At 65.2% G+C, this 114,231-nt stretch carries 103 protein-coding genes, 2 tRNA genes and 3 pseudogenes (1 of these 108 only partly in view); 38 read left to right on the top strand and 70 right to left on the bottom strand.

Annotated features, from left to right (window positions below; all coding sequences use genetic code 11):
* Positions 1-6 precede the first annotated feature (6 nt).
* The 11 genes from ACVIJ6_RS27600 to ACVIJ6_RS27550 all read right to left on the bottom strand — a co-directional run bounded on the left by ACVIJ6_RS27600 (position 7) and on the right by ACVIJ6_RS27550 (position 8,144).
* Positions 7-1,190, bottom strand: a protein-coding gene (locus ACVIJ6_RS27600) for an IS3 family transposase (protein WP_456775296.1) whose coding sequence is annotated in 2 segments (ribosomal slippage) — positions 7-938 and positions 938-1,190 — 1,185 coding nt in all. Because the reading frame shifts where the segments join, the coding sequence is not laid out codon by codon here.
* 32 nt (positions 1,191-1,222) lie between these two features.
* Positions 1,223-1,687, bottom strand: a complete 465-nt coding sequence (locus tag ACVIJ6_RS27595) for a hypothetical protein (protein WP_456775295.1) — start codon at positions 1,685-1,687, stop codon at positions 1,223-1,225.
* A gap of 180 nt (positions 1,688-1,867) precedes the next feature.
* On the bottom strand, positions 1,868-2,215 hold the full coding sequence (locus ACVIJ6_RS27590) for a hypothetical protein (RefSeq protein ID WP_456775294.1): 348 nt from the start codon (positions 2,213-2,215) through the stop codon (positions 1,868-1,870).
* A gap of 52 nt (positions 2,216-2,267) precedes the next feature.
* On the bottom strand, positions 2,268-2,429 hold the full coding sequence (locus ACVIJ6_RS27585) for a hypothetical protein (protein WP_456777183.1): 162 nt from the start codon (positions 2,427-2,429) through the stop codon (positions 2,268-2,270).
* Positions 2,430-3,257: 828 nt separating this feature from the next.
* Positions 3,258-3,335 (bottom strand) — tRNA-Pro (locus ACVIJ6_RS27580).
* Positions 3,336-3,433: 98 nt separating this feature from the next.
* Positions 3,434-3,997: a MerR family transcriptional regulator gene (locus ACVIJ6_RS27575; RefSeq protein WP_456775293.1), complete on the bottom strand. Its 564-nt coding sequence runs from the start codon at positions 3,995-3,997 to the stop codon at positions 3,434-3,436.
* Positions 3,998-4,095: 98 nt separating this feature from the next.
* The gene (locus ACVIJ6_RS27570; RefSeq protein WP_456775292.1) at positions 4,096-4,455 is read right to left on the bottom strand and encodes an integration host factor subunit alpha; all 360 of its coding nucleotides are present in this window, start codon (positions 4,453-4,455) and stop codon (positions 4,096-4,098) included.
* 133 nt (positions 4,456-4,588) lie between these two features.
* Positions 4,589-5,563 (bottom strand): beta-ketoacyl-ACP synthase III, encoded by a 975-nt coding sequence (locus ACVIJ6_RS27565; protein WP_456775291.1) that lies wholly within the window; start codon positions 5,561-5,563, stop codon positions 4,589-4,591.
* Positions 5,560-6,621: a phosphate acyltransferase PlsX gene (gene plsX, locus ACVIJ6_RS27560; protein WP_456775290.1), complete on the bottom strand. Its 1,062-nt coding sequence runs from the start codon at positions 6,619-6,621 to the stop codon at positions 5,560-5,562. The genes ACVIJ6_RS27565 and plsX overlap by 4 nt, the downstream gene beginning before the upstream one ends.
* A gap of 360 nt (positions 6,622-6,981) precedes the next feature.
* Complete coding sequence (locus ACVIJ6_RS27555) at positions 6,982-7,602, bottom strand: YceD family protein (RefSeq protein WP_456775289.1); 621 nt, start codon at positions 7,600-7,602, stop codon at positions 6,982-6,984.
* Between the two features lie 5 nt (positions 7,603-7,607).
* The gene (locus tag ACVIJ6_RS27550) at positions 7,608-8,144 is read right to left on the bottom strand and encodes a ubiquinol-cytochrome C chaperone family protein (RefSeq protein WP_456775288.1); all 537 of its coding nucleotides are present in this window, start codon (positions 8,142-8,144) and stop codon (positions 7,608-7,610) included.
* Positions 8,145-8,261: 117 nt separating this feature from the next.
* Between ACVIJ6_RS27550 and ACVIJ6_RS27545 the strand changes: the two genes are divergently transcribed.
* The 3 genes from ACVIJ6_RS27545 to ACVIJ6_RS27535 all read left to right on the top strand — a co-directional run bounded on the left by ACVIJ6_RS27545 (position 8,262) and on the right by ACVIJ6_RS27535 (position 11,192).
* On the top strand, positions 8,262-8,735 hold the full coding sequence (locus ACVIJ6_RS27545; RefSeq protein ID WP_041750809.1) for an outer membrane protein assembly factor BamE: 474 nt from the start codon (positions 8,262-8,264) through the stop codon (positions 8,733-8,735).
* A gap of 157 nt (positions 8,736-8,892) precedes the next feature.
* A complete protein-coding gene (locus ACVIJ6_RS27540; protein ID WP_456775287.1) occupies positions 8,893-9,900 on the top strand; it encodes a Bug family tripartite tricarboxylate transporter substrate binding protein in 1,008 nt (335 codons plus the stop codon).
* A gap of 212 nt (positions 9,901-10,112) precedes the next feature.
* A complete protein-coding gene (locus ACVIJ6_RS27535; RefSeq protein ID WP_456775286.1) occupies positions 10,113-11,192 on the top strand; it encodes a DUF2336 domain-containing protein in 1,080 nt (359 codons plus the stop codon).
* 89 nt (positions 11,193-11,281) lie between these two features.
* On the opposite strand, the gene ACVIJ6_RS27530 is transcribed toward ACVIJ6_RS27535, so the two are convergent.
* The 13 genes from ACVIJ6_RS27530 to ACVIJ6_RS27470 form a co-directional block, all read right to left on the bottom strand.
* Entirely contained in the window at positions 11,282-13,402 is a 2,121-nt protein-coding gene (locus ACVIJ6_RS27530) for a sodium-translocating pyrophosphatase (RefSeq protein WP_456775285.1), read from the bottom strand.
* Between the two features lie 204 nt (positions 13,403-13,606).
* On the bottom strand, positions 13,607-14,608 hold the full coding sequence (gene thiL / locus ACVIJ6_RS27525; protein ID WP_456775284.1) for a thiamine-phosphate kinase: 1,002 nt from the start codon (positions 14,606-14,608) through the stop codon (positions 13,607-13,609).
* A 103-nt stretch (positions 14,609-14,711) separates the two neighbouring features.
* The gene (gene nusB, locus ACVIJ6_RS27520) at positions 14,712-15,221 is read right to left on the bottom strand and encodes a transcription antitermination factor NusB (RefSeq protein WP_456775283.1); all 510 of its coding nucleotides are present in this window, start codon (positions 15,219-15,221) and stop codon (positions 14,712-14,714) included.
* Position 15,222: 1 nt separating this feature from the next.
* Positions 15,223-15,714 (bottom strand): 6,7-dimethyl-8-ribityllumazine synthase, encoded by a 492-nt coding sequence (gene ribH, locus ACVIJ6_RS27515; RefSeq protein ID WP_456775282.1) that lies wholly within the window; start codon positions 15,712-15,714, stop codon positions 15,223-15,225.
* Between the two features lie 180 nt (positions 15,715-15,894).
* Positions 15,895-16,503 (bottom strand): riboflavin synthase, encoded by a 609-nt coding sequence (locus ACVIJ6_RS27510; protein WP_456775281.1) that lies wholly within the window; start codon positions 16,501-16,503, stop codon positions 15,895-15,897.
* Positions 16,503-17,654, bottom strand: a complete 1,152-nt coding sequence (gene ribD / locus ACVIJ6_RS27505; RefSeq protein WP_456775280.1) for a bifunctional diaminohydroxyphosphoribosylaminopyrimidine deaminase/5-amino-6-(5-phosphoribosylamino)uracil reductase RibD — start codon at positions 17,652-17,654, stop codon at positions 16,503-16,505. Before ribD ends, ACVIJ6_RS27510 begins: the two co-directional genes overlap by 1 nt.
* Positions 17,651-18,136 carry a transcriptional regulator NrdR gene (nrdR, locus tag ACVIJ6_RS27500; RefSeq protein ID WP_006612773.1) on the bottom strand — a complete coding sequence of 162 codons (486 nt, stop codon included), beginning with the start codon at positions 18,134-18,136 and terminating at the stop codon, positions 17,651-17,653. The genes ribD and nrdR overlap by 4 nt, the downstream gene beginning before the upstream one ends.
* 14 nt (positions 18,137-18,150) lie before the next feature.
* Positions 18,151-19,455: a serine hydroxymethyltransferase gene (gene glyA / locus ACVIJ6_RS27495; protein ID WP_456775279.1), complete on the bottom strand. Its 1,305-nt coding sequence runs from the start codon at positions 19,453-19,455 to the stop codon at positions 18,151-18,153.
* A gap of 186 nt (positions 19,456-19,641) precedes the next feature.
* Entirely contained in the window at positions 19,642-20,097 is a 456-nt protein-coding gene (locus ACVIJ6_RS27490; protein ID WP_456775278.1) for a hypothetical protein, read from the bottom strand.
* 109 nt (positions 20,098-20,206) lie between these two features.
* The gene (locus ACVIJ6_RS27485) at positions 20,207-20,428 is read right to left on the bottom strand and encodes a hypothetical protein (protein WP_257165651.1); all 222 of its coding nucleotides are present in this window, start codon (positions 20,426-20,428) and stop codon (positions 20,207-20,209) included.
* An 18-nt stretch (positions 20,429-20,446) separates the two neighbouring features.
* Entirely contained in the window at positions 20,447-20,671 is a 225-nt protein-coding gene (locus tag ACVIJ6_RS27480) for a hypothetical protein (protein ID WP_456775277.1), read from the bottom strand.
* 205 nt (positions 20,672-20,876) lie between these two features.
* On the bottom strand, positions 20,877-21,389 hold the full coding sequence (gene ldtR / locus ACVIJ6_RS27475) for a transcriptional regulator LdtR (RefSeq protein WP_456775276.1): 513 nt from the start codon (positions 21,387-21,389) through the stop codon (positions 20,877-20,879).
* Between the two features lie 360 nt (positions 21,390-21,749).
* On the bottom strand, positions 21,750-22,217 hold the full coding sequence (locus tag ACVIJ6_RS27470; RefSeq protein WP_456775275.1) for a DUF6163 family protein: 468 nt from the start codon (positions 22,215-22,217) through the stop codon (positions 21,750-21,752).
* A gap of 229 nt (positions 22,218-22,446) precedes the next feature.
* On the opposite strand from ACVIJ6_RS27470, the gene hemB reads away from it, so the two are divergent.
* The 3 genes from hemB to ACVIJ6_RS27455 all read left to right on the top strand — a co-directional run bounded on the left by hemB (position 22,447) and on the right by ACVIJ6_RS27455 (position 25,035).
* The gene (gene hemB, locus ACVIJ6_RS27465; RefSeq protein WP_456775274.1) at positions 22,447-23,508 is read left to right on the top strand and encodes a porphobilinogen synthase; all 1,062 of its coding nucleotides are present in this window, start codon (positions 22,447-22,449) and stop codon (positions 23,506-23,508) included.
* A gap of 116 nt (positions 23,509-23,624) precedes the next feature.
* Positions 23,625-24,167, top strand: a complete 543-nt coding sequence (locus ACVIJ6_RS27460; RefSeq protein ID WP_456775273.1) for an RDD family protein — start codon at positions 23,625-23,627, stop codon at positions 24,165-24,167.
* A gap of 91 nt (positions 24,168-24,258) precedes the next feature.
* Positions 24,259-25,035: an arginyltransferase gene (locus ACVIJ6_RS27455; protein WP_012044672.1), complete on the top strand. Its 777-nt coding sequence runs from the start codon at positions 24,259-24,261 to the stop codon at positions 25,033-25,035.
* An 80-nt stretch (positions 25,036-25,115) separates the two neighbouring features.
* On the opposite strand, the gene ACVIJ6_RS27450 is transcribed toward ACVIJ6_RS27455, so the two are convergent.
* Positions 25,116-26,498: an Nramp family divalent metal transporter gene (locus ACVIJ6_RS27450; protein WP_456775272.1), complete on the bottom strand. Its 1,383-nt coding sequence runs from the start codon at positions 26,496-26,498 to the stop codon at positions 25,116-25,118.
* Between the two features lie 262 nt (positions 26,499-26,760).
* Here ACVIJ6_RS27450 and ACVIJ6_RS27445 point away from each other — a divergent pair, with 262 nt between their 5' ends.
* Complete coding sequence (locus ACVIJ6_RS27445) at positions 26,761-27,987, top strand: MFS transporter (RefSeq protein WP_456775271.1); 1,227 nt, start codon at positions 26,761-26,763, stop codon at positions 27,985-27,987.
* 1 nt (position 27,988) lies between these two features.
* Here the strand turns inward: ACVIJ6_RS27445 and ACVIJ6_RS27440 are convergent, their stop codons facing one another.
* The 4 genes from ACVIJ6_RS27440 to dmeF form a co-directional block, all read right to left on the bottom strand.
* A complete protein-coding gene (locus tag ACVIJ6_RS27440) occupies positions 27,989-28,423 on the bottom strand; it encodes a universal stress protein (protein WP_456775270.1) in 435 nt (144 codons plus the stop codon).
* Positions 28,424-28,485: 62 nt separating this feature from the next.
* A complete protein-coding gene (locus ACVIJ6_RS27435) occupies positions 28,486-29,760 on the bottom strand; it encodes an adenylate/guanylate cyclase domain-containing protein (protein ID WP_456775269.1) in 1,275 nt (424 codons plus the stop codon).
* Positions 29,761-29,800: 40 nt separating this feature from the next.
* The gene (arsC, locus tag ACVIJ6_RS27430) at positions 29,801-30,205 is read right to left on the bottom strand and encodes an arsenate reductase (glutaredoxin) (RefSeq protein ID WP_456775268.1); all 405 of its coding nucleotides are present in this window, start codon (positions 30,203-30,205) and stop codon (positions 29,801-29,803) included.
* 36 nt (positions 30,206-30,241) lie between these two features.
* Positions 30,242-31,210 (bottom strand): CDF family Co(II)/Ni(II) efflux transporter DmeF, encoded by a 969-nt coding sequence (gene dmeF / locus ACVIJ6_RS27425; protein WP_456775267.1) that lies wholly within the window; start codon positions 31,208-31,210, stop codon positions 30,242-30,244.
* A 210-nt stretch (positions 31,211-31,420) separates the two neighbouring features.
* Here dmeF and ACVIJ6_RS27420 point away from each other — a divergent pair, with 210 nt between their 5' ends.
* Entirely contained in the window at positions 31,421-32,239 is an 819-nt protein-coding gene (locus ACVIJ6_RS27420; RefSeq protein WP_456775266.1) for a chromate resistance protein ChrB domain-containing protein, read from the top strand.
* A complete protein-coding gene (gene chrA / locus ACVIJ6_RS27415; RefSeq protein ID WP_456775265.1) occupies positions 32,236-33,627 on the top strand; it encodes a chromate efflux transporter in 1,392 nt (463 codons plus the stop codon). Before ACVIJ6_RS27420 ends, chrA begins: the two co-directional genes overlap by 4 nt.
* Before the next feature lie 12 nt (positions 33,628-33,639).
* Here the strand turns inward: chrA and ACVIJ6_RS27410 are convergent, their stop codons facing one another.
* Positions 33,640-34,602 (bottom strand): cation diffusion facilitator family transporter, encoded by a 963-nt coding sequence (locus ACVIJ6_RS27410; protein ID WP_456775264.1) that lies wholly within the window; start codon positions 34,600-34,602, stop codon positions 33,640-33,642.
* 82 nt (positions 34,603-34,684) lie between these two features.
* The gene (gene parC / locus ACVIJ6_RS27405; protein ID WP_456775263.1) at positions 34,685-36,937 is read right to left on the bottom strand and encodes a DNA topoisomerase IV subunit A; all 2,253 of its coding nucleotides are present in this window, start codon (positions 36,935-36,937) and stop codon (positions 34,685-34,687) included.
* 990 nt (positions 36,938-37,927) lie between these two features.
* Between parC and ACVIJ6_RS27400 the strand changes: the two genes are divergently transcribed.
* The 5 genes from ACVIJ6_RS27400 to ACVIJ6_RS27380 all read left to right on the top strand — a co-directional run bounded on the left by ACVIJ6_RS27400 (position 37,928) and on the right by ACVIJ6_RS27380 (position 42,832).
* On the top strand, positions 37,928-38,146 hold the full coding sequence (locus ACVIJ6_RS27400; protein WP_456775262.1) for a hypothetical protein: 219 nt from the start codon (positions 37,928-37,930) through the stop codon (positions 38,144-38,146).
* Between the two features lie 150 nt (positions 38,147-38,296).
* Positions 38,297-39,508, top strand: coding sequence for an ABC transporter substrate-binding protein (locus ACVIJ6_RS27395; RefSeq protein ID WP_456775261.1), 1,212 nt, complete (start codon positions 38,297-38,299; stop codon positions 39,506-39,508).
* Positions 39,509-39,518: 10 nt separating this feature from the next.
* Positions 39,519-41,252: an FAD-dependent oxidoreductase gene (locus tag ACVIJ6_RS27390; protein WP_456775260.1), complete on the top strand. Its 1,734-nt coding sequence runs from the start codon at positions 39,519-39,521 to the stop codon at positions 41,250-41,252.
* Positions 41,249-42,010, top strand: coding sequence for an SDR family NAD(P)-dependent oxidoreductase (locus ACVIJ6_RS27385; protein WP_456775259.1), 762 nt, complete (start codon positions 41,249-41,251; stop codon positions 42,008-42,010). The genes ACVIJ6_RS27390 and ACVIJ6_RS27385 overlap by 4 nt, the downstream gene beginning before the upstream one ends.
* 33 nt (positions 42,011-42,043) lie before the next feature.
* Positions 42,044-42,832 (top strand): IclR family transcriptional regulator, encoded by a 789-nt coding sequence (locus ACVIJ6_RS27380; RefSeq protein ID WP_456775258.1) that lies wholly within the window; start codon positions 42,044-42,046, stop codon positions 42,830-42,832.
* A gap of 128 nt (positions 42,833-42,960) precedes the next feature.
* Here the strand turns inward: ACVIJ6_RS27380 and ACVIJ6_RS27375 are convergent.
* The 3 genes and pseudogenes from ACVIJ6_RS27375 to ACVIJ6_RS27365 all read right to left on the bottom strand — a co-directional run.
* Positions 42,961-43,413: pseudogene (locus tag ACVIJ6_RS27375) on the bottom strand (glutathione S-transferase family protein); the annotation flags it as partial.
* Between the two features lie 360 nt (positions 43,414-43,773).
* The gene (locus ACVIJ6_RS27370) at positions 43,774-45,375 is read right to left on the bottom strand and encodes an FAD-binding protein (RefSeq protein WP_456775257.1); all 1,602 of its coding nucleotides are present in this window, start codon (positions 45,373-45,375) and stop codon (positions 43,774-43,776) included.
* Between the two features lies 1 nt (position 45,376).
* A complete protein-coding gene (locus ACVIJ6_RS27365; protein ID WP_456775256.1) occupies positions 45,377-47,038 on the bottom strand; it encodes an acetolactate synthase large subunit in 1,662 nt (553 codons plus the stop codon).
* 153 nt (positions 47,039-47,191) lie between these two features.
* On the opposite strand from ACVIJ6_RS27365, the gene ACVIJ6_RS27360 reads away from it, so the two are divergent.
* Positions 47,192-48,214: a LysR family transcriptional regulator gene (locus ACVIJ6_RS27360; RefSeq protein ID WP_456775255.1), complete on the top strand. Its 1,023-nt coding sequence runs from the start codon at positions 47,192-47,194 to the stop codon at positions 48,212-48,214.
* A 9-nt stretch (positions 48,215-48,223) separates the two neighbouring features.
* On the opposite strand, the gene ACVIJ6_RS27355 is transcribed toward ACVIJ6_RS27360, so the two are convergent.
* Positions 48,224-48,877, bottom strand: coding sequence for a TetR/AcrR family transcriptional regulator (locus ACVIJ6_RS27355; RefSeq protein WP_456775254.1), 654 nt, complete (start codon positions 48,875-48,877; stop codon positions 48,224-48,226).
* A gap of 275 nt (positions 48,878-49,152) precedes the next feature.
* On the bottom strand, positions 49,153-49,566 hold the full coding sequence (locus ACVIJ6_RS27350) for a DUF2147 domain-containing protein (RefSeq protein ID WP_456775253.1): 414 nt from the start codon (positions 49,564-49,566) through the stop codon (positions 49,153-49,155).
* A gap of 416 nt (positions 49,567-49,982) precedes the next feature.
* Here ACVIJ6_RS27350 and ACVIJ6_RS27345 point away from each other — a divergent pair, with 416 nt between their 5' ends.
* The 3 genes from ACVIJ6_RS27345 (at position 49,983) to ACVIJ6_RS27335 (ending at position 55,094) form a co-directional block, all read left to right on the top strand.
* A complete protein-coding gene (locus ACVIJ6_RS27345; RefSeq protein WP_456775252.1) occupies positions 49,983-51,056 on the top strand; it encodes a hypothetical protein in 1,074 nt (357 codons plus the stop codon).
* Positions 51,057-51,381: 325 nt separating this feature from the next.
* Positions 51,382-54,285: an amino acid permease gene (locus ACVIJ6_RS27340; protein WP_456775251.1), complete on the top strand. Its 2,904-nt coding sequence runs from the start codon at positions 51,382-51,384 to the stop codon at positions 54,283-54,285.
* Positions 54,282-55,094: an SDR family NAD(P)-dependent oxidoreductase gene (locus tag ACVIJ6_RS27335; RefSeq protein WP_456775250.1), complete on the top strand. Its 813-nt coding sequence runs from the start codon at positions 54,282-54,284 to the stop codon at positions 55,092-55,094. The genes ACVIJ6_RS27340 and ACVIJ6_RS27335 overlap by 4 nt, the downstream gene beginning before the upstream one ends.
* Positions 55,095-55,261: 167 nt before the next feature.
* Here ACVIJ6_RS27335 and ACVIJ6_RS27330 read toward each other — a convergent pair whose 3' ends face one another.
* From ACVIJ6_RS27330 to rpoZ, 11 genes and pseudogenes are all read right to left on the bottom strand, one after another.
* Positions 55,262-55,669, bottom strand: a complete 408-nt coding sequence (locus ACVIJ6_RS27330) for an ACT domain-containing protein (protein WP_456775249.1) — start codon at positions 55,667-55,669, stop codon at positions 55,262-55,264.
* 9 nt (positions 55,670-55,678) lie between these two features.
* Positions 55,679-56,665 (bottom strand): glutathione S-transferase family protein, encoded by a 987-nt coding sequence (locus ACVIJ6_RS27325; protein WP_456775248.1) that lies wholly within the window; start codon positions 56,663-56,665, stop codon positions 55,679-55,681.
* Between the two features lie 32 nt (positions 56,666-56,697).
* The gene (gene recO / locus ACVIJ6_RS27320; protein ID WP_456775247.1) at positions 56,698-57,444 is read right to left on the bottom strand and encodes a DNA repair protein RecO; all 747 of its coding nucleotides are present in this window, start codon (positions 57,442-57,444) and stop codon (positions 56,698-56,700) included.
* A gap of 200 nt (positions 57,445-57,644) precedes the next feature.
* The gene (locus ACVIJ6_RS27315) at positions 57,645-58,025 is read right to left on the bottom strand and encodes a hypothetical protein (RefSeq protein ID WP_456775246.1); all 381 of its coding nucleotides are present in this window, start codon (positions 58,023-58,025) and stop codon (positions 57,645-57,647) included.
* Between the two features lie 2 nt (positions 58,026-58,027).
* On the bottom strand, positions 58,028-58,954 hold the full coding sequence (gene era / locus ACVIJ6_RS27310; protein ID WP_456775245.1) for a GTPase Era: 927 nt from the start codon (positions 58,952-58,954) through the stop codon (positions 58,028-58,030).
* A complete protein-coding gene (rnc, locus tag ACVIJ6_RS27305; protein ID WP_456777092.1) occupies positions 58,944-59,957 on the bottom strand; it encodes a ribonuclease III in 1,014 nt (337 codons plus the stop codon). Before rnc ends, era begins: the two co-directional genes overlap by 11 nt.
* Positions 59,958-60,046: 89 nt before the next feature.
* A complete protein-coding gene (gene lepB / locus ACVIJ6_RS27300; RefSeq protein WP_172241935.1) occupies positions 60,047-60,808 on the bottom strand; it encodes a signal peptidase I in 762 nt (253 codons plus the stop codon).
* Positions 60,809-61,107: 299 nt separating this feature from the next.
* Positions 61,108-61,509, bottom strand: a pseudogene (gene acpS, locus ACVIJ6_RS27295) (holo-ACP synthase); the annotation flags it as partial.
* Positions 61,506-62,279: a pyridoxine 5'-phosphate synthase gene (locus ACVIJ6_RS27290; protein WP_456775244.1), complete on the bottom strand. Its 774-nt coding sequence runs from the start codon at positions 62,277-62,279 to the stop codon at positions 61,506-61,508. The gene ACVIJ6_RS27290 and the pseudogene acpS, both read right to left, overlap by 4 nt.
* Before the next feature lie 81 nt (positions 62,280-62,360).
* A complete protein-coding gene (locus tag ACVIJ6_RS27285; protein ID WP_456775243.1) occupies positions 62,361-64,655 on the bottom strand; it encodes a RelA/SpoT family protein in 2,295 nt (764 codons plus the stop codon).
* A 162-nt stretch (positions 64,656-64,817) separates the two neighbouring features.
* Entirely contained in the window at positions 64,818-65,210 is a 393-nt protein-coding gene (gene rpoZ / locus ACVIJ6_RS27280; protein WP_006612728.1) for a DNA-directed RNA polymerase subunit omega, read from the bottom strand.
* Between the two features lie 354 nt (positions 65,211-65,564).
* Here rpoZ and ACVIJ6_RS27275 point away from each other — a divergent pair, with 354 nt between their 5' ends.
* Positions 65,565-66,218, top strand: a complete 654-nt coding sequence (locus tag ACVIJ6_RS27275) for a LabA-like NYN domain-containing protein (RefSeq protein WP_456775242.1) — start codon at positions 65,565-65,567, stop codon at positions 66,216-66,218.
* On the top strand, positions 66,199-66,888 hold the full coding sequence (locus tag ACVIJ6_RS27270) for a uracil-DNA glycosylase (protein ID WP_456775241.1): 690 nt from the start codon (positions 66,199-66,201) through the stop codon (positions 66,886-66,888). Before ACVIJ6_RS27275 ends, ACVIJ6_RS27270 begins: the two co-directional genes overlap by 20 nt.
* Before the next feature lie 79 nt (positions 66,889-66,967).
* On the opposite strand, the gene ACVIJ6_RS27265 is transcribed toward ACVIJ6_RS27270, so the two are convergent.
* From ACVIJ6_RS27265 to dapA, 4 genes and pseudogenes are all read right to left on the bottom strand, one after another.
* Positions 66,968-67,552: a peroxiredoxin gene (locus ACVIJ6_RS27265; protein ID WP_456775240.1), complete on the bottom strand. Its 585-nt coding sequence runs from the start codon at positions 67,550-67,552 to the stop codon at positions 66,968-66,970.
* 63 nt (positions 67,553-67,615) lie between these two features.
* Positions 67,616-68,090, bottom strand: a pseudogene (gene smpB / locus ACVIJ6_RS27260) (SsrA-binding protein SmpB).
* Position 68,091: 1 nt separating this feature from the next.
* The gene (gene mscL, locus ACVIJ6_RS27255; protein ID WP_456775239.1) at positions 68,092-68,508 is read right to left on the bottom strand and encodes a large conductance mechanosensitive channel protein MscL; all 417 of its coding nucleotides are present in this window, start codon (positions 68,506-68,508) and stop codon (positions 68,092-68,094) included.
* Positions 68,509-68,562: 54 nt separating this feature from the next.
* Entirely contained in the window at positions 68,563-69,453 is an 891-nt protein-coding gene (gene dapA / locus ACVIJ6_RS27250) for a 4-hydroxy-tetrahydrodipicolinate synthase (RefSeq protein ID WP_456775238.1), read from the bottom strand.
* 366 nt (positions 69,454-69,819) lie between these two features.
* On the opposite strand from dapA, the gene ACVIJ6_RS27245 reads away from it, so the two are divergent.
* Positions 69,820-72,126 carry a transglycosylase SLT domain-containing protein gene (locus ACVIJ6_RS27245; protein ID WP_456775237.1) on the top strand — a complete coding sequence of 769 codons (2,307 nt, stop codon included), beginning with the start codon at positions 69,820-69,822 and terminating at the stop codon, positions 72,124-72,126.
* A gap of 73 nt (positions 72,127-72,199) precedes the next feature.
* On the opposite strand, the gene ACVIJ6_RS27240 is transcribed toward ACVIJ6_RS27245, so the two are convergent.
* Together ACVIJ6_RS27240 and ACVIJ6_RS27235 are read right to left on the bottom strand one after the other, a co-directional pair.
* Complete coding sequence (locus ACVIJ6_RS27240; protein WP_456775236.1) at positions 72,200-73,690, bottom strand: porin; 1,491 nt, start codon at positions 73,688-73,690, stop codon at positions 72,200-72,202.
* Positions 73,691-74,361: 671 nt separating this feature from the next.
* Positions 74,362-75,855 carry a porin gene (locus ACVIJ6_RS27235; protein ID WP_456775235.1) on the bottom strand — a complete coding sequence of 498 codons (1,494 nt, stop codon included), beginning with the start codon at positions 75,853-75,855 and terminating at the stop codon, positions 74,362-74,364.
* A 441-nt stretch (positions 75,856-76,296) separates the two neighbouring features.
* On the opposite strand from ACVIJ6_RS27235, the gene ACVIJ6_RS27230 reads away from it, so the two are divergent.
* On the top strand, positions 76,297-76,779 hold the full coding sequence (locus ACVIJ6_RS27230) for a MarR family winged helix-turn-helix transcriptional regulator (RefSeq protein ID WP_456775234.1): 483 nt from the start codon (positions 76,297-76,299) through the stop codon (positions 76,777-76,779).
* Positions 76,780-76,895: 116 nt separating this feature from the next.
* Here the strand turns inward: ACVIJ6_RS27230 and ACVIJ6_RS27225 are convergent, their stop codons facing one another.
* Both ACVIJ6_RS27225 and ACVIJ6_RS27220 read right to left on the bottom strand, forming a co-directional pair.
* Positions 76,896-77,942, bottom strand: a complete 1,047-nt coding sequence (locus tag ACVIJ6_RS27225) for an alpha/beta hydrolase family protein (RefSeq protein ID WP_456775233.1) — start codon at positions 77,940-77,942, stop codon at positions 76,896-76,898.
* 1,017 nt (positions 77,943-78,959) lie between these two features.
* Positions 78,960-80,453 carry a porin gene (locus tag ACVIJ6_RS27220; protein ID WP_456775232.1) on the bottom strand — a complete coding sequence of 498 codons (1,494 nt, stop codon included), beginning with the start codon at positions 80,451-80,453 and terminating at the stop codon, positions 78,960-78,962.
* Positions 80,454-81,196: 743 nt separating this feature from the next.
* Between ACVIJ6_RS27220 and ACVIJ6_RS27215 the strand changes: the two genes are divergently transcribed.
* A tRNA-Ser gene (locus ACVIJ6_RS27215) sits at positions 81,197-81,290 on the top strand.
* Positions 81,291-81,517: 227 nt separating this feature from the next.
* On the opposite strand, the gene ACVIJ6_RS27210 is transcribed toward ACVIJ6_RS27215, so the two are convergent.
* The 11 genes from ACVIJ6_RS27210 to ACVIJ6_RS27160 all read right to left on the bottom strand — a co-directional run bounded on the left by ACVIJ6_RS27210 (position 81,518) and on the right by ACVIJ6_RS27160 (position 91,784).
* On the bottom strand, positions 81,518-81,805 hold the full coding sequence (locus ACVIJ6_RS27210) for a hypothetical protein (RefSeq protein ID WP_456775231.1): 288 nt from the start codon (positions 81,803-81,805) through the stop codon (positions 81,518-81,520).
* Positions 81,806-81,910: 105 nt separating this feature from the next.
* Entirely contained in the window at positions 81,911-82,534 is a 624-nt protein-coding gene (locus ACVIJ6_RS27205) for a TetR/AcrR family transcriptional regulator (protein WP_456775230.1), read from the bottom strand.
* A gap of 21 nt (positions 82,535-82,555) precedes the next feature.
* The gene (locus ACVIJ6_RS27200) at positions 82,556-83,770 is read right to left on the bottom strand and encodes a multidrug effflux MFS transporter (RefSeq protein WP_456775229.1); all 1,215 of its coding nucleotides are present in this window, start codon (positions 83,768-83,770) and stop codon (positions 82,556-82,558) included.
* Between the two features lie 300 nt (positions 83,771-84,070).
* Positions 84,071-84,337 carry a hypothetical protein gene (locus ACVIJ6_RS27195; protein ID WP_012044719.1) on the bottom strand — a complete coding sequence of 89 codons (267 nt, stop codon included), beginning with the start codon at positions 84,335-84,337 and terminating at the stop codon, positions 84,071-84,073.
* Between the two features lie 1,406 nt (positions 84,338-85,743).
* Positions 85,744-87,222, bottom strand: coding sequence for an Asp-tRNA(Asn)/Glu-tRNA(Gln) amidotransferase subunit GatB (gene gatB / locus ACVIJ6_RS27190; protein ID WP_456775228.1), 1,479 nt, complete (start codon positions 87,220-87,222; stop codon positions 85,744-85,746).
* Complete coding sequence (locus tag ACVIJ6_RS27185; protein ID WP_456775227.1) at positions 87,219-87,524, bottom strand: hypothetical protein; 306 nt, start codon at positions 87,522-87,524, stop codon at positions 87,219-87,221. The genes gatB and ACVIJ6_RS27185 overlap by 4 nt, the downstream gene beginning before the upstream one ends.
* Positions 87,515-88,990: an Asp-tRNA(Asn)/Glu-tRNA(Gln) amidotransferase subunit GatA gene (gene gatA / locus ACVIJ6_RS27180; protein WP_456775226.1), complete on the bottom strand. Its 1,476-nt coding sequence runs from the start codon at positions 88,988-88,990 to the stop codon at positions 87,515-87,517. Before gatA ends, ACVIJ6_RS27185 begins: the two co-directional genes overlap by 10 nt.
* Positions 88,987-89,235 carry a hypothetical protein gene (locus tag ACVIJ6_RS27175; RefSeq protein WP_456775225.1) on the bottom strand — a complete coding sequence of 83 codons (249 nt, stop codon included), beginning with the start codon at positions 89,233-89,235 and terminating at the stop codon, positions 88,987-88,989. The genes gatA and ACVIJ6_RS27175 overlap by 4 nt, the downstream gene beginning before the upstream one ends.
* Positions 89,236-89,306: 71 nt before the next feature.
* A complete protein-coding gene (gatC, locus tag ACVIJ6_RS27170; RefSeq protein ID WP_456775224.1) occupies positions 89,307-89,594 on the bottom strand; it encodes an Asp-tRNA(Asn)/Glu-tRNA(Gln) amidotransferase subunit GatC in 288 nt (95 codons plus the stop codon).
* A 108-nt stretch (positions 89,595-89,702) separates the two neighbouring features.
* Positions 89,703-90,779: an NAD(P)H-dependent flavin oxidoreductase gene (locus ACVIJ6_RS27165; RefSeq protein WP_456775223.1), complete on the bottom strand. Its 1,077-nt coding sequence runs from the start codon at positions 90,777-90,779 to the stop codon at positions 89,703-89,705.
* Between the two features lie 3 nt (positions 90,780-90,782).
* Positions 90,783-91,784, bottom strand: a complete 1,002-nt coding sequence (locus ACVIJ6_RS27160) for an NAD(P)H-dependent flavin oxidoreductase (protein ID WP_456775222.1) — start codon at positions 91,782-91,784, stop codon at positions 90,783-90,785.
* A 104-nt stretch (positions 91,785-91,888) separates the two neighbouring features.
* On the opposite strand from ACVIJ6_RS27160, the gene ACVIJ6_RS27155 reads away from it, so the two are divergent.
* Together ACVIJ6_RS27155 and ACVIJ6_RS27150 are read left to right on the top strand one after the other, a co-directional pair.
* Positions 91,889-92,779: a LysR substrate-binding domain-containing protein gene (locus ACVIJ6_RS27155; protein WP_456775221.1), complete on the top strand. Its 891-nt coding sequence runs from the start codon at positions 91,889-91,891 to the stop codon at positions 92,777-92,779.
* A gap of 239 nt (positions 92,780-93,018) precedes the next feature.
* Positions 93,019-93,990, top strand: coding sequence for a cyclase family protein (locus tag ACVIJ6_RS27150; protein WP_456775220.1), 972 nt, complete (start codon positions 93,019-93,021; stop codon positions 93,988-93,990).
* 41 nt (positions 93,991-94,031) lie between these two features.
* On the opposite strand, the gene ACVIJ6_RS27145 is transcribed toward ACVIJ6_RS27150, so the two are convergent.
* Positions 94,032-95,609, bottom strand: coding sequence for an ATP-binding cassette domain-containing protein (locus ACVIJ6_RS27145; protein WP_456775219.1), 1,578 nt, complete (start codon positions 95,607-95,609; stop codon positions 94,032-94,034).
* A gap of 179 nt (positions 95,610-95,788) precedes the next feature.
* Between ACVIJ6_RS27145 and ruvX the strand changes: the two genes are divergently transcribed.
* Entirely contained in the window at positions 95,789-96,274 is a 486-nt protein-coding gene (ruvX, locus tag ACVIJ6_RS27140; protein ID WP_456775218.1) for a Holliday junction resolvase RuvX, read from the top strand.
* Positions 96,275-96,278: 4 nt separating this feature from the next.
* Entirely contained in the window at positions 96,279-97,202 is a 924-nt protein-coding gene (locus ACVIJ6_RS27135) for an AEC family transporter (RefSeq protein WP_456775217.1), read from the top strand.
* A gap of 9 nt (positions 97,203-97,211) precedes the next feature.
* Here the strand turns inward: ACVIJ6_RS27135 and ACVIJ6_RS27130 are convergent, their stop codons facing one another.
* Both ACVIJ6_RS27130 and ACVIJ6_RS27125 read right to left on the bottom strand, forming a co-directional pair.
* Entirely contained in the window at positions 97,212-98,036 is an 825-nt protein-coding gene (locus tag ACVIJ6_RS27130; RefSeq protein WP_456775216.1) for a CPBP family intramembrane glutamic endopeptidase, read from the bottom strand.
* The gene (locus tag ACVIJ6_RS27125) at positions 98,033-99,676 is read right to left on the bottom strand and encodes an acyl-CoA dehydrogenase family protein (protein WP_456775215.1); all 1,644 of its coding nucleotides are present in this window, start codon (positions 99,674-99,676) and stop codon (positions 98,033-98,035) included. The genes ACVIJ6_RS27130 and ACVIJ6_RS27125 overlap by 4 nt, the downstream gene beginning before the upstream one ends.
* 232 nt (positions 99,677-99,908) lie before the next feature.
* Between ACVIJ6_RS27125 and ACVIJ6_RS27120 the strand changes: the two genes are divergently transcribed.
* The 5 genes from ACVIJ6_RS27120 (at position 99,909) to dprA (ending at position 105,553) form a co-directional block, all read left to right on the top strand.
* A complete protein-coding gene (locus tag ACVIJ6_RS27120) occupies positions 99,909-100,862 on the top strand; it encodes an aspartate carbamoyltransferase catalytic subunit (RefSeq protein ID WP_456775214.1) in 954 nt (317 codons plus the stop codon).
* Positions 100,863-100,884: 22 nt separating this feature from the next.
* The gene (locus tag ACVIJ6_RS27115; RefSeq protein WP_456775213.1) at positions 100,885-102,186 is read left to right on the top strand and encodes a dihydroorotase; all 1,302 of its coding nucleotides are present in this window, start codon (positions 100,885-100,887) and stop codon (positions 102,184-102,186) included.
* Between the two features lie 30 nt (positions 102,187-102,216).
* Positions 102,217-102,813: a glycerol-3-phosphate 1-O-acyltransferase PlsY gene (gene plsY, locus ACVIJ6_RS27110; RefSeq protein ID WP_456775212.1), complete on the top strand. Its 597-nt coding sequence runs from the start codon at positions 102,217-102,219 to the stop codon at positions 102,811-102,813.
* Positions 102,814-102,959: 146 nt separating this feature from the next.
* On the top strand, positions 102,960-104,372 hold the full coding sequence (locus ACVIJ6_RS27105) for a patatin-like phospholipase family protein (RefSeq protein ID WP_456775211.1): 1,413 nt from the start codon (positions 102,960-102,962) through the stop codon (positions 104,370-104,372).
* 62 nt (positions 104,373-104,434) lie between these two features.
* Positions 104,435-105,553, top strand: coding sequence for a DNA-processing protein DprA (gene dprA, locus ACVIJ6_RS27100; protein ID WP_456775210.1), 1,119 nt, complete (start codon positions 104,435-104,437; stop codon positions 105,551-105,553).
* A 168-nt stretch (positions 105,554-105,721) separates the two neighbouring features.
* On the opposite strand, the gene ACVIJ6_RS27095 is transcribed toward dprA, so the two are convergent.
* Positions 105,722-105,931, bottom strand: a complete 210-nt coding sequence (locus ACVIJ6_RS27095; RefSeq protein ID WP_049795504.1) for a hypothetical protein — start codon at positions 105,929-105,931, stop codon at positions 105,722-105,724.
* Between the two features lie 226 nt (positions 105,932-106,157).
* On the opposite strand from ACVIJ6_RS27095, the gene topA reads away from it, so the two are divergent.
* The 6 genes from topA to rpmG form a co-directional block, all read left to right on the top strand.
* Positions 106,158-108,908 (top strand): type I DNA topoisomerase, encoded by a 2,751-nt coding sequence (gene topA / locus ACVIJ6_RS27090; RefSeq protein ID WP_456775209.1) that lies wholly within the window; start codon positions 106,158-106,160, stop codon positions 108,906-108,908.
* Between the two features lie 4 nt (positions 108,909-108,912).
* Positions 108,913-111,291, top strand: a complete 2,379-nt coding sequence (gene rnr / locus ACVIJ6_RS27085) for a ribonuclease R (protein WP_456775208.1) — start codon at positions 108,913-108,915, stop codon at positions 111,289-111,291.
* The gene (locus ACVIJ6_RS27080) at positions 111,288-111,743 is read left to right on the top strand and encodes a DUF983 domain-containing protein (protein ID WP_456775207.1); all 456 of its coding nucleotides are present in this window, start codon (positions 111,288-111,290) and stop codon (positions 111,741-111,743) included. The genes rnr and ACVIJ6_RS27080 overlap by 4 nt, the downstream gene beginning before the upstream one ends.
* Before the next feature lie 39 nt (positions 111,744-111,782).
* The gene (locus ACVIJ6_RS27075) at positions 111,783-112,553 is read left to right on the top strand and encodes an NUDIX hydrolase (protein ID WP_456775206.1); all 771 of its coding nucleotides are present in this window, start codon (positions 111,783-111,785) and stop codon (positions 112,551-112,553) included.
* Positions 112,554-112,763: 210 nt separating this feature from the next.
* The gene (locus ACVIJ6_RS27070; RefSeq protein ID WP_456775205.1) at positions 112,764-114,089 is read left to right on the top strand and encodes an LLM class flavin-dependent oxidoreductase; all 1,326 of its coding nucleotides are present in this window, start codon (positions 112,764-112,766) and stop codon (positions 114,087-114,089) included.
* Between the two features lie 117 nt (positions 114,090-114,206).
* Positions 114,207-114,231, top strand: the 5' portion of a protein-coding gene (rpmG, locus tag ACVIJ6_RS27065) for a 50S ribosomal protein L33 (RefSeq protein ID WP_015666342.1). Its footprint extends 143 nt past the window's final position; only the first 25 of its 168 coding nucleotides appear in the window; its start codon is at positions 114,207-114,209; its stop codon lies off the right edge, out of view.

Below are 114,231 nucleotides of genomic sequence, written 5' to 3'. Positions count from 1 at the left end.
ACTGGCCTAATTTGGCGGGGGCACGTCATTGGATGTGCCCATTCGGGCGGTCGTAGCGGCGGGAGCTGGCGCGGAGCTCTCGACATAGCGCAGCGCCAGATCCCGACGCGGATTGCAGGTGGCGGCGAACTCGGATGGCGTCTTCCATCCGAGCTGGGAGTGCGGCCGAGCGTTGTTATAGTCGGTCCGCCAACATCGGAGCACGACGCGGGCCTGGGCGAGCGAGGTGAACAGGGTCTCATTCAGCAGTTCATCCCGCAGGCGGCCGTTGAAGCTCTCGATAAAGGCGTTCTGCATGGGCTTGCCCGGCGCGATGTAGTGCCATGCGACACGGCTCTGATCGGTCCATGTCAGGATGGCATTGCTCGTGAGTTCGCTGCCGTTGTCGCTCACCACCATTTTGGGCTTGCCGCGCTCGGCGACCAGCCGGTCCAGCTCCCGAGCGACCCGGGCGCCCGAGAGTGAGGTGTCGGCCACCAGCGCCAGGCACTCGCGGGTGCAGTCGTCGACCACGGTCAGGATGCGGAAGCGCCGGCCATCGGTCATCTGATCCGACACGAAGTCGAGCGACCAGCGATCATTCGGGAGCACTGGCACCGTCATCGGCGCTCGCGTCCCGATAGCGCGCTTGCGGCCACCTCTGCGGCGCACCGTGAGCCGTTCCTCCCGGTACAGCCGGAACAGCTTCTTGTGGTTGACCAGGTAGCCCTCCCGCTTGAGCAGGACGTGCAGGCGACGATAGCCGAAGCGGCGGCGCTCGTGGGCGATCGCCCTCATGCGCTGCCGCAGCCCGGCATCATCGACCCGGCTCGTCTGATATTTGACCGTCATGCGGCAACAGCCGATGGCTTTACACGCCCGCCGTTCGCTCATCCCGTGAACGCCTACGAGATGTGCGACAGCTTTCCGCTTGGCCGCGGGCGTCACCACTTCTTTCCCAGCAAGTCCTTCAAGGCTGCATTGTCCAGCATCGCGTCCGCCAGCAGCCGCTTCAGCCGTGTGTTCTCGTCCTCCAGCGTCTTCAGCCGCTTGGCCTCCGAGACGTCCATTCCGCCGAACTTGGCTTTCCACTTGTAAATGCTGGCGTCGCTCACGCCATGCTTGCGGCACAGATCGGCGACCGGAACGCCAGCCTCGTGCTCCTTCAAAATCCCGATGATCTGCTCTTCCGTAAAGCGGCTGCGCTTCATGCTCTGGTCCTCATTGCGGGCCAGAACGAACTTCAAACTGGATCAAGCCCGAGGGGCAAGGTCAACGCATGTGCTGATAGCGACGCTGGGCAAACCAGAGTCTCATCGACCATCAGCTCGTTCGACTTAAAGGTGAAATTGATACCGCTCGTCTTCGAGCCCTTTAGATTGAGCTGAAGGCCGGGTCCGCTAACGTTCCAATTTACAAACCTTGTTGGACTCCCAATCCACGGATTTTTCCGCGTGAACCCGCCGGCCGCATTTGCGTCGGTATCAACCTTTGGCGTCAGAGCAATCGTTACTAGCCAGCGATCTGGTTGAAACCTTTTATAGGCCGATTCACTTGCTATCGCGTTGAATGCCCGCTGAAGCTCGCACGAAGTGTGCTGAAGAATCTCCTGAACTGGCAGGGCATAATCAGGTGGCACATCGGGAACGATCGCACAGCCGCTCAACGCCGCAAACGCGCCAAAGACGACCGCGATTGGCCTACACATGACCCGCCCCCAGGCATACTCAATTTATTAAACTAACAACCGCGATCTCAGGTTGTCAATTTTTTAAGCAGCCATTTTAGGGCCAGACCATCGTCTAGTCAGCGAGGAAGAGAGCTGCCTCCATCTCTCGCCGCTCGCTTGCCGCTTTGGCGGACCGCATCGGAGGGGCATGCGGTCTGATTACCGAGCAGCCGCGTCACAACTAACCAGCGGAATGCCTACAGCGGTGGACGGCTTTCCTATCGACTCGAACTTCGGTGCCATCCGAAGATCAATCGGCGGCAGCGCTTTCGGCATGATCCGCGCAATCTGCTTGGCTCGCTCCAACTTGAGCCGGAAGTGACTGACACCGCCAAGCTTGAACTCGTAGTCGTCGCCAGTGCGGACAAGCTCCGGGGGCGATGGCGGAAGCACGACGACCGCACCGGCCGCGGCCTCCAGCACCATATCGTTCGCGGCAATGACCGTGGCCTGGAGAGCGCCACGCCACTCGCCAAGTCCAAGACGAACCTGGTCGAACTTGTTCATCACTGCCATTCTAGGCCCTCACGAGTGCGAGGAGGTGCCACCAACGCTTGCGTCAGGGCCTCGTGCTGCACCTTCTGCAACTCGAGTTGGCGTTGCGCCTCAGTCCGGCGACCTCCATCAACCGCTGGGCAGCAAAGCGGATCATCTTGCGCAGAAGATCGGCGTCTGGAGCCTTCTCCACGAGCGCGCGAAGGTTCATCATCTCGTCGGTCATCGGTGGTTCCTCGAATCAGGTTGGTGTCAGCGACCCGGCCCTACCGGGCAATCGCCGATGACCACCGCAAAGCCGTCCACCCCTACGGCGCAATTGGGGAGCGCGCGGGCGGACGGCTTTGCTCTACCGAGTTACACCACACCCAGGGATACGCTCCCCCCGGCCGGCCTCGACGCCCATCGTTAGGATCTCGATGCCGGGGACGTAAGCCATCCTTACCTTGAGATCAGCAATCGACATTGGGGCGCCTCGCGCAAATGGTTTGGGTGTCTCTCCACCCTGTCACGTCACCTTTGCCGCTTCGCTAGATGCAAGCCGTGTGTCGGCCCTCGGGACTTGGGACGTTGTGCGGTGTTGTTGCTCGCACTTGAACTCCCGGTCGGGCCCACTTGCTCGGCGAGAGCCAACGCTCGCAGAGGATTGGATTTTGGGCGCAGGCCATCCGGCGGTAAATTTTTACCAAGTGCTATTTCAACGAATGCTGGCGGGAGGGCGCGCACAAGATCGGGGCGGGCGAGCCGAATTTTCACGATCCTCGCGGCACGGCGGCAATACGCCTTGCAAGAGGCCCGCGACACGGCGATGGAAATTGCATCCATTCTCGGCTGGTCCATCGAGCGCGCACAGCGAATCATCGCCGCGTACATCGCGCGCAGCGGCCTTGGGGTTACGAACGCTATCGCTGAGCCCGAAGAGCACCGAGACAAGCACCCAAGCTCGGCACCTGCCGCGGAACGTCCCAGGCACAAAAACTGAAAACTGAATGCAAACTGCCTCGGTTGGAAACCGAGGCCAGTTGTCCATACGATTGATTTTTCAGATGAAAAATGGTCGGAGCGGCGGGATTCGAACCCACGACCCCTAGTCCCCCAGACTAGTGCGCTAACCGGGCTGCGCCACGCTCCGATGGCCGTTCCTGTAGCCGTGATCGGGGCGCGATGCAAGGCACGGCGGGCGGGTTTCGTGGGATGATCAGGCCCCGTCCGCGCCCCCCCAGAGCGTCCTCAGACGTCCTTCATCGCGCGGTCGAGCAGCGCGCGGCAGTCGACCAGCTCCTTGAGCACGCCTTCGAGCTTTTCACGCTCTTCCGACCTCATCCCGGCCCGCTGCGGCGGCCCGACCCGGAACGTGTCGAGGATGTCGTCCTCGGTGTCGACGAAGCGGAAATCGATGCCTTCTTCGTCGGAGGCCTCCTCTTCCTCGTCCTCCGAGGCGACCTCGGCCTCCTCGATCGGCTCTTCCTCCATGAGGGCCTGGCCGAGCGTCTCCTCGAGCGCGCCGAACGAGACCGCCGCGGAGCTGTCGGCAAGCCCCTGGACCGACTTGACGCCGTGCTCCTTGAGGATCCGCTGCACGCCCTTGATGGTGTAGCCTTCGCCGTACAGCAGGCGGCGGATGCCCTTCAGCAGGTCGACGTCGTCGGGCCGGTAATAGCGCCGGCCGCCGCTCCGCTTCATCGGCTTGATCTGGGCGAACCGGGTTTCCCAGAAGCGCAGCACGTGCTGCGGGATGTCGAGCTCCTGGGCGACCTCGCTGATGGTCCGAAACGCGTCCGGCGCCTTGTCCAAATGCCCGTTCCCCGTGCTGACGAGATGAGGAGACTACGCTGAACGCATGCGGCGCGGCGACCGCGCCCGGCAACGCAGCCTAGCCGCCGCCAAGCGCGCTATTCGGGCTCGGCGCTCAGCTGCTCGTGGCTGGCCTCGCCGTTCATCTTGCCGGAGGCCTGCTGGCCGTTGATGCGCTGCTTGAGGATTGCCGACGGCTTGAACACCATGACACGGCGCGGCGAGATCGGCACTTCCGTGCCGGTCTTCGGATTGCGCCCGATCCGCTGCCCCTTTTTGCGCACCATGAAGGAGCCAAACGACGACAGCTTCACCGTCTCGCCACGCTCGAGGCAATCGGTGATCTCCTTCAAGACGAGCTCGACGAAGGCGGACGACTCCGTCCGCGACAGACCCACCTTCTGGTAGACTGCCTCGCAGAGATCAACGCGTGTGACTGTTTTTCCGGTTCCCGTCATCGCCTGCCCCAAACTCTCGGCGAATAATTCGCTTCGGAAATTAAGAGGTTAAGCCGCGGTGGTCAACAGCAGCGTGAAGCTGGAAGGGTGCGATTCGCGCCTTTTCGCTGCCGTCCAGCGCTCTGACGTCCGCCTACCAGCGGACCAGCGCCGAGCCCCAGGTGAAACCGCCGCCCATCGCCTCCAGCAGCACCACATCGCCCTTTTTGATGCGGCCGTCCTTGACGGCAACGTCGAGCGCCAGCGGAATCGAGGCAGCGGAGGTATTTCCATGCCGGTCGACCGTCAGCACCACCTTCTCCGGCGCGATGTGCAGCTTGTGCGCCGAGGCGTCGATGATTCGCTTATTGGCCTGGTGCGGCACGAACCAGTCGATGGTTTCCGCCGACAGCCCGGTCGCCTCGAAAGCGTCGACGATCACGTCGGTGATCATGCCGACCGCATGCTTGAACACCTCGCGGCCTTCCATGCGCAGGTGACCGACGGTCTGCGTCGAGGATGGCCCGCCATCGACATAGAGCTTGGCCTTGTGGCGGCCGTCGGAGCGCAGATGCGTGGTCAGGACGCCGCGATCGGCTGAGGTGCCGTCCTGCCGCTGGGCGTCCAGCACCAGCGCGCCGGCGCCGTCGCCGAACAGCACGCAGGTGGTGCGATCATTCCAGTCGAGGATGCGCGAAAACGTCTCGGCGCCGATCACCAGCGCCCGCTTGAACGAGCCGCTGCGGAGAAAATTGTCGGCCGTCGCCAGCGCATAGACGAAGCCCGAGCACACCGCCTGCAAGTCGAACGCCGCACCGTGATGGATGCCGAGCCCGTTCTGCACGGCGACCGCGGTCGCCGGAAAGGTGTTGTCCGGCGTCGAGGTGCCCAGTACGATCAGGTCAATCGATTGCGGATCGACATCGGCGGCAGCGAGCGCCGCGCGGGCGGCGTTGATGGCAAGATGCGAGGTGAATTCGCCCTCAGCGGCGACGTGGCGCTCACGAATGCCGGTCCGCTGCACGATCCAGTCGTCGGATGTCTCGATGCGGCTTGCCAGCTCGGCATTGGTCACGACCCGCTGCGGAAGATAGGAACCACAGCCGAGCACGACCGAACGTATTGTCACGAGACAGCCTCCTGGGCGACGGGTGCGGGCGCCAGCGCGCCGCCCTCGCGATTGAGTGTTTGATTGATCTTGGTCAGGAGATCGAAGCGGGCCATCTCATAGCCAACATCAACGGCGCGCGCAAAGCCCTCGGCATCGGAGCCGCCGTGACTCTTGACCACGATGCCGTTCAGTCCCAGCACCACGCTTCCATTGTAGTTCTTCGGATCGATCTTCTCCCGCAGCACGCGGAAGGCGCCGCGCGCCAGCAGATAGCCGATCTGCGCCAGCCAGCTCGCCTTGATGGCGCTGCGCAGCAGATCCATCATCTGCCGCACCGCGCCTTCGGCGGCCTTGAGCGCAATATTGCCGCTGAAGCCCTCGGTGACGATCACATCGGCCTCGCCTTTGCCGATACCGTCGCCCTCGACGAAGCCGATATAATCCAGTTGCGGCAGGTTCATGCTGCGCAGCATTTCACCGGCCTCGCGGATCTCCTGATGTCCCTTGATTTCCTCGACGCCGATATTGAGCAGGCCTACTGTCGGGCGCGGCTTCTCGAACAGCACGCTGGCCAGCGCGCCGCCCATCGCCGCCAGCGCCACCAGATGGTGCGCATCGCCGCCGATGGTCGCGCCGAGATCGAGGACGACGCATTTCGCCCGCCGCGTCGGCCAGATGGCCGCCAGAGCGGGACGGTCGATGCCATCGAGCATGCGCAGGCAGAACCGCGCCATCGCCACCAGCGCGCCGGTATTGCCGGCGGACACCGCGACATCGGCCTCGCCCTTCTTCACCGCCTCGAGCGCCAGCCACATCGACGAGGTCTTGCGGCCCCGCCGCAGCGCCTGGCTCGGCTTGTCCTCCATGCTGACGGCCACGTCGGTGTGGATCACACGCGACACGGCTTTCAGCCGTGGGTGCTGGTCGAGCTCCGGCGTGATCCGGGCGCTGTCGCCGAACAGCAGAAACTCCGCGTCGGGATGGCGGCTCAGCGCGATCGCGGCACCGGGAATCACGACGGCCGCGCCGACATCCCCGCCCATGGCGTCCAGCGCGATTCGAACCTTTTGAGGCATGACGTCCCGGAAACCTGATCTCGAACCTGATCTCGTCTTGGCCGTGTCGTCCACGGCCCTGTTTGGCGATCGCTCAGAAGCACTGCGCGGCCCATCGACCGGCCAGCGGCCGTCCGAGCCCTTTCGTCGCACCCCGACCCGGCGCGACAATAGCGTCTCTCCGTGTCGACACAACCTCCTGCCCGGTCCCCATTTTACAACCGCCGTTGCCATACGACTCCAGAAAAGAAGGAAATTATCCTTCGACAACAACGATTTACTTGAATTTCAAGACTCCTGGCGCGAGGATCGAGCCCAGCGCGCGATCCGCAGAGTTTATCAATCCTCGCCGGACGTACCGGAGCGGGCGTGGCACGCCGCCTATTCCCCGCCGGGTTTGAGCGCCTTCAGCGCCGCAAACGGATGATCCTTGGTGTCGACGGCCTCGGTGGGCTGCTCGAAAACCGCTCCCGGCTTGCGCGGATAGGGATCGATCCCGAGAAACAGCGCGTCCGCGGCGAGCCGGCCGAGATCGATCTGGCCGCCCACGATCGGCTCCGGCGGATCCGCGGTCTCGACCTCGCTGTTGGGATCGTCCTCGACGAGTTCGGCCAGCTCCGGAATCTGGTCCGGCGGGGCGAACATCTGGTCGATCGGCTCGTCGATCTCGGTCTCGATCGGATCAAGGGTAACGACGCAGGTCTGCCCGATCCGGGCGCGCACGCGGCCCTCGACATGCACTTTCCCGTCGCGCTTCTGGACCACGTCGAACGAGGCCTGCGCCGAGATCACCTCGCGCAAATCCGCAGCCACAGCCAGCGCAGCCCGGGCCGCGGGGTCAGCCTCGATCTCCCGATGCAGGCCGGCGTCCGGGATCTGCGCCACAATCACCGGAGCGGTGCGCCACGGACTTTTCAACGCATCCTTCACCGGGTCCTTCGACCGGTCTTTCGCGGGGTCTCGCGCGGTCTCACCCGAGGCGTCTCTGTCTCTGTTGCTCATATTTGCTAATCCTGCCGTAGCGGCGGCGGAAAGGTCCAGGCCGCCCGGAACAAGACGGCGTCGTCCAGGGCGGCCAGGGTCGCCATGACCCGGCTTGCATAGGATGCCAGCCCTGCCGCACCATTCGGATGCTCGCCGTTCAAGATATTCTTCTGCAGCGCTTCCGCCAGCCGCGCCTCGCTCTCCGACCAGGCGAGATCATAGGCCGCCGTGCGGCCATAGAACGCCTCGCCGAACTTCTGCATGCGCTTGGGCACGGCGAGATCGCCCACTCCCATCTCGCGCAGATTGTCGTCCATGTCATCGCAGAAGCGGTCGAACAGGGCCTGGGAGAGTTCCGTCCCGACCCCGCGCAGCCGGCGCAGCACCAGCCAGAGGTGGAAAATCAGCAGATCAAACCGCCCGTCGACCGTATCAGGGACATTTAAGTGCCTATAAAACAACGGTTCTCGGGTTTGTGCCACGATCATGCCATAGATCGGCTCGATGGTCCCGCGCGGGGACGGTCGGGTTTTCCTGAGATGGTTGAATGGCCAGAGCATGATGGTTCCGCGCCTGAGTTTCCCTGACCCGGTTCGGGGGCATGTTGCAATCCGCAAGTTTGCCCGGTACGTCAACGCCCTGCCCGACGCAAGGGGACGGGATCCGATCTCAAGAAGATGACCCAGACAATGCGAACGACTGCCCGCACGCTCACCCGCGGCCTGAGCACCCGTCTGCGCACCTTTGGTGCGATCGCGCTGACCTGCCTGGCGCTCGGCGCCTGTACGGGAGAGCAGTTCCAGAAGGGCTACATCATGCCGCCCGGTGCTCTCGAGCAGATTCCGATCGGGGCGAGCCAGGACCAGGTCCTGATCGTGATGGGCACGCCGTCGACGGTCGCGACGCTGGACGGCGAGGTGTTCTACTACATCTCGCAACGCGCCGAACGTCCGGTCGCCTTCATGAACCAGAAGGTGGTCGATCAGCGTGTCGTCGCGGTCTATTTCGACAAGAACCGCCAGGTCCGCCGGCTCGCCAATTACGGTATGAAGGACGGCAAGATCTTCGACTTCGTCAGCCGCACCACGCCGACCTCCGGGCAGGAGCTCAGCTATCTGACGCCGCTGTTCAAGCTGCTCAGCTTCAACTGATCCAGGCCTGATCGCCGCCGCCCGGAATATGATGTTCCGGGCCACGGCAAGTCGCCGCCGACTGCGCTGATTGGCGCAGGTCGGCCGCAATCCAGCCGCTTGCTCTGGCGCTGCAACCTTCCCTACCCTGCTGCAAAACAAAAGCAGGGAGGAATCAGTGGCTCATCGCATCGCGCTGTCGCGCCGCAAGCTGTTGTCCGGGGCCGCCGCGCTGTCGACCGCCGCCATCTTGCCGCGGAGCAGTCTCGCCGACTGGCGCCCGAGCGAGACCGTCAGGCTGATCGTGCCCGCAGCGCCGGGCGGCAGCACCGACGTGATGGGTCGGCTGCTCGCGGCGCATCTGCAGACGACGTGGGGACAATCGGCCGTGGTCGAGAACCGCTCTGGCGGCGGCGGCACGATCGGCACGGCCGAGGTGGCCCGCAGCACCAAGGGCGACGGCACCACGGTGCTGATCGGCAATCCCGGCCCGAACGCGATCGCCTATTCGATCTTCCGCAATCTCGCCTACAAGCCGGATCAGCTGCAGGCGGTCTCCAACATGATCCGCATCCCCAACATCGTCTCGGCGCATCCCTCGACCGGCCTGAAATCCATCCCGGAGCTGATCACCTATCTCAAGGCCAATCCGGACAAACTCAACTACGGCTCCTCCGGAGTCGGCCAGAGCCCGCATCTGACCGGTGCCTGGTTTCTGCAGCTCACGGGATTGAAGATGACCCACATCCCGTTCCGCGGCGCCGGCCCTGCGCTGCAGGCCGCGCTTGCAGGCGACATCCAGATCCTGTTCGACAATCTGTTTCCGTCGTTGCAGCAGATTCAGGACGGCAAGCTCATTGGCCTGTGCGTGACCACGTCCGAGCGCAGCGCCAACGCGCCCGACCTGCCGACCATGCGCGAGACCGCGCCGGAGCTCGCCAAGTTCGACGTGTCGTCCTGGTTCGGGGTGTTCCTGCCCAAGGCCTGCCCGCCGGAGATCGTCAATGCGCTGAACCTGCAGGTCAAGGCGGTGCTGGAGCGTGAGGACATCCGCAAGAGCATTGCCGGCATGGGCGCCCGGGCCGACTACGGTACGCCGCAGCAATTCGCCGACTTCGTCCAGGCGGAGACCACGAAATTTGCGTCGATCATCCAGAAGGAGGGCCTGCAGATGGATGTGCAGTGATCGTGCCGGACGCCCCTCCTCCACAGGCGTCCCAAAATGGGATCCGAGGTGTAACGGCACCTTAAGCGAGGGGATGCGATAGATGGCGGCCGCGTGTCTTTGATCTGGTTGCAAGATACCATCTACGGATGCCGGGCCGACAACCTTCAAGGGCGGCCCGATCACCGTCCGAGGGGCAGGCACCGGCGCCGTCCATCGCGTGAGCCCGTGCCTTGCCCAACACCGTCCTTCATCAGCTCGAAGACATCCTCGCCAGCCGCTACGTGTCCCGACGCGCCGACATCCTCGCGCGCGTGACCGATCTGTTCGTCGTTGGCTCGGGCAAGTTCAACGAGGAGCACGTCGATCTGTTCGACCACGTGCTGTTCAAGCTGCTCGACAATGTCGCGGTCGCGGCGCGGGCCGAACTCGGCAGCCGGCTCGCCGTACTGCCCGACGCGCCGCCGCGCCTCATCAAGCTGCTTGCCAATGACGAGACGATCGCCGTCGCCGGTCCGGTGTTGCGCGCAAGCGACCGGCTCGACGAGCAGACACTGGTCGCCACCGCGCAAACACGCGGCCAGGAGCACCTGCTGGCGATCTCCGGCCGCAAGATCCTGACCGAAGCCGTCACCGACGTTCTGGTCGATCGCGGCGATCAGGCCGTGGTCGCGAACACCGCCAACAATGGCGGCGCGCGATTCTCCGATCACGGCTTCTCCGGCCTCGTGACGAAGGCGTCCGACGATCCGGCGCTGGCGATGAAGCTCTGGAGCAGGCCCGACAGCCCGCGCGAGGTGCTGGTCCGGCTGTTCGTCGAAGCCTCCGATGCCGTGCGCAATCAGCTTGCGACCGACGCGACGCGGGCCGAGATCGTCGAGCTCGCGGTGGCGCAAGCGTCCGATCAGCTCCAGGCCAATGCTCGTGCGCATTCGGTCGATTTTGCCAATGCCAAGGCCTATGTCGAGCTGCTGCACGCCTCGGGGCAGCTCCACGAGGCCCAGCTGCATGGCTTCGCCAAGGAAGGCAGCTTCGACAAGGTCACCCTGGCGCTGTCGCTGATGTGCAAGCTGCCGCTCGACATCGTCGAGCGCGCCTTCGCACGCAAGCAACCGGACCAGCTGCTGGTGCTGGCCAAGGCGCTCGACCTGTCCTGGGTGACGACGACGACGCTGCTGTTCATGCAGGCCCATGTCAGCGGCAGCTCGCGCCCGCAGCTCGACCAGCATCTGGCGAGCTTCTCGCAGCTGCAGCCGCGCGCCGCCCAGAGCACGCTGCAGAGCTATCGAACGAAACAACGCGCGGCGGAGTAGCCGGCGACACGACGCAACGAGAGACAATGAAAACCCCCGCGGCTCGCGCACCGCGGGGGTTTTTGTTGTGTCAGGGACGTCGCGCGGCTTCAGTGCGCGAGGATCGCCAGCAGCAGCAGCGCCACGATGTTGGTGATCTTGATCATCGGGTTGACCGCGGGGCCCGCCGTGTCCTTGTAGGGATCGCCGACGGTGTCACCGGTGACGGCCGCCTTGTGCGCATCCGAGCCCTTGCCGCCGAAATGGCCGTCCTCGATATACTTCTTGGCGTTGTCCCAGGCGCCGCCGCCTGATGTCATCGAGATCGCCACAAAGAGGCCGGTGACGATGACGCCGAGCAGCATGGCGCCGACCGCCGAGAACGCCGCCGACTTGCCGGCCGCGCCGCCGCCAGCGATCGCATAGATCAGGAAGTAGACGACAATCGGCGACAGTACCGGCAGCAGCGAGGGGATGATCATCTCCTTGATCGCCGCCTTGGTCAGCAGGTCGACGGCCTTGCCATAGTCCGGCTTGTCAGTGCCCTGCATGATGCCCGGCTTCTCGCGGAACTGCCGGCGCACCTCCTCGACGATCGCGCCGGCGGCACGGCCGACCGCGGTCATACCCATGGCGCCGAACAGATAAGGCAACAGGCCGCCGAACAAGAGGCCGACCACGACGTAGGGGTTGTTCAGCGAGAAGTCCGGCTTGATCCCCGCGAAATAGGGATGATGCGCAGAGTCGGCGATGAAGAACTGCAGGTCCTGGTTATAGGCCGCGAACAGTACCAGCGCGCCGAGACCGGCCGAGCCGATCGCGTAGCCCTTGGTGACCGCCTTGGTGGTGTTGCCGACGGCGTCGAGCGCGTCGGTGGACTTGCGCACCTCCTTGGGCAGTCCGGCCATCTCGGCGATGCCGCCGGCGTTGTCCGTCACCGGGCCGAAGGCGTCGAGCGCGACGATCATGCCGGCCAGCGCCAGCATCGTCGTGGTCGCGATCGCAATGCCGAACAGGCCGGCGAGGCTGTAGGTGATCAGGATGCCGGCGATGATCACGATGGCGGGCAGCGCGGTCGCCTCCATCGAGATGGCCAAGCCCTGGATCACGTTGGTGCCGTGACCGGTGACCGAGGCCGCCGCGATCGACTTCACCGGACGGAAGTCGGTGCCGGTGTAGTATTCGGTGATCCAGATGATCAGGCCGGTGACGACGAGGCCGACGACGCCGCACACGAACAAAGCGGTTCCGGTGTAGTCGACGCCGTCGAGCTTGCCGAAGCCGATCAGCCAGGCGATGGCGATGGCAAGGCCGGCGAGCGACAGCACGCCGGTCGCGATCAGGCCCTTGTACAGCGCGCCCATGATCGACTGGCTGGCGCCGAGCTTGACGAAGAACGTGCCGGCGATCGAGGTGATGATGCAGATGCCGCCGATGGCGAGCGGCAAAGTCATCATGTTGGCGAGCAGCGACGATTTGGCGAAGAAGATCGCCGCTAGCACCATGGTGGCCACGGCGGTCACTGCATAGGTCTCGAACAGGTCGGCCGCCATGCCGGCGCAGTCACCGACATTGTCGCCGACATTGTCGGCGATGGTCGCGGGGTTGCGCGGATCATCCTCGGGGATGCCGGCTTCGACCTTGCCGACGAGGTCACCGCCGACGTCCGCGCCCTTGGTGAAGATGCCGCCGCCGAGACGGGCGAAGATCGAGATCAGCGAGGCGCCGAAGCCGAGCGCGACCAGCGCATCGATCACGGTGCGGCTGTCGGGCGCGAGCTTCATGAAGCCGGTGAGGATGCCGAAGTAGATGGTGACGCCGAGCAGCGCGAGGCCGGCCACCAGCAGGCCGGTAATCGCGCCGGCCTTGAAGGCCAGCTCGAGGCCGCCGGCGAGCGAGGTGATGGCCGCCTGCGCGGTGCGGACGTTGGCACGCACCGACACGTTCATGCCGATGAAGCCGGCCGCGCCGGAGAGGATCGCGCCGATCGCAAAGCCGATCGCGACAAGCATGCCGAGGAAATAGGCCAGGAGCACGAAGATCACGACGCCGACAATTCCGATCGTCGTATATTGGCGGCGAAGATAGGCCTGCGCGCCCTCACGCACGGCAGCCGCAATTTCCTGCATCCGCGCATTGCCGGCGTCGGCGCTGAGCACGGATTGTGTGGCCCAGATCGCATAGACGATCGACAGCGCTCCGCAGAGCACGATCACCCATAAAGCTGACATTTAGTTTCCTCGGCTCTTTGCTTTTTCTAACTACGACACGCCGCGGTTGTGCGACGCACGCCCCCTTGTCAGGCCGCCCCGGGCGGAGCCGCCTCGAACGTCCCAGACCTTGCCAAAATCGCCATCATGACGCAACGCCGCGACGCCTGAACCGCTCCAAATTCAGACGCTTCTTTGGTCGCAATGTGCGGTTGCGAATAGATGTCAGAAGTGGCTGTAGGACCGCTGTTTCAAGACCACCGGACGCCCCTGCTCATCCAGGAAGCGCGGTGCGTCGGGTCCTTCGACGATGACCCCGATGTCGGCGACAGCCACGCCAGCCACTGCGGCCGCAGCGCAAAAAGCGGCGCATCGCGCTGCGGGAACAGTGCAGACGATCTCATAATCGTCGCCGCCGGAGATCAGGCCTTCGAGCTGGTGATAGCCCGCAGTCACAAGCTTTGCCGCTGCTGATGAGATCGGCACCTGCGACAAAGCGATGTCGGCACTCACGCGCGACGCGGCGCAGAGCTTGGACAGATCCCCCGCGAGGCCGTCGGAGACGTCCATCGAGGCGGTCGCAAGCTCCCTCACCGGCACAGCTAACAAGTGACGCGGCTGCGGCACGCGATAGCGGCCGATCAGCATATCCCGCGCGGCGGGATCGTCGGCCAGGGCGGCAGCCGCCGGCCCGCCCTTCGACACGGCAAGCCCGAGCATCGCGTCGCCGATCGTTCCCGTGACCCAGACCCGATCGCCGGGGCGGGCGCCGAAGCGGTGCACCATCCGTCCCTTGGGCACCCGGCCCCAAGCCGTGATCGAGATCATCACCGGACCAGGGGTCGACACCGTGTCGCCACCCAGCAGCGGGCAGCCGAAGGCTGCGGCATCCTCGCCGAGCCCGCGCGCGAAGGCACTCAGCCAAGCCTCGTCCTTCTGTCGCAGCGCAAGGGTCAGAACAAAGCCGGCCGGGACGGCGCCTTTGGCGGCAAGATCGGACAGGTTCACCCGCAACGCCTTGCGCGCGATGGTCTCGGGCGGATCATCGGGCAGATAATGGACGCCTTCGACGATGGCGTCGGTGTTGACGACCAGATCGTCACCATCGGCAGGGATGATGGCGGCGTCATCGACCAGGTCGAAGGCGCCGGGATCAGTCGCCAGCGGCTTGAAGTAGCGCGCGATCAGGGAGTCTTCGCCGGAGGGGGTGTCTGGGCTGCCCGACATTCTGCGATCCTGCTCCCGCGGTCGTCATTGCGAGCGCAGCGAAGCAATCCAGAGTCCCGTCCGCAGCCCTGGATTGCTTCGCTGCGCTCGCAATGACGGAAACCTACTTCGGCCCCATCTCGTCGGCGCGATACTGCCGCGCCAGTTGCTCCAGCACGGCATTGACCATGCCGGTCTCGTCGCGCTCGACGAAAGCATGGGCGATGTCGACATATTCGGACACCACGACCTTCGCCGGCACGTCCTTGCGGCGCTCCAGCTCGTAGGCGCCGGCGCGCAGCACGGCGCGCAGGATGGCCTCGATCCGCTGCAGCGGCCAGCCACGTTCCAACGCGGCGTCGAGAACGGGATCGATCTTGGTCTGGTCGCGCACCACGCCGGAGACGATGTCGCGGAAGAAGGCCGCCTCGGCGGGCAGATACTGCTCGCCCTCGACCTCGTTGCCGAGCCAATGGCTCTCGAACTCGGCCAGCACATCATTGATGCCGGCGCCGGCAATGTCCATCTGGTAGAGCGCCTGGACGGCGGCGAGTCGCGCCGCACCGCGGCGGTTGGCCTTGCGGTCGTTGGTTCTGACCGGGCCCCTGAACGGCTTGTTGCTGCTCTCGGCCATGTCAGCCTCGCGCCAGACGGCGTTTGATGCGCAGCACGGCGAGCGCGGCGCGGGCGGCATCGCCGCCCTTGTTCATCTCCGAGACTCGGGCGCGCGCCCAGGCCTGGTCCTCGGTATTGACGGTGAGGATGCCGTTGCCGAGCGGCAGGCCGCGTGCCACCGACAGGTCCATCAGCGCCCGCGAGGATTCCTGCGACACGATCTCGAAATGGATGGTGTCGCCGCGGATCACGCAGCCGAGCGCGATCGCCAGATCATAGGGCTTGCCGTTCTGTGCGGCCGCATCGAGGGCGATCGCGATGGTCGCGGGGATTTCCAGCGAGCCGGTCACGGTCAGGACATCATGGCTCACGCCGGCCGCCTTCAGCTCGGCGGTGGCGCCTTCGAGCATCGCATCCTGGATGTCGTCGTAGAAGCGGGCCTCCACGATCAGCGCCCGGGCGCCGGTTATGTCGGTCTGGTCTTTGAGCGGCGCGCGCCGTGCGTCTGCCATGGTTCTGTTTCCATTGTCACAGGTGACTCACCCTGAGGAACGGCGTTTTCGCCGCGTCTCGAAGGGGAAGATGAAATCGGCCTCGCGGATCGGGGCGCGCTGCGCCGCCTCACCGTGAGGGCTGGCCTTGTAGGCGCGACAGCCGGCAAAGCCAAGACTGAAAGGCCCCTGGCGGGGGCGTTACTTCATTTCCGTCAGGCGCGCGGCGTAGCGCGCCATCAGATCGACCTCGATATTGACATCGCTGCCGGCCTGCCAGGACGACAGCGTGGTGACCGAGAGCGTATGCGGAATGATCAGGACCGAAAAGGTCAGATCGTCCACGGTGTTGACCGTGAGCGAGACGCCGTCGAGGGTGATCGAGCCCTTGGTGGCGATGAAGCGCGCCAGTTCGCGCGTCGTCTTGAAAACGAACCGTGCCATGTCCGGCAGGTTCTCGCAGCTGACGATGGTGGCGATGCCGTCGACGTGGCCCGAGACGATATGGCCGCCGAGCTCGTCGCCGATCTTCAGCGCCCGCTCCAGGTTGAGCTTCGTGCCGACACGCCAGTGCTTCGCGGTCGTCAGCGCCAAGGTCTCGGCGGCGGCATCGACCTCGAACCAGGTCTTTCCGTCTGATGTGCCGGACTGCACAACCGTGAGGCAGACGCCGTTGTTGGCGATCGACGCGCCATCGGCAATGGTTGTCTGGCCATAGCTGCACGCGATGCGCAGCCGGTGCAGCTTGCCTTCGGTCCGCGGCGTCAGGCTGACGATCTCGCCGATGTCGGTGACGATGCCGGTGAACATTACGCGCGCTCGTAAATCGTGAGGGTGTCCTGATCGAGCGTTTCGCTAGCACGAACGCGATAGGCCGGCGACTGCGTGATTGCGGTCAGCGGCAATGCGTCCAGCGCAGCGATGCCGTCGGCGCCGATCTCGCCGGTCCCACGCAGGAGCCAGATTTCATCGACCAGGCCGCTTTGCATGAAAGAAGATGCTACGCGGCTGCCGCCTTCGATCATCAGGCGGGTGATGCCTTTCTCGGCGAGCGCCTTGAGCACCGCCGGCGGCTCCAACGCCGACGGGTCGGCCTGCGGCGGCACGCGGATCACCTGCGCGCCGGCGGCTCCCAGGCGGGTCGCCGTGGCCGGCTCTGCAACCTCGGAGGCGACCAGCCAGAGCGGCGTGGTGCGCGCCGACTGCATCAGACGGCTCGAGGCAGGAAGCCGCAGCATCGGATCGAGCACCACACGCACCGGCGAGCGGGCCTCCATGCCCGGCAGCCGGCAGGTCAGGAGCGGATCGTCGGCAATCGCCGTGCGCACCCCGATCAGGATGGCATCGCTCTGGGCGCGCAGCAGATGCACGCGCGTCCGGGCCGCCTCGTCGGTAATCGCGACCGGCTTGTTGCCGGCGGCTGCGATCTTGTCGTCGGCGGAGACGGCCAGCTTCAGGATCACATGCGGCCGGCCGTCGCGGATGCGGCGGAAAAAGCCGGCATGGTCGCGCTTGGCGTCCGCCGAGCACAGGCCAACCTCGACCTGGATGCCGGCAGCACGGAGTCGCGCATGGCCCTGCCCCGAGACCTCTGGATTGGGATCCTCGATCGCGGATACGACGCGGCTGATGCCGGCCGCGATGACCGCGTCGGCACAAGGCGGCGACTTGCCGAAATGCGAGCACGGCTCGAGCGAGACATAGAGCGTGGCGCCCTTGGCGGCCGCACCGGCGCGCCGAAGCGCCTCCGGCTCGGCATGCGGCCGACCTCCGGGTTGCGTCCAGCCGCGGCCGATGATGACGCCATCCTTGACCACGACGGCGCCGACGGCCGGATTGGGCCAGGTTCGCCCCTGCCCGCGACGGCCGAGCGCGAGCGCCAGCTGCATGAAGCGGCGGTCGGCGTCCTTTTGCGCCTTCAGCTTCTCGCCGACCTGATCGACCAGGACCCGGAAGATCATTTGCGGACCGGCGCCAGGCGCGGTGCTTCGTCCTCTGCGGAGAGCTCGCCGAGCACGGCCTCAAAATCCTTGGCCTCGCGGAAATTGCGATAGACCGAGGCGAAGCGGACATAGGCGACGTCGTCGAGATCGCGCAGATGCTCCATCACGATCTCGCCGATCGCCTCCGAGGAGACCTCTGATTCACCGCCGCTCTCGAGCTCGCGCACGATCGCCGACACCATCTTCTCGACGCGCTCCGGATCGACCGAGCGCTTGCGCAATGAGATCTGCACCGATCGCATCAACTTGTCGCGGTCGAACGGCACGCGGCGGCCGTTGCGCTTGATCACGGTGAGTTCGCGCAGCTGCACCCGCTCGAAGGTCGTGAAGCGGAAGTTGCAGGTGACGCAGACCCGCCGCCGCCGGATCACCGAGGAATCCTCGGTGGGGCGGGAGTCCTTCACCTGCGTATCGAGGCTGTTGCAGCTCGGGCAGCGCATTGGGGCGTCAAGCCTTACTGATAGATCGGGAACCGGTCGGTCAGCGCCTTCACCTTGTCCTTGACCGCGGCTTCCACCAGCGGCGCACTGCCGTCCGGCGCCTGCGCGATCGCGTTCAGCACCTCGGCGATCAGGCTACCGACCTGCTGGAACTCGGCGACGCCGAAGCCGCGGGTGGTCGCAGCGGGGGTGCCGAGCCGCAGGCCCGAGGTGACGAACGGCTTCTCGGGGTCGAACGGGATGCCGTTCTTGTTGCAGGTGATGCCGGCACGAACCAGCGCCTTCTCGGAGACGTTGCCCTTCAGCCCCTTCGGCCGAAGATCGACCAGCATCAAATGATTGTCGGTGCCGCCGGAGACGATGTCGAACCCCTGCGCGCGCAGCGATTCCGCCAGCGCTTTCGCGTTCTCGACGATGTTCTTCGCGTAAGTCTTGAACTCCGGCCGCAGCGCCTCGGCAAACGCCACCGCCTTGGCCGCGATCACATGCATCAGCGGACCGCCCTGCAGGCCCGGGAAGATCGCCGAGTTCAGCTTCTTGGTGAACTGCTCGTCGTTCCACAGGATCAGGCCGCCGCGCGGACCGCGCAGCGACTTGTGGGTCGTCGTCGTCGTGACGTGGGCGTACGGCACCGGCGAGGCATGGGCGCCACCGGCGACGAGGCCGGCGAAATGCGCCATGTCGACGAGGAGGTAGGCGCCGACGCTGTCGGCGATCTCGCGGAAGCGCTTGAAGTCCCACGGGCGCGAATAGGCGCTGCCGCCGGCAATGATCAGCTTCGGCTTGACCTCCTCGGCCTGCTTCGCCACCGCATCCATGTCGATCAGGTGGTCGTCGCGGCGCACGGTGTAATGCGCGGCCTTGAACCACTTGCCGGACATGTTGACCGGCGAGCCGTGGGTCAGATGGCCGCCGGCGGCGAGGTCGAGGCCCATGAATGTGTCGCCGGGCTGCAGCAGCGCCAGGAACACGGCCTGGTTCATCTGGCTGCCGGAGTTTGGCTGGACGTTGGCGAAATTGGCCCCGAACAGCTTCTTGGCGCGATCGATCGCGAGGTTCTCGGCGACGTCGACCCATTCGCAGCCGCCATAATAGCGCGCGCCCGGATACCCTTCGGCGTATTTGTTGGTCATCACCGAGCCCTGGGCCTCCAGGACCGCCCGGCTGACGATGTTTTCCGAGGCGATCAGCTCGATTTCGTGCCGTTGCCGACCGAGTTCACCCTTGATCGCGGCGGCGATCTCGGGATCGGCCTCGGCCAAAGTGGCGGAGAAGAAGGAATCGACTGACGAAGCGGGCTTGGCGCTGGAAGCGGTCATCGGCGGAATATCTCCACGTCCGCAAGGCCTTAAGTGGCCTGCGGTCGGTTCAGTGAAGGCGGTCGGAAAGATCCCCTGCCCTTACCATACGGGCGGCGGCAGGCCAAGGGACAGGCCAGCCGTTGCGGGTCAGTCCAGGCCATTATGCCAGATATGGTGGACGAGCGGCAGAGCAAGCCCGGTCCCTCAGGCTCCGCCGCAGATATGGGGATCATCCTGCATGGTCCAGGATTCGTTCGTTCTCAGATTGGTGGTCTCATGGACGCGGCCGCGATTGTCGCCGGGCGGACAATCCTTGGGAAACGAGACCAGGCACATCCGGACGCGGTCGCCGACCTTGGAATGCGCCAGCGCCGCGTTCCACTCTCGAGAGACCTGGGTATCCTTGTTGGTGTATCGGACATAGCTGCCGCGGTCCTTGCCGGGCTTGGGCCGCTTGCTCGGGAGCCGGTCATTGGGGCCGTCTGCGTAGGACACGCTGATTTCGGCGATCGTCCGCTCCGCGCATTCGCCGACCTTGGTTGGGGTCTCTACCATCACCGGTGCGGCCGCAGCCACCGGCGCTGCCGCACCGGTCGCCGGAGTTTCGTTTTGCGAGCAGGTCGCGATCATCAACAGCGGTACGAAAACGACGCGTGACATCCCGAACATGTGCCCCCCAAAACAAACAACCTGTATGAGACCAGACGGTCTCATACAGGTTGTTGGAACAGGCCCGCAAGCGCTCGGCGCGCGCAATCTCGCGCAGGAATTACAGGCCGGTGTAGCCCGCCTTCACCGGATCGACGCGCCCATCGAGCTGACGCAAGTAAGTCAGGCCGCACACGGTCAGGCGATGCGGGTCGCGCTCACCCGCTTCGAACAGGGTCTGGATGTAGGCGCTGACCTTCTGGCGCGCCTCCGCGCTCGCCGCAGCCGTGCGGTTCGCCAGCAGGTCATAAGTGTGCATGATGCGATCGATGGCGGCTTCCATATCATCCCCTTTTGATGGTCAGGCCGACGGAGCCATCTCGAACATCGAGATCGCCCTGTTCGCGAGCCTGAGCTTGTTGAACTCTCCGCGGTGAACCAGATGAACGATGATGTCGACGAGCCGTTCGTCCGGCGCGATGGTGTCCGGGATCGCCCCCGACAGGCGCAGATAGTTGGCCGCGATCGCATAGGCGTCGCTGACCAGCTCCACGTTCATGACCTGCATTCCCTGATCGTGCAGCATGATGCGACCTCCGGCGGGGACAAGTCCGGAAGGCGTGATTGGTTCCAGCTCGGAACGACCGTTTCTCGCAACAGCGAATGATCAGATCGGGCGAACAAAGAAAAAACGCCGGCCCGATCGGGCCGACGCGAAATCGAACTCAAATGATGATCAGCTCTCCGGTCTTGATCTTCGACGCCGGCTCAGCCGAAACAAGGTGAACGCCTCAGAGGCGATACAGGATCTGGTCGGTCCAGAACCGCTCGAGACGATGCAGCGACTTGTTGAGCGTGGCGAACTCCTCGCTCGAAATGCCGCCGACCTGCTCCACGGTCTTGACGTGCTTCTGATACAGCGAGTCGACGATGCGGCGGATCTCCTGCCCCTGCGGCGTCAGGCGGATGCGAACCGAACGGCGATCGACGCGGGAGCGCTGGTGATCCAGGAAGCCAAGCTCGACCAGCTTCTTGAGATTGTAGGAGACGTTGGAGCCGAGATAATAGCCGCGCGTGCGCAGCTCGCCCGCGGTCAGCTCCTTGTCGCCGATGTTGTACAACAGAAGCGCCTGCACAGAGTTGATGTCGGAACGGCCGCGCCGATCGAACTCGTCCTTGATGACGTCGAGCAGGCGGCGATGCAGCCGCTCCACCAGCGTCAGGGCTTCCAGATAGAGCGACTGCACGGTGCCGCCCTGGCCGGGCGCAGCAGTCTCCACGGCCGTCGCAACGGCTTTCATCATGACACTTCCCCTGTCGTCGTTTTTGTCGACTTATTCGACGAAACTTTTGTCCCGTCTGATAGAACGAACTTAAGAGGGGTGCTTTGAAGATCGCCTTAAATAAGAGCATAAAGAGAGAATGAATCGCGGAGAGTGAATCCTCTTTTAAGCCTGTAAATACAGCAGCTTTTGCAAGTATCCGTTGACGGTCGACGCGCGATGTTCGCGCTCTGTTTCACCCCCCTGTTGCATTCCAAAACAGGTGGGCTTGCCGCCGCTAAGGTCTCTGTAACAGCTGTGGCAAACGATCTTAAGGTGTTCGAAACATTACTTGCATCGCGCTGAGAATATTTACAACGTGCAACGAATTTACCGCACCACCTATGGTGGCCGCTCGCGCGCGGCCATCCAGGCCAGCACCAGATAGGCGGCAAGCATGCCCGCCTCGCCCGCGACCACCAGCAGGCTGCCGCCATAGATTCCCGGGAACATCAGCTCGATCACCGCCATGGACACGACCGTGGTGAGCCACACCACCGCGCCCCAGGGGGTGGCCAGCCACAGGCCAACCGCAGCGACGAGTTCGATGACCGCGAAATAGACCGTCGCCGCCTGCCAGGCCATGGCCTGGTTCTCGAACGCGTCGTCCTCGCCGCCGATGAACCCGGTCACCTGGGCCCAATGGTACAGCCCCTTGGCGATCGACAGCATCGCCATGACCCGCAGGAACAGCACGAGGCGGCGCGTCCAGATATTCTCGTCGCTGTCACGCCGCTCCGAGGACAGGGCCGCGACCGACATGGCGGCGTGGTCGCGGGCCAGATCTCTCGCCGAAGGGATCTCAGGCATAGCGGCTCGACGGGATGTGGCGCGTCATCATGGGCATCATGGAGGCTCTCAAGATCAGGAGAATGGCGATTCTGGGCCGGCTTGGACCGTGAAACCAACCGGGCGGCAAATCAACCGGGCAGCTTGCGTCAGGTCAAGTGACGGGGCGCGCACAAGGTGATAGACATTGTTGGAATTACAACAAATCAAATCCTCCGGCTCGCCGGCCAGCTCAAGGAGCCAGCACCCCATGGCGATCAAATTCGGGCGCCCGATCGACCTGCGCGACGTCGCGCGCAACACCACCACGGCTCAGCCAGCGCTCGATCTGACCATACGTCCGCGCCGCAACCGCAAGGCCGAGTGGGCGCGTCGCCTTGTGCGTGAGAACGTCCTCACGACCGACGACCTGATCTGGCCGCTGTTCGTCGTCCAGGGCGACCGGACCCGCAGCACAGTCGCCTCGATGCCGGGCGTGGAACGGCTGAGCGTCGACGAGATCGTGCGCGATGCGGAACGCGCCGCCAAGCTCGACATTCCCTGCATCGCACTGTTCCCCTATACTGAGCCCTCGCTGCGCGACGAGCACGGCTCAGAAGCCTGCAACCCCGACAATCTGGTCTGCCAGGCGGTGCGCGCGATCAAGCAGGAATTCCCGGACATCGGCGTGCTGTGCGACGTCGCGCTCGACCCGTTTACCAGCCATGGCCATGACGGCCTGATCAAGGATGGCCGGATCCTCAACGACGAGACCGTCGCGGTATTGGTGCGCCAGGCTTTGGTCCAGGCCGAGGCCGGCTGCGATATCATCGCGCCATCGGACATGATGGACGGCCGGGTGGGAGCGATCCGCCAGGCGCTCGACCAGGCTGGCTTCCTCGATGTGCAGATCATGGCCTATGCGGCCAAATACGCCTCCGCCTTCTACGGCCCGTTCCGCGATGCGATCGGCTCGGCCAAGACGCTGACCGGCGACAAGCGCACCTATCAGATGGACAGCGCCAACACCGACGAGGCGCTGCGCGAGGTCGAGCTCGACATCGCCGAGGGCGCCGACATGGTGATGGTGAAGCCGGGCATGCCCTATCTCGACGTTGTCAGGCGCGTGAAGGACACGTTCAGCATGCCGACCTTCGCCTACCAGGTGTCGGGCGAATACGCGATGATCGCGGCGGCGGCCAATAATGGCTGGATCGATGGTGACCGGGCGATGATGGAGAGCCTGCTCGCGTTCAAGCGTGCCGGAGCCGATGGCGTGCTGACCTATTTTGCACCTCAAGCGGCCGAGCGGCTTCGCCAGCAGCATCGCTGACCGGCGCGCCACGACGCGAAAACGCCAGAAATTCGCCGTGGAGTGTCCAAGGATCGCCTCTTGCAAGCGCCGCGGGGGTTCCCATGTCCTCGTTGCCAATTTGGGAGGATGCATCCATGGCGTATACGGACCCGGAGAGGGGTGGCTGGTCCGGCGGCGGTGCCGAGATTCGCCCGCACGCCTATGATCCCTATCTGCAGCCGGAGCTGTTTCGCGGCGTACTGACGCGGCGCATGATCGCGTTCCTGATCGATCTGCTGGTGCTCGCAGTCCCCGTGATCCTGGCCGTGATCTTCATCGCGGTGTTCGGCCTGATCACGCTCGGTCTCGGCTGGGCACTGTTCTGGCTGGTGTCGCCGGCCTCGGTGATCTGGGCGATCGTCTATTACAGCGCAACCATCGGCGGCCCGAACTCGGCGACAATCGGCATGCGGGCCATGGATCTGGAGTTGAGGACCTGGTACGGCGCGCCGGGCTACTTTGTGCTCGGTGCAGTGCACGCGGTGTGCTTCTGGATCTCGGTGTCCGTGCTCTCGCCTTTCGTCCTGCTTGTCGGACTGTTCAACAGACGCCGGCGACTGCTCCACGACTTCGTGCTCGGAACCGTGGTGATCAACACCTCGGTGCGGGCGCAGCTCGCTCAACCCGCGCGCACCTAGCGAGACCTGACGTGGCGCATCAAAAGCGATTGACCGGCCGCCTTCGGAGCGCAATTCTGTTCACGATCGCCTCGGAGGCTCGCGACGTTCCTTGACCCAGCATTCGCGTGACACCCCGCAATTCTATCTCACCGCGCCGTCGCCCTGCCCGTATTTACCCGGGCGACAGGAGCGCAAGGTGTTCACGCATCTGGTCGGTGACAAAGCGACCGATCTCAACGACCTTCTGACCCATGGCGGTTTCCGCCGCAGCCAGTCGATCGCCTATCGGCCGGCCTGCGACCAGTGCCGGGCCTGCGTGTCGGTCCGCGTGATTGCCAATGAATTCCGCCCCTCGCGCAATTTCCGCAAGGTGCTCGCGCGCAATTCGGATCTGGTCGGCGAGCAACGCAGCGCCGTGCCGACCTCGGAACAATATTCGATCTTCCGCAGCTATCTCGATCAGCGCCACCGTCATGGCGGCATGGCCGACATGACGGTGCTCGACTACGCCATGATGGTGGAGGACAGCCATGTCGAGACGCGAATCATCGAGTACCGCCGCCGCAATCTGAGCAACGGCCCGAACGCCAGGGGTGGCGAGTTGATCGCGGTCGCCCTGACCGACGTGCTCAGCGACGGGCTGTCGATGGTCTATTCCTTTTTCGACCCATCCGAGACCACGCGCTCGCTCGGCACCTTCATGATCCTCGACCACATCGCGCGCGCCCGGCGCCAGGGGCTGCCTTACGTCTATCTCGGCTACTGGATCGAGGGCTCGAAGAAGATGGACTACAAGAGCCGCTATCTGCCGCAGCAGCGGTTGGCGGCCGCCGGCTGGCTGCGCGTGGATGACGAGGGCCACACGGCGCCGGAGCCGCAGGAGTGAGAGGGCGAGTAGCGATTAGCGAGTAGATCACTCGAACCGCCCTATTCGCTACTCCCTATTCGCCATTCGCCTACCCGCCTCTATCCCGTCGCCAGATCCCACACCAGCTTGGCATTCAGCCCGATGATGGCGATCGCGATCACGGTTGCGATCGCCGTCAGCCAGCGCGGCGCGACGAAGGGTCCCATCTTGGCGCGGCTCGCCGTGATCAGGACCAGCGGCACGACGGCAAACGGCAGTTGCAGGCTGAGCACGACCTGACTGAGGATCAACAGCTGCCCCGTCGCCTTCTCGCCGGCCCAGATCGTCACCACCACGGCCGGCACGATCGCGATCATGCGCGTGATCAACCGGCGCAGCCACGGCGCAATGCGCCAATGCAGAAAGCCCTCCATCACGATCTGCCCGGAGAGGGTCGCCGTGATCGTCGAGTTCAGACCGCAGCACAAGAGCGCGATCGCGAACAGCGTCGGCGCCAGCGTCGAGCCCAGCAGCGGCGCCAGGAAGGAATGCGCCTGGTCGAGCTCGGCCACGTCATGCTGGCCGGTACGGTGGAACGTCGCCGCGGCAAGGATGAGGATCGAGGCGTTGATGGTCAGCGCCAGGCACAGCGCGATCGTGGAGTCGATCGTCGACAGCGTGATCGCCTCGCGCTTCTCCTTGAGACTGTCGCCATAGCCGCGGGTCTGGACCAGCCCGGAATGCAGGTAGAGATTATGCGGCATCACCGTCGCACCGAGAATGCCGAGCGCCAGATAGAGCATCTCCGGATTGGCGAGCAGTTGCCCGCTCGGAACGAAGCCCTTGATCACTTGCGCCCAGTCCGGCTGCGCCATGGCGATCTGGATCGCGAAGCACAGCGCGATGATGCCGAGCAGCGCGACCACGAAGGCCTCGATCCAACGGAAGCCGAAGGCTTGCAGCGCCAGGATCAGAAAGACGTCGAGCGCCGTGACGCAGACGCCGATCGACAGCGGCAGTCCGAACAGCAGGCTGAGACCAATCGCCGTACCGATCACTTCGGCAAGATCGGTCGCCGTGATCGCGATCTCCGCCGACAACCACAGCGGCACCGACACCCAGCGCGGCGTGGAATCGCGGCAGGCCTGGGCAAGATCCCGGCCGGTGCCGACGCCAAGCCGCGTGCACAGCGATTGCAGCACGATCGCCATGATGTTGGACAGCAGCGCGACCGAGAGCAGCACGTAGCCGAATTTGGACCCGCCGGCGAGCGATGTGGCCCAGTTGCCGGGATCCATGTAGCCGACCGCGACCAGATAGCCCGGGCCGAGAAAGGCGACCAGTTTGCGCCAGAGCGACCCCTTGGCGCTGGTGCGCACCGATGCGAACATGTTGCCGAGCGAGGGGTCGCCCCGCTCGCTGCGCCAGCCGGCTCCGGCGTGGCCGTCGCTCGGCGAGGCCATCGCGTGCACGGGGGAGAGGTCTGACGGTTTTGCGTCCATGATGTTATCCTGAACGAAACCGACATTTAATGCAACTTATTTGCAAGAGCAGGCATTTCCAGGACAGTCCGGCAACGGGGATCTGAGGTACCTCGATACCATGATGCGGCGGATTGATCATGGCCGCTCCGCCGGATCATGTCGGCGCATCCATTCGCCCCTCCTCGGCTGAGAGACTCCTGCGGCGCGGTCGGAAAGCGGGTGGGCGCGCAGACCTCCCACGTCGATGATGGCGAGGCATCATCACGTCAGGTTCCTTGTCATGCATCGCGCGTCCGCCCTGCCCCCAGGCTTTCATCGCCTCGCCTGGTCCAACCTCGTCGCGCAATCGGCCGAGCAGATCGCGCTCGCCGCCGCGCCGATCGTTGCGGTGCTTGCACTCGGCGTGGGTGAGGGCGCGACGGGCCTGCTGCAGATGGCGCTGACCGCGCCCTTCGTGCTGTTCGCCATTCCGGCCGGCCTGCTCGCCGACCGCATGCCGCGACGGCTGCTGATGACCTCGGCAGAGGCGCTGCGCGCACTCGCCCTGCTCATGATCGTCCTGGCATTTGCGGGCGGCATGCTCACACTGCCGCTGCTGGCCGCGCTCGGCTTCGCGGCGGTGTGCGGCACGGTCGTGTTCAGCGTGGCCGCGCCGGCCATGGTGCCGAGCCTGGTGGCTCCGGCCGATCTCGCTACCGCGAATGCCAGGATCGAGCTCGCCCGCACCATCGCCTTCGCCGCCGGGCCCGCGCTCGGCGGCATGCTGGTCGGCTGGATCGGCGGAGTTCCCGCCTTCGGCTGCGCCGCAGCGTTGTCGCTGATCGCGGCGCTGTGCCTCGCCGGAATCGCGGAGCCGGTTCGCCCACCGGCGCCCCGCCGCCATCCGCTCGCCGACCTCCGCGAGGGCGCGGCCTTCGTGTTGCGTCATCCGCTGCTGCGACCGGTGTTCGTGACGCAGTTCATCTTCAACACTGCGCATTTCCTGCTGCTGGCCGTGTTCGTGCCCTATGCGGTGCATCGGCTTGGCCTGGCGGCCGGCGGCATCGGCACGGTGCTGTCGATGTTCGGCGTCGGCATGGTGTGCGGCGCGCTGCTGGCAACGCGTGTCCTGCGGCTTCTCCCGTTCGGCACGGTGATCGGGCTTGGGCCCGTCACCGGCTTCGCCGCGGCGCTGGTGATGGCGCTGACGACATTCGTCCCCTCCCCTTCGCTGGCGGCGCTCAGCTTCTTCCTGCTCGGCGCGGGGCCGATCCTCTGGGTGATCTCGACCACCACGCTGCGGCAGTCGGTGACACCGGCAGGACTGCTCGGGCGCGTCTCCGCCATCAACATCCTGAGCTACGGCGCCCGTCCGCTGGGCTCGCTGCTCGGGGCGATCATCGGCGGCCGCTACGGCGCCGACGCTTGCCTCTACGTCGCGGCCGCGATCTTCGGCCTGCAGGCCCTGGTCATCCTGACCTCGCCGGCGATCGCGATCCCGCAGCAGCCCGCCCCGCAGCCGGCCTAATCTAGCGGTAGACCAGGATCGGCACGGTCGAATGCGTCAGCACCTTCAAGGTCTCGCTGCCGAGAATCGCCGAGACGCCGCGCAGGCCATGCGAGGCCATCAGCACCAGGTCGCAATCCTCATTGCGCGCCGCGTCAACGATCGCCTCATAGGGCTTGTCATGCTCGACGCAGAGCGTGGAACAGGCGACGCCGGCCTGCTCCGCATCCTCTTTGACATGGTCGAGATATTTCGCGGTCTGAGCCGCGACCAGCGATTTGTATTGCGCCAGCGCCTTGGTGGCGGCGTGCGGATCGACCACCAGCGAGTGCAGCGGCGTCGATACGACCAACGCGGTGATCTTGGCGCCAGTGGCCTTCGCGAGCGCGACACCGTGCTTGATAGCGGCCTTGGACAGATCGGACCCGTCGGTCGGAAGCAAGATATGCGTGTACATGAGCGTCATCTCCCCGGCTTCCGATGCTGGGCAGACTCGACGCTGGCGGGCATTGACGTGGGTCAAGGCTGCGACAACTCGTCCGCCAGGTAGTTCTCGTAGGCCTTGGTCGCAGGTCTGCTCGCCGCGATCTCCGGATCGAGCGTGAACAGGTCCTGCGCGCGGCCGATACCCCGCAGCGCATAGCGGCCGGTCGACACCAGATAGCGGCGCCCCTCAGGATCAAGCCCCTCGCAGAACTCCGACGAGGCCAATAGCTCGTGATCGACGGAGCGGCACATCGAGGCGATGCGGCTGACCTCGTTGACGGCGGGCCCCACAACGGTGAAGTCGAGCCGGTCCTCGCTGCCGATATTGCCATAGAACACCTCGCCGACATGCAGGCCGACATAGGCCGAGGTGACCGGCCGTCCTTCGCCGGTGCGACGGGCATTGAGCCTGGCGATATTGAGCCGGAATCGATGTTCGGCGCGCAGCGCGGCCTGGCGGGCTGCGCTCATGTCGCCGCCGGCGAAGATCGCCAGCACGCCGTCGCCGATCAGCTTCAGCACGTCGCCGCCGGCTTCATAGATCGCATCGATGGACGCCTCCGCGTAATCGTTGAGCAGCGGAATGATCTCGTCGGGCGCGATGCTCTCGGAGATCGCGGTCGAGCCGCGCAGGTCGGAGAACCAGAGCACCGCATTGATGCGCTCGGTGACACCGCGGGAGATGCGGCCGCGCAGCACCTGCTCGGACGCGTCGCGGCCGAGATAGACCCGTCCCAGCGTGCGCACGATGTCGACCTGCTGGGCGGACTTGATGGTCAGCGCGAGCAACGGAATCAGGTCGCGGAGCGCGGCCAGCTGCAGCTCGCTGAAGCCGCCGTCGCGCCGGGTCAGCCAATAGGAATAGAAGCAGTCCATCTGGCCCAGCGTGCCGGCCTCGCCGAACCGGTGCACGAAGGCCAGGAAGTGCCGATGCCCCTTGGCCGACAGATCGTGGATCATGTTGAAATCGAGATGCGCGCAATCGGTCAGATCGATGCTGAGCTCGTCATGTCCCTTTTCCAGCATGTGGTGGAACACCGAGCGCCGCCAGTTCTGCGCCGCCTCGCCGTCATTGCTGGAACCATATTCGAAACTGTCGGACTCGTTGGTGGCGATCTCGTTCCAGCGAAAGCCACGTCCTTCGAAGATCGGGTGCAATGTGTCGATGAAGGCGAGGCCGCGCGACAGATCGAGCCCGGCAGCGCGGCAGCGTTCGCAGAAGCCGCGCAGAATGTCGTTCTCGGTGACGCCGGTGAGGCTCTGGGCGACGAGCCAGTTGATCAGATCGAGGCGGGCCGCGATGTCCATGCTCTCAACTCACCGACGCGTTCAAGATGCGAGCGCCTGATCAGGCAGGCCAGGTCACCCGCTCGCCATCTTCCTTGGTGAACGACGTGACCGGATGATCGAGCAGGTCGAGAACGAGTTCCGAAGGACGGCACAGCCGCGCTCCCTTGCCGGTCACCACGATCGGCCGGTTGATCAGGATCGGATGGGCCAGCATCGCTTCGATCAGTTGATCGTCGGTCCATTTGGGATCGCCGAGCCCGAGCTCCGCATAGGGCGTGCCCTTCTCGCGCAACACGTCACGCACCTTCACCCCCATGGCGTTGATGAGCGCAATCAGTTGCTCCCAGCTCGGGGGCGTCTTGAGATATTCGATCACCTCGGGCTCCTCGCCGGACGCGCGGATCATCGCCAGCGTGTTGCGCGACGTGCCGCAGGCGGGGTTGTGATAGATCGTCACAGGCATCGGGGCAGTCCATCCATGTATTGCAAAGGGCTGTTATCAGACATGCAGGCCGTGCTCCACCTCGACGGTGACATGGCTCAGCCCATGCAGATCTGTCAGGCGCTGTTTGTATATCGCCGGCGCCAGAGGGCTCTTAGAAACGATCGAAACGACCACCGCGCGGTGACCGGGCCCGACCTGCCAAAGGTGCAGATCGGTGACACGGTCGCCGCCCGCCTCCAGCCGGGCCCGGATCGTGGCCTCCAGCCTGCGATCGGCATTGACGTCCAGCAGCACTGCGCCGGCATCGCGGATCAGCCCATACGCCCAGCTGGCGATGACGGCGCTGCCGACGACGCCGACGGCGGCATCCGCCCAGGCCCAGCCCAGATACATGCCGATCAACAGGGCCGCGATGGCCAGCAGTGAAGTCGCCGCATCCGCCAGCACGTGGAGATAGGCGGCGCGCAGATTGTTGTCGTGGTGACGGTGATGATGGTGGTGGTGATTCTCGCGGTCGCCGTGGTCATGATGATGTTCGGCGTGATGGTGATGACCGTGATGATGCGGGTGTGAATCGGCCAGCAGCCAGGCGCTGAGGAGATTGACGAGGAGACCGAGGATCGCGACGGCGATCGCCTCGCCATAGGCGATCGGCTCCGGGCGCAACAGCCGGATCACGCTCTCATAAGTGACTTGGAGTGCGATGATCAGCAGAATGATCGCACTGGAAAAGGCGGCCAGTTCGCCGAACTTGCCGGTCCCGAAGCTGAACGACGAATTGCGCGCGTGCCGGCGGGCAAAGAGATAAGCCAGCCCGGCGATCCCGAGCGCCGCCGCATGCGTGCCCATGTGCCAGCCGTCGGCGAGCAGCGCCATCGATCCGAACAGCGAGCCGGCAGCGATCTCGCCGGCCATCATCACCAGGGTCAGGCCGACCACAAACCAAGTGCGGCGCTCGTTGCGCTCGTGCTCGGCGCCCAGGAAGATGTGATCATGCGCCCAATGATCGGCTTGTGATGGCACCGGCCGTTCTCCTCGCTTCACCCGCATCGCTCTCGGCGCGACCCGCGCGGCGCGGCAGCGACGTTACCATAGAGCCGGACGATTGCGCCGCACCGCGATTGACAGCGCAAACCGGTTCCGCTGTAATAGTCGATATGGGGACCTCGCGATCTCCCCACGAGGCGACATGCCCAAGTATCGCGTCCCGTCATTTTGACACGAGGACGCATCATGTCATCCTTCGCATCGATTTCTCCCGACAAACTTAGCCGTCTGATCGGAACCCCGCAGGCACCGATTCTGATCGACGTTCGCACCGACGAGGATTTCGCCGCCGATCCGCGGCTCATTCCCGGCGCGATCCGGCGCCCCGCGGTGGAGGCGCCGCAGTGGAGCGCGGCGTTCGCCGGCCGCTCGGTCATCGTCATCTGCCAGCGCGGTGCCAAGCTTTCGCACGGTGCTGCGGCCTGGCTGCGCGTGGCCAAAGCCTCGGCCGAAAACCTGGACGGTGGCTTCGAGGCGTGGAAGGCTGCGGGCCTGCCGCTGGTCCCCGCCGCCAAGCTGCCGCCGCGGGACGGCGAAGGACGAACCGTCTGGGTCACCCGCGCCCGGCCGAAGATCGACCGCATCGCCTGCCCCTGGCTGATCCGCCGCTTCGTCGATCCGCAGGCGGTGTTTCTCTTCGTCGCTCCGTCCGAAGTCATGGCGGTCGGCGAGCGTTTCAAGGCTGCGCCGTTCGACGTCGAGAGCACGTTCTGGAGCCACCGCGGCGAGCTCTGCACCTTCGATGTCATGATCGAGGAATTCGGGCTGACGACGCCGGCCCTGCAGCGGCTCGCCAGGATCGTGCGCGCGGCAGATACGGCGCGGCTCGATCTCAGCCCGGAGGCGCCGGGGCTGCTCGCCGCCTCGCTCGGCCTGTCCCGCATCTACGACGACGACCTTGCGCAACTCGACGCTGGCCTTGGGCTCTATGATGCGTTCTATCGTTGGTGCCGCGACGCAACCGGCGAATCGCACAACTGGCCGACCAGCAAGGTGAAGCCATGACCGAACTGGTCTCATCAACTGCCTCCGCCAAGGTTGACGCCGGCCACGGCGTCAGCTTTGCCGAGGCGTTCCGGGTCTGGCTGCGCGTGGCGCTGCTGTCGTTCGGCGGCCCGGCCGGCCAGATCGCGGTGATGCACCGGATCATCGTCGACGAAAAGCGCTGGGTGTCGGAGGGCCGGTTCCTGCACGCGCTGAACTATTGCATGCTGCTCCCTGGCCCCGAGGCGCAGCAGCTGGCGACCTATATCGGCTGGCTAATGCACCGGACCGCCGGAGGCTTGATGGCCGGCGGCCTGTTCATCCTGCCCGGCATCGTCGCCATCATGGCCTTGAGCTGGATCTACGTTGCATTCGGCCATGTCTGGTTCGTCGAGGCGTTGTTCTTCGGGCTGAAGGCCGCGGTGCTCGCGATCGTGATCCAGGCGGTGGTGCGGGTCGGCAGCCGCGCGCTGCGCAACAACCTCATGATCGGCCTCGCCGCCGCCGCGTTCATCGCGATCTTCTTTTTTGCCGTCCCGTTTCCGCTGATCATCATCGCGGCCGGGGTGATCGGCTATTTCGGCGCCCGCGCCGGACGCCCCGAATTCGCCGCTGCGGGCCATGGATCCGGCGACAATGGCGACCGCGACAGCGCGCTCGGCGAGCTGCTGCCGGAGCATGCCAAGCCGAATCCGCGACGCACGGTCGTCACGGCCCTGGTCTGGCTTGCGCTGTGGCTGACCCCCGTGATCGCACTGGTCGCGATGCTGGGCACCGCGAGCACCTTCAGCCAGATCGCGCTGTTCTTCAGCAAGATGGCGATGGTGACGTTCGGCGGTGCCTATGCGGTGCTCGCTTATGTCGGGCAGCAGGCGGTCGAGCACTATCATTGGCTCGCCCCTGCTGAGATGCTGGACGGGCTCGGCATGGCCGAGACCACGCCGGGCCCGCTGATCATGGTGCTGCAATTCGTCGGCTTCGTCGCCGCCGCGCGCGATCCCGGATCGCTCTCGCCGCTGATCTCCGGCACGCTCGGCGGCCTGCTCGCGACCTGGGTGACGTTCACGCCGTGCTTCCTGTGGATCTTCGTCGGGGCGCCGTATATCGAGCGTCTGCGCGGCAACAAGGGACTCGCGGGCGCGCTGGGCGCGATCACCGCGGCGGTGGTCGGCGTGATCCTCAATCTGTCGATCTGGTTCGCGCTGCATACGCTGTTCCGCCAGACTGTCCCGATCACAGGCTTCGGCCTCGACTTCGACGCGCCGGTGCTGGCAAGCGTCGACGGCGCCGCGCTGCTGCTCTCCCTCGCCGCGGCGGTCGCCATCCTCCGCTTCAAGCTTGGTATGATGACGGTGCTTGGAGCGGCTTGCGCCGCCGGCGTGCTGCTGAGACTGGCGGGATGGGGCTGACGCATCGCCGGCTCAGACCACGTCGGCCGGCGCCAGCTTGCAGGCGCAGCCGTCGGCCTCGATCTGCAAGGTCGGATGCTGGATGTTGAAGCGGCGGGACAGTTCCGCGCAGACCTGATGCAGGAACGCGTCGTCGGTGCCGCCCGGCCGCACCAGATGCGCGGTCAGCGCGGTCTCGTTGGTGCTCATCGCCCAGATGTGGAGGTCATGTACCTCGCTGACGCCGTCGAGCGCGGCGAGATAGTCGCGCACCTCCGGCAGCGCGATGTCGCGCGGCACGGCGTCGAGCGCGAGGTTGACGCTGTCGCGCGCGAGCTCCCAGCCGCTCAGCAGCACGACGAGGGCGATGATCAGGCTGACCACCGGATCGACCCATAGCCAGCCGGTCCAGATCGTCACCAGCGCGGCCACGACGACGCCGAACGACACGCCGGCGTCCGCGGCCATGTGCAGATAGGCGCCGCGAATATTGAGGTCGGTGTCGCGGCCGCGCATGAACAACAGTGCGGTGGCGCCGTTGATGACGATCCCGAGCGACGCGACCCACAGCACGATGCTGCCGGCCACTTCGCCGGGGTTGCGCAGGCGGTCGAAGGCTTCGACGGCGATACCGCCGACCACGAGCAGCAGCAGGCCGGCATTGATGAGCGCAGCGAGGATCGAGGCGCGGCGATAACCATAGGTGTGGCGATCGGTCGGCTTGCGGCCGGACAGCCAGAGCGCCCCCCAGGCCAGCAGTAGCGACATCACGTCGGAGAGATTGTGGACGGCGTCCGAGATCAGCGCCAGCGAGTTCGCAGCATAGCCGAACACCAGCTCGGCGATGACGAAGGCGGTATTGAGCGAGACGCCGATCGCGAACGCCGCACCGAAGCTCGTGGGCGCGTGGCTGTGGCCGGCGTGGCCGTGGGTGTGAGATTGGCCATGATCATGTGAATGATCATGGCCGTGATGGTGAGAATGCGAGTGCGCCATCCGAAAGGTCCCCGGCGATCGCGCGCCCCGCGATCGCCCGCTGCCTGATATAGACGGCCGCCGGACGGATACTATTACGTCGCTACTCGATCGGCCGGTTGAACTTGTTCGACTTCGGCAAGCCCTGCGCGATGCGGCCGGCATCGGCGCGGTTGCCGCGGTAGTCGGCCAGCTCCTTCCAGCTCAGGCCCTGATCGCGACCGGCGGAATCTTTCCAGGCCAGCCCCTGCTTCTGCTCGAAGGTCGTGACGTCGGACAGTTGCGCGCTGGTGTATTTCTGCAGCCGGACGCCGCGGCCACGCGCCATCTCCGGCACCTGGTCGAGGCCGAACACCACCATCTTGTGGTTGGTGCCGATCACCGCGACCTGATCACCCTGGACGGTGGTGATCGCGCGCGCCTCGGCCGGCGCCGTCACGTTCAACACCTGCTTGCCCTTGCGGGTGTTGCTGACGCAGTCCTCCTCCTTGACCACGAAACCCTGGCCGTCGGAGGCCGCCACGAGGAACTTTCGCTCGCCCTTGCTGACGAACATCGAGACGATCGAGGCGTCCTGGTCGAGATCGATGAACATGCGGATCGGCTCGCCATGGCCGCGGCCGCCGGGCAGCTTGCCGACGTCGAGCGAGTAGAACTTGCCGTTAGAGGCGAACAGCAGCACCTTGGACGTGTTCTCGGCGAAAAACGCCTGACCGAGCTGGTCGTCGGTCTTGAACTGCAGGTTCGACAGATCGGCGACGTGGCCCTTGAGCGTGCGCACCCAGCCCTTCTCGGAGACGACCACCGTGACCGGCTCGCGCTCGATGAAAGCCTCCTCGATGGCAGCGAGATCGTGCTCCGGCGCGTCGGCAAAATTGGTGCGGCGCTTGCCGAGCGGCGTCTTCGGTCCGAACAGGTCGCGCACGGTCTTGACCTGCTCGCCGACCTTGGCCCACTGCACCTGCTCGGAGGCGAGCAGCTCGTTGATGCCCTTGAGCTCGCCGCGCAGATTCTTGTCCTCGGTGCGGATCTCCATTTCCTCGAGCTTGCGCAAGCTGCGCAGGCGCATGTTGAGGATGGCCTCGGCCTGCACCTCGGTGAGCTTGAAGGTCTTCATCAGGACCGGCTTTGGCTCATCCTCGGTGCGGATGATCCGGATCACCTCGTCGATGTTGAGATAGGCGATGAGATAGCCGCCAAGGATCTCCAGCCGGTTCTCGATCTGCTTCTTGCGGTAGTTCGAACGCCGCAACAGCACGTCGCGCAGATGGTCGAGCCATTCGCGCAGGCACTCGGCGAGACCCACCACCTTCGGAATCTTGCCCTTGATCAGCACGTTGAGGTTCAGCGGAATCTTGCTCTCGAGATCGGTCAGCCGGAACAGCGATTCCATCATCAGCGCGGGATCGACGTTCTTCGACTTCGGCTCGATGACGAGCCGCACATCCTCGGCGGATTCGTCGCGGACGTCGCCGACCAGCGGCAGCTTCTTCTCGTTGAGCAGCTCGGCGATCTTCTCGACCAGGCGCGACTTCTGCACGAGATAAGGGATCTCGGTGATCACCACGATCCAGGTGCCGCGATTGCCCTCCTCCTGCTTCCACTTGGCGCGGACGCGGAACGAGCCGCGGCCCGTGGTGTAGGCCTCGATGATCTGTTCCTTCGAGTCGATCACAGTGCCGCCGGTCGGGAAGTCCGGGCCCTTCACCCAGCGCAACAGAGCGCGCGACTTGGCGTCCGGCTTCTCGATCAGGTGCAGCGCGGCGTCGCACAGCTCGGCGGCGTTGTGCGGCGGGATCGAGGTCGCCATGCCCACCGCGATGCCCTGCGCACCATTGGCGAGCAGGTTCGGGAAGCCGCCGGGCAGCACCACCGGCTCCTTCGACTGGCCGTCATAATTCGGCCGGAACTCGACGCCGTCCTCGTCGATGCCTTCGAGCAGGAGCCGCGCGACGTCGGTCATGCGCGCTTCGGTGTAGCGGTAGGCGGCGGCGTTATCGCCATCGATATTGCCGAAATTGCCCTGGCCGTCGACCAGCGGATAGCGCGAGGAGAAATCCTGCGCGAGGCGCACCATCGCGTCGTAGATCGCCTGGTCGCCATGCGGATGGAACGAGCCCATCACGTCGCCGACGATCTTGGCGGACTTCTTGAACGCCGTGCCGGGATCGAGCCGCAGCAGCCGCATGCCGTAGAGGATGCGCCGGTGCACCGGCTTGAGGCCGTCGCGGGCGTCCGGGAGCGCGCGGTGCATGATGGTGGAGAGCGCATAAGCCAGATAGCGCTCTTCCAGCGCCTCGCGCAGCGCGACCTCGTGAATCTCCGCGGGCTCCGGCGGAATCAGTGATTTTCCCATTAGCGTTGAGCTTTCAGTGGGTTAGCCCATGGGCTTGAGCCAACGTGAACGATTTGGGAACAGGCTTTATGCGATGATGCGGCACGGCGCAATGACAGCCCTGCCCGGTTCCGCGAGGAAAACGGCGGGAATCCGGCGGTGGAACCGGGAATCGCTGGGAATTAGGCGGTCTCCAGGTGCGCATGGGGGGTGCAGCAGCTCAAAGTCACCTCCGGTGTCGTAGCCCGGCTTGACCGGGTGACCCAGTATCCACAGGCGCCCACGATTGAGCCGATGAGCCGCGGCGTACTAGATCGTCCGCCTGCTGCGCGGACGATGACGGCGATGAACTGAGCCTCACCATCAGAAACCTCACCATCAGACGCGTCTCGGCGGTCTCGCGACGCGATCGGCGCCCGAGTTCTCAAATCGATCACCCTCGCCAATCACAAGGGCGCAGGGAAGGCCGGACCTCGACTGAGGCCCGTGGCCCGCCTGCGAGAAAAAATGCAGGCGGCAGGTACCACAGGTTCAGCCGGAGCGACCCGGCCTTCCCTGCGCGATGGGTTTACGACTTATACGCAGTCTCCCCGGTGTCCGGCTTGTGAGCCACCGTCGCCCGCGGGATGATCCCCCACGGACTTGACGCCAGCTTCGGGGCGCCAGGACGCTGCGATTTCGTCGTCCTGCCGAACTCGTTCGTCCGCACGCAAGCTGCGCGCTGCGATCCGACAGGCCACCGCTCCCCACCTCCCACGTGTCGTGACGACCGCGATACGTCCCCTGTGTGAAGGCGGGATGCGCGTCAACATCGTTCTGATTTGCCCGACAACACAAGGCGCGCCGGCCGCGACAGATTGGCTCGACGGGCAGTTTGCACATGGCTGATCACGCATTCACGCATACCCGAATCCTGAAGGGCCGGAACCGCAAGTGCCGCTGGCGCGTTGCCAACTGACAGAGTGTACCGCGTGATTGATGCCCCGAAGCTCCCGCCGCGGACAATTCTGCATGAAAGATTTTTCAGACGCCGCTTTTACACCTGACCTGATTGCGCTGATGACGCAGGCGCTCGACGACGCGGTCGCCGCGCTGCCCGAGCCGGTCACTTCGACCCACGTCAACCTGCTCGCCGAAGCCGTGCTGCGGACAGCCAAGACCGGCGAGCGCGATCCTGCGGTGATGCAGCGGCTGGCGCTGCTCGAACTGCAGATCATGCCGCGCGCCTAGAGCCCGTCGCGCGCTCGCCGTCGCAGGCCAGGTCACGTGCCCTCCACCATTGTGCGCTGCATCTCGCCCGTTCGCATTTGACAAATGCGTTTGTTAATGCCTAATTCGCACCGACCGCCGACAGAGCGGAGCAAAACGGGGAGGATCTTCATGCGACGGCAGTGGCTCGCCTGCGCGTTCCTGGCAACGACGTGTTTCATTGCAACAAGCGCGACCGCTCAGGTCTCCGACGACGTGGTGCGGATCGGCGTGCTGACAGACCTTTCGAGCTGGGGACGCGACAACAGCGGCCCGGGTTCGGTCGAAGCCGCGAAGATGGCCGTGGAGGAGTTCGGTCCCACCGTGCTGGGCAAGCCGATCGAGATCATCAGCGCCGACCACCAGATGAAGACCGACGTCGGCACCACAATCGTCCGCGACTGGTTCGACAATGGCAAGGTCGATGCGGTCGTCGACATCCCCAATTCCGGAATCGCGATCGCCGTGCACAACATGGTGCGCGAGCGCAACAAGATCGCGCTGCTGTCCGGCCCCGGCGCGAGCTCGCTGACCGATGAGCTGTGCAGTCCCAACACCGTGCATTTCACCTACGACACCTATGCGCTGTCCAAGGTGACGACCTCCGCCGTGATCAGCCAGGGCGGCAAGTCCTGGTACTTCATCACCGCGGACTACGCCTTCGGCCAGCAGCTCGAAAAGGATGCCGCCCGCTTCATCAAGGAGCTCGGCGGCACCATCCTCGGCGGCGTCAAGCATCCGACCAACACCGCCGACTTCTCCTCCTTTGCGCTGCAGGCGCAGAGCTCGAAGGCGGATGTCGTCGCCTTCGCCAATGCCGGCCAGGACACCGACAATGCGATCAAGCAGTCCGGCGAGTTCGGCCTGGTCAAGGGCGGCCAGAAGCTGGTCGGCCTCCTGATGTTCGACACCGACGTGCATGCGATCGGGCTCGAGGCGGCGCAGGGCACCTACATGACCACGGCCTCCTATTGGGCCATGGACGAGGCGACCCGCGCCTGGTCGAAGAGGTTCTTCGCCCGCACCAAGGTGATGCCGACGATGATCCAGACCGGCGTCTATGGATCGGTGCTGCATTATCTCAAGGCGATCAAGGCGGCCGGCACCGATGATCCCAAGGCTGTCATGGCCAAGATGCGCGAGCTGCCGATCGAGGATGTTTTCGTTCACGGCGGCAAGCTGCGCGAGGATGGCCGCGTCATTCGCGACATGTATCTAGCCCGAGTCAAGAAGCCGTCGGAATCGAAGGAGCCGTGGGACTATCTGGAGATCGTCAAGACCGTGAAGGGCGAGGATGCGTTCCGCCCGGTCTCCGAATCCAAGTGCCCGCTGTTGAAGAAATAGGAGCGCGTCCATGAGCGGAGCTGAAACCAAGGACGGCGACAGCTATGATTGCGACGTGCTGGTGGTCGGCTCCGGCTGCGCCGGGCTGTCGGCGGCGGTCACCGCCGCTTATGCCGGGCTGAAGGTCGTGGTCACCGAGAAGGAGCCGCGCTTCGGCGGCACCACCGCGCGCTCCGGCGGCTGGCTGTGGATTCCCGGCACGTCGCTGGCCAAGGCCTGGGGCATCGACGAGCCGCCGGACTTGGCGCGCACCTATTTGCGTCACGAAGCCGGCAACAATTACGACGCCGCGCGGGTCGATGCGTTCCTGACCAAGGGGCCGGAGGCAGTCGACTTCTTCACCAGCAAGACGGCGCTGAAATTCGACATGCCGCTGACCTTCCCGGACTATCACGCGGAGGCGCCGGGCGGAACGCAAGGCGGCCGCTCGATGGTGACGCGGCCGTTCGACGGCCGCGAGCTCGGGCGTCATATCAAGGATCTCGGCCAGCCCCTGCCCGAGCTCACCGTGTTCGGCATGATGCTCGGCTCCGGCAAGGAGATCATCCATTTCATGCGCGCGACCAAGTCGCTGACCTCGGCGTTCTACGTCGCCAAGCGGCTGTCGAAACATGCGCTGGACGTGCTGCGCCATGGCCGCGGCATGACACTCACCAACGGCAATGCGCTGGCGGGCCGGCTCGCGAAGTCGGCGTTCGACCTCAGCATTCCCTTGTGGCTGTCGTCGCCGGTGGCCGAGCTGATCCGCGACGGCGATGCCGTGCGCGGCGCCGTGGTGACCCGGCAGGGCCGGCGTATCCGGGTGAATGCGCGGCTCGGCGTGGTGCTCGCCTGCGGCGGCTTTCCGCACGACATTGAACGACGCAGGGCGATGTTTCCGCATGCGCCGACGGGACAGGAGCATGTCTCGCCAGGGCCTGTCGGCAACACCGGCGATGGGCTTCGGCTGGCGGAAGCCGTCGGCGGCCGCGTCGAGGACGGCCTGCCGCATGCCGCGGCCTGGGTGCCGGTCTCCGTCACCACGCGGAAGGACGGCAGCAAGGGCGTGATGCCGCATTTCATCGATCGCGCCAAGCCGGGCGTGATCGCGGTGACCGCAGATGGCGTGCGCTTCGCCAATGAAGGCAATTCCTACCACGACTTCGTGCAGGCGATGGTGAAAGCGGCCAAGCCCGGCCACGAGATCGCGGCCTGGCTGGTCACCGATCACCGCTCGCTGCGCCGCTACGGGCTCGGCTGCGTGCCGCCCTTCCCGATGCCGCTCGGCCATCATCTCAGCACGGGCTATCTCAAGCGCGGCGCAACACTCGCCGAGCTCGCGCGCGTGGCCGGGATCGATGCGATGTCGCTGGAAGCGACCGTCGCCGCCTTCAATGCGGATGCCGCGCTCGGCCAGGATCCGGGCTTCGGCAAGGGCTCGCGCGCCTACAACCGCTATCAGGGCGATGCGCTGCACGGGCCGAACCCGTGCATCGCGCCGATCAAGGATGGGCCGTTCTACGCGATCAAGATGGTGATCGGCGACCTCGGCACCTATGCCGGCATCCGCACCGACGAACACGCCCGCGCGCTCGACACGCAGGGCCAGCCAATCGAGGGGCTCTATGCCGCCGGCAACGACATGGCGAGCATCATGGGCGGCAACTATCCCGGCGCCGGCATCACGCTGGGACCGGCGCTGACCTTCGGCTACATTGCCGGCCGGCATCTCGCCGAACGCGCCAGCCAAAGGAGCGCCGCATGAGCGACAGTCAGATGTTGGCCGGACGGCTCGCTCTGGTCACGGGGGCCGCGAACGGCAATGGCCGCGCGATTGCGCTGGGGCTCGCCGGCCGCGGCGCCGATCTTGTCATCACCGATATCGACGTGGACGGGGCCGAGCGTTGCGCCGCCGAGATCCGCGCCCACGGCCGCAAGGCGTGGGCGCATCGGCTCGACGTCACCGACGCCGCAAGCTGCACGGCGCTGGCGGCGCAACTGCACACCGAGGCCGGCGCGATCTCCATCCTCGTCAACAATGCCGGCATCATCATCCGCGAGAACATCGATTCGCCGCGCGCGGCGCAGAACTGGCAGCGCGTGCTCGACGTCAATCTCAACGGCGTGTTCAACGTCACCTATGCCTTTCTCGGCGCCTTGCGCGAGACGCGCGGCACCATCGTCAACATCGCCTCCGTCGCCTCCTTCATCGGCATCAGCAACACGCTGGGCTATTCGCCGTCCAAGGGCGGCGTGAAGTCGCTGACCCAGGCGCTGGCCCGCGAGCTCGCGCCCGACGGCATCCGCGTCAACGCGATCGCACCCGGCGTGATCGCGACCGCGATGACGGAATCGACCCGCAACGATCCGGAGCGGCTCGCCGGCTTCATGAGCCGCACGCCGCTCGGCCGCGTCGGCCAGCCGGAGGAGTTGGCCGGCCCCGTCGCGTTCCTGGTCTCCGACATGGCGTCCTACGTCAACGGCGTCACGCTGCCGGTCGACGGCGGCTTCCTGGCGGTGTAGGCACGGCGCCGGACCAGGGGGACCTTCGACAGCATGGGACGAGAGAGCCGCGGCATCCAGTCGATCGAGGTCGGCGGCACCTTGCTGCAGGCCCTGGCGCGCAGCGGCGAGCCGATGATGCTGCGCGATCTCGCGCGCGAGGCCGGGCTGCCGCCCGCCAAGGCGCATCCCTATCTCGTCAGCTTCTCGCGCATCGGCCTGATCGAGCAGGACGAAGCCACCGGCCGCTACGAGATCGGCCCGCTCGCACTCGAGCTCGGCCTGATCAGCCTGCGCCGGCTGTCGGCGGTACGGATCGCGACCCCGAAGATCGCCGCACTCGCCGGCGCCATCGACCACGCGGTGTCGCTCGCGGTGTGGGGCACCAATGGCCCGACCGTGGTGCGGCTGGAGGAGCCGTGCCATGCGGTGCATATCGTGATGCGCGTCGGCTCGATCATGGCGCTGCTGGAGACCGCGACGGGCCGAGCTTTCGCGGCCTTTCTTCCACCGAAGACAATCAAGGCCGCGCTCGACGCCGGCCTCGACCGTCTCGGCGTCGGCTACAATCCGAAGCGCGCCCCCAAGAGTCCGAAGGTCACGGAGATGCTGGCCGAGGTGCGCGCGCAAGGCCTGGCGCGCGCCGTCGGCGATCCGCTGCCCGGCGTCAACGCCTTCGCCGCGCCGGTGTTCGATCACGCCGGACACGTCGCGCTGGTGATCACCGCGATGGGGCCGGCCGGCACCTTCGATGCCGGCTGGCAATCCCCCCTCGCCAACCGCCTGCGCGCTTGCGCGGCCGAGATCTCCAAACAGCTCGGCCACGGCATCGTGCAGCCGTAAGGTTTCACGCTGCCGCGGAGCGCTGCTCCGGCCACGGCTCCGCCCAGGCCGGCAGCCGCATCAGGCCATCGATCGAGCCAGCGCACGATGTTCGGAAACGTCTCGAACGGCATCTCCGCCTCGCGCCAATCCGTCGCCATCGACGCCGCCGCAAAATCCGCAATCGTCAGCCGGTCGCACGCGATGTGGCTGTGCGAGCGCAGATGCGCGTCGAGAACGGATGCGAAGGTCTTGAGATTAGCGACCTTGCCGATCAGCGACGCCCGGTCCGGCGCCCCGAGGCCGAAATTCTTCCGCACGATGTGCTCGAAATAGAATGGGCCCACGGCGGGCGACCAGTGACTGTCGGTCCAGGCCAGCCAGCGCAGCACGTCCACCTGCTCCTGCGGGTGGCGCGACGGCCACATGTCGCAGCTCTCGCGGATGCACAGATGCGCCATGATGGCGGTGGATTCCCACAGCACAAGGTCGCCTTGGACCAGCACCGGGACCTTCATGTTGGGATTGAGCGCGGCGAAGTCCGGCGTCTTCAGGCCGCGGCTGATGTCGATGAACTCAGCGGGAACACCGAGATGCTTCACCAGCGCCAGCACACGGCGCGGCGCCTGGGCCTTGATCCATTAGATCTTCATGGCGTGGTCTCCGTTTCCGATGCCATGAAGACGAACGCGCGAGCGTCGAATCGACAGGGGCCCGCGGAAAAAGTTTGCAACGGTTCCGCCGCCTTGCTGGGTTGGCCCAGAGCGACTGCATATGCCGAGCTGAGTTTTTCGCGAGATGTCGCTGCGTCGTCATGCCCGGGCTCCGTCCCGGGCATCCACGTCTGTCCGCGGTTGCCGAAAGACGTGGATGGCCGGGAGACAGCCCGGCCATGACGCCGTGGCGGGTGGACCCAGGCTCGGACCATCACATCATAGACGACAGACTTGCGACCACGCCCATCACATCGTCCGCGCAGCCGCTCGTGCCGTCAGGATGCAGCCCGGCAGGAATGTCCCCTCGAGCGAACGCTTGCCCGAGGCGCCGCCGCCGCCGAAGCCGGCGGCCTCGCCGACCGCAAAGAGGCCCGGGATCGGCGTGCCCGCTGCATCGAGCACCCGGCTCTGCAGGTCGGTCTTGAGGCCGCCGAGGCTCTTGCGGGTGATCAGCTGCATGCGGATCGCGATGTACGGCCCTGCCCCGCTGGATTGCAGCGGCGCCGGCTTGCAGGTGCGGAGCTTGTCCGGGCCCCATTGTCGCGCATGCAGGATGCGGCGCAGCTGATCGTCGTTGAACAGCTTGTCGCCATTCTTGAAGTTGGCATCGAAGGCATCGGCCGTCGCCTGCAGCACCTCCGGCCTGACATCGTCAGTGCCAGTCAGCGCATTCATCTTGGCGGCGAGGCCGGCGAGCGTCGGATCGACCAGGAAGTGCCGGCTCTCGCGCTGCATCTGCCGGACCAGACGATGGTTGCCGAGCAGCGTCTCCTTGAGGAACATCGGCATCTGCCGGTCGCGGATGCGCGGATTGTGCTCGGCGCCCGAGATCGCGAACTCCCTGGCGGCGATGCGCCAGTTCAGGAGATGCCACGTGTAGGGCTTCTCCTGCGAGGCGACGCGCTGGCACAGATCATGGGTGTCGAAGCCGGTGACCAGCGGCTCCGGCCCGATGCGTTCGCCGCGGTGATTGAGCCACAGCGCCGATTTGCACGGCACCAGCGACAGGCCATGGCCTTCGAAATGCGGAAAGGGGTGCGGAATGCCGGCGGCGTAGTTCCACATCTCGCCGGCATGCGTGATCTCAGCGCCGAGCGTATCGGCAGCGTGCTGGTGCAGCTTCCCATCCGCGAACGGATGCGCGCCGTTGAGCATCGCCGCCGGCAGCGGCCGTCCCCTCCCCCAATTCGCACGGGCTTCGTCATGGCTGCCATTGATGCCGCCCATCGCCAGCACCGTCAGCGGCGCAGCGATGCGGATCTCGGCGCCGGTCTCCTCGTTCACCGCAACGACTCCCGACACCGCGCCAGCAGCTTGATCGAGGCTGACGACGCGGTGACGATGCAGCACCGTCAGCCGGCCGCCTGTGTCGGCGGCGCGCATCGCATCGATCATCACATGCGTGAGCCGTTGCGATGTTCCCCAGACGATGTGATAGCGCGGCAACGCATTGCCGTCGCCCTGCAGACCGCGCTCGACCCAGTTCACCGCCGGCATGAAGGTCACGCCATGCGACAGCAGCCAGTCGTAGACCTCGGCACGCGAGTGCTCGACGTAATAGCGCGCCCATTGCAGCGGCCAGTGCTCGGACGCGTCGAGCTCACCGAACCTGATCCAGTCGCGCAGCGCGATCTCGGGCGTGTCGGGAATCTTCATGCGCGCCTGCAGCGGCGTGCCGACCAGCGCCATGCCGCCGAAGGCCCACAGCGCCAGCCCGCCGAACCGCTCCGGCGTGTCGCGATCCACCAGGGTCACCGACTTGCCGAGGCGCAGCGCCTCCAGCGCCGTGACGATCCCGGCGAGACCGCCGCCGGCGATGACCACATCGGATTGAATGGCCGTGCTCATGTCACGGCGCAATCTTGCGCTTGAGCATGCGCGCGACCGACAGCGGCATGCGATCCAGCGAGCCCAAGAGATGCGGCAGCAGCTTCAGCTTGAGCCCGGAGAGCGCCGGCGGCACCACCGCCTCGATCAGATGCGGCCCCGGCCGTTTCAGCGCGCCGGCCAAGGCATCCGTCAACTCGTCCGGCGTGGTGGCGCGGGTCGCGCGCACGCCCATGCCGTCGGCGATCTGGGCGAACTTCAACACCGGTCCGCGCAGGTCGAGTTGAGCTCTGGCCTTCGGCCCGATCCGCTCGGCGCCGACCCGCTCCAGCTCGACATTCAGGACCGAATAGGAGGCGTTGTTGAAAATGATAGCCGTGACGTTCAACTGCTCGCGCGCGATCGTCCACAGCGACTGGATCGTGTACATCGAGCTGCCATCGCCGATCAGAGCGATCACCGGCCGGTCTGGGCAGGCGATCGCGGCGCCGATCGCATTCGGCAACCCTTGCCCGATGGCGCCGCCTGTCAGCGTGATCAGATCATGGCGCGGCGCGCCGGCGGTGAATTTCGACAGCATCAGGCCGGAGCTGATGGCCTCGTCGATGAGGATGGCGTTCTCGGGCAGCAGATGTCCTACAGCCTTGCAGACCTTCTCCGCCGTGAGCTTGTTGCCCCGCGGACGTCCAGGCCGCGCCGGCGGCGCCAATGACGCCGCGGCACCGTCCGCCTGCAGCACGGCCGCAAGTTTTTCCAGGCTGCCGGCGGCGTCCTGCGCCGGAGTCGACAGGGTCAGCACCTTGCAATTGTCGGGCGCGAGGTAACTCTTCTTGCCGGGATAGGCGAAGAACGACACCGGCGCCTTGGCGTCGACCAGGATGAGCGTGTCGATCTCCCGGAGCTGGATCGACGCCATCTCGGCGAGATAGGCGATGCGATCAACCGCAGGCAGGCCGGCACCGCGCTGCATGCGCGTCGGAAAGGTCTCGGCGTAGACCTTGACACCGCAGGTCGCCGCAATGCGCGCCGCGGCCAGCAGCGACTCTTCATGCAGCGCCGTGCCGCCGAGCAGAATGGCACTGCGGCCGCCCGCCTTGATGGTGTCGGCGACCTGCGTCACAGTCGCGTCGTCCGCGGCGGGAGGCGGCTCGATCACCGGTGCCGGCTCCGGAACTCCGCCCTCGCCCCAGGAGACATCGGCGGGCAGGATCAAGGTCGCCACCTGCCCTGGCCAGGAGCACGCCGCCTTGACCGCCGCGACCGCATCCCGGCACAGTTCGGAGGTCACCTGCGACGTCCAGACGAAGTTGGGCGAGACGTTGCGTGCCACGGTCTCGATGTCGGACTGCAGCTGAGCGTCGTATTTGACGTGGTAGGTGGCGTGGTCGCCGACGATGTTGACGACCGGTACCTTGCCCTTGCGCGCATTGTGCAGGTTCGCGAGCCCATTGCCGAGACCGCAGCCGAGATGCAGCAAGGTCGCCGCGGGCATGCCGGTCATGCGCGCATAGCCGTCGGCCGCACCGGTGGCGACGCCCTCGAACAGGCACAGCACGGCGCGCATCTCCACGGCGGAATCCAGCGCCGCGACGAAATGCATTTCGGAGGTGCCGGGATTGGTGAAGCAGACCCGCACGCCAGCATTGGCGAGGGTCCGTATCAGAGCTTGTGCGCCATTGGGCATGAGACGGCCTGTTGCCGAGGGGCGCCAGAGCATGAGCGCGACCCCGATCGGCCTGGCTGTGGCGTTCCCCGATGTTGTTTGTGCCATTGTGGGATTGACGCGCCAAGAAATCCAATGAATTGTTGTACCTCGATCAATGCATTGTGATCATCAATGGATATTCCGACCCTCCGGCAATTACAGCAGCTGGTCTTCCTCGCCGACGAGCGGCATTTCGCCAAGGCTGCCAAGCGCGCGAACGTCACCCAGTCGGCGCTCAGCCGCAGCCTTCAGACATTGGAGGACGCGGTCGGCATGCGCCTGTTCGACCGCAGCTCGCGCTCGGTGGAGATCACGCCGGTCGGCGAGCGGCTGGTGGCCCACGCGCAGACCCTGCTCTCCAGCGCTGCCGATCTCGGCCGCGAGATGCGCATGCTGCGGTCAGGAGACGCCGGCGAAGTCGCCGTCGGCGTCGGTGCCTTCACCGCGCTGACCTTGCTGCCCGAGGCGCTGGCTTGTCTCTACGCCGAGCACCCGTCGGTCCGCGTGACCCTGGTGCAGGACAATTGGCGCGCGCTGATGCATCTGCTGCAGCAGGGCAAGCTCGACTTCTTCCTGGCGCACACGTCGGATATCCGCGGCGATGATGGCCTTCAGGTTGAGGCCCTCGGCAGCCAGCCCGGACATTTCTACTGTCGGCCGGCGCATCCGCTGGCAGGACGGTCCACGCTCTCGGCCCGCGACCTGGCCGGTCAGCGCTTCGCCTCCGTCATCATCCCGGAGGATTTCAGGAAGCGCTTGAACCAGCTGATCGCGTCGGACGACGGCAATGGCTTCGCCGTCACGCTCCAATCCGAGAATGTCAGCCTGTTGACGCAGGTGGCGATCCGCTCGGACCTCCTGCTGCTCGCCGGCGATGCCGTGCTCACCTCCGAGCTCGCGTCCGGCCAGCTGGTGCGGCTCGAGGTCAAGGAGCTGGAGGAGCCGCGCATCTCGGATCTCCTGATGGCTCAGTTCGGCATGCTCACGCTGAAAGGGCGCACGCTCTCACCTGCCGCCATGGTGCTCATGGACATGGTGCGCGCGGAGGCCGGCCGGACGCTGATGCCGCCGGGACGCCGCGACCCGGCGCGCGTCCGCGGCACAGCTCCGCGGCTGCGCAAGCAGGCGCCGCGCGCACGCATCGGCAAAGGTTGAGAGGCCGACTCAGCCCTTGCGCTTCCGGGCCGACGCACGCAGCGCCTTCGCAGGATGGCGGGCACGCTTGGACGGCGTGGCGGGCGACTGGCCGGACATGCCGGCGATCGCGTGGTTGATGAGAGTCTTGAGGATCTCGACAAGGCTCTCGCGCAGCTTCGGCGGCGAGGCGGTCGCCAGGATCAAGGTCGAGCTCACCCATTCGACCAGGACGATTGCCACCACCGTGACCTGCTCCATGCTCAGCGACGGAAGAGCGCTCGCGAGATGCGGCGCGACCAGGGCCGCATTTTTCTTGGTGTCGTCGATGTTGAGCGCGCGCAGATCGGGATAGGCGTGCAGGCCGGCCCACAGCTCCCGCACCGACGGCGTGTCGAAGAAGAAGGCGGCGACGTCGTCGATCAGCGCTCCGAGTTGATCGAAGTCGATCGCCTCGGCGTCCAGCGGGATGCGCGCCTGTAGCCCGGCCTGCAGAACTTCGGTCAGATCGGTCAGCATGCGTTCGACCAGCGCGCGGACCAGCGCCGTCGTCGACGGAAAGTAGTGGTATACCGATGCGATCGGCAGGTTCGCCCGGCGCGCCACCTCGCGCATCGCCAAGCCCTGCAGTCCCACCTCGACGATCAGCTCCTCGGCCGCATCAAGCAGCGCCTGCAGCCGCACGCGGCTCCTATCCTGCTGTGGCTCGTTCCGTAGGGCCAGTCGGCGCCGGACGCGTTCTGTCTGTCTATCGGTCGTGCTCATCTCATCGCGTCTCCGTGGGGTCGACCGTTGGAGTCGCGGGCGGGGAGAGACGCGCGCGGGGCAAGGCATGAAATCCAGGACTCGGTCCGATCGATACCGGGATCGTTGCCATACGCCCTATCTTGCAGATGCTCAAGCAGACCATCTGCCGAGCCCGGCGGCCGCTCGAGGCAAGCCGCCGCAGCTATAAGGGGTCAGTCGCCGACGCGCGACAGCGTCTCGCCCTTGCAGACCAGCCCGCCGAGCACGCAGCCCTGCAGCTTCAACTCGGTGTTGCTCTGCAGGACGATCTTGCCGCTGTAGGTCTTGCCGTCGTCGGGATTGTAGAGCTTGCCGCTCCACTCGGTGCCGCCTACCTTCTGCGCGCCCGACATCACCACGAGCCCATCCAGCGGCCGATCCTTCTTCGCACTGTCGGGATTATTCACGTCGCGCTGCCCCGGCGTGCTATTCTTCACGATCTGCGCGCACAGGCCGCCGCCGCAATTGTAGAATTTCATCAACGTGCTGTCGGGATGCCGCCAGGTGCCGGCGGGCCCCTCGGCATGGGCGATCGCCGGCACGATCAAGGCGGCCGCGACGACAGCAAGCCGCATCAGTGTCTTCATGGTCCAAACCCTCCGCATCGCTCTAAAACCGATCAACGATCGTATTTAGGGCCACACTTCGGATTTTGCAAGCCGCATGCGTACCGACCGCCCCCGTCGCGGGAGGCGCTGCGCTGCCGCGCCAGCGAACGGCCGCGGGGCGCGGCGAGATGTTGCCGAGCGGACGCAGTTCGTCGCCGTCGCGCGCGCCGCCGGGTCGCGGCGCGCCGGTTAGCACTTGCCAAAGCTAAAAAGACGATCAATGCTCCGCTTCTGTCTTGCACGTAGGAACGATTGCCAGATCAGCAGCGGGCCGTCCTTGCCCTTCGGGGGAGAGCGCTGCGCCGGGGAAGGCCGGAGGACTGACGATCCTCCGGCGCTGGCGGTGCGCGACTGCGAAGCCGGGCGAACATCACGACCAACTGGAGGAAAGAGTGATGAAAGTTCGACATGGCCCTCGCAGGCGCGAGGCCCGACGTTCCGGGTCGATCAAGGCCCTCGGCATGGCGCTCGCCGCGTTCGCCGTGACAACGCAGCCGTCCCTGGCCGGCTCGATCACCGCCAACACCAACACTTATGCCGGCGACGTCGGCGGCATCGAGTTTCCGGTCGGAACCGTCGCGGTGTCGACCTACGCCGGCTACCGCCACCAATCGACGTTCTTCGACGGAGCAGGCCTACCGGCCTATGCGAGCTTCGACCTCTACACGATGACATCGCGCGTCGACTGGAGAGCCGCCGACATCCAGGGTCATCCGTTGCTGATCTCGTTCGGCGGGTCCTACGCCAATCCACGCAACATCACCTTTGCAGGAACCGACAACTCGTCGGTCGCGACCTGGTTCGCACCGACCGTCTTCGCCACCTTCGGCCTGATCGCCGACGCGAGCCACGAGCGCGATCTCGCCATCTCCAACTTCGTGTTCTTCGATGCGGGACGCTACGACGGCACCAAGGCGATCAATATCGCGCCGCCGCGCGGCCAGACCACCGACGTCGTCCAATTGACCTACCAGGAAGGCCTGCGGAAGTTCACCCCGGCGCTCGCCAATTTCTGGTTCGACGCATTCGGCGGCGTGGCGTTCCACACCGATGCCGGCAACCCGATCACTGACCCGGCGACCGGGCTCGGATTCGCGAAGACGACCCAGACCAACAGCTACAACGCCAACGCCTATCTGCGCTACAGCTGGAATGAGCTGGGATTTGCGGCCGTCGGTCTCGAGCGCTCCTGGGGCGGCAAGCAAACCGCCTTCGGCGGCCCGCTCGGCGATCTGCTCGGGCCGCAGGTGATCAGCCGCGACGATTACCTCAAGGGACACCTGCAATTCGGCATTCCCCTGGGCGACCGCATGCAACTCGCGGCCGACCTCACTCACGACTTCAGCCGTAAAGGCGGCTTCAAGGAGGACTTCACCGCCGAACTGCGGCTCGTGGTGCTGTTCGCGCCGTCGACCTCCGAGAGCAGCGACAAGCCGGCCCCGACATACTTGCCGTCCCGAGGACGCTGATATTGCGCCGCAGCCGCACGATCGCGGCTGCGGACGTCTCTCGGCCGAAATCCCGTCTCGGGCCGGACCTCGCCGCGCCGATGCGCGCGAGGCGTGCCGCTTTCTCCTAATCAGTTCAGCGACACCGCTCACTCCGCCGCATGGCGCAGAGGCACCGACGCGCGCGGCCGTGGCGTGCCCACCGACGCATCCGCGCGCCCAGTTTCCGAGCAGATACACGCCGAATAATCGATCAGCACTCGATGTTGACTTGCCGAATAAACCGATCAATGCTCGTGTTTATCAAACAGACCACCGGATCGGTGGCGATGAGAGGGAGCCAACCGTGCAACCAGCAAGCCGAAATGCGGCCGCCTACCCGGCGGCCGGCCCCAAGAAGCCCTCGATCACGACCGGAAGGGTCGTCGTCCTGGTCATCGCCGCCGCTGCGCCCTTGGCGGCGATGGTCGGCAACTCTCCGATCGCGCTGGCGACCGGCGCGGCACTGTCGATGCCGGCCGCCTTCATGCTCGTCGGTCTCGTGCTGGCCTGCTTTGCAACCGGCTATGCGCTGCTGAGCCGCGAGATCGTCAGCAAGGGCGCGTTCTATACGCAGGTCGGACAGGGACTCGGCAGGCCCGCCGGCGTCGTGTCGGCCTATGCGGCCGCCATCGCCTACGGCGTCTATTCGATCGGCTCGGCGGCTGCGTTCGGCTACTTCCTGTCGCTGCTGCTCCACGAGCTCGGTATCGACGCGTCCTGGCTGTGGGGATCGGCGGGCGCGATTCTTCTCGTGGCCATTCTCGGCTATCGCTCGCTCGATTTGTCGGCCCGCGTCCTGACCTATTTCATGGTGGCGGAGTTCGCCGTCCTCCTGGTGTTCGACGCGCTGGTGCTGCTGCAGAAGGGGTGGAGCGCCCTGCCTGGCAGCGTCTGGTCCGCCGGCAACATCCTGCACCCGGAGATCGGGGCGGTCATTCCCTTCGTCATCGTCTGCTTCGTCGGCTTCGAGGCGGCTGCGCTCTATGGCGAGGACACCAAGAACCCGCGGCACTCGATTCCGAAGGCGACCTTCACCGCGCTTTCGGTGATCACCATCTTCTACATGTTCTCGGTATGGCTCATCATCGGCGCGGCCGGCACGGCGGAAGTGCAGTCGCTCGCGGCCCGCGAGAGCGGCAACATGCTGTTTGCGCTGACCAACATCTATGGCGGCGAGGCGCTGACGGCGGCGCTCGGCGTCCTGCTCGCGGCAAGCCTGCTGGCGAGCTTCCTGGCGGTGCATAACGCCGCGAGCCGCTATTTCTTTGCCCTCGCCAGCGACCACCTGCTGCCGTCTGCTCTGGCCAGATTCCATCCCGACCATCATTCTCCGCATGTTGGCAGCCTCGCGATGACCGGCCTCGAGACGCTGCTCGTGATCGGCCTCGGCCTCTATGGCGTCCATCCCTATCTCGGCATCGCATCGTCGATGATCGGACTCGGCACCATCGGCATCCTGGCGATGCAGATCGCCTGCTCGCTCGCCGTGATCGGATTCTTCTGGCATGCGAAATCGCGCCGGCTGTGGACGACGAAACTGCTGCCGGCCATCGGAGCTTTCGGTCTCACGGTCTTCCTCGTCCTGGTCATGATGAGTTACAGCCGCCTGACCGGAGGCGACAACCCGTTCGTCAACGGGCTGCCCTGGCTTTTCATTCCGCTGGCGGCCCTTGCCGTGCTCTACGCGCTGTGGCTGAAAAAGAACCGTCCGAATATCTATTCCCAGATTTCCGGCACTCAGTATCGTCATTCGGACGATCGGTCGGCGGTCAAGGTCGATCGCTATCAGAGCCGTTATTGCATCATCGGCGCCGGCCCATCAGGGCTAATCATGGCCCGCGCCATGCTGAAGGAAGGCATCCCGTTCGACTGCTATGAGCGCTATAGCGACGTCGGAGGGCTGTGGGATCCGGACAATCCGGGCACGCCGATCTACGAGAGCGCCCATTTCATCTCCTCGAAATGGACGTCCTATTTCTACGGCTTCCCGATGCCAGACGATTACCCGGACTACCCGTCATACCGCCAGATCCTCGACTATATCCGCGCATTCGCGCGCGCCTTCGGCCTGTATGAGCACATCACGTTCAACACCGAGGTGCGCTCGGCCCGTCCGGTCGGCGACCGATGGGCGGTCGAACTCTCCAATGGCGAGACGCGGACCTATGCCGGAATCGTCGCTTGTCCGGGTGTGACATGGCATGCCAGCACGCCGACGCTTGCCGGCGCCGAACTGTTCCGCGGCGAGATCCGCCACAGCGTCAGCTATCGCACGCCCGAGGAATTTCGCGGCAAGAGCGTGCTGGTCGTAGGCGGCGGAAACTCCGGCGTTGACATCGCCTGCGACGCGGCGAAATTCGCCAGGCGCGCTTATTTCAGCGTGCGCAGGGGCTATCGCTTCGTTCCTAAGCACTTGTTCGGAATCCCGACCGACGTGCTGATGAGCGGCGCGACCCTGCCGCCGAAGGGCGTCGCGATCTCCACCGACGTCAACATGATGCTGGATACGCTGAACGGCGACCTGACCCGCTTCGGGCTCCCCAAGCCCGACCACGATGCGCTGTCGAGCCATCCGATCATGAACACCCAGATCCTGCATTACCTCGCCCATGGCGACCTCATCGCCAAGCCGGACATCAAGGAGTTGCGGTCGCATAGCATCGTATTCAAGGACGAGACGGAGGTCGCCGTCGATCTGGTGATGCTCGCCACCGGCTACGAATACAAGATGCCGTTCTTCGATCCGGATATGTTCGAGTGGAAGAGCGGCCGGCCGCAGCTCTATCTCAACGTGATCCACCGCAAGTACCGCGGGCTCTACGTGCTCGGCTTTACCGAATTCGCCGATGCGGCCTATCGCCGGTTCGACGAGATGGCCCAGCTGATCATCGCCGACATCCACGCCACCGAGACGGGCGCCGGCCGCGACTGGATCGACGAGCGCAGGACGGAGCACTTCCCGGATCTGCGCGGCGGCAAGGTGTATATCGACTCGCCGCGGCACGCCAACTACGTCCACACCGCCACGTTCCGCAAGGTCATGACGGAATTCCGCCGGCATCTCGGCTGGCCGGACCTGCACGACGACTTCTACGACGATCTGCGGCGCACCGTGCCGCACGGATCAGCGGCGGCCGGAGCGGCCACCGAACCGAGGGCCCGATGGACCAAGACCGAGGACTACAAGCTGATGGAGACCGGAGAATGAATGGCGAGCGAAGTAAAACCGCGCTGGTCACGGGCGCAGCGGGCGGGATCGGACAGGCGCTGACCCGCAGGCTCATCGGAGACGGCCATCACGTCGTCATGCTCGACATCAATCAGAGCGCGCTCGACGCATGCAAGGCAAAGCTCGGCGAACGCGTCACGACGCTGGCCTGCGACGTGACCAGCAGCGCGTCGGTCGAAGCCGCGGTTCGCGCCTTCTCGGAGCGGTTCGTCACGCTCGACGTACTCGTCAACAATGCCGGGTGCATCGTGCCCGGGCCGTTCCTGCGCGCCGAGCCGAACGACATCGAAAAACAGATGCAGATCAATCTGCTCGGGCCGATGCGCGTCCTGACGCGCTTTTTGCCGCTCGTGCCGGCCGGCGGGTCCGTCGTCAACGTGGTGTCGATGGCCGGCATCCTGCCGCTGAAGGACAGCGCCGCTTACACCGCCGGCAAGTTCGGATTGCGCGGACTGACCCTGACGCTCGCGCTCGAGTTGAAGGGGCGCGGGATCAAGGTGTCAGGCGTCTATCCCTCGGCCGTGGACACGCCGATGCTGCGGATGGAAGCCCGCAGTGGCGGCTCGCCGCTGAACTTCATCGCCGAGCCGCTGTCTCCGGAAAAGGTCGTGGACGCCATCATGCTGGCGATCAAGCAGGGGAAGATGGAGTACTACATTCCCTATGGTGACGGCCTGCTGTCGCGGATCAGCGCCTTCGTTCCCTGGCTGTTGCCGCATCTGCTGCCTCATTTCGAAAGGAAAGGCGCCGTCGGACAACAACGCTATATCGCCAAGACGGAGCCATAACGGCCGGCGCGGCTCTCAAGTCGAAAGGGCCGCGTCCTCCAGCCCGCAGCCAAAGCCATAGCGTGCGGACATTGGAGGACGCGTCGGCATGCGCCTGTTCGACCGCAACTCGCGCTCGGCCAAGATCACACTGGTCGGCGCGCGACTGATGGCCCGGCGGCCAACAGTCAGCGCCGGGCTTGGTCTGACATCTGCCGCAGTACCGCAAAGGCCTCTTCGGCGCGTTGCTCGGGCACGAACAGATGATCGTGGTGAAACGCTGATACCGCGTTGACGCTGATGCCGACCGCGGCCAGCTCCGCCGTCACGGCGGCAAGAAACCCGACTGTGTCCAGTGCGGAATGGACGGTGAGCGTGATCAGCCGTGCGGCGAACTGACAGCTCAGGCCGGCCCGCTCGGCGTGCTCGCGCCGCAGGATCAGCGTGACGCCTTCACGCTCGCGAAACAGCATGATCGGCGTCAGCGTCGCGGGAAGCTCCTCGGTCGTGCTGATCGTGCAGAACACGAAGACGCCATCCTGCAGCTCGGGCGTCATCGTCTTGAGCAGCGAAGCCAGCTCACGCTCGCCTGTCATCGGCCTTCGTCAGCTCGCCGACAGGCGCTCGCGCCCATGCGGCGCGGTGAAATCCTGCAGCGGCCCGACCGGGACAATGCCGGTCGGATTGATGGTGCGGTGGCTTTCGTAATAATGCCGCTTGATGTGCTCGAAATTCACCGTCGCCGCGACGCCGGGCCATTGGTAGAGGTCGCGCGTATAGGCCGACAGGTGCGGATAGTCGGCGATGCGACGGATGTTGCATTTGAAGTGGCCGACATAGACGGCATCGAAGCGGATCAAAGTGGTGAACAGCCGGATATCGGCCTCGGTGATGGCATCGCCGAGCAGGAAGCGGCGGGTCGCCAATCGCTCCTCCAGCCAGTCGAGCGTCGCGAACAGCGGCCCGATCGCTTCCTCATAGGCGGCTTGGGTGGTCGCAAAACCGCTTTTGTAGACGCCGTTATTGAGCGTGTCGTAGACGCGCTGATTGATGGCGTCGATCTCGCTGCGAAACGGCTCCGGATAGTAGTCGCCGGGCGTGGCGCCGACGCCGTCGAACGCCGCATTGAGCATCCGGATGATCTCGGACGACTCGTTGTTGACGATGGTTCGCTGCGCCTTGTCCCACAGCACCGGCACGGTGACGCGCCCCGAATAATGCGGATCGGCCGCGGTGTAGACCTGGTGCAGCAGCTCGGCGTGAACGATGCTGTCGGGCACGACGGCCGGGCCGTCGGCAAAGGTCCAGCCCTGCTCCAGCATCAGCCAATGCACGACTGAGACGGAAATCATCTCGGTCAATCCCTTCAGCGCCCGCATGATCAGGGTGCGGTGCGCCCAGGGGCAGGCCAGGCTGACATAGAGGTGGTAGCGCCCCGGCTCCGCCTTGAAGCCGCCGGCCCCGGTCGGGCCCGGGCTGCCGTCCGCAGTGACGAAGCTGCGAAACGAGGAGTCCTTGCGCACGAAGCGCCCGCCCGAGGCCGCCGTGTCGTACCAGACGTCGTGCCATTGGCCGTCGACGAGCAATCCCATCAGCCTTCTCCAACCTTGAACTTGCGCCAGCCCTAGACTTGCGCCAGCCGCGCCCTCGTCCGTGTCACCGCATTGATGAAGCCTTCGCGCGCATCGGAATGGCCCTGCCCGCGCGGTTCCAGCACGTGGCGAAGCAGGAACAGCCCGGTCAGGCGAAAGCCATCGAGCAGGTCCCGGTCGCTGAAGCCATGATCGTCCTCGTTCTCACGCAGGAACGGCGGCAGCGGCAACAGCCGGTCGGCCCAGGGCGCGCCGGCGCTGCGCGACACCGCGCCGCCGGATTTGGGCGAGACGTAGACCAGATCGGTGGTTTCGCCGGTGGCGGCGCAGGACTCCAGATCGAGCCCGAAGCCGAGTTCCGCCAGGATCGCGAGCTCGAAGCGCACGATGTGAACCGCGGCTCCACCGGCATCGGCGAAATCGTCGAGCGCATGTTCCAGCCTCAGATACATGTCATGGTGCGGATCGCGCTCGGGCAACAGCCGCGCCAGCGCCGCGAGATGGGTCACCCCATAGGCGCCATGCGCCACCGACATCAGCTCTGCCGCGCGCAGGGTCAGGCCGTCGATCGCATACATGCCAAGATGCTCGTCGAGCCGTGCGCGCCACACCGCCCGCACCGTGTTGCCGGGCTGCAGCATCGGCCGCATGCGCGCGCCGCTGGCGCCGCGCACCAGCCCGAGATGGCGGCCATGCTCGCGCGTCAGCAGCTCCAGCACGGCCGAGGATTCGCCATGCCGCCGCAGCCCCAGCACGATGCCGTCATCGGTCCATTCCATGAGGCGGACGGTCTCCACGGTTCTCACAGGGCGCTCGATCGCCAACGCCGACTACACATCAACGGTTAACGTAGCCTGCGCGTGATGTATCCGCAAACACCGTCAAGGGGCACATACCAAGTGGGCCAGCGCGCCTCGTCAGGCTTGCTGGTCGATAACGGGCTCCGTTCCGGCTTCAAACGAGACCGGGCGCCGCGGGCTCACGCATTGAACCAGCCACGGGCATCGCCGGTGAAGGAGTAGTACAGCCCGATGGTCGTGAGTGCGCAGGAGATGACCTCGATGCCGGCGTCGAGGGTCATGCCCTTCTGGCCGATGACCTGCACCAGCGAGATGTCCGAGAGCACCAGCGCGGCCAGGATCACCCAGCGCGGCCAGTTCTTGCGGCGCTGCGCCGCCAGATAGACGAAATAGAACAGCAGCAGGATGATGGCGCCGTTGAGCACGGTCTGCGCCGTGATCATGTCCTCCGTCATGTCGAAGCTCGGCGTACGATCGGACACGGCCACAGACAGTGCGTCCAGCATCAACGAGATGTAGAGCAGGACTTCGAACCACAACACGTTGCGCGGCACGCTCATTGTCATTCCCTGGGGAACTCAAGCCCCATTTCCCGATAGCGATCGGGATCGTCGCCCCAGTTCTCACGCACCTTGACGAACAGGAAGAGATGCACCGGCACACCGGTGATCTCGGCGATCTCCTTGCGCGACTGCGCGCCGATCGACTTGATCGTCGCACCGCCCTTGCCCAGCACGATCTTGCGCTGGCTGTCGCGCTCCACGAAAATAGTCTGTTCGATCCGGATCGAACCGTCCTTGCGCTCCGTCCAGCTGTCGGTCTCGACGGTGGATTGATACGGCAATTCCTGATGCAGATGCGAGTAGATCTTCTCGCGGGTGATCTCGGCCGCGAGGTGACGCATCGGCGCGTCCGACATCTGGTCCTCGGGATAATGGAACGGCCCGGGCGGCACCATCTCCGCCAGCGCCTGCTTGAGATCGTCGACTCCGTCGCCGGACAGCGCCGAAATCATAAAGGTGCGCGCAAAGGGTAGCTTCTCATTGGCCGCCGCGACCAGCGCCAGCAGCTTCTCGCGCGGCACCAGATCGACCTTGTTAACCACCAGGATCTTCTGATGCGCGACCGCGGCCGCCTTGTCGATGATGACCTGCGCTTCGTCGTCGAGGCCTTTCTTCGCGTCGAGCAGCACGCAGACGAGATCGGCATCATGGGCGCCGCTCCAGGCGGTCGTCACCATGGCGCGATCGAGCCGGCGCTTCGGAGAGAAGATGCCGGGCGTATCGACCAGAATGATCTGCGACGCCCCCTCGATCACGATGCCACGGATCAGCGCGCGCGTGGTCTGCACCTTGCGCGAGACGATCGTGACCTTGGAGCCGACCAGCGCATTGACCAGCGTGGACTTGCCGACATTGGGCGCGCCGATCAGCGCGACGAATCCGCAGCGGGTCTCGGCCCCCGGCCCGGCCTGTTGCTCAGCCGTCATTGCTGCCGCCGCTGACGCCTTCACGTTCGATCATGACGGATGCGGCCACCTTCTCCGCTGCACGCTTGGACCCGCCAACCCCTTCAGCCGACTCCAGGCCCGGCAGATCGACGGCGACCCGGAACTGCGGATCGTGATGCGGACCGGTCCGCTCGACCTCGCGATACACCGGCGTCGGCAGGCCCTTGCCCTGGGCCCATTCCTGCAGCACCGTCTTGGGATCGCGCAAGGGACGCCGCGGCTTGTGCATGCGCTCCGTCCAGTTGCGCTCGACGAAACCAGCTGCGGCCGCATAACCGCCGTCCAGGAAGATCGCGCCGATCACCGCCTCGCAGACGTCACCCAGCACCGATTTGCGCAGCCGCGCGCCCGCCCCTGCGCCGACCGCGCCGAGCTTGATGTCATCGAGCAGGCCGAGCGATTTGGCGACGTCGGCACAGCTTTCCTTGCGCACGAGATCGGCGAGTCGCTTCGACAATTCGCCCTCATCGGCGCTCGGAAACGACCGGTACAGCATGTCGGAGACGATCAGGCCGAGCACGTGATCGCCGAGGAATTCCAGCCGCTGATAGCTGTCGCCGCGCTTCTTGGACGATTTCAGCGCCGAGACATGGGTGACGGCGGTGCTGAGCAAGGACGGATCGGCAAAATGATGCCCGATCCGCGCTTCGATCGCGGCATTGGCGGCCTTCTCGGCGGCCCTGGCGCCCTTGGTCGCGCTGGCACCAGCACTCTTGGTGCCGCGACTGCCTTTGGCCTTGCTCCGCGGCTTGGCCTCAGCCTTCTCCGCGGGGGGGGCGTCAGGTCCGGCGTCTGTCTCGGCCTGGGGCTCGCTTGCGTCGGCGCCGCGCCCTTCAGTCTTTGCGTCGGTCTTTGGCTCAGCCTTCTCGGGCCTGGCCTCGACCTTGGCTTCAGATTTGGTGTCAGACTTGGCTTCAGATCTTCCGTCAGGCTTCGGTTCGGACTTTATCTCGGACCTGCTCTCCGATCTGAGCCGGGACACGGATTTCGCCGGCGAGTCCAGCGCAGCCGTGCCCGATTGCGGGCTCGACACAGCCGCCTGGGTGGTCTGGATCTCGGGTGAGTCGTCGATCATCGCACAATTTTGAAAATACGGTTCCAACGCACCGACACTGGCCAACGCCAGAAGGCCCAGGCGTGCTCGCCTTCGGCGATGGAGAAGAAGATCAGCTGGGCGCGGCCGACAATGTTCTCGAACGGCACATAGCCCACCTGGGACAGGAAGCGGCTATCGGTCGAGTTATCGCGGTTGTCGCCCATCATGAAGAAGTGCCCTGGCGGCACGGTGTAGACATTGGTGTTGTCCACATAGCCATTGTCGACGCAATCCAGCGTCTCGTAGCTCACGCCGTTCGGCAGGGTTTCTTTCCAGCGTTTCACGCGCGCGGTGGAGTCAGGCTGCCCGCACGGATCCTCTCCGATGAAATCGCTGAGACGCTCGCGCTGCACCGGCTTGTCGTTGATGTAGAGCAGGCCCTCGCGGACCTGGATCCGATCGCCCGGCAAGCCAATCACGCGCTTGATGTAATCGGTGGTGTCGTCCTTCGGCAGGCGGAACACGACGATATCGCCCCGGCTCGGCTCGGAGCCGAAGATACGGCCGGAAAACAGCGGCGGCGACAGCGGGATCGAGTAGTGGCTGTAGCCGTAGGAATATTTCGACACGAACAGATAATCGCCGACCAGCAGCGTCGCCTTCATCGATCCCGAGGGAATGTTGAAGGGCTGGAACAGGAAGGTGCGGATCACGAGCGCGATCAGGAGCGCATGAACGACGACGCGAACGGTTTCGCCGACGCCGCTCTCAGTCTTGGTTCCGGAGGTCACGCTCATCGCTCTTTCACTGTCCCTTGGCGAATGGTCCGACGATTCGCCAGCCGTTGCAGAACACCCTCCTCCCCGCGAACAACGCTTCGTGCCGCGGTTTGAGGGAGTCTGGCCTGATTCTGGTGGTAAAGGCCAATTCCGGTATGACCCAGAATCCGCCCCTGATGCTGCCGGTTCAATTCCAGCGGGTTTTAGACGACTGTTCCGGCCCGCGCAATCAAGGGCCGCATCAAAACTCGATAACGTACTGGAATCGATTGCATTTTTGTTTTTCCGACAAAGCCGGGACGGCTCAGGAGGTGGCTCACCGCCGAAATGATGACAAAGGCCTGCGCCAGCGGCCAATCGTCGGTAATCGACAGGTCGATGCGGGCGTCATGCCCCGCCGGGGTCAGCGCCTTCAGCCGCTCCGCCGCGCCGCCCGTGAGCTGCATCGTTGGCCGGCCTCCGGGCAAATTGACCACGCCCATGTCGCGCCACCACACCCCGTGCCGGATGCCGGTGCCGAGCGCCTTGGAGCAGGCCTCCTTGGCGGCGAATCGCTTGGCATAGGTGGCAACCACCATCTTCTCGTTCTTGGCGCGGCGCTCGGCCTTGGCCCGCTCGGCCTCGGTGAAGATGCGGTTCAGGAACCGGTCGCCATGGCGCTCGATGACCTTGGCCACACGGCGGATGTCGATGAGGTCGGAGCCGATGCCGATGATCATGCCGCCCGGCTCCGGCCGCGATCCATCGCCGCGCGCATGGACCGCACCGATTGGGGCAAGCCGACGAACAGCGCCTCCCCCATCATGAAGTAACCGATGTTGAGCTCGACAATCTCCGGCAGGGCCGCGATCTGCTCGGCGGTCGCATAATCGAGCCCGTGACCGGCATGGACCTCGAGGCCGGCGGAATAGGCCAACCGGGCACCGGCCACGATTCGCTCCCATTCGGTGGCAGCCTTGTCGTGATGGCCGTCGGCGATGGCATCACACCAGCCGCCGGTGTGGATCTCGATCACCGGCGCGCGCAGGCGCGCCGCCATCTCGATCTGCGCAGGATCGGCGGCGATGAACAGCGAGACGCGGATGCCGGCATCGTTCAGCCGGGCGATCGCGGGCGCCAGGGCATTGTGCTGGCCGACCACGTCGAGGCCTCCCTCGGTGGTCAGCTCCTCGCGCCGCTCCGGCACCAGGCAGCAGGCATGCGGGCGGGTTGCGAGCGCGATCCGCACCATCTCGTCGGTCGCGGCCATCTCGAAATTCAGCGGCTTGGCGATCTCCGCTTTCAGGCGCGCCATGTCGTCGTCGCGGATGTGCCGCCGGTCCTCGCGCAAATGGGCGGTGATGCCGTCGGCACCGGCTTCGATGGCCAGCAGCGCGGCGCGCACCGGATCCGGACTGCGGCCGCCACGGGCATTTCGCAACGTCGCGACGTGGTCGACATTGACGCCGAGGCGCAGCTTCGGAGGGTGTGGCTTCGCAGGATCTGACATGGACCGGCTCGCAGAACTCTCGGTAGGGATACGGCTTGTTTAGCGCATCACGAGCCGGAACGCCGCCACCAAACCCGCAGATTAGCCATTCACCCGGTCGACCCTGGCGACGATGGTTTTGGCGCGGAGCTGGTTGATGATCGCCGAGAGATGCTTGAGGTCGTAGACCTCGAGGTCGATCGTCAGCTCGGTGAAATCGGGCGAGCGGCGGCTCATGCTGATATTGTCGATATTGCCGTCATGCTCGGCAATCACGGTCGCGACCTGGGCGAGGCTGCCGGGCTCGTTGACGTTCTCCACCCGGATTCGCGCCGGGAAGCGTTGCGGGGTGGTCTCGTCGACATCCCAGCGCACGTCGAGCCAGCGCTCCGGCTCCTCCTCGAAATCCTTCAGGGCCGGCGACTGGATCGGATAGATCGTGATCCCCTCGCCCGGCGTCACGATGCCGACGATGCGGTCGCCTGGAACCGCGCCGCCATTGGGCGCGAACTTCACCGGCAGGCCTGAATTGAGGCCACTGATCGGGATCGCGAAAGCCCCGCGCGCGGGCTCGGCCGCCGGTACCGCGGCAGCCTTGGCAGAAGCAGCGGCGGTCTTCTTGCTGCCATAGCGCACGATCCGCTCTTCCTTGTAGTCGGGATACATCGCGCGGGCGACGTCGGAGGCCTTGATCTCGCCGCGGCCGACTGCCGCCATCACGTCCTCGATCGAGGCCCGCGCCAGCCGAGGCAAGGCGCCCTTGAGCTTGTCATCGGCATAATCGAGCTTGGTGCGCTCGAACAGGCGTTCGACGATGCGCCGGCCGAGCCCGGCATATTGATCGCGCACTGCCGTACGGGTGGCCCGGCGGATCGCGGCCCTCGCCTTGCCGGTGACCGCGAGCGTCTCCCAGGCGGAGGGCGGCGCGGATTGAGCATCCGATGTCAGCACCTCGACCTCGTCGCCGTTCTGCAATTCCGACGAGAGGGCGGCGAACTTGCCGTTGATCTTGCAGCCGACGGCGCTGTTGCCGACATCAGTATGCACGGCATAGGCGAAGTCGATCACATTTGCGTGGCGCGGCAGCGCGATCAGCTTCCCCTTCGGCGTGAAGCAGAACACCTGGTCGTGGAAGAGTTCGAGCTTGGTATGCTCGAGAAACTCCTCGGGATTGGCGCTCTCCGACAGGATGCCGATGGTGTGACGGAGCCAGGCGAACGCGTTCGATTCGCGCTTGAGCAGCTCGGTGGGCGAGCCGATATCGTCCTTGTAGAAGGCGTGAGCGGCGATCCCGAGCTCGGCGATCTGGTCCATCTCCTCGGTGCGGATCTGGAGCTCGACGCGCTGCTTGCCGGGTCCGATCACAGTCGTGTGTATCGAGCGATAATCGTTCTGCTTGGGCGTCGAGATGTAATCCTTGAAGCGCCCTGGAACGACCGGCCATGTCGTGTGCACCATGCCGAGCGCACGGTAGCAGGACTCGAGGTCAGGCATGATGACCCGGAAGCCGAAGATGTCCGACAGCTGCTCGAAGCCGATGGATTTGCGCTCCATCTTGGTCCAGATCGAGAATGGACGCTTGCGACGACCGAACACCCGCGCCGTCAGGCCGTGATCGCGAAACTTCCGCGCGAGCTGGCTTTCGATCTCGCCGATCAGGTTCCGGTTGCGGTCGGCGAGCGCGTCGAGCCGCTGCATGACGACGTCATAGGCCTGCGGGTCGAGCGTGCGGAACGAGAGATCCTCGAGTTCCTCGCGCATCTCCTGCATGCCCATGCGCCCGGCGAGCGGCGCATAGATGTCGAGCGTCTCCTCGGCGATGCGCCGCCGCGAGGCTTCCGGCACGAATTCCAGCGTACGCATGTTGTGCAAACGATCGGCAAGCTTGACGAGCAGCACACGCACGTCGTCGGCGATCGCGAGCAGCAGCTTGCGCAGATTCTCGGCCTGCTTGGCCTCGCGCGACACGAGCTCGAGCCGTTTCAGCTTGGTCAGACCTTCCACCAGGGCGCCGATCTCCGGCCCGAACAGGCGGTCGATCTCGGCGCGAGTGGCCTCGGTGTCCTCGATCGTGTCGTGAAGCAGCGCGGCCACGATGGTGGCGTCATCGAGCTTGAGGTCGGTCAGAATGGCCGCGACTTCGAGCGGATGGGTGAAATACGGATCGCCTGAGGCTCGGGTCTGCGAGCCGTGCGCCTTCATCGCATAGACATAGGCGCGGTTGAGCAGATCCTCGTTAGTATCGGGATTGTAGGAGCGGACCCGTTCGACGAGGTCATACTGCCGCATCATGCGGGAGCGCGGCTTCTGGGGCCGAGGCCGCTCAGCCGTCGGGGCCGCCACAGCTGATTCGGCTGCGGCCTGCATTTGCGGAGGCGTGTGGCGAGAGACCGCCATGAAAATTGTCTAAACCTTTACCGTCAGTGCCTGATTCGGCGACGCCGATGCCGCCCGATGCCCCTATGGTAATCACGGAATCCCGATCAAATGCAAAGGCCCGGACGCGATCCGGGCCTTCACATTCTCACAAGTTAATCCGAGAGGACGATGGCGGGATCGTCACTCGTCCTCTTCCGGCTGCTCTTCCGGCGGGGCGAGGCCCTCGAGCCCCTTGAGGAGCTCTTCCTCGGTCATCCGCTCGACCGCGACCTCGGTGTCGTCGGCATCGACGCTGGCGCCGGCCGAACCGATCAGCGGCACCGTATCGGGCTCCGGCTCATCGACTTCGACAAACTTCTGCAGCGAATGCACCAGCTCTTCCTTCAAGTCTTCGGGAGAAATGGTAGAATCCGCAATCTCCCGGAGTGCCACAACGGGATTCTTGTCGTTATCTCTATCAATTGTAAGTTGTGAGCCCGACGAGATCATACGGGCGCGATGCGCGGCCAGGAGGACCAGGTCGAACCGATTGTCCACTTTATCAATACAATCTTCAACGGTGACGCGCGCCATTGATTGTCGCTCCGGTCGTTTGTGTGCTTAATATGCTGATTATGCTGGGCTAGTTATAGAGCCTGACGGGTTTTCGCAAGGCTAATCTGGCGGTCAGGCTTCGGTAAGGGGCAAGGAGTAAGGATTCCGCAACCTTGGCTGGCAGTCCGCCCGGATCTGCCTGATGCGCATTTTGGACAAGAAAACGCTTCATTGCGTCGTCATTAGTGCGCCTTTGTTGCCCATATCACTCCAGTTTGCGGTAGCCTCACACCAGACGGGCGGCTTCGACGCCTTGGTAGTATCTTGAGATGGAATGCGCGGCCGGCCTGAGTCGCGCCAAAAAACAGAAGCTAACTCAACGCGAGACACTGAATGTCATCTTCGACCAACAAGATTGCGCTCTTCATTGACGGCGCCAACCTATACGCCACGGCCAAGACGCTCGGATTCGATATCGACTACAAGCGCCTCCTCAAGGAATTCCAGAGCCGCGGCACCCTGCTGCGCGCGTTCTATTACACGGCGATCATCGAAGATCAGGAGTACTCGTCGATTCGGCCTCTGATCGACTGGCTCGACTACAACGGCTACACGGTGGTCACCAAGGCCACCAAGGAATTCATCGACGCCAGCGGCCGGCGCAAGGTGAAGGGCAATATGGACATCGAGCTCGCCGTCGATGCCATGGAACTCGCCGAGCACATCGACCAGATGGTGCTGTTTTCCGGTGACGGCGACTTCCGCTCCCTGGTCGAGGCGATGCAGCGGCGCGGCGTTCGCGTCACCGTGATCTCCACCATTTCGAGCCAGCCGCCGATGATCGCCGACGAGCTGCGCCGCCAGGCCGATGTGTTCACCGATCTCGTCGAGCTGCAGTCGAAGCTCGGCCGCGATCCGTCGGAACGCCCGGCGCCGCGCGAGCCGCGCCACCATTCTCCGCAGTTCCTGCAGCGCTCGACCACCCCGGCCGCCCGCAGCACCACGACCACCGCCGCCACGACCCCTGATGACGACTTCGACGACTAGGCCGCGCTCCAGTGGCGGCCGGGCCGTCAGCGCCCCGCCCTCGTCAACCGATCCGCATCAAGACTGTCCGCTGTGCCCTCGCCTCGTGGAGTTCCGCGAGGCGCAGCGGGCGCGCGAGCCGTCTTGGTTCAATTCCCCCGTACCATCGTTCGGCGCCGCCGACGCCCGTCTCCTGATCGTCGGGCTTGCGCCGGGACTGCAGGGTGCCAACCGTACCGGCCGTCCCTTCACCGGCGATTATGCTGGGGAACTGCTCTATGGAACCCTGCTGCACTACGGCTTCGCCAAGGGCCGCTTCGAAGCACGCCCCGATGACGGGCTGACGCTGGTCGATTGCCGGATCAGCAACGCCGTCCGCTGCGTACCGCCGCAGAACAAGCCGCTGCCGGCCGAGATCAATCAGTGCCGGGCGTTTCTCGGCGCCACGATCGCGGCGATGCCGCGCCTGCGCAGCATCGTCGCGCTCGGCCGCATCTCGCACGACACGCTGCTGAAACTGCTCGGGCTGCGCGCCGTCGCCGCGCCGTTCGCTCACGGCGCCGTGCACCAGGCGGGACCGATCAAGCTCTACGACAGCTATCACTGCTCACGCTACAACACGAATACCGGCGTGCTCACCACAGACATGTTTCACGCCGTGTTCGCCCGCGTGAAGGCGGAACTGGATTAGTCAGGCCATCATCTGGAACAGTCGGCGCACGGCCGGCGTGGACGTCGCCTGCTCCTCGCCCCTGTCGTACGCCGGCGCGTCACGCGGCGGGCACGGGGTTTTCACGCAACCAGGCCAGTACGTCGGCGGAATTCCGGTCCGGTGGAAAGACCGGATAGAAGACGCGCGTGATGCGCGCATCGTCCACGATCATCGCCAGCCGCTTGATCAAGGTCAGGCCGGCAATCTCCATGGTCGGCAACCGCAGCGCGCCGGTCAGTTCGAGCTTCTCGTCCGACAGCACGGAAAACGGCAAATGCAGCCGCGAGGCCATCTCGGTCTGATAGGCATTGCTCTGCGTCGACAGCCCGAACACATGCGCCGCCCCTGCGGCCTTCAGTTCCCCGAACAGGTCGCGGAAGCTGCAGGCCTGCGGCGTGCAGCCACGGGCGCCCGGGATCATGTCCCAGTCTTCGACCAGGGAGGCCTTGCCGGGCTCGCCGGTCCGAGGATAGGCGAACACGACGGTGCGCCCCTTCAGGGCCGACAGATCCACGACCATGTCGTCGGTGGCCCGCAGTTCGATGGCGGGCACGGGCATCCCGACCAGATGATCAGCCGCACCGTCGTCGATCGGCGCCGGAATCTTGCTCCAGTCGACGTCGAGCAGGTTCTTCTGAGTCATCGGTCATATCCCAGCATGGTTGTGCCGCTTGCGCGAGCACGGGCGACCGCCGCCATCGCCTGATCAGCCGCGGGCCCGCAGCAGCCGCCCCTTCTCGCGGCCCCAATCGCGCTTCTTCTCGCTCTCGCGCTTGTCGTGCAGCTTCTTGCCCTTGGCGACCGCGAGCAAGAGCTTGGCGCGGCCGCGCTCGTTGAAATAGAGCTTGAGCGGGATCAACGTCATGCCCTCGCGCTCGACCGCGCCCATCAGCTTGTGGATCTGCTTGCGATGGAGCAGCAGCTTGCGCGGCCGCTTCGGCTCATGATTGAAGCGGTTGGCCTGCAGATATTCGGGAATATTGGCATTGATCAGCCAGAATCTCGCCGTCGCGGGAATCCGCATAGGATTCCGCGATCGTCGACTTGCCGCTGCGGATCGACTTCACCTCGGTGCCGGTCAGCGCGATGCCGGCCTCGATCGTGTCCTCGATCGCATAGTTGAACCGCGCCTTGCGGTTCTCGGCAGCGACCGTGATCTTGGGCTCTTTCTTGTCTGCCACGTCAGGCCTTCTTCAGGAGATCCCTGATTTCGGTCAAAAGCTCCACCTCGCGCGAGGGCTTCGGCGCCGCCGCAGGCTGGCTCTCCTGCAACCGCTTCAGCCGGTTCATCCCACGAATGATCAGGAACAGCACGAAGGCGATGATGAAGAAGTTCAGGGTCAGTGTCAGGAACTGTCCATAGGCCAGCACGGCGCCCTGCTTCTTGGCATCGGCGAGATTGCTGGCAGTGACCGACTTGGACAGCGGGATGAAGTAGTTCGAGAAATCGAGGCCGCCGGTGATCGCACCGATGATCGGCATGATGACGTCGCCAACCAGCGAGGTGACGATGGCGCCGAAGGCGGCACCGATGATAACGCCGACCGCGAGGTCGACGACGTTGCCCTTCATCGCGAATTCACGGAATTCCTTCAGCATGCTCTCATCCCCCTTGAAGCGTTGCGAGAAAATTCCCGGCCGGGCCGCCCCGTCTCAGTTGATCAGCCCGGCATGGACCATGGCCTCGCGTACGGCGATCCGCGTCGGCTCGGAGACCGGCACCATCGGCAAACGCAGCCTCTCCTCCAGCTTGCCGAGCAGCGACAGCGCGTATTTCACCGGACCCGGATTGGACTCGATGAAGAGGTTGGTGTGCAGCGGCATCAGCTTGTCGTGGATCTTCAGCGCGGTGGCGACATCGCCCTTCTGCCAAGCGGCGTGGAACTCCGCGCACAGCCGCGGCGCGACGTTCGAGGTCACCGAGATGCAGCCATGGCCACCATGGGCCATGTAGCCGATGATGGTGGCGTCCTCGCCCGACAGCTGGTTGAAATCTTCGCCGAGCGCCGCGCGCTGCTGCGACACCCGCACCATGCTCGCCGTGGCGTCCTTCACGCCAGCGATGTTCTTCAGCTCGAACAGCCGCTTCATGGTGTCGACCGACATGTCGATCACCGAGCGCGGCGGAATGTTGTAGATGATGATCGGAATGCCGATCGCGTCGTTGATCGCCTTGAAGTGCTGATACAGGCCTTCCTGCGTCGGCTTGTTGTAATAGGGCGTCACCACCAGCACCGCGTCGGCGCCAGCCTTCTCGGCGTGCTCCGCGAGCTCGACGGCTTCCCTGGTCGAGTTCGACCCGGCCCCCGCGATCACCGGCACGCGGCCTTTGGCCTCGGCGATGCACCACTCGACCACCTGCTTGTGCTCGTCATGGCTGAGCGTCGGGCTTTCGCCTGTGGTGCCGACCGGCACCAGGCCGTTGGAGCCTTCCTCGATCTGCCAGTTCACCAGGCTGCGGAAAGCGGCCTCGTCGACGGCCCCGTTCTTGAAAGGAGTGACCAAGGCGGTGAAAGAGCCCCGGAAATTCGTCTTGGCTGCCATGAAACTCCCTCCCAACGCGTGTTGGCCCCTGTACGAAACGCCCTACATAACGGGTCGGGACACGGGGCGGAAGGCCCGCCGGCCCCGGAGCTGCCTTCTCAACAGGCACACCAATCGTTCGAATCACCCGTGGACAGACCTTGAGGCCAGAACTTCGGTCCCGGCAAGCCAGACACGAGACGTGCCGGTTGTCGGGGCCAAGAACCTCTTCACCTGGGTCGGGGTTGCCGCATGCCGCCCTCCGGTCGTGATTTTGCCGCGGTGTTGGCGCAGGTTGCCGGGTCTCCCGGTACATTTAGTATTTGTTCACCTTTTCGATAGACCACGTTCGTCAGGGATCGAAGTTATCCGCCGCAAAGGAACGCCGTGCCCCTCTCTGCCCGCGCCGCCGCATTGCGCTCGACCGCCCTGTCGAAGTCCCTCTCGGTGTCCTTGGCCGCCGGCCTGACGCTCGCATGGGGGCTCGCCGGAGACATCGCTCTCGCCAAGGACAAGGTTCCTCTGCCCAAGGCGCGTCCGATCGCCCGCAGCGTGGTTCCCGGCACCACGGCCAAAGAGGGCGCGGAGTCCAAGGCAAAGGCCGACGCCCGGGTGGAGGCCAAACCGGACAGCAAGAGCGGCCCCAAGGGTGTGAGCGAGGCGCCGCGGGCCGCCGCGCCACGCGACATCATACCTGGAGCCGCCGGCCTGCCGGCGCCGCGCCAGCACGCCGCCCTGCCCGCCGCCCGCAAGCCCGTCGTCCCGGCCGCCGTGGCGGCAACCTCCTCGACCTCGCAATCGGACAAGGACGCGCTCGAGAACGTCATCGAACTGGTTCGCAAGCGCAAGCCCGACGATGCCACCCAGGTCGAGCAGGCGATCTCGGATCCCGTGGCGCGCAAGCTGGCCGAATGGGTGATCCTGCGCAGCGACAACAACAATGCCACCGTCGAGCGCTATCGGGCCTTCATCACGGCGAATCCGAGCTGGCCGTCACAGAGTTTCCTGCGTCGCCGCCTGGAGGCTGCGCTGTGGGACGACAAGCGCGACGACGCTGTGGTGTGGTCCTGGTTCGAGAACGAGTCGCCGCTATCGGCCAAGGGCCGCTTCGCGCTGGCCCGCGTCATGCTCAACCGGGGCGACCGCGCCAATGCCGAGCGCCTGGTGCGCGAAGCCTGGCGCAACGATGCCATGTCCGAGGAGACGGAGAACAACATCCTCGACCAGTTCGGCGCGCTGATCTCCGGCGGCGATCACAAGGCACGGATGGACACGCTGCTGTATGGCAGCGAGCACGAGGCCGCGCTGCGCGCAGCCCGGCGCCTCGGCGCCGGCCATATGGCCCTGGCCAAGGCGCGGATCGCGACCTACCGCAAGGCGGCCAACAGCCGCGCTCTGCTCGATGCGGTACCGCATGAGCTGCACGGCGACGCGGGCTACATCTTCAGCCGGATCCAGCTGCTGCGACGCGACGAGAAGTTTGCCGAGGCGGCACAGCTGATGCTGAACGCGCCGAAGGATCCGGGACGCCTGCACAATCTCGACGAATGGTGGATCGAACGACGGCTGCTGTCGCGCAAGATGATCGACACCGGCGAGTACCGCAGCGCCTATCTGATCGCCCGTGATGCCGCACTGCCCAACCGCGACATCTACAAGACCGAGCAGGAATTCACCGCCGGCTGGATCGCGCTGCGCTTCCTCAACGATCCCGCGACCGCGGCCCAGCATTTTGCCCGGATCGGCGTCGGCAGCGTCAATCCGACCACCCTGGCCCGCGCCGGATATTGGCAGGGTCGTGCGGCGGAAGCGATGGGACGCATGCAGGAGGCGCGCGCGGCCTACACGGCGGCCGCCGAGCAATCGACCAGTTATTATGGGCAGCTCGCCCGGGCCAAGCTGGGGCTGCCGCAGCTCGGGCTCAACGCCGCGCCGAGCGGCCGCGGACGCGGCGTCGAGCGGCTGGAAGTGGTGCGTGCGGCGCAGCTGCTCTACGAGCTCGACGAGGGCGAGGTCGCGATCCCGATGTTCGCCGACATGGGCGACAATGGCGATCCGGACGTGCTGGTCGGCCTCGCCGAGATCGCGGGACGGAACAGCGACGCGCGGGCGATGCTGCTGGTCGGCAAGGCGGCGCTGAATCGCGGACTGCCGTTCGATCACTACGCCTATCCCGTGACCGGCATCCCGCCGTTCCGCTCGATCGGACCGGAGGTCGAGCAGAGCGTGATCTTCTCGATCGCGCGCCAGGAAAGCGCCTTCAACCAGGCCGTGGTCTCGCCCGCGCAGGCCTATGGCCTGATGCAGGTGACGCCGGATGCGGGTCGCTATGTCTGCAAGCGCGCTGGCGTCAGCTTCGATCTGAACCGGATGAAGACCGATCCGGTCTACAACGCCGCACTCGGCGCCGCCGAGCTCGGCGGGCTGCTGGAGGATTATCGCGGTTCGTACATCATGACGTTTGCGGCCTACAATGCCGGCCGCGGCAGCGTTAAGAAATGGGTCGAACGCTACGGCGACCCGCGCGATCCGAAGGTCGATGCGGTCGATTGGGTCGAGCTGATCCCGTTCGCGGAAACCCGCAACTACGTGCAGCGCGTCATGGAGAATCTGCAGGTCTATCGCGCCCGTTTTGGCGGCGGCTCGCGGCTGCAGATCGAGGCCGATCTGCGCCGCGGTGCCGTCGTCGAGTAGCGAGTAGCGAGTCTCGGCTTGGATGGCCAGTCAACCGCTATTCGCTACGCCCTATTCGCCATTCGCCCATTCGTTACCAGTTGCGCTGGGCGCGGAGCAGCAGCGAGACCGAATCCTGGTCCTTCAGCTGATAGGTGGTCGCCGGCTTGGCGACGACCGCCGCGGCCGGCGCGTTCGCGACGCCGTTGAACTTCTGATCCAGCCGGGTCCACGCCACGTCGGCCGAGAAGGTCAGGTTCTTGACCGGCGTCCAGCGGGTGATCACGCCCAGCGTCGAGATGTTGAAGTCCGGATTGCAGTTCGCACCGGTGATGCCGAGCGCAACCATGCCGGCGCCGTTGCAGATCAATCCCTTGGCCGTGGCGTTGTATCTCACCGCGCTCCAGGAGCCGTAGACGGCCGTGTTCCAGAACGGATCCCAATTGTGGGTGAACGCGCCGCGGAAGCCATAGGTCGTCGTCAGCTGCTGCTGGGTGCCCGTCGCGAAGACAGAATCAGACACGCCGGCAAAGCCGAGGCTCTGAAAGGCACCCGCCATGTTGCTGGCGCCGTACATGGCATAGTTGATCGGCGCGAGACTCTGGAAATTGTAGCGGCTGGCGCCGTTGGTGTAGACGCCCTGCACGTTGAGGGTATCGCCGGGTCCGGTCGGAATGTTCTTGATCGACAGCGCGAGCTGGCCGGCATAGCCCCATTTGTCGGCGGGATGGCCGGTGACCTCGGTCGCGCCGTTGAAGCCGGCGTGATTGTCGTGAGCGGCGAAAGAAGCCTGGAACAGGCCCCAGGCCTGGTCGACGCGCACCATGCCGACGATGTCGGGCGCGACATTGCCGCCGAACGCGGTGGTGCCGTAGTTGCCGCCGATCACGCCGGCAGCGGTTTGCCCGGTTGTGTTCCAGATGTTCGATTGCGAGTAGAGGGTCGGATCCTGAGCCGAGATCGCAGCCGTGATGCCCGAACCAAAATCGGCCGTGTAGGTGAACTGATTGACGCCGGTGATGGTTCCGCCGCCGCCGGTGAGGCCGTCGAAATTGTTGCCTGGATAGTTGGCCCAGGGCGCATCGAACTGCGATACGGCCTTTCCCATGGTGAAGCCGGCGAATTGGATGAACGCATAAAATACGCCAAGTGTGCCGCCAGCAATGGCATCACCGGTGTAGGTCGATGGAGCCGAGCCGCTTGTCGTCCCCCCGGTCCACTGAAAGACGCCGTCGAAGTAGGTACGAACGACGCCATATTCTGTCGCCGTTCGGGTGTCGATGTTGAAATCTGCACGCGACCGGGTCGTAAAATAGTTGCTCAGACGGTTGCGCGCGCCTGCCACGCCGTTGGTCTGATTCTGAAAGACTGTGTTGGTGTTGAAGGCGCTCTCGACGCGCAGAAAGCCACCCAATTTGATACAGGTGTCGGTCCCTGGAATGTAGAAGAATCCAGCGCCGTACATCGAGCAGACCCTCACGTACTCGACCGCTTTGGCCTTGATCGGAAGGTCGGCCGCCTGAGCCCCACTCATGGCGAGCAAGGCCGCCCCTGAGCCCAGAACAAGGCTCCTCACAGTCTTCATACTAACCTCCAAAATTGCTCAGTTCAGACCGGCCCGGCTCGATGTCGAACGACCGCCCCCACGGTCAGCCCGTATCCAGCTGCACCACAGTGCTTGCGGATAGCGCGGCAGTCGGAACGATCGCGAGGCGAACTTGGTGTTTTATCGGACCATTCTCGTGGCCGACCGGATCACGCATGTGGCGCCCCGACGGCAGGGCACGGGATCGCCAGACATCCGTAGTTAATGTGTGCCCAGCGAGCTTGGTCGCCGATGCATGTCGCGGTCGTGGCAGCAATGCAGCCGACGCGATCTCACAACACGGGCCGGCATACGTCACGCAAGCACAATTGCAGCGAGCCCAGGCCGCCGCCTGCGTGCGTCCCGAGTCTCAAAGACTTGGCCAAACGTACGGTCGCCGAACCAACCAAGCCGAATGAACACGCTTCTCACGCATGTTTGAGCAGGATCGCCACGCGGTGACCGCGATATGCAGGCAGGTCAGGCCGCGAGGCTTGGTCGATCCAGCGAAGCGACGAAGTCGTCGGCAATGCTGCGACATGATGTCGACAGCAGCGCGGAGGAACGACGAGATGGGAATCGCGGCCTTCGAGCAGGCGATAACGCGACAAAGAAAACCCCCCGGCAGTTGCCTGCCGAGGGGACGTCAAATCATCGTCAGACGATCTGTCTCAGAAGTTGCGCTGAGCGCGGAGCAGCAGGACAGCCGACTGCTGATCCTTCAGCTCGTATATCGCAGCCGGCTTGGCAGCGGCGGCGTTGCCAGGCGAAGCGATCGTGCCGGAGCTCTTCTGATCGAGCCAAGTGTAGGCGAAGTCGGCCGAGAAGGTCAGGTTCTTGACCGGCGTCCACCGCGAGATCACGCCAACGGTGGCCAGATCGAAGTTCGGATTGCAGGTCGATCCCGCGCCGAACGCAGCAATCACAGCGCCACTGCAGATCAGACCTCGAGCCGTGTCGTTGTAGCGAACAGCAGCCCAAGAGCCATACACAGCGGTGTTCCAGTATGCGTTCCAGTTGTGCGTGTAAGCACCACGGAAGCCGTAAGTCGTGGTGAGCTGCTGATCGCCGCCCGTCCCGAAGACGGAGTCAGCAATGCCAGCCACCGCGAGGCTCTGATAGGCAACCGGGTTACCCGTGCCACCATACATCGCGTAGGTAGTCGGCAGCAGGCTCTGGAAGTTATAACGGCTAGCGCCATTCGTGTAGACGCCCTGGATGTTGACAGTGTCGCCGGGGCCAGTTGGGATGTTCTTGATCGACAAGGCCAACTGAGCCGCCCAGCCCCACTTGTCAGCCGGGTGGCCGGTGACTTCGGTGGCGCCATAGTAAGCAGTGTGGTTGTCATGCGCCGCGAAGGACGCCTGGAACAGCCCCCAAGCCTGGTCGACGCGGACCATGCCGATGATGTCCGGAGCGACGTTGCCACCATAGCTCTGGGTGCCGTATGCGCCGGTCACAAAGTTCGCAACCGTGTTGCCGGTGGTGTTCCAGACATTGTTCTGCGAATACGCCGTGCCGTCCTGAGCCGAGATCGACGCCGTGATGCCCGAACCGAAATCAGCGGTATAGGAGAACTGGTTGACACCAGTCACCGTGCCGCCGCCGCCGGCGAGACCGTCGAAGTTGTTGCCCGGATAGTTCTGCCAGGGGGTGTCGAACTGCGACACGGCCTTACCCATGGTGAAGCCGGCAAACTGGATGAAGGCGTAGTAAACGCCGAGCGAACCGCCGGCAATGCCATTGTCCGTCGCGCCGTAGGCGGACGGAGCCGAGCCAGCCGTCGAGCCGGAGGTCCAGGAGAATGTCAGATCAGCGAAGGTGCGGACCACGCCATATTCGGTCGCGGTGCGCGTGTCGATGTTCAGATCCTGACGAGCGCGGGACGTAAAGGTGTTGCTAAGGCGATTGCGCGCGCCACCGGGGCCGCTGAACGCACCGTTGAAGTCGCTGTTCGTGGCGAAAGCCGTTTCGGCGCGCAGATAACCGCCGAGCTTGATGCAGGTGTCGGTGCCCGGGATGTAGTAGAAACCCGCACCATACAGGGAGCAAACCTTCACATACTCGACCGCTTTGGCCTTGATCGGAAGGTCGGCCGCCTGAGCCCCGGACATGGCGAGCAGGGCCGCCGCTGAGCCGAGGACAAGGCTCTTAACCGTCTTCATTTAAACCTCCAAGTTGCGCTTTTGAGAAAGAACCGGACCAGGATCCCCCAGGACGATCCGCTTCCTCCGCTCCCGAAAAACCGCTTCAGTCGCTTCGCGCCATCGGACACACCCGCATCACGCGAGGGACTTAAGCGAAACCACCTGTAACGGGACGATCGAGTAATCCCCCCACCGTCGCCAGGAACTATGCCTCCGCTCATTCGGTAAGCAAAATAGTTTATGCAGTCAGGTAATTGAATGAAGCCGAAATGTGTCCCCAGGGCAACACCGAGGCAGCTCATTGTGCGGCGCAAGGGCGCCTGCGCATTACCTCCTAGATTAGTGATTTTGCTGCAGATTTTTTTTCATTAGGGTCGGCTGAGGAACTGGACCTCTCGAGCAATGGCGCCCTTGAAGAATACATCTGCCGCATCTGTGGAGGCGGCTGAGGAACAGCAGATGTCAGACCGTCTGCCGAAGAATCGCGACGCTGTTCTGCGTTTCGCCCGGGAGATCGCAACGATCAACGTGCATCTCGAGGAACTGAGGTACTTCTGGGCGAAGCGAATCGGCATCAGCGGTCCGCAATGGATGATCCTGATGGCCATCTCGGAACTCGATCAGGGCGAAGGCGTCGCGGTCAATGCGGCTGCCAAGCGGCTCCACGTCGACCCCTCCTTCGTCACGACTCAGTCGAAGCTGCTCGAGAAGAAGGGTTTCGTGCAGCGCAAGCCCGCACCGGAGGATGCACGCGTGGTCAGGATGTCCCTGACCGCCAAGACCTCGGAGCACTTTTCCGAACTCGAAACTCACCAGGCGCAGATCTTCGGCTTCATCTTCGAGGAGTTCGACGCCTCGGAGCTTTCGACTTTCACGGACAAGCTTGCCGCGCTCAAGGAGCGCTTCGAAAAGGCAAGCGCCCGAGTCTCGCTCGGGGTCTGATCGAATCGCGGCAGCCGCGGCCGTCAGGACAAGCGTGACGGTATCGCCGGCTCAGCTCACAGCAACCGCTGCGCCCGGGCTCGAAGCGCGTTGATCCCTTCGAGAAGCCGACCGCTTCAGCTCGGCAGCTTCGGAGCGCCCGCGAGACGCGCCGCAATCCAGTCGAAGATCGTGGCATTCGACTGCGCGTCGCACACGCCGCCCTGATCGCTCGAAAAGATCTTAAGCGTGACATCAAGATGCTCGCGCTTCATCTGTGCGACCAAGCGGGCCGCGATGTCGGCGCGCAACCAGCCGCGGTCAGGCAGTGCGACCAAAAGCGGACACATGATCTGTCGCGCCACGCGACAATCGCTGGCGCTTGGGAGGCAGGCGCGCTCGTCCGGAGACAACCGGCGCGACAAACACACACGCTCGTGAATGTCCCAAAGTCCGGCATCACACACCGCGGCCGCGTAGCGCGGATCAAGCGCGATGCCGCGGGCCACGAAGGACGAACTCCAATCGTCGGCGAGGATCGCGATTCTGCCGTCATCCACGTCGTCCCGTCCGCACACATAATCCATCACGCTGCCGATCGCGGTCTCGAGATCGCGATGCCCGACGATGTCCTCAAAACGGCTGGTCGGCCCCGGCCCGAGCAGATCGACGACCAAAAGCGACAGGCCGCGCTCGGCGGCGTGTCCGGCAAGCATGAGCAGAGATTTCTCTTTACGGCGGCCGGGCTCACAGATGCAGACCACCATCGGCGCGGGCTCGGGCCGATCGGATGCCGGGAGAAAATAGGACTCCAGCGGATAGTCCGGCCGCCAGCCGATCGTGACCACCTCGCCCTGCCGAACCCCGAGACTGAGATAGTCCAACGCGCAAATGCGAATGCCTGCGTCCACGCTCTGCGACCGCACAGGGCAGCTGCCAATCGACGACGCGGCGACCTCATAGTAGTTGACGGCGCGAAGCCACTTTCTCCGAGCCGCTTCGAGCAGCCCTGCATCCGCGAGGCTGCAAGCGCCGCCTCGCATGATCTCGGCCGCTCGCATCCATTCTTGATACCAGGAGTCGGCGTCATCATTGCCGATGCGCTGCACGATCGCCAGACATTCGGCGAGTTCGTTTTCCCTTTCCGACGTCGCGTCCAACAGACGCGCCAACGCCTCGGACACCTCTTCCCTCTCAGACCACGGCCCAAACGCCTTCAGAACGCCTTCCGAACCCATCGCGCACCGCTTCCTCGCCCGTGACGGCTTTTTCATCCGTCATCTGTTTGTCAGACTGTGATGATCCGCGAATTCACGGTCAAGCCACGTCGTGACTCTTTTTTCCGTATGTTTCTGGAGGTTAGCAACCGGTCGCGTCACCATCGCGCAAGGTTGCGGATGCGAATGCGGCTCGGGCACATCCCCCCCCCCCCCCGCATGCCAAGACGATCACATATGACCAATCTGAGTTTTTCGCCAGGCTGTCTCCACATCGTCATACCCGGGCTCCGTCCCGGGTATCCACGTCTTTCCCAGGATGCCGAACGGCGTGGATGGCCGGGACGAAGCCCGGGCATGACGGTGTGGAGGGAGCCGAACTCAAGCCAGGGTCATCATATGCGATAGCCCTGCCCCGCATGCGGAGGGAGCCTCAACGCGAAGCGGAAGGACCGGAGCCGCGTGGGTACCGTCCAAATGAAGAAACCCCCGACGGGGCATCGTCGAGGGCTTCGGAGGTATAGCCTTGAACGGTAGCATTCGGCCGGTACACACCTGATGTAGCGCCGCTGGAAAATTATCTTATCAACTCATCTAATTTCAATACCCAATCGCCGAAAACCGAAAAAATCTTGTAAGATCCTGTTGATAAAAGACTTTTATCGCAGCGCTCATTGTCGTTGGTCGCCCGATCGTCGCTCGACCGAGGCTTCGGCGATGAGGATCAGATTCCTGGCCGGGTAGTGCCGCCGCACCGCCAAAGGAAGATCTGGCCCTCGCATCTCCTTAAGAAAGGGGGAGCGAAGCTACCCGTCGACGCTCATCAGGGCTGCCCACCCCGACATCCGCGACCCGACGCCACGATCTGATCCGATCGTGCGGCAGGCTGAGGCGCCCTCCGGGCTTTGAAGACAAAAGCACCGTACAAACAAAAATCCCCGGCAGTGGCCTGCCGGGGATCCTTGAGCCGATCTATCGATCAGATCAGAAGTTACGCTGAGCGCGGAGCAGCAAGGACACCGAGTTCTGATCCTTGAGCTGGTAGGTCACGCCGGCCGGTTTCGCGACGGTGGCAGAACCCGGGTAGTTGATGTTGCCCGAGTACTTCTGGTCGAGGTTGGTCCAGGCCACGTCCGCCGAGAAGGTCAGGTTCTTGACCGGGGTCCAGCGGGTGATCACGCCGAGCGAGGAGATGTTGAAGTCCGGGTTGCAGGTGAAGCCTGCACCGGCCAGAGCACCCATGCCCGCGCTGCCGCAGATCAGACCCTTGGCAGTGTTGTTGTAGCTCACGGCAGCCCACGAACCGTAGATCGCCGAGTTCCAGGTCGGGCTCCAGTTGTGCGTGTAAGCACCACGGAAACCGTAGGTGGTGGTCAGCTGCTGCTCGCCGCCGGTCGCGAAGACCGAGTCGGACAGCCCAGCGAAGCCGAGCGTGCCGTAGATACCAGCTGTGCTGCTACCGCCGTACATCGCGTAGGAGGTCGGCACCAAGCTCTGAGCGTTGTAGCGGCTCGCACCGTTGGTGTAGACGCCCTGGATGTTGATGGTGTCGCCGGGGCCAGTCGGGATGTTCTTGATCGACAAGGCCAGCTGAGCCGCCCAGCCCCACTTGTCAGCCGGGTGACCAGTGACTTCGGTGGCGCCATAGTAGCCCGTGTGGTTGTCATGCGCCGCGAATGACGCCTGGAACAGACCCCAAGCCTGGTCGACGCGGACCATGCCGACGATGTCCGGCGCAACGTTGCCGCCGTAGCTCTGCGTGCCGTAGACGCCGCCGATGATGTTGGCTGCGGTCAGGCCAGTCGTGTTCCAGACGTTCGTCTGGTAGTACGCGGTCTGATCCTGAGCCGAGATCGCAGCCGTGATGCCCGAGCCGAAGTCAGCGGTGTAGGTGAACTGGTTGACACCGGTCACGGTGCCGCCGCCGCCCCACAGGCCGTCGAAGTTGTTGCCCGGGTAGTTGGTCCAGGGCGCGTCGAACTGCGACACGGCCTTACCCATGGTGAAGCCGGCGAACTGGATAAAGGCGTAGTAGACGCCGAGCGAGCCGCCAGCAACGCCGTCACCCGTGTAGGCCGACGGAGCGGAGCCGGCAGTGTTGCCGGTGGTCCAGGTGAACGTCAGATCGGCATAGGTACGAACCACGCCGTACTCGGTCGCGGTGCGCGTGTCGATGTTGAGGTCCTGACGAGCGCGGCTGTAGTAGTAGTTGCTGAGGCGGTTGTTGGCGCCAGCCGAACCGTTCACAGCGTTGTTGTACTGGCCGTTGCTGGCGAACGACGTCTCAGCACGGAGATAGCCGCCCAGCTTGATGCAGGTGTCGGTGCCGGGGATGTAGTAGAAGCCAGCGCCGTAGAGGGAGCAGACCTTCACATATTCGACCGCCTTGGCCTTGATCGGAAGGTCAGCTGCCTGGGCCCCAGACATGGCGACGAGAGCTGCCGCCGAGCCCAGGACGAGGCTCTTGATCGTGTTCATAATGTTAAACCTCCAAGTTGCTCAGTCAGGGAAGGTTCCGCTCCGCTGGGTGTGAGTCACCCTTGAGGTTGGCCCCGTAATCCCCTCTTCGACCCGTCGCTCAGCCGCTTCGCGCTATCGGACACACCCGCATGAACGCGAGGGACTTGAGCGAACGACCTCAACGGGACGACGCAGGGATGCCCCCCTTCGTCGTGGGAGCAGAATTACCGAAGGACTTTGCACACGCAACAAAGGAACCATCATTGCGGCGGTCAGCGGGCGCCTTTTTGGAGCTGTGTTGCACAAAAGGCACGGAGCCGTGGTTCTGCGGGATCAGCTAAGCTTTTGTTTATATTATTATTTTGTGACAGCACAATCTCCGGTAATTAGAGGCGCCACACTTCCCTCCCAAGGAACCGGGCACAACTCGGGCAGCTTGGACGCTGAATCCCGACATGGCGCCAGCGAGAATCGGGAGGGGTGTCGGAGGTGTGGCAAATATGTTCCAGATAGCCCGGAGTGCCCGAAGACTGCGCCGGCACCCCCGTTCGAAGCATGGCGACTCGGCTACTCGGTCCTCATCGGTGAGTTGGAATCAGGCTTGGCAGCAACTCTCCGGCGGTGAGGCGCCGGCCGCCACCTTCCGGCCGTGTCGCGCCTCGCCTTCTGCCAGAATAGCTATTCGCGGCTGTGAGGATTTCCGATCGGCGTGCAATCTGCCGCTTGCGGCTCGGCGCGTCGTCGGGCATACCGACCGCGTTGGAGACGTGGCCGAGTGGCTGAAGGCGGCGGTTTGCTAAACCGTTATAGGGTTGTAAAGCCCTATCGAGGGTTCGAATCCCTCCGTCTCCGCCAGCCTTTAAGTCTCCGCCAGCCTTTAAATCCTCCGCGTTCGCATCCCCTGCACTTCGCACTCTTCATATAGAGTGTCGGGATCGGACGCCCGGTCGCGTCGAGCGCCGCAATCCGAGCGGGACCGATCGCCCAGTCCCCAGCCCGACCGTCGCCGGCCTGCGCTCTCTTCACCTCTGGATATTTGAGTGCGGCGGGCTGCGACGGATGCGCAGCCGGACCGCGCGCGATCAGTCGAACAGGGCCCGCGTCATGTTGATGATGAAGGCCGCGGGCATGCCGATCACGGCGCCGATAAAGCCGTAGAACAACGCCGTTCCGACCGAGGCCGCGCCGCCCGGCCCCATCACGGCGCCGTAGAAACCGCCCAGCCCGGCACATAGCAGCGTGACGATCAGGAGGCGCCTGTCGTTGGACGCCTCGATCCGCAACCGCCGCAACTCGCGCCGGCTCTGCACCACGGGACCGGCGGGTTCGGTCGACCCGCAATGCGGACAGGCTGCGGCCGTGAAGGACACGCCTTTTCCGCAATCATGACACTCGATCAATTCCGGCCGCCATGCGCGGCCCTGCTTCGCGACCATCCTGCTCCGTCCAACCGCCGCGCATGCCCCGCTGCGCCATCATTCCGATAGCGATGGCTCCGGCCGCAGGGACGTATCAGACGCGCTGCTCATTCGCAGCGCGAGCGAGTCGCGGAACACATGCCACATGGCCTCCCTGCGGATCGCCGTCTCCGCCTGATCCGCATAGATCATCGCCACAAACAGGCTCTCGACGATGCCCAGATAGGCGTGGCCAAAGCGAGATCGATCGGGCGACGACAAGACGTCCGGCAGTTGCGCGAAAAAGCACGCCTGCAAGCCATCGAGAAAGCCAATATAGATTTGGCCGATCACCGGCTTCAGCGCAACCGGCGGCAGAAACGCGGTCCGCAGCAGAAACCGCAGATGCACTGAGGCATCGTAGCGCGCCGCGAGGGCCTCGATATAAGCGCCTCCCGGTTCACCTGCCGGGGGCGGCGCGGCCAGCGTCGCCGCGACGAAATCACGCTCGATTTGAGCCGCGTCCTCCAGCACCTGAAGGAACAGTTCGTCCTTGCCGGTGACGTGGGAATAGAGCGAGGCCTTTCGGATGCCGACCATGGCGGCAATCTCGTTCAGTGAGGCCGCGTCATATCCCGTCACGGCAAAATGCTGGACAGCGGCATCGCAGATCCGCGCAAGCGCGGGCGTTCGGGATTTCATCGAAGCGTCTCCTGCATGGTTTCAGGGCTGCACAACCCGAACGCCCTGCTGGCCAGCCACCATGCGCAGCGCGGCAAGGGCCAAGGCGGCCGTCACGACGCCAGCCAGTGCGAGAAAGGCCAGCCACCATGCGGGGCCGATCTCGGCCAGCAGCGCGGCCAACGGCGTCGCCGCCGCACCGAGAGCCAGCGGAACGGCCCCAAGCAGCGCCGTGCTCGCACCGAGCGCCGACGCGCGCGCGGAGAGCGCAATCGACGTCAGCGCGGCCTCTGCAACGCCAAGACCGGCCAGCGCCAGGATCATGCCGGCGACGATCCCCGGGAGACCGATGCCGGCCAGCACCGACCCCCATCCGATCAGCGCGCCGCCCAGCATCGCCAGCACCCCGGCCAATGCAAGCCTGTCGACATCGACCGTCTTGACCAGCCTCGCGCAGCCGATGGCGCCGATCAGAACGGCGATGCCGGTCGCGCCGAAGACAAAGCCGAATTCGCGCGACGGCAGGCCATAGAACGACTGATAGACATAGGACGCGCCGCCGATATAGCCGAACAGAAGAAAGAAGGCGCCGGAGAGCGCGAGGCCCGGCAGCAGGAAGCGTCGATCCGTGACGATGCCAACATAGGTTCGCCACACCTGCCCCGGATGAAGCGACGACCGTTTGTGCAGCGGCAGACTCTCAGGCAGCCTTATGAAAGTATTCACGAGCACGATCGCGCCGAGGGCGGCAAGAAAGTAGAAGACTGCGCGCCAGCCGAGCCCGGCGCCGATCATCCCACCCAGCACCGGCGCCATCACCGGGCCGAGCCCCTGGATCGTCATCAGCAACGCGAAGATCTGTACGGCCGCGACACCCGAGGCGACGTCGCGCACAGTGCTCATCGCCGTCACCAGCGCCAGCGACGCGGCAAGGCCCTGCAGAAACCGCGCGGCCAGCAAAGCCTCGACCGAGTGCGCCACCGCCGCGCAGAGCGACGCCACCACGAAGATCGCGAGGGCAACAAGCAAGGGACGGCGACGGCCATAGGCGTCGATGACCGGGCCGAAGACGAGCTGTCCTGCCCCCATGGCCAGCAGGAACACCGTCAATGTCAGCTGCATCTCGGGATAGGTCGTGCTCATCTCCTCGGCCATCACCGGCAGCGAGGGCAGATACATGTCGACCGACGCCGGGCCGAGCAGCGTGATCAGCCCCAGCGCCACGGCGACGGAGAGCGGTACGGATTGGGTCATCATTGGTGAATGTCAGTCAGCTGTGAGGACCGCCGTCGCCGGGGGCCCAAGCCTTCGTGAGGCAGCGCCTACCTACCGATAGGTAGCCCACACGACAAGCGCGACGATGTCGCAGGCGGCGGTGCCGCAATAGAATGTGTGTCGTGGGGAAAAATAGCCGCAGGTCATGCGGCCGAGGGGCGATCGCGCCCAATCAAAGACGGCAGGACGCGCTCACGACGCCTGAATGTCGAAAGCCGCCAGGCGTCTCGCCCAGCGGCTCATGCGATCCGGCACCATGCGCGCCGCGCCAATGATGTCTGCTCAATGCGTGGCCATCCAGGCCCGGGCCTCGCGCTGCGCGGCAGCAATATCAGCATCCGACATCTGCTCGGCGACCTCGCGTCGCATCGCTACCGCATCGACGCGCCCTTTCAGAGCCGCGAGATTGAACCATTTGTGCGCGGCGATGAGATCGACGATCCCGTCGCGACCACTCGCATAGAGCATGCCGAGCTCGAACAGCACGTCGGCGCTGCCCCCCTGCTCCGCGGTCGTCACATCATCGAAATTGAGTTGCCCCTGAAACATTGTCGCTCTCCTTCGTTCGCAAGGAGGCGGGTCGTTCACCGAGCCCAGCCCCCGTCCTACTGTTCAACGCCTGATTAGTCCCCATGCCGTTTGTCGGCTTATGCGCGAAGGATGACCGATCAAGTTTGAAAGGCAGTTTAATCATCGTGCTGAAGGAAGCCTGAACGGAAACCGCCCGATCTTCGGAGCCGGCCAGCAAATATTTGAAAGAGATCAGATTTTCTGAACTGGCAAAGAGCGGTTTACCGTTCTGTTTGGCAAACCTCTAACCATCCGGCCAACACCGGCGTAGCCACGCAACACGGCGTGGGTGATCCGGTGGCGCGACGCAGATCGCCGGCGCGCAGCAGGATGCACGCGCGGGACAACGCCGTCCGGTGGCGGCACCGCTCAAACGATGAGCCAATGCTCCGGCGGAGATGGTGTGATGGACAGGAAAGGAGGGCGTCAGGCACGCGGCGCTCGGGCGGGTGCCAAGATCGAGGGCGTCGGCGAACACGTCAGGATCAGATCCCACATTGGTTCAAGAACCGCCGGTGAGATTGCAGACCGGAAACGCGATCTGCACCGAACGAAGAAATCCTGTTTCTTCTGCCGGACCGCACCGGGAGCGAGACCGCTCGCAAGTTCGATCCGACCGTTGACCTGATGTCTCGCCGACACCCTCTATCGTCGATTGGAGCTTCAGGAGATCTGCTTCGCTCTCGAAGAGCTGCGTCGACCTGCGTTCCAATGACGTGCCGGCATCAGTCTGCCGGGCTCATCTCGCACGGACTGCGAGACTTACTTCTTCTTGGCGACCTTCTTGGTCTTCTTGGCAGTCTTCTTCGCCGCGGTCTTCGCGACCTTCTTCACTGCCTTCTTCGCCTTCTTCGCTTTCTTGGCCATGTTGCCCTCCGATGTGAGATGGCTTAGTCGATACGTGCACTCGGGAATCGAGCTGCACTCCTCATCGATACACCAACGAGTGAAAAAAAACAGCTTCCGGCTTAAGGAAGTGTTGACACGCGCGCGCGCACGCGGCTGACGCAACGCGCGAAGCAGCAGGTCGGGCGACATCGAAAATGCCGACGCGCGCGTCCGCAGCGGCGCGCCTTCTACTAATAGCGATCGCAAGAAAAGCCTGCACTGGAAGCCATTTCCTGAACTACTGCATGATGCGGCGAAAGCAGCGCGATGCGCTGAGCAGCGCGCAGACTCGCGCGATGAGAGCCGCTCGCGGACTCTGAGTCGTAAATTTTGGCAACGAAAAAATTTTCATTGCACACGCCCTCGTGTGCATTCGAGCGCTCGCCAAAGGTGGCTTTTTTGCGAATCGCGCGCGGCGATTCGCGGGACGCGAGTGCCAAACAAAAACGGCGCGCACCATGTGCGCGCCGTCGGAACGAAGATGAGCGCTCGCCGTTTCAGATGCCGAGCTTGCTCTTCAGGAGATCATTGACCGCCTGCGGGTTGGCCTTGCCGCCCGACGACTTCATCACCTGGCCGACGAACCAGCCGGCGAGCTGCGGCTTCGCCTTCGCCTGCGCGACCTTGTCCGGATTGGCGGCGATGATCTCATCGACCACCTTCTCGATCGCGCCGAGATCGGTGACCTGCTTCATGCCGCGGCTTTCGACCAGCTCGCGCGGATCGCCGCCCTCGCTCCAGACGATCTCGAACAGATCCTTGGCGATCTTTCCGGAGATCGTCCCCTCGCCGATCAGCGCGACGATGGCGGCGAGCTGCGCCGACGACACCGGCGACGACGCAATGTCGCGCCCTTCCTTGTTGAGGCGCCCGAACAGCTCGTTGATGACCCAATTGGCCGCCAGCTTGCCGTCACGGCCGCGATCGGACAGCGCCTCCAGCACGCTCTCATAGAACGCCGCGCTCTCGCGCTCGGCCACCAGCACGGAGGCGTCGTAGGGCGAAAGACCGAAATCGGCGATGAAGCGCGCCTTCTTCTGGTCCGGCAGCTCCGGCAGCGCGGCCTTCAGCGCGTCGACGAAGGCCTGTTCGAACTCAAGCGGCAACAGGTCAGGATCGGGGAAGTAGCGGTAATCATGCGCCTCCTCTTTCGAGCGCATCGACCGCGTCTCGCCCTTGTCGGGATCGAACCGGCGGGTTTCCTGCTCGATCGTGCCGCCGTCCTCGATGATCTCGATCTGGCGCCGCGCCTCGGCCTCGACCGCCTGGCCGATGAAGCTGATCGAGTTGATGTTCTTGATCTCGCAGCGGGTGCCGAGCGGCCCGCCCGGCTTGCGCACGGAGACGTTGACGTCGGCGCGCAAGCTTCCCTTCTCCATGTCGCCGTCGCAGGTGCCGAGATAGCGCAGGATCGAGCGCAGCTTGGTGACGTAGGCCTTGGCCTGCTCGGCGTCGCGGAGGTCGGGCTTGGAGACGATCTCCATCAGCGCCACGCCGCAGCGGTTATAGTCGATATAGGACAGCGACGGCGACTGGTCGTGCAGCATCTTCCCGGGATCCTGCTCGAGGTGCAGGCGCTCGATGCCGATCGTCGCGGTCTTGCCGCCGTCGAGCTCGACCGTGACCTCGCCCTCGCCCACGATCGGGTCCTTGTACTGGCTGATCTGGTAGCCTTGCGGCAGGTCGGGGTAGAAATAGTTCTTACGGTCGAACACCGAGCGCAGGTTGATCTTGGCATTGAGCCCGAGCCCGGTGCGCACGGCCTGGCGCACGCACTCCTCGTTGATGACCGGCAGCATGCCGGGCATGGCCACGTCGACCAGCGAGACGTGGCTGTTGGGATCGCCGCCGAAGGCGGTGGAGGCGCCGGAGAACAGTTTCGACTTCGACGTGACCTGGGCATGGATCTCCATCCCGATCACGACTTCCCAGTCGCCGGTGGCGCCCTTCATCAGCTTGCCGCTGGTTGCCGTCATGGCCCTGAACTCCCCATCAGCGCGGAGATGATCCGCTCAAATTCGATATCCCGCGCATCGGTGGCGACCTTCTGTCCGGCCTGGCGGTACCAGTAGCCGGCATTGCCGAGATCGCCCTCGACGCGGTGCAGATGCGCGTGCGCCCAGGCCGCTTCGCGGCCGGGCTCATCCTGAATGATCCTGTGCGCCCGATCCCAATCGCCTTTCGCCAGCCACCACAGGCCAGCGAGCACCGGCGAGAGACCGGCCGCGGGCGCGTCGCCCGCGAGGCTGTGCTTGAAGTCGGTGACGCTCACCACCACCGGACCGGCGTGAAGCGGCCCGCCGCCTGCTCGATCACCTCGCCGAGCGAGAACAACGTCTCCTCGTCGAACGGACGGCCGATCAGTTGCAGCCCGAGCGGCAGGCCCTGGCTATCCTTGCCGGCGGGCACCGCGATACCCGGCAGACCCGCCATGTTCACCGTGACCGTGAAGATGTCGTTGAGATACATCTCGACCGGATCGGCGCCGCCCTTCTCGCCGATGCCGAAGGCGGCGGACGGCGTCGCGGGGGTGAGGATCGCGTTCACGCCCTTGGCGAAGCATTCCTCGAAATCCCTCTTGATGAGGGTACGGACCTTCTGCGCCCGGATATAATAGGCGTCGTAATAGCCGGCCGAGAGCACATAGGTGCCGATCATGACGCGGCGCCGCACCTCGGGCCCGAACCCTTCGGCGCGGGTGTTCTCGTACAACTCGCCGATGGACTTGCCCGGCACCCGCAGGCCGTAACGGACCCCATCGTAGCGCGCGAGGTTCGACGACGCCTCGGCCGGCGCCACGATGTAATAGGCCGGCAGCGCGTATTTGGTGTGCGGCAGCGACACTTCGACCAGCTCGGCGCCGGCCGCCTTCAGCCAATCCGCGCCATCACTCCACAGCTTCTCGATCTCGGCCGGCATGCCGTCGAGCCGATATTCCCGGGGAATGCCGATCTTCATCCCCTTCACGGACCGGCCGATCGCGGCCTCATAGTCCGGCACGGGGATGTCGACCGAGGTCGTGTCCTTCGGATCGTGGCCGGCCATTGAGCGCAGCAGGATCGCGGCGTCGCGGGTCGAGCGCGCGATCGGGCCGGCCTGGTCGAGCGACGAGGCGAAGGCGACGATGCCCCAGCGCGAGCAGCGGCCATAGGTCGGCTTGATGCCGACGGTGGCGGTGAACGCCGCGGGCTGACGGATCGAGCCGCCGGTGTCGGTCGCGGTCGCGCCCATGCACAGCAGCGCCGCCACCGCGGAGGCCGAGCCGCCGGACGAACCGCCCGGCACCAAGGTGGTGTTGGAGCCTTCGCGCCGCCACGGGTTACCCACGGGGCCGAAGCACGAGGTCTCGTTCGACGAGCCCATCGCAAACTCGTCATTGTTGAGCTTGCCGAGCATGACCGCACCATCGCGCCAGAGCTGCGAGGTCACGGTGGACTCGTAGGTCGGCACGAAATTGCCGAGGATCTTCGAACAGGCCGTGGTGCGGGCGTCCTTGGTCGCGAACAGGTCCTTGATCCCCAGGGGAATGCCGGCCAGCGGCCCGGCCTCGCCCTTGCCGATCCTGGCGTCGGCCTCGCGCGCCATCGCGCGCGCCTGGTCCGGCGTCTCCATCACGAAGGCGTTGAGGGCGCGCGCCTGCTCCATCGCCTTGAGATGGGCGTCGGTCAGTTCGAGCGACGTGAAGGTCTTGCTCGCAAGGCCCTTCCGGGCCTCGGCGAGCGTCAGGGAAGTCAAATCGGTCATTTATTGATCGGGCTGCAGAAGAAGGGGGAAAGTGTCTTGTCGTCGGCCGCATCGTCGGCGAAGAACTTGTTGGTCTTCGCCTTGACCTTGTTGGCATTAGCCGTGTTCGCATTGGCCGCCTCGAGCTGGTCGAGGATCTCGTTCACGGTCTTGTCGGGATCGGCGGTCTTGCCCTGCCGCTCCATCGCGTCGAGATAGTCCATATAGGCCTTGTAGGCCGCTTCATCGTCGCAGAGCAGGCACATAGCGTTGGCTCGCTTCATCGGTTAGAGGAGCGGATCACGCGGCGAAAGCGCGCCATCCAGCGACCCCTTGGCTATTCCACCACCTTCGGCACCAGGAAGAAATGGTTCTCGGTTGCCGGCGCGTTCTTGACGATGTCGTCGGCGATCTCGCCGTCATTGACCACGTCCTGGCGCTTCTTCATCGCCATCGGCGTGACCGAGGTCATCGGCTCGACGCCCTCGACATCGACCTCGGAGAGCTGCTCGACGAACTTCAGCATCGCGTTGAGCTCGCCCTGCAGATGCGGGACCTCAGCGTCAGTGACAGCGATCCGCGCCAATTGCGCGATCCGGCGGACGGTGGCGGCATCGACCGACATTATATAGGGCCTCACGGGACAGGATGAACCCGCCCTATAGCAGAGGCCGCTTTCGCGCCGCAACCGGCAGCCGCTGGACTTTCCGGGGACGGCGGCCCGCCCGAAACGTCAGCCCGCCATCGTCGCAAGGCGCGCCAGCGCCTGTTCGGCCAGCGTCCGCGTGAGTTCAGCCGCCGGTATCTCGCGGCCCAGCGGCAGCGCCTGCCCGGCCCAGAGATTTGTGAAATCCACCCTGCCCTGCTTCTCGGCCGCCGCCTTGAGCGGACCGAGCGCGGTCGCCGCATGCGGAAAGGCCGGAGCCTCCGGCGCGATCGGCCCGACCTCGCGCATCACCCGGTTGGCGACGCCGCGCGCAAGCCGGCCGGTCATCACATTGGTGATGACCGTGGATTCGTCGCTGGCGGCCGCGAGCGCGGCGCGCGCGGGACCGCTGACCTTGGACTCCGGACAGCGCAGATAGGCGCTGCCGATCTGGACGCCGGACGCGCCGAGCGCAAAGGCGGCAGCAATGCCGCGCGCATCGGCAATGCCGCCCGCCGCGATCACCGGGACCTTCACCGCATCGACCACCTGCGGCACCAGCGCGAGCGTGCCAACCTGCTCAGCCAATTTGTCGGTCAGGAACATACCGCGATGGCCGCCGGCCTCCGCCCCCTGCGCGATGATGATGTCGGCGCCGTTCCGCTCCAACCACACCGCCTCGCGGACCACGGTCGCCGAGGCCATCACGACCGCCCCGGTCGCCTTCACCCGCGCCAGCAGCGTCGGCTCCGGCAGGCCGAAATGGAAACTGACGATCTCCGGCTTCAGCTCCTCGACGACGGCGCACATCGCCGCGTCGAACGGCGCACGGTTGGCCGCCGTGACCGGCGCCGCCGGATCGACGCCGTACTCCTGATAATAGGAGCCGAGACGTTGTTTCCAGCCGGCCTCACGCGCAGCATCCGCCTCCACAGGGGTATGGCAGAAGAAGTTCACATTGATGGGCGCCGATACGCGCTGACGGATGATGTTGACCTGCTCCCTCGCCTTTTCGGCGGAGAGCATCGCGCAGGGCAGCGAACCCAGTCCGCCACCTTGCGCGACCGCGATGACGAGATCGGCATCCATCACCCCGGCCATCGGCGCCAGGACGATCGGATGCTCGGTCTTGACGAGATCCAGAAAGCGACGATCGGGCCACATGGTTCACCTCGCAGTTTCGTTGAGCTCCGCCGGCCGCCAGGATGAGTTGCGCTGCCCTTGCAGGATTTGCTTGGCCTCGCTGACGATGCGCTGAACGATCTCAGCGGCCGGCGGAATATCATGGATCAGGCCGACCGCCTCACCGGCGATGACGGCTGCGACATCGAAATTACCATCGGTCCGGGCCTTGACGTAGTCGGCGGCCACGCGTTCGACCTGCTGCAGCAACTCGACCTCGCGGCCGAGCCAGCGCCGCGCGTGATCGTTGATCAGGCAGCGGCCGGTAAACGGCGCCGGCCAGACATTATTGCGCGACAGGTCGAAGATGATGCCGCGCACGGTCTCGCCAGCGCGCGCTGCGCAGATGCGCCGCTTGGCTTCGTCGGCGCCGGCGGCTTCCTGACTGGCGTAGAAGCGCGTGCCGAGCAACACGCCATCCGCGCCGAGCGACAGCATGGCCGCAAGTCCGCGGCCGTCGGCAAGTCCACCGGCAGCCACCACCGGCACGCGGCCGGCGGCGAGATCGACGATCGCAGGCACGATGTCGAGCGTGGTGCGCGAGGCGCCATGGCCGCCGGCTTCAGTTCCCTGCGCAATCAGGATGTCGGCGCCGGCGGCAAGCGCCTGCTCTGCCATCGCTTCATCCTGCACCTGGCAGATCAGCAGCGCGCCGGCCTGTTTGATCGCAGACGCAAAGCGCGCGGGATCGCCGAATGACAGCATCACGGCCGTGGGCTTCGCCGCCAGCGCGATGTCGAGCAGGTCGGGCTGCTTCGCCAGCGACCAGGTGATGAAGCCGATGCCGAACGGCATCTGCAGGCCGCCGAGCTTGGCGCTCTCCTGCACGAGCCACGGGCGATTGCCGTAGCCGCCGCCGAGAATGCCGAAGCCGCCGGCGCGGCTGACGGCGCGCACCAGATTGGCGTCGGCAACACCGTCCATCGGGGCCAGCAGGATGGGATGGCAGATCCCAAGCCTCTCCGTCAGCGGTGTCCTCAGCGCCATGCAGGTCTCCTCGCCTCTGGACGCGGACTCTAGGCGGGGCTAGCATTCTCTCAAAATGAATAGTTGAGAACTCTGCCATCGCAGATTCAAAACGGAGATCGACCGTGGAACTGAGCGACCTGCAGACTTTCGCGGCCGTCGCGCGCACGGGCGGCATCACCCGCGCCGCCGAAGCTCTCAACACGGTGCAGTCCAACGTCACGCAGCGGATCAAGGCATTGGAGGCCGAGATCGGCACCGCTCTGTTCGAACGGCACAGCCGTGGCATGGCTCTCACCGGCGCCGGACTGCGCCTGTTGCCCTATGCCGACCGGATCGCCGCGCTATCGCGCGAGGCCTTGCTCGCCGCTCGCGACGACGGCGAGCCGCAGGGACCGCTGCTGATCGGCTCGATGGAGACGACCGCGGCGGTGCGGCTGCCGACGCGTCTTGCGGATTTTCACCGGCGCTTCCCTTCCGTGGCCTTGAGCCTGCGCACGGCGCCAACAGCGGATCTGGTGGCCGGCGTGCTGGACGGAACGCTCGACGGCGCATTCGTGGCAGGCCCGATCGAGCATCCCGACCTCACTGGCGTCGTCGCCTTCGAGGAAGAACTCGTGCTGGTGACAGCCCGGCGCTTCGAGACGCTGGCGGCGTTGCGGGCCGCGACCGCCGCGTCGGGTCCGACCGCGCTGGTGTTCCGGGCCGGCTGCACCTACCGGCAACGTCTGGAGCAGGTCTTCAACGATTTCGGCTGGCCCGCCGCGGCCCGCATCGAACTCGGAACGCTCGACGGCATGATCGGCTGCGTGGCCGCCGGCATGGGTGTCGCACTGCTGCCCCGCGCGGTGGTGACGCGGCATGAGATGATCGGCAGCGTCGGCCTGCACACGCTCACGCCATCTCATGCGCGGGTCGAGACGCTCTTCATCCATCGCCGCGCAGCGCATCGCAGCAGCGCGCTCTCGGCGTTCATGGCGGGACTGGCCGGCCGGGATCACGACATCGCAGCGTAATGCGTCCCAGAGCCTGATGCGCCCCAGACGCATACCGCGCCGCAATCGCCGCCGCGAATTTCATTGCGGAGAATGACCCTTCACCCGCTGCAAAAGCGGCAAACTCGACCGATGCGACTTTAGGGCGCAGGGCTCTGCACGCGCCGGAAAAAACTTCACGCGGCCGTCTCCTACTACGTTAGGATGCGGCGCTGGCCAGCGCGAAACACAACAAACGTCAACAAGTCGGAGGAAATGCGATGCGCAACGCGTTCGTGTTGTGCTGCTCGATTGCCTTGATGGGTGTGATCGGGACGGCCAATGCCCAAGACAAGACCCAGGACAAGATCCAAGACAAGACCCAGGACTGGACGAAATCGAAATGGGGGCCGGCCGACGAGATCGGCGCCGCCAACTACATCACGCCGGAGCTCGTGATCAAAGCGGCTTCGCTGGTGAAGACAGGCAAGACCTACCCGCTCGGCATGATCATCGACTCCAAGACGCCCGCCTACCCGCCGCGCTCCTTCAAGATCACGGTGGTGCAGCCGGGACAGGCCGGCATCCCGGGGCTCGGCCCCAACAAGGCGACCTATAATGACGATATCGTCGAAGGCTGGGTCGGCGTCGGCAGCCAGCTCGATGGCCTCGGCCATCTCGGCATCGAGCACGTCTATTACAACGGCAACAAGCTGCTCGACTTCGCCGACCCGACCGGCTTGAAGAAGCTGGGGATCGAGAAGGTGCCGCCGCTGGTGGCGCGCGGCGTCCTGCTCGACATGGCCGCCTACTACAACACCGACGTGGTCAAGGAAGGCACCGCCTTCAACGTCAAGGAGATCGAGGAGGCCGCCAAGAAACAGGGTGTCGAGATCCGTCAGGGCGATATCGTCATCTTCCATACCGGCTGGCTCGGCCTGATCGGCAAGGACGACAAGCGCTACAGCGCCGGCGAGCCCGGTCTCGGCGTCGAAGGCGCCAAGTACCTGACCTCGAAGGGCGTGGTGGCCGTCGGGGCCGACAATTGGGCGGTGGAGGCGATCCCGTTCGAGTCGTCGAACCTGTTCGAGGTGCATCAGATCCTGCTCGCCATGAACGGGACCTACATCCTCGAGAACATGAACACCGCCGATCTCGCCAAGGACAAGGGCTACGAGTTCCTGTTCGTCCTGGGCCAGCCGCGCTGGCGCGGCGGCGTCCAGGGCAACATCAACCCGATCGCGATCCGCTAGCGTTCAGACAAAGCTTTGCGGGCATGGCCTCCCGTGCCCGCTCAGCCTTTCACCACGAACTCCTCAATTATCCCCATCGCTGCGAGAAACGACGGATCGTGGCTGACAACGAGCAACGCTCCATCGAAGTCACGAAGCGCCTGCTCCAGGATCTCGATTGAAGCGATGTCGAGATGATTGGTCGGCTCGTCCAGCAGCAGCAGCCAGGGCGGCCGCTCGCCACCGAATGTGCAGGCCAGCCCCGCGCGCAGCCGCTCCCCGCCGGACAGCGTCACCACCGTCTGCTCGGCATCGCGGTTGCGGAACGCGAAGCGCGCGCAGGCGGCATGTGCGGCCTCAGCCCCGAGCGTCGGGTGGCGGCGGCGGAAATTGCCGATGATGCTGTCGCTGTGATCGAGCAGTCCAACGTCCTGATCCAGCATCGCGACCCTTCCCTCGGCGCGTCGGACCATTCCGCCGGCCAGGGGAATCGTGCCGATCGCGGCCCGGAGCAGCGTCGTTTTGCCGGCACCATTGCGTCCGACGACCGCGATGCGCTGACGGCCCCTGATGTGCAGCGTCCATGGACCGAACCTCCTGTCGCCGGCGGTCACGACCGCATCTTCCATGGTGAGCAATTCGGTGCCGGCGCCGAGCCCCGTTGGCAGCAGGACCATGGAGAGAGGCGTCAGGACTTCCACCCTGTGCCGGGCCTCATCTGCCTGCGCGGTGGCCTCGGCCGTCTTTCGCTCGGCCAATCGCTGCGCGCGGCCGCCGGTGTTCTCAGCTCGTTCGGCGCGCGCGCCGAGCAGGATCTTTGGCGCCGAGCCGCGAGCGGCGCAGGCGCGACCGGCCTTGTCCTTGCGCGCCTTGGCCTCGCGTTGGCGCTGCATGGCCCGGCCGACCTCGCGCAGTTGCGCGTCGGCGCGGTCGAGCGCCGCAGCGGCGCGCTCGCGCTCGGCATCCAGCGCTTGCACGAACATCGACCAGCCGCCGCCGACGATGTGCACCCCAACCGGGGTCAGCTCGACGATCCGGTCCATCATCTCCAGCAGTGCGCGATCGTGACTGGCGACCAGCACCCCACCGCGCCAATTCTGTACGAGCCGGCCGATGGCAGCGCGACCATCCGCATCGAGATTGTTGGTGGGCTCGTCGAGCAGCAGCAGGTCCGGCGTCTCGATCAACAGCCGTGCGATGCCGATGCGGGTGCGCTCGCCGCCGCTGAGGCTGTCCATGCAGCGATCGAGCCGCATTCCGCAAAGCCCCACCTCGATCAGCACGTCGTCCACGCGGGTGGGCAGGCTCCAATCTGCGCAAGCAAGATCAGCATCATCACCTTTGCCGGCGACGATCCGCTCGATGACGGCGAGATCGCGAGCAACGCCGAGCGCCGCGTCGACGCGCAGCCCGATTTCCCAGTGCTGCGTCAGTAGTCCGAATGTTCCGGTTCGCGTCACCCGCCCTGCGGCCGACTCCGACCGGCCGGCGATGATCCGCAGCAGGGTCGATTTGCCGGCGCCGTTGCGACCGACCAAGCCGACACGCTCGGCACCGAGTGAAAGCGTGAGACTTTGGAAGAGGCGATGACCGTCAGGTGTCGCGGCGGCGACTGCGTCGAGCGTGAGAAAGGAGGGCATGAGCAACCGTGATGGCAGGAAACACAAAGCGGCGGGCAATGTTGGTCCTGCGATCCACGGCACCACTCCTGTTCACGGTATCGGACTGATATAGACTCATTGCAGCGCAGCGACAACTCCATGGCTGCCACGTCCGCGCCTGCTGGCCCAGCGCATGTGACCGTGCTAAGCGGCGCGCCATGCCTGCTCCCATTCTTCCCCTCATCGAAACCGCCGGCCGCTGGCCCGAGCGCGGTGCGCTCGTCGGCCTCGATCTGGGCACCAAGACGATCGGCGTCGCGGTGTCCGATCCGGACCGCCGGCTCGCCACCGGCGTCGAGACCATCCAGCGCAAGGCCTTCAAGGCCGATGCGGCGCGGCTGCTCGCGATCTCGAGCGAGCGCAAGGTGGTCGGCTTCGTGCTCGGCCTGCCGATCAACATGGACGGCAGCGAGGGACCTCGGGCGCAATCGACCCGCGCGTTCGCGCGCAATCTCGCGAACCTGACGGACTTGCCGATCGGTCTGTGGGACGAGCGGCTGTCGACGGCGGCGGTCGAACGCGAACTGATCGGCATGGATGTCAGCCGCGCCCGGCGCGCCGAGGTCATCGACACCCACGCGGCGATCTTCATCCTGCAGGGGGCGCTCGACCGGCTCGCCACGCTGCGCCGGTCCGGCCAATAGCCTCATGGGCGTCGTCGTCGCAGCGCTCGCACCGGTGTTCCTGCTGATCGTGGTCGGCGTCGGCCTGCGCCACAGCCTCATCCGGCTCGACACGCAATGGCACGGGCTGGAGCGACTGACATATTATGTGTTGTTTCCAGCGCTGTTGGTGCAGAGCCTCGTCAAGGCCGATCTCGCCAAGGTACCGGTCGCCGGTGTCGGCGGCGCGCTGTTCCTCGCGGCGCTGGCGATGTCCCTGCTCTGCCTCGCGCTGCGGCCGCTCCTGACGCGGCAGGGCATCGATGGCCCGGCCTTCACCTCCATCTTCCAGGGCGCGACGCGCTGGCAGACCTATGTCGGGCTCAGCGTGTCGGGCAGCCTGTTCGGCCCGACCGGCCTTGCCTTGGCGTCGGTTGCGATGGTGGCGATCATTCCGCTGGTCAACGTGCTCAGCGTGAGCGTGCTCGCCCACTATGCCTCGCCGACACGGCGCTCGACCGGCGAGATCATTGCCACGATCGGACGCAATCCGCTGATCTGGGCCTGCGTGGTCGGGCTCGCGCTGAACGTGGCGCATGTGCCGCTGCCGAAGCTCTGGCACGATGCCGCCGACGCGCTCGGCCAGGCATCGCTGCCGATCGGCCTGCTGGTGACCGGCGCGGGGCTGCATTTCGAAGGCTTGCGCCGCGCCGGCGCGGCGGCTGCGCTCGGCGTGGTGCTCAAGCTGGTGCTGATGCCGATCATGGCGGTCGGCCTCGCGGGCTGGTTCGGGGTCACAGGCTCCAGCCTCGTGGTGGTCGCCATCTGCGCCGCGGTGCCGACGTCCTCGAGCGCCTATTTGCTGGCCAAGCAGATGGGCGGCGATGCGCCGCTGCTGGCCCAGATCATCTCGCTGCAGACCGTGCTTGCCGCACTGACGATGCCGCTCGCGATCGCCTGGGCGAGCTGAGGCGCGCGCTCAGGAGGGGCCGCTGGCGAGCCATATCGTCTGCACCGTGGCGGCGAGGTTGTTGAGGCCGTGCAGCACCATGGTCAGATAGGTGGAGTGCGTCCGGTAGCGGAGATAGCCGAACCAGAGCCCGAGCGCGAAGACGTTGATGAGGGCAAACCAGTCATATTGGAAATGCAGCAGCGTCCAGATCAGCGACGACAGGATGATCGCGCCGGGAACGCGCAGGAAGGAATCCGACCAACCGCGATAAAGAAAGCCGCGCGCCATCAGCTCCTCGGAGACCGGAGCGGCGACGCAGAAGGCGATCACCAGGAGCCACACCGTGCCATCGGTCTTGGCATGCTTCAGCATGTCGACCATGAAGCCCGACGCCGCCTCCTCTCGTCCCGTCAGCTGTGAGATCAGCTCCCAGGCGCCGACGATGACGACCATGCCGAGCACGCCGAAGCCCAGATGTTTCCATCCGGTCCAGCGCAGGCCAAGGTACTCGGCAAACGACAGGCGCGTGTACCGAACCGCGAAGTAGATGGGGACCAGCAATCCAGGCAACCCCATGATGGCCGAGAGCCCGACTGTCAGCGGCGAGGCGGCGGTCTTGGTCAGAGCCAGACGAAACGCCTCGAAATCATCGAGCGGCCCATCGAAACGGGCGAAGAGATAGACGATCGGCAGCAACTGGCCGACGAAAAAGGCGATGATGATGAGCACGCCCCACAGCGTCGTTCGCCAGAAGCCGAGCGTCCGCGGCAGATGTTGCGCCGGAACGACCTGCTGCGGCGGATTGCCGGGATCGAGCGAATCCATGACGGCGGCTTCGGGACTGTCGGTCAAGGCAGGGCGCGCTCCAGCAAGTCACGGATATCAGCAGGATCGAGATCGACGGCGCCGTACATGCTCGGATGAACAGAGGCGAGCCGCGTGGCGGCGAACAGTTCGGCATGACGCGGCGTGACCTGGTTCAGCGCAGCGGCGGCCGCCAGCAGCGCCAGCTTTTCGACCGCCAGCCGCGCGACGCGCTCGCTGTCGCCGCGCCGGAATGCCTGGCCGATGGCGGCCACGGCCGCGGCGGCGCCGGGAAGCCCGTTGGTGTCCGCCGCCAGGTCCTTGAGGATCGCCATCGCCGCATCCGCTTCACGCGACAGCGCGCGCAGCACGTCCAGGCACATCACATTGCCCGAACCTTCCCAGATCGCATTGACCGGCGACTCCCGGAAATGACGCGCGAGAATGCCGTCCTCGACATAGCCATTGCCGCCGAGGCACTCCATCGCCTCGTACAGGAACGGCGGCGCGCTCTTGCACACCCAATATTTGATCGCGGGCGTCAGCAGCCGCATATAGGCCGCCTCCTTGAGATCGTCCGGCGTGCGGTCGAACGCGCGGCACAGCCGCATCACCAGCGCCACTGTCGCCTCGACATGGAGAGCCATGTCGGCGAGCACCGCCTGCATCAAGGGCTGATCGGCGAGATGCTTCTGGAACACGCTGCGATGGCGCGCGTGATGCAGCGCGTGCGCCAGGCCGGAGCGCATCAGCCCGGCGGACGAGATCGCGCAATCCTGCCGCGTCAGCTGCACCATCTGGATGATGGTTCGGATACCCCTGCCCTCCTCGCCGACGCGCACGGCATAGGCGCCGGCGAACTCCACTTCCGAAGAGGCGTTGGAGCGGTTGCCGAGCTTGTCCTTCAGACGCTGGAAGCGGAGCGCATTGACGGCGCCGTCGGGCGTGAAGCGCGGCATGAAGAAGCAGGTCAGGCCATTGTCGGCTTGCGCCAGCACCAGGAAGGCATCGCACATCGGCGCCGACATGAACCATTTGTGCCCGGTGATGCGGTAGCCGTCGCCAACACGTTCCGCTGTCGTCATGTTGGCGCGCACGTCGGTGCCGCCCTGCTTCTCGGTCATGCCCATGCCGAGCGTCATGCCGCGCTTGCCCCACCACGGCGCAAACGCCGGATCGTAGTCGCGTGTTGCGATCACAGGCATGGTTCGCGCCAGCAGATCGGGCTGCACGGCCAGCGCCGCGACCGAGGCGCGGGTCATCGTGATCGGGCAGAGATGACCACTCTCCACTTGCGAGGCGATGTAGAATTTCGCTGCGCGCACGACCTCCGAAGAAGCGCCGCGCGGCCTGCCCTCGGATGTCCAGGTCGAATTGTGCAGGCCGGCTTCGACCGCACGCGCCATCATCTGATGATAGGCCGGATGAAACTCGACGACGTCGCGCCGAAAGCCCTTGGCATCGAAGCTGCGCAGCCTCGGCGTGTTCTCGTTGGCGAGCCGGCCCTGCTCGGCCATCTCTGCCGAACCCCACAAGGCTCCGAACGCGGCCAGCTCCGGTTCGGCGCCAGCCGCGCCATGAGCCGTGACCGCCTCCATCAGCGGCTGGTCGGCCGTGAACAGGTTCACGTCCGCGAACGGTGGCGACTGGTTGAAGACGTCATGAGTATCGAAGGAAGGCTGGGTCATGGCCGGGCCCTGTGGAAATCCATTATCGGCGCGGCCGAATGGACGAAATCATAAGCCGTCGCGCCCGCGCCCGGCAGCCCAAACGGCTGCCGCTCCCTTGGCATAGTTCACAAAGCATTGCCGCGCCATCCAGCAAGCCGGGCCCGGCCGGACCGACGGAACGGGGGATAACTCGGAACCCCGCCTTTCGGCCTTGCCCGCCATGGAAACCGCGCCTATAGCTCTGGCTTTAATGGCAACCTCTCCGAAATCGACTTTCGTCCTCGGGCACCGGCATTTGCTGGGAATCGAGGGCCTTTCCGCTCACGACATCACCGGCCTCCTCGACCTGTCCGAGGAGTATGTCGACCTGAATCGTCAGGTCGACAAGAAGCGCACGGTGCTGCGCGGCCGCACCCAGGTCAACCTGTTCTTCGAGGCCTCGACGCGGACGCAATCCTCATTTGAGCTGGCCGGCAAGCGGCTCGGTGCCGACGTCATGAACATGTCGGTGTCGTCCTCGTCCATCAAGAAGGGCGAGACCCTGATGGACACCGCGGTCACGCTCAACGCGATGCATCCGGACATCCTGGTGGTCCGCCACCATGCCTCCGGCGCAGTAGAGCTTCTGGCCCGCAAGGTCGACGGCTCCGTGATCAATGCCGGCGACGGCGCGCATGAGCACCCGACCCAGGCGCTGCTCGATGCACTGACGATCCGCCGCAACAAAGGCCGTCTCGAGGGGCTGGTCATCGCAATCTGCGGCGACGTGCTGCATTCGCGCGTCGCACGCTCCAACATCCTGCTTCTCAATACGATGGGCGCTCGCGTCCGCGTCGTCGCCCCCTCCACTTTGCTGCCGCCAGGCATCGAGCGTATGGGCGTCGAGGTCGCGCGCGACATGCGCGAGGGCCTCAACGGCGCCGACATCGTGATGATGCTCCGCTTGCAGCGCGAGCGCATGAGCGGCTCCTTCGTGCCGTCGTCGTCGGAATATTTCCAGTATTTCGGCCTCGACCAGAAGAAGCTGGCCTACGCCAAGCCCGATGCGCTGGTGATGCATCCGGGGCCGATGAACCGCGGCGTCGAGATCGACTCCATCGTCGCCGATGGCGCGCAATCGCTGATCCGGGAACAGGTCGAAATGGGGGTTGCCGTGCGCATGGCCGTGCTCGAGGCCCTGGCCCGCAACCTGCCCAACGCTTGATACGAAGTCGGGACGAAACGACATGCTGACCGATCGCCGCCCGATCCTGCTCGCCAATGCGCGCGTCATCGACCCCTCCCGCGACATCGACGGGCCCGGTGACGTGCTGATCGCCGATGGCGTCATCCGCGACCTCAAGCGCGGCATCGGCGCCGCCGGCGTCCCGGAAGGAACCGACGTCATCAACTGTGCCGGAAAGATCGTGGCGCCCGGCCTGATCGACATGTGCGCCTTCGTCGGCGAGCCCGGCCTCGGCCATCGCGAGACCTTTGCCAGCGCCAGCCAGGCCGCCGCGACCGGCGGCATCACCACCATCATCTGCCAGCCCGGCACCGAGCCTGTGATCGACAATTCGGCGACCGTCGATTTCGTGCTGCGCCGCGCCCGCGACACCGCGATCGTCAACATCCAGCCAATGGCCGCACTGACCAAGGGGCTGCGCGGCGAGGAGATGACGGAGATCGGCCTGCTCCGCGCCGCGGGGGCGGTGGCGTTCTCCAACGGCCATACCAGCGTGATGAACGCGCAGGTGATGCGCCGCGCGCTGACCTATGCGCGCGACTTCGACGCCCTGATCGTGCATCACACCGAGGACCCCGACCTCGTCGGCGAAGGCGTCATGAACGAGGGCGAGTTCGCCTCGCGTCTCGGCCTTTCCGGCATCCCGCCGGCCGCCGAAGCGGTCGTGCTGGAACGCGACATGCGCCTCGTCGCGCTCAGCAAGGGCCGCTACCACGCCGCGGCGCTGAGCTCGGTCGACTCGCTCGACATTCTCCGGCGCGCCCGCGAGGCCGGCCTTGCGGTGAGCACCTCGGTCTCGATCAACCACCTCACCTTGAACGAGAACGACATCGGCCCCTACCGCACGTTCCTCAAGCTGACGCCGCCGCTGCGCACCGAGGTCGATCGCCGCGCGCTGGTCGAGGCGCTGGCCTCCGGCCTCGTCGACGTCATCATGTCCGACCACAATCCGCAGGACGTCGAGGTGAAGCGGCTGCCGTTCGCGGAAGCCGCCAGCGGCGCGGTGGGTCTGGAAACGATGCTGACCGCGGGCTTGAGACTGGTGCACAATGACGAGCTGAGCTGGACCACCTTGATCCGGGCGATGTCGACGCGGCCCGCGGAACTGCTCGGCCTGCCCGGCGGCACGTTGCGCGCCGGCGCGCCGGCGGACATCATCGTGATCGATCCCGACGTGCCCTGGATCCTCGATCCGGCCGATCTCAAATCACTATGCAAGAACACGCCGTTCGACGAGGCCCGCTTCACCGGGCGCGTGGTCCGCACCATAGTCGGCGGCCGCACCGTGTTTGAACATGTCTGACGCGCGTCCAAGCGTGGATGGAGTTGTGTGATGGGACCTGAAGCCTTCCTGCCTGTCGCTCTCATCATCGGCTATCTGTTCGGCTCGATCCCGTTCGGCCTGATCCTGACCAAGCTCGCCGGCACGCAGGACCTGCGCAGCATCGGCTCCGGCAATATCGGCGCCACCAACGTGCTGCGCACCGGGCGCAAGGGCCTCGCCGCCGGAACCCTGCTCGGCGACGCGCTGAAGGGCACGGCCGCCGTCATCATCTCCGGCTATCTCGGCGGCCCGAATGCGGCGATGATCGCAGGCCTGGGCGCCTTCCTCGGACATTTGTTCCCGGTGTGGCTGAAATTCCGTGGCGGCAAAGGCGTCGCGGTCTATATCGGTATTCTGATTGGCCTGTTCTGGCCTGGCGCCATCTTCTTCTGTCTCGTCTGGCTCGCAACCGCGTTCGCGTTCCGCTACTCATCACTCGCCGCGCTCGTCACCAGCGTGCTGACGCCGATCGTGCTGTGGGCTTTCGGTCACACCGCGCTGGCAGTGTTGTTCGCCCTGCTCACACTGTTGCTGATTTACATGCATCGCGAAAACATCAGGCGATTGCAGGCCGGCACCGAAGGCAAGATCGGGGCGAAGAAGTAATCACTCCGGACAAATACGGAGCAAATGCGCAAAACCTGTGTTTCGCCGCGTCGAACAGCGGCTGCGCGGCAACACCGCCGCGTCATCAGCTAATAAGTTAACGAGAGACTCTGGCGTGAATCGTGATTGCCTGTCATGATTCCTGCATGTGGTTACGCAAGACCAATTCAAGCGGTTCGTCGGCCACGCGCGATGACCGCAATGATCAGGCGCCGGCGCAGCAGAATGCAGCCCCGGCCCGATCCAACGCCAGCCTCCTGCTCTCGGCTGCGCAGATCTGGTCGACCGAGGCGACGATCACCCAGGAGCCGGAGTCCGCCCCCGAGCCCCTCGTTTCCGAGTCCCTCATCTCCGAGCCCATCGCGTCGGCTGCGCCAGCGACCTCGGAGGTCGCAGAGGCTCAGGCCTGCGTCGCGGAGTCGGCGCCCGAGCCGAGTGAACTCGCCCCCGTCGTAGCCGAAATGATCATGGCGGCGACCCACGCGGCCGTGATGGCCGAGACCAAGGCTGCTGATATCCCGGAGCGCACATTCGCGGAGACGATCGCCACCGCGACGCTGCCGCCGCCGCCGCGGACATGGCCGCCGCGTAAGCTGTCGCTCGCCTTGCAAGGCGGCGGAACCTTTTCCGCCTTCACCTGGGGCGTGCTGGATCGGCTGCTGCAGGAGCCGGGCTGCGACTTCGATACGATCAGCGGCGCCAGCGCCGGCGCGATCAATGCCGCTCTGCTGGCCAGCGGACTTGCCAATCACGGCCGCGAGGACGCCCGCAACCGGCTCGCGCAGTTCTGGACCCGGCTGACCGAGCAGGCCTCGTTCCGCTCGCTGATGGTGATCGGCGGCTATTCGCCCGCCAGCAGCGCGGTCTCGTTCGGCTCAGGGTTGCGCGGCGGACGCGCGGACCCGCTCGACCTCGACCCGCTGCGCGAGATGCTCGCGGACACCATCGATTTCGACGCCGTCCGAAGCGCAAATGCGCCGCGCCTCCTGGTGGCGGCGACCCGGGTGCGCGATGGCCTCCCGCAGATCTTCCGCAACGCCGCAATCACGCCGGACGTCCTGCTGGCCTCGACCTGTCCGGCCCAGCTGCTTGGCGCGGTCGACATCGACGACGAGGCCTATTGGGACGGCGGCTATGCCGCCAATCCGCCGCTGGTCCAGATCGCGCACGAGTCCAGCGCCGCAGACCTGCTGGTGGTTCAGGTCACGCCCGCACAGGATGGCTACGTCCCCGTCACCTCCGCGGCGATCGATCGCCGGCTCGATCAGATTGCCGCCAATGCCGTGCTCAATGCCGAGCTTGCTGCGCTCGAATGGGCCCGAAGTGACGGCCTACATCCGCCGCGTGTGCATCGGCTCGCGGCTGAAGACCAGATCGAGGCCCTTGCGCAGCGCAATGCGACCGAGTTCGGCAGCGACTTCATCGCGCTGTTGCACCAGCGCGGGCGCGACGCCGCAGATCGCTGGCTGCGCGATGCGCCATTCGGCACCACCTTGGCGATCCCCGGCGAGCAGCCGGTGGCGGCTCAGGATGAGGCGCGCGACGTCGCTCTGACATAGCGCGCCCCCTTCCCTGCGTCCTCGGGTTGTTCCATTCTGGCCTCCTCTTCGAGGGGGATCACGTGGACGCCATCAGCACGAGGCAGGAGCTCACCGACACCGAGCGGCGCGATCGCCTGCGGCTGATCCGATCCGACAATGTCGGCCCGCGAACATTCCGGTCGCTGCTCAACCATTTTGGCACCGCCCGCGCCGCGCTCGATCGATTGCCGGACCTGGCGCGCCGCGGCGGCGCGGCCAGGGTCGGTCGCATCTGCACGATCGACGAAGCCGAAGCCGAGCTCGACGCCTGCCTGCGGCGGGGCGTGCAGTTGCTCGCGCCCGAAGAGAACGGCTATCCGCCCCGCCTCGCCAGTTGCGAGGATGCGCCGCCGCTGCTCTGCGTCCGCGGCGTCCACGGGACCTTGATGCAGCCGATGATCGCCATTGTCGGCTCGCGCAACGCATCGGCTGCCGGCCTCAAATTTGCGGGCCAGCTTTCTCACGAGCTCGGCCGCGCCGGCTTCGTGATCATTTCCGGTCTCGCCCGCGGGATCGACCAGGCCGCTCATCGCGCCAGCCTGTCGAGCGGCACGGTCGCGGTGCTCGCCGGCGGCCATGACCGGATCTATCCGCCGGAACATATCGACCTGCTCGGCGCGATTGTGGAGGGCAACGGTGCGGCGATCTCGGAAATGCCGCTCGGACACGAGCCGCGGGCGCGCGACTTCCCGCGCCGGAACCGGCTGATCTCCGGCGCCTCGCTCGGCGTCGTGGTGGTCGAGGCGGCGCATCGCTCGGGCTCGCTGATCACCGCGCGCATGGCAGGCGAACAGGGACGCGAGGTGTTCGCCGTCCCGGGCTCGCCGCTCGATCCACGCGCGGCCGGTACTAACGATCTCATCAAGCAAGGGGCAACACTCGTCACAGAGGCCGCAGACATTATCCAAGCGGTCCGCCCGATCATGGAGCGCCCGCCATCAGCGTCGCTGCGCGAGTCCGACGAAGAATTGTTCGCGCCAGCCCCGGAGAGCCATGATCGCGATCAGATCATCGCCCTGCTCGGTCCGACGCCTGTTTCGATCGACGACCTGATCCGGATCAGCGGCCTCTCACCCGCCGTGCTGCGTGTGGTGCTGCTCGAGCTCGAACTGGCCGGCCGCCTGGAACGCCATGGCGGCGGAATGGTGTCGCTCGCCTGAGCTCATCGATTTCCTTTGCCAGTGAGGAGGCCGACGCATGCGCGCCCACCGCAACGGTAGCATTCAACCACGTGCCGCCGGCGAGAACTGCGACCACTCCTGATGCGAGCAAATCCTACAGTCTACGCCGGAAAATAGCACCGCCGCATCGCTTGACAGACACGCGCGTCAGCAGAGTCTATGACGACTGCGCAACCGCAGATGTTCTTCTGCCTCGAGGTTCGCCATGCGCAAAAGGTAGTCGAGCATGTCGAGGTGATGGCGCTGCGCAAGCTGGGCGAGACTGGCGGTCACCTCCGCGACGAGCGCCGCCGCCGCGTCGGCATCCTCAACCGTCGCTTCAATGTCGGGATCGTGTCTGTCCGCTACCTTGGCCAACAAATATATCCAACATCGGGGGTGTCTGAGACAAACGAACACAAAATGAGTGCGGTTCCAATAGTGTTCCTCACAACCTGATAGGTACTTCGAGGAGCCAACGCAATCGACTTTCAGCATTGGTCGATTTGACAGGAACCGCCTCACCACCCATGTTCGCGTCAAGGGAGCGTGCGCGAATCCCGCGAAACCGGCTCCAATCCTTCCACTAAGTCATTGGAAATACATGAACATCGTCATCGTGGAGTCGCCTGCAAAGGCCAAGACGATCAATAAATATCTGGGCTCCTCCTACGAGGTTCTGGCCTCTTTTGGTCATGTCCGCGACCTTCCGGCCAAGAACGGTTCCGTCGATCCGGACGAGAATTTCCGGATGATCTGGGAGGTCGACCCCAAGGCTGCCGGCCGACTCAACGACATCGCCAAATCGCTCAAGAATGCAGACCGACTGATTCTCGCCACCGACCCCGATCGTGAGGGCGAGGCGATCTCCTGGCACGTGCTCGAAGTGTTGAAGGAGAAGCGCGCACTCAAGGATCAGAAGATCGAGCGCGTGGTCTTCAACGCCATCACCAAGCAGGCCGTGTCGGAGGCGATGAAGCATCCGCGCCAGATCGACGGCGCGCTGGTCGACGCGTATATGGCGCGCCGCGCACTCGATTACCTCGTCGGCTTCACGCTCTCCCCCGTGCTGTGGCGCAAGCTGCCGGGCGCGCGCTCGGCCGGCCGCGTGCAGTCAGTGGCACTGCGCCTTGTCTGCGATCGCGAGCTCGAGATCGAGAAGTTCGTTCCGCGCGAATATTGGTCGCTGATCGCCACGCTGGCGACGCCGCGCGGCGACACGTTCGAAGCGCGGCTGGTCGGCGCCGACGGCAAGAAGATCCAGCGGCTCGACATCGGCACCGGCGCGGAAGCCGAAGACTTCAAGCAGGCGCTGAACGCGGCGAGCTACACGGTCGCCACCGTCGATGCCAAGCCGGCGCGGCGCAATCCGCAGGCCCCGTTCACCACCTCGACGCTGCAGCAGGAGGCGAGCCGCAAGCTCGGCTTCGCGCCGGCGCACACGATGCGCATCGCGCAGCGTCTCTATGAAGGCATCGACATCGGCGGCGAGACCACCGGTCTCATCACCTATATGCGAACCGACGGCGTGCAGATCGACGGCTCGGCGATCACGCAGGCGCGCAAGGTGATCGGCGAGATCTACGGCAACAAATATGTGCCGGAGAGCCCGCGCCAGTACCAGACCAAGGCCAAGAACGCCCAGGAAGCGCACGAGGCGATCCGCCCGACCGACTTGTCGCGCAAGCCGGCCGATCTGCGCAAGCGGCTCGATGACGACCAGGCCAAACTCTATGAACTGATCTGGACCCGCACCATCGCCAGCCAGATGGAGTCGGCCGAGCTCGAGCGCACCACCGTCGACATCATCGCCAAGGCAGGCGGCCGCACGCTGGAGCTGCGTGCCACCGGCCAGGTCGTCAAGTTCGACGGCTTCCTCGCGCTCTATCAGGAAGGCCGCGACGACGAAGAGGACGAGGACAGCCGCCGCCTACCGCAGATGAGCCCGAACGAGCCGCTGAAGCGTCAGAACCTCGCAGTCACTCAGCACTTCACCGAGCCGCCGCCGCGCTTCTCGGAAGCTTCGCTGGTCAAGCGCATGGAGGAACTCGGCATCGGCCGGCCCTCGACCTATGCCTCGATCCTGCAGGTCTTGAAGGACCGCGGCTATGTGAAGCTGGAGAAGAAGCGGCTGCACGGCGAGGACAAGGGCCGCGTCGTGATCGCGTTCCTGGAGAACTTCTTCCGCCGCTATGTCGAGTATGATTTCACGGCGGATCTCGAGGAGCAGCTCGACCGCATCTCCAACAACGAGATCGCCTGGCAGCAGGTGCTGAAGGATTTCTGGACGGGCTTCATCGGCGCCGTCGACGACATCAAGGATCTGCGCGTCGCGCAGGTGCTCGATGCGCTCGACGAGATGCTGGGGCCGCACATCTACCCGCCGCGCGCCGATGGTGGCGACGTCCGGCAGTGCCCGACCTGCGGCACCGGACGGCTCAACCTCAAGGCCGGCAAGTTCGGCGCCTTCGTCGGCTGCTCGAACTATCCGGAATGCCGCTACACCCGTCCGCTCGCCGCCGACAGCGAGGCCGCAGCCGATCGCATCCTCGGCCAGGATCCGGACACGGGCCTCGACGTCGCCGTCAAGGCCGGCCGCTTCGGCCCCTACATCCAGCTCGGCGAGCAGAAGGACTATGCCGAGGGCGAGAAGCCCAAGCGCGCCGGCATTCCCAAGGGCACGCAGCCCTTGGACGTCGATCTCGATCTGGCGCTGAAGCTGCTGTCGCTGCCGCGCGAGATCGGCAAGCATCCGGAGACCGGCCTGCCGATCACCGCGGGCCTCGGCCGCTTCGGGCCGTTCGTGAAGCACGACAAGACCTATGCGAGCCTGGAGGCCGGCGACGAGGTGTTCGACATCGGCCTCAACCGCGCGGTCACCCTGATCGCCGAAAAGGTCGCCAAGGGCCCGAGCAAGCGCTTCGGCGCCGATCCCGGCAAGGCGCTCGGTGATCATCCCTCGCTCGGCCCGGTCGCCGTGAAGGCCGGCCGCTATGGCGCCTATGTCACCGCGGGTGGCGTCAATGCCACCATTCCCGGCGACAAGGAGAAGGACACGATCACCCTCGCCGAGGCGATCGCCCTGCTCGACGAGCGGGCAGCCAAGGGCGGCGGCAAGGCCAAGGGCGCCAAAAAGGCTGCGAAGCCAGCCAAGGCGGCCGCGAAGCCGAAGGCCGGTGGCGACGACGACTCGCCGAAGCCGGCAAAGAAGGCCGTCGCAAAGAAGGCTGCGGCGAAGCCGAAATCAGACTCCACCAGCAAGGCGCGTGCGCCGGTCGCCAAGGCCGCCAAGACATCGGCGAAGCCTGCGACCAAGGCGACGCCCAAGAAGAGCGCAGGCAAGGCCCGCGGATGAGAAAATGAGCAAAAAGCGCGACATCGGCTTCCCTCCGCGGGAGGCCATCGTCGCCTACATCCGCGCCAATCCGGGCAAGGTTGGCACCAAGGACATCGCCCGCGAGTTCGGCCTGAAGAACGCCGATCGCGTGGCCCTCAAGCAGGTGCTGCGCGAGCTCGTCGCCGACGGCACCGTCAAGAAAAGCGGCCGCAAGAAGATTGTCGAGCCCGCGACGTTGCCGGCCACGCTGGTGGCGGACATCACCGGCCGCGACAGTGACGGCGAGCTGATCGCCAAGCCCGCCGAATGGGACGAGGCCGAGCAATCCGAGCCGCCGCGCATCCGTATTTACGCCTCCCGCCTCGCCAAGGCAGGCGCCACCGCCGGCGTCGGTGACCGTGCGCTTCTCCGCGTCGAGCCGATCAAGGATGCCGAAGGCGTCGCCTATCGCGGCCGCGTGCTCAAGGTGCTCGACCAGGCGCGCAACCGCGTGCTCGGCATCTTCAAGAGCAGTCCCAACGGCGGCGGCCGCCTGATCCCCGTCGACAAGAAGCAGGCGGGACGCGAGCTCGCGATCGCGCCCGGCGACACCAGGGACGCCAAGGACGGCGATCTCATCAGCGTCGACCTGTTGCGCGGCCGCGGCTATGGCCTGCCCGCGGGTCGGGTGAAGGAGCGCTACGGGTCCGTCGCCACCGAGAAGGCCATCAGCCTGATCGCGATCCACGCCCACGAGATCCCGATGGACTTCTCGGCCGCGGCGATCGCCGAGGCCGAAGCCGCGCAGCCGGCCACCCTGAAGGGCCGAGAGGACTGGCGCGAACTGCCGCTGGTCACGATCGATCCCCCCGATGCCAAGGATCATGACGACGCGGTTCATGCCGAGCCGGATCCCGATCCGAGCAACCCTGGCGGCTTCATCCTCCACGTCGCGATCGCCGACGTCGCCTATTATGTGCGGCCGGGATCGGCGCTCGATCGCGACGCGCTGATCCGCGGCAATTCGGTGTACTTCCCCGACCGCGTCGTGCCGATGCTCCCGGAGCGCATCTCCAACAATCTGTGCTCGCTGGTGCCGGGCGAGGCACGCGGCGCGCTCGCCGTGCGGATGGTGATCGGGGCCGATGGCCGCAAGCGCTCGCACTCGTTCCACCGCGTGCTGATGCGCTCGGCTGCAAAACTGTCCTACGCGCAGGCGCAGGCGGCGATCGACGGCAAGCCGGACGACGTCACCGGTCCCCTGCTCGAGCCGATCCTGAAGCCGCTCTACGCGGCCTACGAGATCGCCAAGCGCGGCCGCGACGCGCGCGATCCGCTCGACCTCGACATTCCCGAGCGCAAGATCCTGCTCAAGACAGACGGCACGGTCGACCGCGTCGTCGTGCCCGAGCGCCTCGACGCCCACAGACTGATCGAGGAGTTCATGATCTCGGCCAACGTGGCCGCGGCCGAACTGCTGGAGAAGAAGGCGCTCCCCTTGATCTACCGCGTGCACGACGAGCCGACGGTGGAGAAGATCCATGCGCTGCAGGAATTTCTCAAGACGCTCGACGTGCCCTTTGCCAAGAGCGGAGCGCTCAGGCCGTCACTGTTCAACCGCGTGCTGACGCTCGTCGCGGGCCAGGACTATGAACATCTCGTCAACGAGGTCGTGCTGCGCTCGCAGGCCCAGGCGGAATACTCCACGGACAATTACGGGCATTTCGGCCTCAACCTGCGCCGCTACGCCCACTTCACCTCGCCGATCCGCCGCTACGCCGACCTCGTCGTGCATCGCGGCCTGTTGCGCGCGCTGAACCTCGGCGACGGCGCCCTGCCCGACAGCGAGACGCCGGATCATCTTGCCGAGGTCGCGGCGCAGATCTCGGTGACCGAGCGGCGCGCGATGAAGGCCGAGCGCGAGACCGCCGACCGGCTGATCGCGCACCACCTCGCCGACCGCGTCGGCGCCACCTTCCAGGGCCGCATCTCCGGCGTTACCCGCGCGGGCCTCTTCATCAAGCTCGACGAGACCGGCGCCGACGGCCTGGTTCCGATCCGCACCCTCGGCACGGAATATTTCGACTATGACGAGACCCGGCATGCGCTGATCGGCCAGCGCAGCGGTGCCATGCACCGGCTGGGTGACGTCGTCGACGTGCGTCTGGTAGAAGCTCAACCGGTGGCCGGCGCGCTGCGCTTCGAGCTGCTGACGCAGGCCGACGTGCTGGTCTCGCGCCACCCACGCGGCGCAGGACCCCGGCGCAAGAGTACCGCCAAGGGGAATACCAAGACGAAAGCCAAGGCGACCAAGGCCGACGCTCGTCCGCGGCACAAGGAAAAAGGCCGCAAGAAAAGCCAAAAGGCAGGCGCAAAACGCAAGCCCGGCACATCGAAGAAAGGCAGATCATGGACGTCATGAGTTCAACGCCCCGCGCATTGCCACAGACCTTGCCACAGACTTGGACGCGTGACGCCGGCGCCGCCGAGAAGCGCGACGTCTGGACGGCGATGAAGCGCGGCCTGCGCGGCCGCTGCCCGCGCTGCGGAGAGGGCAGACTGTTCCGTGCGTTCCTCAAAGTTGCAGACAATTGCGATCGCTGCGGCCAGGATTTCTCTGGTCATCGCGCCGACGACCTGCCCGCCTATCTCGTGATCGTCATCGTCGGCCACATCGTCGTGCCGATGGCTCTGTCGATCGAGACCAACTACGCGCCGCCGGTGGCGCTGCAGCTCGCGATCTATCTGCCGGTGACCTTGATCGCCTCGCTCGCGCTGCTGCAACCGGTCAAGGGCGCCGTCGTCGGGCTGCAATGGGCGTTCCGCATGCACGGCTTCGACGACAATCCGGTGGAAGGCATTCCGCCGGTCTGAACGACCAGACGATCAACAAACAAGAAAAAGCGGGGGGACATGAGCGAGACGGCACAGGCGACGGACGCACCGGCGGGTAAGCCCGCCGAGAAGGAAGCGGATCATCATCCCTACACCAAGCCGCGCGATGCGGCGACCTTGATCCTGGTCGATCGCAGCGGCGCGGTGCCCAAGGTGCTGGTCGGCAAGCGCCACGACAAGGTCGTGTTCATGCCCGGCAAGTTCGTCTTCCCCGGCGGCCGCGTCGACAAGACCGATCACCGCATCCCCGTCGCCGCACCCATGCCGGCCGAGCTCGAAGCCAATTTGTTCAAAGGCAAGCCGCAGACGACGGCGTCGCGCGCGAAATCGCTGGCGATTGCCGCGATCCGCGAGGCCTGCGAGGAGACGGGTCTCTGCCTCGGCCGCAAGATCGACGGCCCCGCGCCGAAGCTCGACGGTCAGCTTCAAGGTCCCTGGGCGCCGTTCGCCGAGGCCGGCCTGCTGCCCGATCCCTCCGGCCTCTATCTGATCGCCCGCGCCATCACCCCGCCCGGCCGCATCAAGCGCTTCGACACCCGCTTCTTCACCGCCGACGCCTCCGCCATCGCCCACCGCGTCGACGGCGTGGTGCACGCCGATGCCGAACTGGTCGAGCTGGTCTGGGTCGAGCTCGGCTCCAAGCCGCTCGCCGATTTGCATCCGATGACCAAGAACGTGCTGAACGAGCTCGACCGCCGCCTCGCCACCGGCCCATTGCGCCATGACGCGCCGGTGCCGTTCTTCCACTTCTACGGCGGCAAGATGCAGAAGGACCTGCTGGGCGGCTGAGCGCTGGCTGGCGTCATTGCGAGGAGCGCAGCGACGAAGCAATCCAGAGTCCTCGTGCAGCCCTGGATTGCTTCGCTTCCGCTCGCAATGACGGGGTTTGTTCTCTCAGTCCGGCCCAAATCAGCAAATCGTTCTGGGCATCGTGACTGGCGTGTGGTCGCGCAGTTCCCATCTATTTCTTCCAGCGCAACCACCCGCGGACCCCACTCCATGGCCCCTCGTCAACTCAAGCTCGGCGCCTTCATGCGCCCGGTCTCGATCCACACCGGCGCGTGGCGCTATCCCGGCGCCTGGCCGGACGCCAATTTCAATTTCGCGCATCTGAAGCAGCTGATCCGCAAGCTCGAGGCCGGCAAGTTCGACGCCTTCTTCATGGCCGATCATCTGGCCGTGCTGAACATGCCGATCGATGCGCTGAAGCGCAGCCACACCGTGACCTCGTTCGAGCCGTTCACGCTGCTCTCGGCGTTGTCGGCGGTCACCGAGAATATCGGCCTGATCGCGACGGGGTCGACCACCTTCGACGAGCCCTATCATGTCGCCCGCCGCTTCGCTTCCCTCGACCACATCTCGGGCGGCCGCGCCGGCTGGAACATCGTGACGACGGCGAACCCGGACGCGGCGCTGAATTTCGGTCTCGACGACCACATGGAGCATGCCGAGCGCTACAGACGCGCCCGCGAGTTCTACGACGTCGTCACCGGCCTGTGGGATTCGTTCGCCGACGACGCCTTCGTGCGGGATGTCGAGAGCGGGCTGTTCTTCGATCCAGAGAAGATGCACGTGCTTGACCACAAGGGCAAATATCTGAAAGTCCGCGGCCCGCTGAACATCGCCCGCCCCGTCCAGGGCTGGCCCGTCATCGTCCAGGCCGGCGCCTCGGAGGACGGCAAGCAACTCGCGGCGGAGACCGCGGAAGCCGTCTTTACTGGCGGCGGCAGCCTGGCCGACGGAAAGACGCTCTATGCCGACATCAAGGGCCGGATGGAGAAGATCGGCCGCAACCCCGAGCATCTGAAGATCCTGCCCGGCGCCTTCGTGGTGGTCGGCGACAGCGTCGAGGAAGCCAAGGAGAAGCGCGCGCTGCTCGACAGCAAGGTGCACCACGACAGCGCCATCGCCTCGCTCTCGGTCATCCTGGGCACCGACGCCTCCAGTTTCGATCCCGACGGCCCGCTGCCGCCGATTCCTGAGACCAACGCCTCCAAGAGCGGCCGCCAGCGCCTGGTCGACGTCGCCGCCCGCGACAAGCTCACGGTCCGGCAGCTGGCGCAGCGGGTCGGCGGCTATGGCGGGCTCGCTTTCGTCGGCACCGCGACGACCATCGCCGACCAGATGCAGGAGTGGCTGGAGAGCCGTGGCTCCGACGGCTTCAATATCATGTTCCCGTTCCTTCCCGCAGGGCTCGATGACTTCGTCGACAAGGTGATTCCCGAGCTGCAGCGCCGCGGGATCTTCCGCAGGGAGTATGAGGGGCCGACCTTGCGCGACAATCTGGGCCTGCCACGGCCCAAAAACCGGTTCTTCGCGTCCTGAGGGGACAGAATCTGGTCCGGCAACCTTGACTTTGGGGGCTGGCCGGGTAGGTTGCCGGCCAACGGCGCCCCCTCTTTGGCCGGTGCCCACCCCCATTCGTTTCCAGAGGTTCAAGACATGGCCAAAGCGGTCACCATCAAGG

It is taken from the genome of Bradyrhizobium sp. USDA 4369, from assembly GCF_054056435.1.
The sequence above is the reverse complement of the archived record's forward strand: the minus strand, read 5'-3'. Positions and strand labels throughout refer to the sequence as shown.

Bases quoted from the DNA above. Each gene is read 5' to 3' on its own strand.
- ACVIJ6_RS27595 (WP_456775295.1), bottom strand. From the start codon at position 1,687: ATGTGTAGGCCAATCGCGGTCGTCTTTGGCGCGTTTGCGGCGTTGAGC.
- ACVIJ6_RS27590 (WP_456775294.1), bottom strand. From the start codon at position 2,215: ATGAACAAGTTCGACCAGGTTCGTCTTGGACTTGGCGAGTGGCGTGGC.
- ACVIJ6_RS27585 (WP_456777183.1), bottom strand. From the start codon at position 2,429: ATGACCGACGAGATGATGAACCTTCGCGCGCTCGTGGAGAAGGCTCCA.
- ACVIJ6_RS27570 (WP_456775292.1), bottom strand. From the start codon at position 4,455: ATGACGGGAACCGGAAAAACAGTCACACGCGTTGATCTCTGCGAGGCA.
- plsX (WP_456775290.1), bottom strand. From the start codon at position 6,621: ATGCCTCAAAAGGTTCGAATCGCGCTGGACGCCATGGGCGGGGATGTC.
- ACVIJ6_RS27555 (WP_456775289.1), bottom strand. From the start codon at position 7,602: ATGAGCAACAGAGACAGAGACGCCTCGGGTGAGACCGCGCGAGACCCC.
- ACVIJ6_RS27550 (WP_456775288.1), bottom strand. From the start codon at position 8,144: ATGCTCTGGCCATTCAACCATCTCAGGAAAACCCGACCGTCCCCGCGC.
- ACVIJ6_RS27545 (WP_041750809.1), top strand. From the start codon at position 8,262: ATGACCCAGACAATGCGAACGACTGCCCGCACGCTCACCCGCGGCCTG.
- ACVIJ6_RS27530 (WP_456775285.1), bottom strand. From the start codon at position 13,402: ATGTCAGCTTTATGGGTGATCGTGCTCTGCGGAGCGCTGTCGATCGTC.
- thiL (WP_456775284.1), bottom strand. From the start codon at position 14,608: ATGTCGGGCAGCCCAGACACCCCCTCCGGCGAAGACTCCCTGATCGCG.
- nusB (WP_456775283.1), bottom strand. From the start codon at position 15,221: ATGGCCGAGAGCAGCAACAAGCCGTTCAGGGGCCCGGTCAGAACCAAC.
- ribH (WP_456775282.1), bottom strand. From the start codon at position 15,714: ATGGCAGACGCACGGCGCGCGCCGCTCAAAGACCAGACCGACATAACC.
- ACVIJ6_RS27510 (WP_456775281.1), bottom strand. From the start codon at position 16,503: ATGTTCACCGGCATCGTCACCGACATCGGCGAGATCGTCAGCCTGACG.
- ribD (WP_456775280.1), bottom strand. From the start codon at position 17,654: ATGATCTTCCGGGTCCTGGTCGATCAGGTCGGCGAGAAGCTGAAGGCG.
- nrdR (WP_006612773.1), bottom strand. From the start codon at position 18,136: ATGCGCTGCCCGAGCTGCAACAGCCTCGATACGCAGGTGAAGGACTCC.
- glyA (WP_456775279.1), bottom strand. From the start codon at position 19,455: ATGACCGCTTCCAGCGCCAAGCCCGCTTCGTCAGTCGATTCCTTCTTC.
- ACVIJ6_RS27490 (WP_456775278.1), bottom strand. From the start codon at position 20,097: ATGTCACGCGTCGTTTTCGTACCGCTGTTGATGATCGCGACCTGCTCG.
- ACVIJ6_RS27485 (WP_257165651.1), bottom strand. From the start codon at position 20,428: ATGGAAGCCGCCATCGATCGCATCATGCACACTTATGACCTGCTGGCG.
- ACVIJ6_RS27480 (WP_456775277.1), bottom strand. From the start codon at position 20,671: ATGCTGCACGATCAGGGAATGCAGGTCATGAACGTGGAGCTGGTCAGC.
- ldtR (WP_456775276.1), bottom strand. From the start codon at position 21,389: ATGATGAAAGCCGTTGCGACGGCCGTGGAGACTGCTGCGCCCGGCCAG.
- ACVIJ6_RS27470 (WP_456775275.1), bottom strand. From the start codon at position 22,217: ATGCCTGAGATCCCTTCGGCGAGAGATCTGGCCCGCGACCACGCCGCC.
- hemB (WP_456775274.1), top strand. From the start codon at position 22,447: ATGGCGATCAAATTCGGGCGCCCGATCGACCTGCGCGACGTCGCGCGC.
- ACVIJ6_RS27460 (WP_456775273.1), top strand. From the start codon at position 23,625: ATGGCGTATACGGACCCGGAGAGGGGTGGCTGGTCCGGCGGCGGTGCC.
- ACVIJ6_RS27450 (WP_456775272.1), bottom strand. From the start codon at position 26,498: ATGGACGCAAAACCGTCAGACCTCTCCCCCGTGCACGCGATGGCCTCG.
- ACVIJ6_RS27445 (WP_456775271.1), top strand. From the start codon at position 26,761: ATGCATCGCGCGTCCGCCCTGCCCCCAGGCTTTCATCGCCTCGCCTGG.
- ACVIJ6_RS27440 (WP_456775270.1), bottom strand. From the start codon at position 28,423: ATGTACACGCATATCTTGCTTCCGACCGACGGGTCCGATCTGTCCAAG.
- ACVIJ6_RS27435 (WP_456775269.1), bottom strand. From the start codon at position 29,760: ATGGACATCGCGGCCCGCCTCGATCTGATCAACTGGCTCGTCGCCCAG.
- arsC (WP_456775268.1), bottom strand. From the start codon at position 30,205: ATGCCTGTGACGATCTATCACAACCCCGCCTGCGGCACGTCGCGCAAC.
- ACVIJ6_RS27420 (WP_456775266.1), top strand. From the start codon at position 31,421: ATGTCATCCTTCGCATCGATTTCTCCCGACAAACTTAGCCGTCTGATC.
- chrA (WP_456775265.1), top strand. From the start codon at position 32,236: ATGACCGAACTGGTCTCATCAACTGCCTCCGCCAAGGTTGACGCCGGC.
- ACVIJ6_RS27410 (WP_456775264.1), bottom strand. From the start codon at position 34,602: ATGGCGCACTCGCATTCTCACCATCACGGCCATGATCATTCACATGAT.
- parC (WP_456775263.1), bottom strand. From the start codon at position 36,937: ATGGGAAAATCACTGATTCCGCCGGAGCCCGCGGAGATTCACGAGGTC.
- ACVIJ6_RS27400 (WP_456775262.1), top strand. From the start codon at position 37,928: ATGAAAGATTTTTCAGACGCCGCTTTTACACCTGACCTGATTGCGCTG.
- ACVIJ6_RS27395 (WP_456775261.1), top strand. From the start codon at position 38,297: ATGCGACGGCAGTGGCTCGCCTGCGCGTTCCTGGCAACGACGTGTTTC.
- ACVIJ6_RS27390 (WP_456775260.1), top strand. From the start codon at position 39,519: ATGAGCGGAGCTGAAACCAAGGACGGCGACAGCTATGATTGCGACGTG.
- ACVIJ6_RS27385 (WP_456775259.1), top strand. From the start codon at position 41,249: ATGAGCGACAGTCAGATGTTGGCCGGACGGCTCGCTCTGGTCACGGGG.
- ACVIJ6_RS27380 (WP_456775258.1), top strand. From the start codon at position 42,044: ATGGGACGAGAGAGCCGCGGCATCCAGTCGATCGAGGTCGGCGGCACC.
- ACVIJ6_RS27370 (WP_456775257.1), bottom strand. From the start codon at position 45,375: ATGAGCACGGCCATTCAATCCGATGTGGTCATCGCCGGCGGCGGTCTC.
- ACVIJ6_RS27365 (WP_456775256.1), bottom strand. From the start codon at position 47,038: ATGCCCAATGGCGCACAAGCTCTGATACGGACCCTCGCCAATGCTGGC.
- ACVIJ6_RS27360 (WP_456775255.1), top strand. From the start codon at position 47,192: ATGGATATTCCGACCCTCCGGCAATTACAGCAGCTGGTCTTCCTCGCC.
- ACVIJ6_RS27350 (WP_456775253.1), bottom strand. From the start codon at position 49,566: ATGAAGACACTGATGCGGCTTGCTGTCGTCGCGGCCGCCTTGATCGTG.
- ACVIJ6_RS27345 (WP_456775252.1), top strand. From the start codon at position 49,983: ATGAAAGTTCGACATGGCCCTCGCAGGCGCGAGGCCCGACGTTCCGGG.
- ACVIJ6_RS27335 (WP_456775250.1), top strand. From the start codon at position 54,282: ATGAATGGCGAGCGAAGTAAAACCGCGCTGGTCACGGGCGCAGCGGGC.
- ACVIJ6_RS27330 (WP_456775249.1), bottom strand. From the start codon at position 55,669: ATGACAGGCGAGCGTGAGCTGGCTTCGCTGCTCAAGACGATGACGCCC.
- ACVIJ6_RS27325 (WP_456775248.1), bottom strand. From the start codon at position 56,665: ATGGGATTGCTCGTCGACGGCCAATGGCACGACGTCTGGTACGACACG.
- recO (WP_456775247.1), bottom strand. From the start codon at position 57,444: ATGGAATGGACCGATGACGGCATCGTGCTGGGGCTGCGGCGGCATGGC.
- ACVIJ6_RS27315 (WP_456775246.1), bottom strand. From the start codon at position 58,025: ATGAGCGTGCCGCGCAACGTGTTGTGGTTCGAAGTCCTGCTCTACATC.
- era (WP_456775245.1), bottom strand. From the start codon at position 58,954: ATGACGGCTGAGCAACAGGCCGGGCCGGGGGCCGAGACCCGCTGCGGA.
- lepB (WP_172241935.1), bottom strand. From the start codon at position 60,808: ATGAGCGTGACCTCCGGAACCAAGACTGAGAGCGGCGTCGGCGAAACC.
- ACVIJ6_RS27290 (WP_456775244.1), bottom strand. From the start codon at position 62,279: ATGTCAGATCCTGCGAAGCCACACCCTCCGAAGCTGCGCCTCGGCGTC.
- ACVIJ6_RS27285 (WP_456775243.1), bottom strand. From the start codon at position 64,655: ATGGCGGTCTCTCGCCACACGCCTCCGCAAATGCAGGCCGCAGCCGAA.
- rpoZ (WP_006612728.1), bottom strand. From the start codon at position 65,210: ATGGCGCGCGTCACCGTTGAAGATTGTATTGATAAAGTGGACAATCGG.
- ACVIJ6_RS27275 (WP_456775242.1), top strand. From the start codon at position 65,565: ATGTCATCTTCGACCAACAAGATTGCGCTCTTCATTGACGGCGCCAAC.
- ACVIJ6_RS27270 (WP_456775241.1), top strand. From the start codon at position 66,199: ATGACGACTTCGACGACTAGGCCGCGCTCCAGTGGCGGCCGGGCCGTC.
- ACVIJ6_RS27265 (WP_456775240.1), bottom strand. From the start codon at position 67,552: ATGACTCAGAAGAACCTGCTCGACGTCGACTGGAGCAAGATTCCGGCG.
- mscL (WP_456775239.1), bottom strand. From the start codon at position 68,508: ATGCTGAAGGAATTCCGTGAATTCGCGATGAAGGGCAACGTCGTCGAC.
- dapA (WP_456775238.1), bottom strand. From the start codon at position 69,453: ATGGCAGCCAAGACGAATTTCCGGGGCTCTTTCACCGCCTTGGTCACT.
- ACVIJ6_RS27240 (WP_456775236.1), bottom strand. From the start codon at position 73,690: ATGAAGACTGTGAGGAGCCTTGTTCTGGGCTCAGGGGCGGCCTTGCTC.
- ACVIJ6_RS27235 (WP_456775235.1), bottom strand. From the start codon at position 75,855: ATGAAGACGGTTAAGAGCCTTGTCCTCGGCTCAGCGGCGGCCCTGCTC.
- ACVIJ6_RS27230 (WP_456775234.1), top strand. From the start codon at position 76,297: ATGTCAGACCGTCTGCCGAAGAATCGCGACGCTGTTCTGCGTTTCGCC.
- ACVIJ6_RS27220 (WP_456775232.1), bottom strand. From the start codon at position 80,453: ATGAACACGATCAAGAGCCTCGTCCTGGGCTCGGCGGCAGCTCTCGTC.
- ACVIJ6_RS27205 (WP_456775230.1), bottom strand. From the start codon at position 82,534: ATGAAATCCCGAACGCCCGCGCTTGCGCGGATCTGCGATGCCGCTGTC.
- ACVIJ6_RS27200 (WP_456775229.1), bottom strand. From the start codon at position 83,770: ATGATGACCCAATCCGTACCGCTCTCCGTCGCCGTGGCGCTGGGGCTG.
- ACVIJ6_RS27195 (WP_012044719.1), bottom strand. From the start codon at position 84,337: ATGTTTCAGGGGCAACTCAATTTCGATGATGTGACGACCGCGGAGCAG.
- gatB (WP_456775228.1), bottom strand. From the start codon at position 87,222: ATGACGGCAACCAGCGGCAAGCTGATGAAGGGCGCCACCGGCGACTGG.
- gatA (WP_456775226.1), bottom strand. From the start codon at position 88,990: ATGACCGATTTGACTTCCCTGACGCTCGCCGAGGCCCGGAAGGGCCTT.
- ACVIJ6_RS27175 (WP_456775225.1), bottom strand. From the start codon at position 89,235: ATGTGCCTGCTCTGCGACGATGAAGCGGCCTACAAGGCCTATATGGAC.
- gatC (WP_456775224.1), bottom strand. From the start codon at position 89,594: ATGTCGGTCGATGCCGCCACCGTCCGCCGGATCGCGCAATTGGCGCGG.
- ACVIJ6_RS27165 (WP_456775223.1), bottom strand. From the start codon at position 90,779: ATGTGGCCCGATCGTCGCTTTCTGGATCTCGTCAAGACCGAGCATCCG.
- ACVIJ6_RS27160 (WP_456775222.1), bottom strand. From the start codon at position 91,784: ATGGCGCTGAGGACACCGCTGACGGAGAGGCTTGGGATCTGCCATCCC.
- ACVIJ6_RS27150 (WP_456775220.1), top strand. From the start codon at position 93,019: ATGCGCAACGCGTTCGTGTTGTGCTGCTCGATTGCCTTGATGGGTGTG.
- ACVIJ6_RS27145 (WP_456775219.1), bottom strand. From the start codon at position 95,609: ATGCCCTCCTTTCTCACGCTCGACGCAGTCGCCGCCGCGACACCTGAC.
- ruvX (WP_456775218.1), top strand. From the start codon at position 95,789: ATGCCTGCTCCCATTCTTCCCCTCATCGAAACCGCCGGCCGCTGGCCC.
- ACVIJ6_RS27135 (WP_456775217.1), top strand. From the start codon at position 96,279: ATGGGCGTCGTCGTCGCAGCGCTCGCACCGGTGTTCCTGCTGATCGTG.
- ACVIJ6_RS27125 (WP_456775215.1), bottom strand. From the start codon at position 99,676: ATGACCCAGCCTTCCTTCGATACTCATGACGTCTTCAACCAGTCGCCA.
- ACVIJ6_RS27120 (WP_456775214.1), top strand. From the start codon at position 99,909: ATGGCAACCTCTCCGAAATCGACTTTCGTCCTCGGGCACCGGCATTTG.
- ACVIJ6_RS27115 (WP_456775213.1), top strand. From the start codon at position 100,885: ATGCTGACCGATCGCCGCCCGATCCTGCTCGCCAATGCGCGCGTCATC.
- plsY (WP_456775212.1), top strand. From the start codon at position 102,217: ATGGGACCTGAAGCCTTCCTGCCTGTCGCTCTCATCATCGGCTATCTG.
- ACVIJ6_RS27105 (WP_456775211.1), top strand. From the start codon at position 102,960: ATGTGGTTACGCAAGACCAATTCAAGCGGTTCGTCGGCCACGCGCGAT.
- topA (WP_456775209.1), top strand. From the start codon at position 106,158: ATGAACATCGTCATCGTGGAGTCGCCTGCAAAGGCCAAGACGATCAAT.
- rnr (WP_456775208.1), top strand. From the start codon at position 108,913: ATGAGCAAAAAGCGCGACATCGGCTTCCCTCCGCGGGAGGCCATCGTC.
- ACVIJ6_RS27080 (WP_456775207.1), top strand. From the start codon at position 111,288: ATGAGTTCAACGCCCCGCGCATTGCCACAGACCTTGCCACAGACTTGG.
- ACVIJ6_RS27075 (WP_456775206.1), top strand. From the start codon at position 111,783: ATGAGCGAGACGGCACAGGCGACGGACGCACCGGCGGGTAAGCCCGCC.
- ACVIJ6_RS27070 (WP_456775205.1), top strand. From the start codon at position 112,764: ATGGCCCCTCGTCAACTCAAGCTCGGCGCCTTCATGCGCCCGGTCTCG.